At 60.7% G+C, this 115,343-nt stretch carries 95 protein-coding genes, 3 tRNA genes and 1 pseudogene; 53 read left to right on the top strand and 46 right to left on the bottom strand.

The features are described 5' to 3' along the window. Positions 1–14: 14 nt before the first annotated feature. The 3 genes from AAIS01_RS05300 to AAIS01_RS05290 all read right to left on the bottom strand — a co-directional run bounded on the left by AAIS01_RS05300 (position 15) and on the right by AAIS01_RS05290 (position 6,760). Complete coding sequence (locus tag AAIS01_RS05300; RefSeq protein WP_343468115.1) at positions 15–5,117, bottom strand: dermonecrotic toxin domain-containing protein; 5,103 nt, start codon at positions 5,115–5,117, stop codon at positions 15–17. Positions 5,118–5,267: 150 nt separating this feature from the next. Beyond that, a complete protein-coding gene (locus tag AAIS01_RS05295) occupies positions 5,268–5,870 on the bottom strand; it encodes a LysE family translocator (protein WP_343468114.1) in 603 nt (200 codons plus the stop codon). Between the two features lie 53 nt (positions 5,871–5,923). Then, positions 5,924–6,760, bottom strand: a complete 837-nt coding sequence (locus AAIS01_RS05290; protein WP_343468113.1) for an AraC family transcriptional regulator — start codon at positions 6,758–6,760, stop codon at positions 5,924–5,926. A 215-nt stretch (positions 6,761–6,975) separates the two neighbouring features. Between AAIS01_RS05290 and AAIS01_RS05285 the strand changes: the two genes are divergently transcribed. Both AAIS01_RS05285 and AAIS01_RS05280 read left to right on the top strand, forming a co-directional pair. Beyond that, the gene (locus tag AAIS01_RS05285; RefSeq protein ID WP_343468112.1) at positions 6,976–8,052 is read left to right on the top strand and encodes a Rieske 2Fe-2S domain-containing protein; all 1,077 of its coding nucleotides are present in this window, start codon (positions 6,976–6,978) and stop codon (positions 8,050–8,052) included. Then, on the top strand, positions 8,049–8,999 hold the full coding sequence (locus AAIS01_RS05280; protein ID WP_343468111.1) for a PDR/VanB family oxidoreductase: 951 nt from the start codon (positions 8,049–8,051) through the stop codon (positions 8,997–8,999). The genes AAIS01_RS05285 and AAIS01_RS05280 overlap by 4 nt, the downstream gene beginning before the upstream one ends. Before the next feature lie 35 nt (positions 9,000–9,034). Here AAIS01_RS05280 and AAIS01_RS05275 read toward each other — a convergent pair whose 3' ends face one another. The 4 genes from AAIS01_RS05275 to AAIS01_RS05260 form a co-directional block, all read right to left on the bottom strand. Further along, positions 9,035–9,748: a GntR family transcriptional regulator gene (locus tag AAIS01_RS05275; protein WP_343468110.1), complete on the bottom strand. Its 714-nt coding sequence runs from the start codon at positions 9,746–9,748 to the stop codon at positions 9,035–9,037. 213 nt (positions 9,749–9,961) lie between these two features. Then, positions 9,962–11,830 (bottom strand): feruloyl-CoA synthase, encoded by a 1,869-nt coding sequence (locus AAIS01_RS05270; protein WP_343468109.1) that lies wholly within the window; start codon positions 11,828–11,830, stop codon positions 9,962–9,964. Between the two features lie 142 nt (positions 11,831–11,972). Next, positions 11,973–13,421, bottom strand: coding sequence for an aldehyde dehydrogenase (locus tag AAIS01_RS05265; RefSeq protein ID WP_343468108.1), 1,449 nt, complete (start codon positions 13,419–13,421; stop codon positions 11,973–11,975). Between the two features lie 106 nt (positions 13,422–13,527). Further along, on the bottom strand, positions 13,528–14,358 hold the full coding sequence (locus AAIS01_RS05260; protein WP_343468107.1) for a p-hydroxycinnamoyl CoA hydratase/lyase: 831 nt from the start codon (positions 14,356–14,358) through the stop codon (positions 13,528–13,530). Positions 14,359–14,574: 216 nt separating this feature from the next. Between AAIS01_RS05260 and AAIS01_RS05255 the strand changes: the two genes are divergently transcribed. From AAIS01_RS05255 to fapF, 9 genes are all read left to right on the top strand, one after another. Next, positions 14,575–15,063 (top strand): MarR family winged helix-turn-helix transcriptional regulator, encoded by a 489-nt coding sequence (locus tag AAIS01_RS05255; RefSeq protein WP_343468106.1) that lies wholly within the window; start codon positions 14,575–14,577, stop codon positions 15,061–15,063. Between the two features lie 57 nt (positions 15,064–15,120). Further along, positions 15,121–15,684 carry a nicotinamide riboside transporter PnuC gene (gene pnuC, locus AAIS01_RS05250; protein WP_343468105.1) on the top strand — a complete coding sequence of 188 codons (564 nt, stop codon included), beginning with the start codon at positions 15,121–15,123 and terminating at the stop codon, positions 15,682–15,684. Further along, positions 15,681–16,205, top strand: a complete 525-nt coding sequence (locus AAIS01_RS05245; RefSeq protein WP_343468104.1) for an AAA family ATPase — start codon at positions 15,681–15,683, stop codon at positions 16,203–16,205. Before pnuC ends, AAIS01_RS05245 begins: the two co-directional genes overlap by 4 nt. A gap of 320 nt (positions 16,206–16,525) precedes the next feature. Next, on the top strand, positions 16,526–16,975 hold the full coding sequence (fapA, locus tag AAIS01_RS05240) for a hypothetical protein (RefSeq protein WP_343468103.1): 450 nt from the start codon (positions 16,526–16,528) through the stop codon (positions 16,973–16,975). 1 nt (position 16,976) lies between these two features. Continuing rightward, positions 16,977–17,555: a fibril amyloid subunit FapB gene (gene fapB / locus AAIS01_RS05235; RefSeq protein ID WP_343468102.1), complete on the top strand. Its 579-nt coding sequence runs from the start codon at positions 16,977–16,979 to the stop codon at positions 17,553–17,555. A gap of 63 nt (positions 17,556–17,618) precedes the next feature. Continuing rightward, the gene (locus AAIS01_RS05230; protein WP_343468101.1) at positions 17,619–18,590 is read left to right on the top strand and encodes a heme utilization protein; all 972 of its coding nucleotides are present in this window, start codon (positions 17,619–17,621) and stop codon (positions 18,588–18,590) included. A 64-nt stretch (positions 18,591–18,654) separates the two neighbouring features. Then, positions 18,655–19,335, top strand: coding sequence for a C39 family peptidase (locus tag AAIS01_RS05225; RefSeq protein WP_343468100.1), 681 nt, complete (start codon positions 18,655–18,657; stop codon positions 19,333–19,335). A gap of 59 nt (positions 19,336–19,394) precedes the next feature. Next, positions 19,395–20,141: a fibril amyloid subunit FapE gene (gene fapE, locus AAIS01_RS05220; RefSeq protein WP_343468099.1), complete on the top strand. Its 747-nt coding sequence runs from the start codon at positions 19,395–19,397 to the stop codon at positions 20,139–20,141. A gap of 46 nt (positions 20,142–20,187) precedes the next feature. Beyond that, a complete protein-coding gene (gene fapF, locus AAIS01_RS05215; RefSeq protein ID WP_343468098.1) occupies positions 20,188–21,468 on the top strand; it encodes a fibril amyloid transporter FapF in 1,281 nt (426 codons plus the stop codon). A 92-nt stretch (positions 21,469–21,560) separates the two neighbouring features. Here the strand turns inward: fapF and AAIS01_RS05210 are convergent, their stop codons facing one another. Continuing rightward, positions 21,561–22,886: a sigma-54 dependent transcriptional regulator gene (locus AAIS01_RS05210; protein ID WP_092397934.1), complete on the bottom strand. Its 1,326-nt coding sequence runs from the start codon at positions 22,884–22,886 to the stop codon at positions 21,561–21,563. A 340-nt stretch (positions 22,887–23,226) separates the two neighbouring features. Here AAIS01_RS05210 and AAIS01_RS05205 point away from each other — a divergent pair, with 340 nt between their 5' ends. Continuing rightward, positions 23,227–23,493 (top strand): hypothetical protein, encoded by a 267-nt coding sequence (locus tag AAIS01_RS05205; RefSeq protein WP_092397932.1) that lies wholly within the window; start codon positions 23,227–23,229, stop codon positions 23,491–23,493. Between the two features lie 188 nt (positions 23,494–23,681). Beyond that, entirely contained in the window at positions 23,682–24,971 is a 1,290-nt protein-coding gene (locus tag AAIS01_RS05200) for an NHL repeat-containing protein (protein WP_343468097.1), read from the top strand. A gap of 13 nt (positions 24,972–24,984) precedes the next feature. Here AAIS01_RS05200 and AAIS01_RS05195 read toward each other — a convergent pair whose 3' ends face one another. Genes AAIS01_RS05195 through gnd form a run of 3 tightly spaced genes read right to left on the bottom strand, consistent with a single transcriptional unit; the run spans position 24,985 to position 28,324 of the window. Further along, a complete protein-coding gene (locus tag AAIS01_RS05195; protein WP_343468096.1) occupies positions 24,985–25,806 on the bottom strand; it encodes an HAD family hydrolase in 822 nt (273 codons plus the stop codon). After that, positions 25,803–27,323, bottom strand: a complete 1,521-nt coding sequence (gene zwf, locus AAIS01_RS05190) for a glucose-6-phosphate dehydrogenase (RefSeq protein ID WP_343468095.1) — start codon at positions 27,321–27,323, stop codon at positions 25,803–25,805. Before zwf ends, AAIS01_RS05195 begins: the two co-directional genes overlap by 4 nt. Then, the gene (gnd, locus tag AAIS01_RS05185; protein WP_343468357.1) at positions 27,320–28,324 is read right to left on the bottom strand and encodes a phosphogluconate dehydrogenase (NAD(+)-dependent, decarboxylating); all 1,005 of its coding nucleotides are present in this window, start codon (positions 28,322–28,324) and stop codon (positions 27,320–27,322) included. Before gnd ends, zwf begins: the two co-directional genes overlap by 4 nt. A gap of 250 nt (positions 28,325–28,574) precedes the next feature. On the opposite strand from gnd, the gene AAIS01_RS05180 reads away from it, so the two are divergent. Both AAIS01_RS05180 and AAIS01_RS25640 read left to right on the top strand, forming a co-directional pair. Further along, on the top strand, positions 28,575–28,748 hold the full coding sequence (locus tag AAIS01_RS05180) for a DUF6026 family protein (RefSeq protein ID WP_171061379.1): 174 nt from the start codon (positions 28,575–28,577) through the stop codon (positions 28,746–28,748). Positions 28,749–28,800: 52 nt separating this feature from the next. Continuing rightward, positions 28,801–28,985: pseudogene (locus tag AAIS01_RS25640) on the top strand (phosphoethanolamine transferase CptA); the annotation flags it as partial. A 27-nt stretch (positions 28,986–29,012) separates the two neighbouring features. Here AAIS01_RS25640 and AAIS01_RS05175 read toward each other — a convergent pair. From AAIS01_RS05175 to AAIS01_RS05160, 4 genes are all read right to left on the bottom strand, one after another. Continuing rightward, complete coding sequence (locus AAIS01_RS05175; RefSeq protein WP_343468094.1) at positions 29,013–29,507, bottom strand: GNAT family N-acetyltransferase; 495 nt, start codon at positions 29,505–29,507, stop codon at positions 29,013–29,015. 57 nt (positions 29,508–29,564) lie between these two features. Next, positions 29,565–30,686, bottom strand: coding sequence for a cell division protein ZapE (gene zapE / locus AAIS01_RS05170; protein ID WP_343468093.1), 1,122 nt, complete (start codon positions 30,684–30,686; stop codon positions 29,565–29,567). 152 nt (positions 30,687–30,838) lie between these two features. Beyond that, positions 30,839–31,180 (bottom strand): nuclear transport factor 2 family protein, encoded by a 342-nt coding sequence (locus tag AAIS01_RS05165; RefSeq protein WP_343468092.1) that lies wholly within the window; start codon positions 31,178–31,180, stop codon positions 30,839–30,841. A gap of 51 nt (positions 31,181–31,231) precedes the next feature. Then, a complete protein-coding gene (locus AAIS01_RS05160) occupies positions 31,232–31,948 on the bottom strand; it encodes a helix-turn-helix transcriptional regulator (protein WP_343468091.1) in 717 nt (238 codons plus the stop codon). A 184-nt stretch (positions 31,949–32,132) separates the two neighbouring features. Between AAIS01_RS05160 and AAIS01_RS05155 the strand changes: the two genes are divergently transcribed. After that, on the top strand, positions 32,133–32,603 hold the full coding sequence (locus tag AAIS01_RS05155) for an LEA/WHy family protein (protein WP_343468090.1): 471 nt from the start codon (positions 32,133–32,135) through the stop codon (positions 32,601–32,603). Position 32,604: 1 nt separating this feature from the next. On the opposite strand, the gene AAIS01_RS05150 is transcribed toward AAIS01_RS05155, so the two are convergent. Then, positions 32,605–33,528 carry a carbon-nitrogen hydrolase family protein gene (locus AAIS01_RS05150; protein WP_343468089.1) on the bottom strand — a complete coding sequence of 308 codons (924 nt, stop codon included), beginning with the start codon at positions 33,526–33,528 and terminating at the stop codon, positions 32,605–32,607. Positions 33,529–33,622: 94 nt separating this feature from the next. On the opposite strand from AAIS01_RS05150, the gene AAIS01_RS05145 reads away from it, so the two are divergent. Further along, entirely contained in the window at positions 33,623–34,522 is a 900-nt protein-coding gene (locus tag AAIS01_RS05145) for a LysR family transcriptional regulator (RefSeq protein WP_343468088.1), read from the top strand. 3 nt (positions 34,523–34,525) lie between these two features. Here the strand turns inward: AAIS01_RS05145 and AAIS01_RS05140 are convergent, their stop codons facing one another. Further along, positions 34,526–34,780 carry a hypothetical protein gene (locus tag AAIS01_RS05140; RefSeq protein WP_343468087.1) on the bottom strand — a complete coding sequence of 85 codons (255 nt, stop codon included), beginning with the start codon at positions 34,778–34,780 and terminating at the stop codon, positions 34,526–34,528. Positions 34,781–34,940: 160 nt separating this feature from the next. Here AAIS01_RS05140 and AAIS01_RS05135 point away from each other — a divergent pair, with 160 nt between their 5' ends. Then, positions 34,941–35,258 carry an ElaB/YgaM/YqjD family protein gene (locus AAIS01_RS05135; protein ID WP_343468086.1) on the top strand — a complete coding sequence of 106 codons (318 nt, stop codon included), beginning with the start codon at positions 34,941–34,943 and terminating at the stop codon, positions 35,256–35,258. Positions 35,259–35,449: 191 nt separating this feature from the next. Here AAIS01_RS05135 and AAIS01_RS05130 read toward each other — a convergent pair whose 3' ends face one another. Beyond that, the gene (locus tag AAIS01_RS05130; RefSeq protein WP_343468085.1) at positions 35,450–36,481 is read right to left on the bottom strand and encodes an Ldh family oxidoreductase; all 1,032 of its coding nucleotides are present in this window, start codon (positions 36,479–36,481) and stop codon (positions 35,450–35,452) included. A gap of 314 nt (positions 36,482–36,795) precedes the next feature. Between AAIS01_RS05130 and AAIS01_RS05125 the strand changes: the two genes are divergently transcribed. After that, positions 36,796–37,797: a FecR family protein gene (locus AAIS01_RS05125; protein ID WP_343468084.1), complete on the top strand. Its 1,002-nt coding sequence runs from the start codon at positions 36,796–36,798 to the stop codon at positions 37,795–37,797. Positions 37,798–37,846: 49 nt separating this feature from the next. On the opposite strand, the gene pvdQ is transcribed toward AAIS01_RS05125, so the two are convergent. Next, on the bottom strand, positions 37,847–40,195 hold the full coding sequence (pvdQ, locus tag AAIS01_RS05120) for a bifunctional acylase PvdQ (protein ID WP_343468083.1): 2,349 nt from the start codon (positions 40,193–40,195) through the stop codon (positions 37,847–37,849). A 299-nt stretch (positions 40,196–40,494) separates the two neighbouring features. Here pvdQ and AAIS01_RS05115 point away from each other — a divergent pair, with 299 nt between their 5' ends. Next, entirely contained in the window at positions 40,495–40,875 is a 381-nt protein-coding gene (locus AAIS01_RS05115; RefSeq protein WP_343468082.1) for a fe2+ zn2+ uptake regulation protein, read from the top strand. 9 nt (positions 40,876–40,884) lie between these two features. On the opposite strand, the gene AAIS01_RS05110 is transcribed toward AAIS01_RS05115, so the two are convergent. Continuing rightward, positions 40,885–41,073, bottom strand: coding sequence for a hypothetical protein (locus tag AAIS01_RS05110; protein WP_343468081.1), 189 nt, complete (start codon positions 41,071–41,073; stop codon positions 40,885–40,887). A 486-nt stretch (positions 41,074–41,559) separates the two neighbouring features. On the opposite strand from AAIS01_RS05110, the gene AAIS01_RS05105 reads away from it, so the two are divergent. The 20 genes from AAIS01_RS05105 (at position 41,560) to AAIS01_RS05010 (ending at position 70,952) form a co-directional block, all read left to right on the top strand. Then, on the top strand, positions 41,560–42,795 hold the full coding sequence (locus tag AAIS01_RS05105) for an MFS transporter (RefSeq protein WP_343468080.1): 1,236 nt from the start codon (positions 41,560–41,562) through the stop codon (positions 42,793–42,795). A 27-nt stretch (positions 42,796–42,822) separates the two neighbouring features. Beyond that, positions 42,823–43,950: a LuxE/PaaK family acyltransferase gene (locus tag AAIS01_RS05100; protein ID WP_343468079.1), complete on the top strand. Its 1,128-nt coding sequence runs from the start codon at positions 42,823–42,825 to the stop codon at positions 43,948–43,950. Between the two features lies 1 nt (position 43,951). Further along, positions 43,952–46,363 (top strand): acyl-CoA reductase, encoded by a 2,412-nt coding sequence (locus AAIS01_RS05095; protein WP_343468078.1) that lies wholly within the window; start codon positions 43,952–43,954, stop codon positions 46,361–46,363. A 47-nt stretch (positions 46,364–46,410) separates the two neighbouring features. After that, complete coding sequence (locus AAIS01_RS05090; RefSeq protein WP_343468077.1) at positions 46,411–47,685, top strand: phenylacetate--CoA ligase family protein; 1,275 nt, start codon at positions 46,411–46,413, stop codon at positions 47,683–47,685. Next, positions 47,682–48,626, top strand: a complete 945-nt coding sequence (locus AAIS01_RS05085; protein WP_343468076.1) for a GNAT family N-acetyltransferase — start codon at positions 47,682–47,684, stop codon at positions 48,624–48,626. Before AAIS01_RS05090 ends, AAIS01_RS05085 begins: the two co-directional genes overlap by 4 nt. 209 nt (positions 48,627–48,835) lie before the next feature. Further along, a complete protein-coding gene (locus AAIS01_RS05080) occupies positions 48,836–49,282 on the top strand; it encodes a DUF411 domain-containing protein (protein WP_343468075.1) in 447 nt (148 codons plus the stop codon). Beyond that, a complete protein-coding gene (locus AAIS01_RS05075) occupies positions 49,282–49,716 on the top strand; it encodes a YqaA family protein (RefSeq protein WP_343468074.1) in 435 nt (144 codons plus the stop codon). The genes AAIS01_RS05080 and AAIS01_RS05075 overlap by 1 nt, the downstream gene beginning before the upstream one ends. 85 nt (positions 49,717–49,801) lie before the next feature. Continuing rightward, entirely contained in the window at positions 49,802–50,833 is a 1,032-nt protein-coding gene (locus tag AAIS01_RS05070; protein ID WP_343468072.1) for an alpha/beta fold hydrolase, read from the top strand. A gap of 11 nt (positions 50,834–50,844) precedes the next feature. Beyond that, the gene (locus AAIS01_RS05065) at positions 50,845–51,810 is read left to right on the top strand and encodes a D-2-hydroxyacid dehydrogenase family protein (protein WP_343468070.1); all 966 of its coding nucleotides are present in this window, start codon (positions 50,845–50,847) and stop codon (positions 51,808–51,810) included. A 559-nt stretch (positions 51,811–52,369) separates the two neighbouring features. After that, positions 52,370–53,941 carry a glycogen synthase GlgA gene (glgA, locus tag AAIS01_RS05060; protein WP_256232908.1) on the top strand — a complete coding sequence of 524 codons (1,572 nt, stop codon included), beginning with the start codon at positions 52,370–52,372 and terminating at the stop codon, positions 53,939–53,941. 7 nt (positions 53,942–53,948) lie between these two features. After that, positions 53,949–55,751: a malto-oligosyltrehalose trehalohydrolase gene (gene treZ, locus AAIS01_RS05055; protein ID WP_343468069.1), complete on the top strand. Its 1,803-nt coding sequence runs from the start codon at positions 53,949–53,951 to the stop codon at positions 55,749–55,751. After that, positions 55,748–57,826 carry a 4-alpha-glucanotransferase gene (gene malQ, locus AAIS01_RS05050; protein WP_343468068.1) on the top strand — a complete coding sequence of 693 codons (2,079 nt, stop codon included), beginning with the start codon at positions 55,748–55,750 and terminating at the stop codon, positions 57,824–57,826. Before treZ ends, malQ begins: the two co-directional genes overlap by 4 nt. Beyond that, positions 57,823–60,609: a malto-oligosyltrehalose synthase gene (locus AAIS01_RS05045; protein WP_343468067.1), complete on the top strand. Its 2,787-nt coding sequence runs from the start codon at positions 57,823–57,825 to the stop codon at positions 60,607–60,609. Before malQ ends, AAIS01_RS05045 begins: the two co-directional genes overlap by 4 nt. A gap of 20 nt (positions 60,610–60,629) precedes the next feature. Beyond that, the gene (locus AAIS01_RS05040; RefSeq protein ID WP_343468066.1) at positions 60,630–60,971 is read left to right on the top strand and encodes a DUF2934 domain-containing protein; all 342 of its coding nucleotides are present in this window, start codon (positions 60,630–60,632) and stop codon (positions 60,969–60,971) included. Between the two features lie 210 nt (positions 60,972–61,181). Next, positions 61,182–63,341, top strand: a complete 2,160-nt coding sequence (glgX, locus tag AAIS01_RS05035; protein ID WP_343468065.1) for a glycogen debranching protein GlgX — start codon at positions 61,182–61,184, stop codon at positions 63,339–63,341. A gap of 249 nt (positions 63,342–63,590) precedes the next feature. Continuing rightward, positions 63,591–64,352, top strand: a complete 762-nt coding sequence (locus AAIS01_RS05030; protein ID WP_343468064.1) for a PIG-L deacetylase family protein — start codon at positions 63,591–63,593, stop codon at positions 64,350–64,352. A 173-nt stretch (positions 64,353–64,525) separates the two neighbouring features. Further along, complete coding sequence (locus AAIS01_RS05025; protein ID WP_343468063.1) at positions 64,526–65,326, top strand: endonuclease/exonuclease/phosphatase family protein; 801 nt, start codon at positions 64,526–64,528, stop codon at positions 65,324–65,326. 173 nt (positions 65,327–65,499) lie between these two features. Continuing rightward, positions 65,500–67,923, top strand: a complete 2,424-nt coding sequence (locus AAIS01_RS05020) for an autotransporter family protein (protein WP_343468062.1) — start codon at positions 65,500–65,502, stop codon at positions 67,921–67,923. Positions 67,924–68,226: 303 nt separating this feature from the next. Then, entirely contained in the window at positions 68,227–69,141 is a 915-nt protein-coding gene (locus AAIS01_RS05015) for an autotransporter domain-containing protein (RefSeq protein WP_343468060.1), read from the top strand. 185 nt (positions 69,142–69,326) lie between these two features. Continuing rightward, complete coding sequence (locus AAIS01_RS05010) at positions 69,327–70,952, top strand: NADP-dependent glyceraldehyde-3-phosphate dehydrogenase (protein ID WP_343468059.1); 1,626 nt, start codon at positions 69,327–69,329, stop codon at positions 70,950–70,952. 18 nt (positions 70,953–70,970) lie between these two features. Here AAIS01_RS05010 and AAIS01_RS05005 read toward each other — a convergent pair whose 3' ends face one another. Then, complete coding sequence (locus AAIS01_RS05005) at positions 70,971–71,864, bottom strand: DMT family transporter (RefSeq protein WP_343468058.1); 894 nt, start codon at positions 71,862–71,864, stop codon at positions 70,971–70,973. 134 nt (positions 71,865–71,998) lie between these two features. Between AAIS01_RS05005 and AAIS01_RS05000 the strand changes: the two genes are divergently transcribed. Continuing rightward, positions 71,999–72,436 carry an Lrp/AsnC family transcriptional regulator gene (locus tag AAIS01_RS05000; protein WP_343468057.1) on the top strand — a complete coding sequence of 146 codons (438 nt, stop codon included), beginning with the start codon at positions 71,999–72,001 and terminating at the stop codon, positions 72,434–72,436. 40 nt (positions 72,437–72,476) lie between these two features. Here the strand turns inward: AAIS01_RS05000 and AAIS01_RS04995 are convergent, their stop codons facing one another. Further along, positions 72,477–73,826, bottom strand: coding sequence for a hypothetical protein (locus tag AAIS01_RS04995; RefSeq protein ID WP_343468056.1), 1,350 nt, complete (start codon positions 73,824–73,826; stop codon positions 72,477–72,479). 401 nt (positions 73,827–74,227) lie between these two features. Further along, the gene (locus AAIS01_RS04990) at positions 74,228–74,899 is read right to left on the bottom strand and encodes a Bax inhibitor-1/YccA family protein (RefSeq protein ID WP_039588756.1); all 672 of its coding nucleotides are present in this window, start codon (positions 74,897–74,899) and stop codon (positions 74,228–74,230) included. Between the two features lie 124 nt (positions 74,900–75,023). On the opposite strand from AAIS01_RS04990, the gene AAIS01_RS04985 reads away from it, so the two are divergent. Next, positions 75,024–75,111, top strand: a tRNA-Ser gene (locus AAIS01_RS04985). 111 nt (positions 75,112–75,222) lie between these two features. Here AAIS01_RS04985 and AAIS01_RS04980 read toward each other — a convergent pair. Both AAIS01_RS04980 and AAIS01_RS04975 read right to left on the bottom strand, forming a co-directional pair. Beyond that, positions 75,223–76,140: a LysR family transcriptional regulator gene (locus AAIS01_RS04980; RefSeq protein WP_343468053.1), complete on the bottom strand. Its 918-nt coding sequence runs from the start codon at positions 76,138–76,140 to the stop codon at positions 75,223–75,225. A gap of 100 nt (positions 76,141–76,240) precedes the next feature. After that, positions 76,241–77,440, bottom strand: coding sequence for an MFS transporter (locus AAIS01_RS04975; protein WP_343468052.1), 1,200 nt, complete (start codon positions 77,438–77,440; stop codon positions 76,241–76,243). A 298-nt stretch (positions 77,441–77,738) separates the two neighbouring features. Between AAIS01_RS04975 and AAIS01_RS04970 the strand changes: the two genes are divergently transcribed. The 5 genes from AAIS01_RS04970 (at position 77,739) to AAIS01_RS04950 (ending at position 84,965) form a co-directional block, all read left to right on the top strand. Next, positions 77,739–79,019: a c-type cytochrome gene (locus tag AAIS01_RS04970; RefSeq protein WP_343468051.1), complete on the top strand. Its 1,281-nt coding sequence runs from the start codon at positions 77,739–77,741 to the stop codon at positions 79,017–79,019. Next, positions 79,016–79,489, top strand: a complete 474-nt coding sequence (locus tag AAIS01_RS04965; protein WP_343468050.1) for a (2Fe-2S)-binding protein — start codon at positions 79,016–79,018, stop codon at positions 79,487–79,489. The genes AAIS01_RS04970 and AAIS01_RS04965 overlap by 4 nt, the downstream gene beginning before the upstream one ends. After that, positions 79,486–81,723: a xanthine dehydrogenase family protein molybdopterin-binding subunit gene (locus tag AAIS01_RS04960; RefSeq protein ID WP_343468049.1), complete on the top strand. Its 2,238-nt coding sequence runs from the start codon at positions 79,486–79,488 to the stop codon at positions 81,721–81,723. The genes AAIS01_RS04965 and AAIS01_RS04960 overlap by 4 nt, the downstream gene beginning before the upstream one ends. A gap of 39 nt (positions 81,724–81,762) precedes the next feature. Then, positions 81,763–82,875 (top strand): alkene reductase, encoded by a 1,113-nt coding sequence (locus tag AAIS01_RS04955; protein ID WP_343468048.1) that lies wholly within the window; start codon positions 81,763–81,765, stop codon positions 82,873–82,875. Between the two features lie 293 nt (positions 82,876–83,168). Then, positions 83,169–84,965, top strand: coding sequence for a DAHL domain-containing protein (locus AAIS01_RS04950; protein ID WP_343468047.1), 1,797 nt, complete (start codon positions 83,169–83,171; stop codon positions 84,963–84,965). A gap of 374 nt (positions 84,966–85,339) precedes the next feature. On the opposite strand, the gene AAIS01_RS04940 is transcribed toward AAIS01_RS04950, so the two are convergent. Then, complete coding sequence (locus tag AAIS01_RS04940) at positions 85,340–86,239, bottom strand: polysaccharide deacetylase family protein (protein ID WP_343468045.1); 900 nt, start codon at positions 86,237–86,239, stop codon at positions 85,340–85,342. A gap of 201 nt (positions 86,240–86,440) precedes the next feature. On the opposite strand from AAIS01_RS04940, the gene AAIS01_RS04935 reads away from it, so the two are divergent. The 3 genes from AAIS01_RS04935 to AAIS01_RS04925 all read left to right on the top strand — a co-directional run bounded on the left by AAIS01_RS04935 (position 86,441) and on the right by AAIS01_RS04925 (position 87,621). Next, complete coding sequence (locus tag AAIS01_RS04935) at positions 86,441–86,695, top strand: DUF6555 family protein (protein ID WP_047226592.1); 255 nt, start codon at positions 86,441–86,443, stop codon at positions 86,693–86,695. Between the two features lie 148 nt (positions 86,696–86,843). Next, positions 86,844–87,074, top strand: coding sequence for a hypothetical protein (locus tag AAIS01_RS04930; protein WP_047226593.1), 231 nt, complete (start codon positions 86,844–86,846; stop codon positions 87,072–87,074). 121 nt (positions 87,075–87,195) lie between these two features. Next, complete coding sequence (locus tag AAIS01_RS04925) at positions 87,196–87,621, top strand: hypothetical protein (RefSeq protein WP_343468044.1); 426 nt, start codon at positions 87,196–87,198, stop codon at positions 87,619–87,621. Positions 87,622–87,638: 17 nt separating this feature from the next. Here AAIS01_RS04925 and AAIS01_RS04920 read toward each other — a convergent pair whose 3' ends face one another. Both AAIS01_RS04920 and AAIS01_RS04915 read right to left on the bottom strand, forming a co-directional pair. Next, positions 87,639–87,866 (bottom strand): PLD nuclease N-terminal domain-containing protein, encoded by a 228-nt coding sequence (locus AAIS01_RS04920; RefSeq protein ID WP_343468043.1) that lies wholly within the window; start codon positions 87,864–87,866, stop codon positions 87,639–87,641. A gap of 92 nt (positions 87,867–87,958) precedes the next feature. Continuing rightward, positions 87,959–88,144 carry a hypothetical protein gene (locus AAIS01_RS04915; RefSeq protein ID WP_047226596.1) on the bottom strand — a complete coding sequence of 62 codons (186 nt, stop codon included), beginning with the start codon at positions 88,142–88,144 and terminating at the stop codon, positions 87,959–87,961. A 271-nt stretch (positions 88,145–88,415) separates the two neighbouring features. Between AAIS01_RS04915 and AAIS01_RS04910 the strand changes: the two genes are divergently transcribed. Further along, the gene (locus AAIS01_RS04910; RefSeq protein WP_047226597.1) at positions 88,416–88,778 is read left to right on the top strand and encodes an NUDIX hydrolase; all 363 of its coding nucleotides are present in this window, start codon (positions 88,416–88,418) and stop codon (positions 88,776–88,778) included. 84 nt (positions 88,779–88,862) lie between these two features. Here AAIS01_RS04910 and AAIS01_RS04905 read toward each other — a convergent pair. Together AAIS01_RS04905 and AAIS01_RS04900 are read right to left on the bottom strand one after the other, a co-directional pair. Continuing rightward, positions 88,863–88,949, bottom strand: a tRNA-Leu gene (locus AAIS01_RS04905). Positions 88,950–89,143: 194 nt separating this feature from the next. Further along, positions 89,144–89,217, bottom strand: a tRNA-Cys gene (locus AAIS01_RS04900). 378 nt (positions 89,218–89,595) lie between these two features. On the opposite strand from AAIS01_RS04900, the gene AAIS01_RS04895 reads away from it, so the two are divergent. After that, on the top strand, positions 89,596–90,375 hold the full coding sequence (locus tag AAIS01_RS04895) for a TSUP family transporter (RefSeq protein WP_343468042.1): 780 nt from the start codon (positions 89,596–89,598) through the stop codon (positions 90,373–90,375). Here AAIS01_RS04895 and nudC read toward each other — a convergent pair. From nudC to AAIS01_RS04815, 16 genes are all read right to left on the bottom strand, one after another. Next, positions 90,343–91,173: an NAD(+) diphosphatase gene (gene nudC / locus AAIS01_RS04890; protein ID WP_343468041.1), complete on the bottom strand. Its 831-nt coding sequence runs from the start codon at positions 91,171–91,173 to the stop codon at positions 90,343–90,345. The genes AAIS01_RS04895 and nudC overlap by 33 nt on opposite strands. Before the next feature lie 6 nt (positions 91,174–91,179). After that, positions 91,180–91,992 carry a crotonase/enoyl-CoA hydratase family protein gene (locus tag AAIS01_RS04885; protein ID WP_214912206.1) on the bottom strand — a complete coding sequence of 271 codons (813 nt, stop codon included), beginning with the start codon at positions 91,990–91,992 and terminating at the stop codon, positions 91,180–91,182. Positions 91,993–92,249: 257 nt separating this feature from the next. Then, positions 92,250–93,731, bottom strand: coding sequence for an efflux transporter outer membrane subunit (locus AAIS01_RS04880; protein WP_343468040.1), 1,482 nt, complete (start codon positions 93,729–93,731; stop codon positions 92,250–92,252). Continuing rightward, positions 93,728–96,832: an efflux RND transporter permease subunit gene (locus AAIS01_RS04875; RefSeq protein WP_343468039.1), complete on the bottom strand. Its 3,105-nt coding sequence runs from the start codon at positions 96,830–96,832 to the stop codon at positions 93,728–93,730. Before AAIS01_RS04875 ends, AAIS01_RS04880 begins: the two co-directional genes overlap by 4 nt. A gap of 199 nt (positions 96,833–97,031) precedes the next feature. Further along, a complete protein-coding gene (locus AAIS01_RS04870; protein WP_343468038.1) occupies positions 97,032–100,127 on the bottom strand; it encodes an MdtB/MuxB family multidrug efflux RND transporter permease subunit in 3,096 nt (1,031 codons plus the stop codon). Next, a complete protein-coding gene (locus AAIS01_RS04865; RefSeq protein WP_343468037.1) occupies positions 100,124–101,437 on the bottom strand; it encodes an MdtA/MuxA family multidrug efflux RND transporter periplasmic adaptor subunit in 1,314 nt (437 codons plus the stop codon). The genes AAIS01_RS04870 and AAIS01_RS04865 overlap by 4 nt, the downstream gene beginning before the upstream one ends. A 191-nt stretch (positions 101,438–101,628) precedes the next feature. Continuing rightward, on the bottom strand, positions 101,629–102,129 hold the full coding sequence (gene tpx / locus AAIS01_RS04860) for a thiol peroxidase (protein WP_343468036.1): 501 nt from the start codon (positions 102,127–102,129) through the stop codon (positions 101,629–101,631). Between the two features lie 205 nt (positions 102,130–102,334). Beyond that, positions 102,335–103,006 (bottom strand): DUF3313 domain-containing protein, encoded by a 672-nt coding sequence (locus AAIS01_RS04855; RefSeq protein WP_343468035.1) that lies wholly within the window; start codon positions 103,004–103,006, stop codon positions 102,335–102,337. A 121-nt stretch (positions 103,007–103,127) separates the two neighbouring features. Then, positions 103,128–103,622, bottom strand: coding sequence for a hypothetical protein (locus AAIS01_RS04850; protein ID WP_092453151.1), 495 nt, complete (start codon positions 103,620–103,622; stop codon positions 103,128–103,130). A gap of 99 nt (positions 103,623–103,721) precedes the next feature. Beyond that, positions 103,722–104,219 carry a GNAT family N-acetyltransferase gene (locus AAIS01_RS04845; RefSeq protein WP_343468034.1) on the bottom strand — a complete coding sequence of 166 codons (498 nt, stop codon included), beginning with the start codon at positions 104,217–104,219 and terminating at the stop codon, positions 103,722–103,724. 264 nt (positions 104,220–104,483) lie between these two features. After that, on the bottom strand, positions 104,484–105,281 hold the full coding sequence (locus AAIS01_RS04840) for a transglutaminase family protein (protein ID WP_343468033.1): 798 nt from the start codon (positions 105,279–105,281) through the stop codon (positions 104,484–104,486). Next, the gene (locus AAIS01_RS04835) at positions 105,278–106,228 is read right to left on the bottom strand and encodes an alpha-E domain-containing protein (protein WP_343468032.1); all 951 of its coding nucleotides are present in this window, start codon (positions 106,226–106,228) and stop codon (positions 105,278–105,280) included. The genes AAIS01_RS04840 and AAIS01_RS04835 overlap by 4 nt, the downstream gene beginning before the upstream one ends. 3 nt (positions 106,229–106,231) lie before the next feature. Continuing rightward, complete coding sequence (locus AAIS01_RS04830) at positions 106,232–107,641, bottom strand: circularly permuted type 2 ATP-grasp protein (protein WP_343468031.1); 1,410 nt, start codon at positions 107,639–107,641, stop codon at positions 106,232–106,234. 818 nt (positions 107,642–108,459) lie between these two features. Further along, positions 108,460–110,520, bottom strand: a complete 2,061-nt coding sequence (locus AAIS01_RS04825; RefSeq protein ID WP_343468356.1) for a TonB-dependent siderophore receptor — start codon at positions 110,518–110,520, stop codon at positions 108,460–108,462. A gap of 210 nt (positions 110,521–110,730) precedes the next feature. Then, positions 110,731–112,500 carry a sodium:solute symporter family protein gene (locus AAIS01_RS04820; protein WP_343468030.1) on the bottom strand — a complete coding sequence of 590 codons (1,770 nt, stop codon included), beginning with the start codon at positions 112,498–112,500 and terminating at the stop codon, positions 110,731–110,733. A gap of 11 nt (positions 112,501–112,511) precedes the next feature. Further along, positions 112,512–112,778: a DUF4212 domain-containing protein gene (locus AAIS01_RS04815; protein ID WP_047230535.1), complete on the bottom strand. Its 267-nt coding sequence runs from the start codon at positions 112,776–112,778 to the stop codon at positions 112,512–112,514. Between the two features lie 247 nt (positions 112,779–113,025). On the opposite strand from AAIS01_RS04815, the gene AAIS01_RS04810 reads away from it, so the two are divergent. Further along, a complete protein-coding gene (locus tag AAIS01_RS04810) occupies positions 113,026–114,822 on the top strand; it encodes a methyl-accepting chemotaxis protein (protein ID WP_343468029.1) in 1,797 nt (598 codons plus the stop codon). The last annotated feature ends 521 nt before the right edge of the window (positions 114,823–115,343 follow it).

Below are 115,343 nucleotides of genomic sequence, written 5' to 3'. Positions count from 1 at the left end.
GCCTTTGAAAGCGCCTACGACACCGGCCACCAAGCGTTGACCAGGCCCGTGGTGATCCGCCGCACCAGCGCCTCGACCTCCCGGCTCTTGACCGAGCGATAGATCGCCATGGTCCGCCGCAGTTGGTCCTCGGTAAGCATCACCGGCTGGCCTGCGGCCCAATCCACATCCGCCACGGCCTCAAGCCCCACGCGGCGCCAGACGATCCGGTCACCTTGGGTGACGGACTCCAACGGGCTGGGCAGGTTGGTGTCCGGCTGCGTCAGGTTGTCCAACATTACTTGCGGCCAACGGGACGGATTCACCGGCTCGCTGAAGGCGTCCACCAGATCGTCATCCAGCGTTTCCCAGAAGGCCAACCCTTCGGACCAGTCGCGGGACATCAACCCCAGGTAGGGTCGCCAGGTCATTTCTCCCACACGTGGGGTTTGGTCATTGCTGTTGAAGGTGTCCTGGGCATCGCTGAGCCAGTCGATGAATGCCTCACGGGTCAGGTGCGCCTGGCGCTGCGCGAGGTCGGGGAAACGCTCCATCAGGGCATGGTTCCAATAGGCGTAATGCTGGGCCAGGAACGTTGCAAAAGGCACGCCTTGTCGAGCGAGGCGCGCGCGCATCACCGATTCGAACAGGTTGAAATGCATCTCCAGTTCAGCAAGGTCTGGCGCCAGCCGGTCCAGGATACGGGCTTGCAGGCGCGTGCGCAGTTCTTGCAGTTGCCGGTCGAAATCGCCAATTAGCAGCGGGAGCGGGTCGTGAGCGTTCTGGTAGCCGATGTAGTGCTGCAAGACGGCGGCCGCCCTCTGGCGATCAGCGAAAGACAACCCGGTAGGCGTCTGGGCCTCGGTGTTACGAATGCCGGTAGAGAACCAGTCGATGAAACGTCGCATCCCGGGGTCGTCGCGGGCCACTTCCAGCGCTCTCTGGAGAAGCGGGGAAATGTAGAGCCAGTCATCGGCGGTGTACTGGAAAGACTCGGGAAATATGGCGCGAAGGGCCTGGATCTGCGCACTGGGTAATGGATTGTCGTCGAGCCATACGCCCAGTGAATCCCGATCTGGCAGAAGGTTGAGCGAAGGCAGCAAGTCATCCTGGATATTGGTGATGCGGTTGTCTCGAAGATCGATGAGGAATACATCGGACGTATGCCTGGCGAGCACCGACAATGCCAGCGCGGGTACCCGATCGAGCCCGGTCCCGACCAGTTCCAGCTCGTACAGGTTCGTAAGCTCAGGCAGGTCAGGCAGGTCCCTGCAGTTGTTTTCGCTCAGTCGCAGGTCCTCCAAACGCGTCGCGGTACGCAGAAACGCACTGCCCTCCTCATCCAGGCGCAGACCACAGCGAGACAGGTCCAGCGCTCGCAAATCCGGTAGCCGAGTCAGCGCCTGCAACTGCTCAGGCGTGAAATGCAGGTTGTTGGTCCATACCACTTCCCGCAGTTGCGGCAGCGCGGCCAGGCCGTCAATGGCCGCGATCACCTGCGCACTGGTTCCCGTCTCCGGGCCGCTGCTGATCCCTGACAGGCCCAGGGTCCATATACGGCTAGGGGGTTCAACACCGGTCAATGGCGTGAAGGCATTCGCGTTCAGGTGGAGTGGATTACTGTCCATTGACAGTTCGTGTAGAAAACGTAACTCGCCTACCGCCACCGGGATCGCGGTGAGCTGATTGCCCGACAGGTGCAACGTATCGATGTTGGGGAACAGCCTCAGGAAGTCCGACGGGTCCTCGCTAAGGCCCAGATGGCTTAGCACCAGCGAGCGAATATGCTCGAAACGCGCGCTGATGGGTGGTAACCGACCGACGTCGAAAGACCCCAAGCGCAATGCCAACTCGCTGCCCTCGCGCCCCGGATCAGGTGCGCGTTGCCAGGCACGACGGAGCTCCCTGGCGATGGCATTGCGTTGCCCCAACAGGGTCTCACGGTCGTGCTGCTGTTCGTTGGGGTGGTGGAAACCCTCATGGTCCACCCACTGGCGCAGCCCATCGTCCAAGGTGGTCCATTCGCTTTCCAACTGGCTGACCAACGCGCCCAGGCTGATGCCTTGGCGCTCGGCTTGCTCCGTCAGGCTTGCCTGTAGCTGTGCAAGCTGCTCCCCCCCATGGCTGGGATAGAGTCGCTCAAGGCGCTGCTCCAGGCTGCCGCGCCAGACGTGCAGCGGCAGCCTGCCACGGCCACTGAGGGGGTATGCCAAACGCCCGTTCAACCATTGCGGCCGAGATCCTACGCTGCCCAAACGCCTCATCGACAGATGGGGGCGCAGGCCTTGCCGATCATCCAGGGCCAGTGCAAGCAAATGGGTCCGAAGCTTATCCGCCTCCCAGATATTCAAGCCCAGCGCCTGGCGCGCGTCGTCCGACAATGCCCTCAACAGCGCGTCCTCCAGGCTCATGGCCCCTGCCAGTTCTTCGCCGGTTTCGTCAAAGGGGCGGTACCTTTCGCCTTCCTGGCGAATGGTTTTCAACGGGCCCTCCTTCCCCACCTTTATCGGGTCGTTCAGCTCGCGCAGCCAAAGACGCAGATGCACATGGCCTTGCAACCGGGGCACATTGCCTAGCAGGCCGATGACGATGCGGTCGCGATCCACGGAGCTTTCGCCCCGCGCCAAGGCGCGTAGGGCACGGGTCAGACGCAGTTCGCGCAAGGCTTCGGCACACTGCTTGCCCAGATTCTCTGTCACCTTGCCCTCGAGCAAGCGCAACCGATCATGACCTGACACCTCGTGGACCAGCTCGTTGGCAATGGATTCGGGCAGGTTCGGGAACGTCCGGATCACCGCAACGGCCAAAGGATCACGCCCGACGTGACGGGCCATGGCCGCGTTCACCCGTGTGGCGTTGCGCTCCAGGCATTCGGCCCAGCGTCCGGCCAACAAGCGACTGCGCTCCAGCGGGCGCAGGCCGAAACTGCGTTGCCCGAGCAGCACATTCTGCTCCTCCATGCTCAGGCTTCCCAGGATGCGGGCGGCCCAGGCGTCGTGCTCCAGATCCGCCTTGCTCAACAACAGGTAGCGTGTGTCGACGATGTCACCCACCGGGTAGAGCCTCACGCCATCGTGGTAGCGCAACGTCAAGCCTTCGGGCCATCCCGGCAGATCGACGAGGGTCTGGACAATGCGAAAATGCGAGCCCCCCGGTGCTTCGCCACGGCGCAGGCGTTCGAGGGTGTCCCGCACCCATTGCCAGTTACGCGCCTCATCCAAGGCATCGGCCAATATCGCCGGCATCGGCCGTCCCTCGACTTGCAGGTAGCGCAAATGCGCCTCGCTGATGCCGACCTGCCGCTGCACGGCCAGGAGTGCCGCGTCATCCAGATCGGCGGGGGTTTCGGCAAAAGCACGCAACAACGCCAGGTTATCGCGCTGCAACGGGTTGCGATGGGCCCACTGCCAGCCGCGCGCGCGGCTCCATTCCAGCGGCGGCGACACACCTCGGTGCCCAGCCGGCAGATGCAGGTTCAAGGTGTCCTCCGCGCCCTGAACTTCGAAGTAACGACCCTCGATACGCACCCACGCCTCGTCATTCGTGCGCCAGACTCCCCAGGCGTCCTGCTCGGCCTCCGCGGGGGGCAAGCGTTGCGCTTCGAAGGCTCTGACATCGCCATTCCACAGGCGCATGGTGCCGTCACGTACCGGCATGGGTTCAACGGTTCCACCGACGAACCCCAGGTAGGCACCTTGAACGACCCCGAACAATACGTTGAAGATATGCTCGATGCCTTCTTGTGCGTGACCTTCGTTGAACGCCTGGATGCCCTCGAAGATTTCGTACACCAAGCGCACGCCACCAACCGCCGCAGCGGTCATGCCGATGGGCGCGCAAAACGGGAAGAAAGTCGCGGCAACCATCAGCGAACGCTCGACAATCTTTTCCCAGTAGTCGAGACGAGCCAGCAGTGCCCGCCAGTCCAGGTCCTTGGTCGGAACCATCAGCGCCGAGGCATTGGCCAGGGCATGGCCCCGCCATTGGTGGTAGCAGGCGTGCCAAGGGTCCTCGCGCAGGTCTTTCAGTTCCCAGGCGACCTTGGGCGTGGGTATCCGGATGTACCGGTGATTGTCATCCTCGCCCCGCTCGCCCTCGCGCCAACCGCTGATGCGTGCATAAATTTCCTGGAAGAGATTGAGGTTGTCGGTCACCTTCCACTCCACTTGATCGTGCAGTGCCGTGCCCAGGCTGGCCTGCAGACGCAACGGGAGGTAATGCATCAGGCCTTGGCGATAGCGGCGTTTGCGCACCCGTTCGGTGAGCTCCGCCGACAGTGCCTGCAAGCTTTTGAACTGCTTGAGCGGCGCCTCGGTGTCATGGGGCATGTGCAAGACGATCGGGCGAACACCCTGGGCATCGCCCTTAAGTCCCCAGTACACCCGGACGCCGAACAAGGGCGCCGACAGCAACTCCAGCACCTTGGTCTCGCAGGCCAGGGGGGTGACGGGCCGGTCTTCGAGCTGAACGCCCACATGGGCCAGCAACCGCTCACCGGTTTCATCCAGGCGCCCATCCAGCTTGGCTTCGTAGGCGTCATAGGCCAGCTGGCTGCGTGCGTACGCCATGTAGGCCTTTGCAATCGCAGGCACCTCATCGGCAATACGAGGCATCTTCTGTTCGAGCAACTGTCGGTAGGCTCCGCCCACATCCATGCGGCGACAGAGGCTGGCGAAACTGGCCGGGGTCATGGCCAGTGTCACCCTGTCAGACGGGGTGTCTCCCAGGGAGAACTCCCCTCGCCGACCCTGGATGAACAGTTCGCCCCTCTTATCGAAATCGCTGCCGACGACCGCGTCGGCGGGAGGGTAATTGCGCATGGCGGCCTCGACCACCGACAGCGAGGGGTCGGTGACGAAGGAACTTTGCCTGACTCTGGCCCGGCGTACCGCGTCCGCCACGGTACCCGCGCCAATCACCCGGCTCCAATCCTGTACTTGTGGCTGGGTCTTGAGCCGATCGAAGGTGAACGCATAGGGCCCCGGCAAGTCGCTGAGCAGTGCATTGAGCGCATCACTGTCGCGTTGCAATTGCCGGGTAAGCACTTTGAAACGCGCCTGCCGGGCCCGTGTGGTTCGCTTCAACCAGGCGGGCAACCTGGCACGGATAAAATCGATATGGGTATCTTGAGTGGACATCATGGACCTCCTTCCTTGGGGTCGATTGTTCGTTCCAGCGCTAAAGCACCTTGAGTTCTGGCGTGGCCGATGCTCTCCAAATCAACTTTGTTTTGATACCGTCCAACCGTTGCAAGTAATTACGATGCCCCGGGAGCAGGTGAATCGCTGCTACATCACCAACGTCAACCACGCCGACACCAGCAGCATCACCGCCATGACCCGGTTGAACCGCCCCATCGCCACGGCGGACCGGCAGAACCGCGCGGCGCCGCGGCCCAGGTAGGCCCAGACAGTCATGCACGGGATCGAAATGGCGAAGAACACCAGGGACAGCCAGAGCACCCGCACGGTACGGTCGGCCTCGGCCCCCGCAAAGACGCTGACCACCGCCAACGCCATCATCCAGGTTTTCGGGTTCACCAATTGCAACCCGGCCGCCCCCGCCAGCCCCAGGCGCGGGCCTTCGGCCGGGCGGTCCGGGTCGATGGCCTGGGCCGGTGCGCTGAAAATCTGCCAGGCCATCCAACTCAGCCAGGCGATGCCCGCCCATGAGAGCAGCGTTTGAAGCGTGGCATGACGCGCCAGCACATCCCCCAACCCGGTGCCGACCAGGAGCACCAGCAAGGCCGCTGCCGCACAGGCGCCGAGGATGATCGGCACGGTGGTGGCCAGGCCGAAGCGCGAGCTATGGCTCAGCACCAGGATATTGGTCGGGCCTGGGGTGATGGAGGCGAAAAACGCGAACAAGGCAAACGGCAGTAACTGGTCCATGGAGTGACTTCTCGGTAAGGATCGATCGCTTGATCATCCCCGCGAAGCCAGGGTCAGTCTGGAACAATTGAGCAACGCTTGCGGTAGTCTGCCGGGCTCAGGCGATAGGCACGCTGGAACCAGCGGCCCAAGTGGCTCTGGTCGGCAAAACCGAGCATGGTCGCCACCGCCACGGCGCTCTCGCCACAGGCCAGCAAGCGCCGGGCCCGGGCCAGGCGCAACTGGATCAGATAGGCATGGGGGGCAAGACCGAACGCGGCCTTGAACGCACGGGTCAGGCGAAAACGATCCACCCCGGTAATCCGCGCCAGATCGTCCAGCCCGATATCGTCACTCAGATGACTGTGCAGGTAATCACGGGCCTGTTGCGCCACCAAGGGCAGGCGCGGATCGGGGTTGATCCGCGCACGCCAGTGCAGGTGTTGAGTCAGGTTGGCCAAGAGGGTATCGAGGGCCGTCTGGCGCACGATGCGGATCTCCTGCTGGTGCAGGCTCTGGAACGCCATCGCCGTGGCGCTCGCCAGTCGCGCATCGTCGGCCAGGGTGGCGGCAAAGCCCAACTGTGCATTATCCGGAGCCACGTCGAACAACGACCGCAATTCGCGCTCCAGCCACTGGGGCTCCAGGTACAACGTGCGGTAGGTGAAACCGCTGGCGTGGGGCGCGTTGCCGTCATGCAACTCGCCGGGCTCCAGCAGAAACACCTTGCCCGGCGTGCTGTTGTGCTGCTGGCGGCGACAATGAAACTGCTGCACGCCCTGCTCGGTCACGCCCACCAGATAGGCGTCGTGCCAATGGGGGTCATAGGCATGCCCCTCGAAGTGCGCGCGCACGGTCTCGATGCCGGACGTGGCGTCCTGCTTGAGATCGATCCAGTTGCGCGGCGTCATGGGCGGTCCCGTTTTTGTGTATCTGCCCGAGCAGGTTAACCGCTGGCGCCAGAGGTGTCTGGAAGATTTGTGCAGTTCTATTCATAGGAACGAAAACAAATGGATCCATTACAGAGCGCCAACGGTCTGCCAAACCGCCAAAAATATTGACAACGGAAATAGTTAAGAGAGTTAATGGATCCATAAGCACAACAATGTCCGTACGGAGATCCGTCATGTACCCCAAGAACACCTGGTATGTCGCCTGCACCCCTGATGAAATCGCTGACAAACCGCTGGGCCGCCAGATATGCGGTGAGAAAATGGTTTTTTACCGCGGTCATGAAGGCCAGGTTGTCGCTGTGGAAGACTTCTGCCCCCATCGCGGCGCCCCGCTCTCTTTGGGCTATGTCGAAAACGGTAACCTGGTGTGCGGCTATCACGGCCTGGTGATGGGGGGCGACGGCAGAACTGTTGAAATGCCAGGGCAACGGGTGCGCGGTTTCCCTTGCAACAAGACCTTTGCGGTTCAGGAACGTCATGGGTTTATCTGGGTCTGGCCCGGTGACCAGGCCCTGGCCGACCCGACGCTGATCCATCATCTTGAATGGGCAGAAAGTGACGAGTGGGCTTACGGCGGCGGCCTGTTCCATATCCACTGCGATTATCGCCTGATGATCGACAACCTGATGGACCTGACCCACGAAACCTATGTACACGCTTCCAGCATCGGCCAGAAGGAAATCGACGAGGCGCCGCCGGTGACCACCGTTGAAGGGGACGAAGTGGTCACCGCCCGGCACATGGAAAACATCATGGCCCCGCCCTTCTGGCGCATGGCCTTGCGCGGTAACAACCTGGCCGACGACGTGCCGGTGGACCGCTGGCAGATCTGCCGTTTCACCCCGCCCAGCCATGTGCTGATCGAAGTCGGCGTGGCCCATGCCGGCAAAGGCGGGTATCACGCCGAACCGCAGTTCAAAGCGTCCAGCATCGTGGTGGACTTCATCACCCCGGAAACCGAGACATCCATCTGGTACTTCTGGGGCATGGCCCGGCACTTCCAGCCACAGGACGAAGCGCTGACCGCCAGCATTCGCGAGGGCCAGGGCAAGATTTTCAGCGAAGACCTGGAGATGCTCGAGCGTCAGCAACGCAACCTGCTGGATCACCCACAACGCAGCCTGCTCAAGCTCAACATCGATGCCGGCGGCGTGCAGTCGCGCCGGGTGCTGGACCGTTTGATTGCCCGTGAGCGCGAGCCACAAGCGGAATTGATTGCCAGCACCCATCAGGGGGAGCAACGAGCATGATTGAAGTCCAGGTCACGGCGCGGCACCACGAAGCCCAGGACATCTGCAGCTACGAGCTCACGAGTGTCGACGGCCAGCCATTGCCCGCGTTCACCGCCGGAGCCCACATCGACGTACACCTGCCCAACGGTATGATTCGTCAGTATTCGCTGTGCAATCATCCCGAGGAACGGCATCGCTACCTCATCGGGGTGCTCAAGGATGCGGCGTCTCGAGGCGGTTCGCGCAATTTGCATGAACAGATTCTGCCTGGCGCGCGCCTGCTGATCAGCGAACCGCGCAACTTGTTCCCCCTCGCCCCAGAGGCCCGGCGCAGCTTGCTGTTTGCCGGAGGCATCGGTATCACGCCAATCCTGTGCATGGCCGAACAACTGGCCCAGAGCGGTGCGGCGTTCGAGCTGCATTACTGCGCCCGATCCAGGGAGCGGGCAGCGTTTGTCGAACGCTTGCGCCGGTCACCCTATGCCGATCGGGTGTTCCTGCATTTTGATGAAGAACCCGAAACCATGCTGGACGCCGCTCGAGTGCTGGCCGCGCCCGGTGACGATTTGCACCTTTATGTGTGCGGCCCCGGCGGTTTCATGCAGTATGTACTCGATACCGCCAGGGTCCTGGGCTGGCAGGAAACCTGTGTGCACCGCGAGTATTTCGCCGCGGCGCCCACCGACACCCGCGCGGACGGCAGCTTCTCAGTGAAAGTCGCCAGCAGCGGCCAGGTCTTCGAAATACCCGCCGACCGAAGCGTGGTCCAGGTGCTGGAAAGTCATGGCATCGAGGTTCCGATTTCCTGCGAACAAGGCGTGTGCGGCACCTGCCTGACGCGTGTGCTGGAAGGCGTGCCGGAGCACCGGGACATGTTTCTGACCGAGGCTGAACAGGCTTGCAACGACCAGTTCACGCCGTGCTGCTCCCGCTCGAAGACGCCCTTGCTGGTGTTGGATCTCTAACCTTCCAGACCCACATGAAGCCCTGTGGGAGCGTCTCATTCTGAACGAAGAATCACCTTCATCCGCTCATCAGCCAACGTCGAGCCGAACACCTCGGCATAACGCAAAGTCGCATTGGCATGCTCGCGCATGATTGCCTCGGCGCGGGCACCCTGACGATGGATCAGCGCATCGAACACCGAGTGGTGCTGCATATGCGCATAGTTGAAGCGGCGAAACTCACCGGCCATGTTCTGGCGATCCACCGCCAGGGCGGTGACTGAGGCAAAGGGCAGGTGATCGTTGCGAGCCAGGGCATCAGCAATGGCCGGATTGCGGCTGCCTTCGACGATCACCTGATGAAAGCGCATGTTCAAGTCGTGATAGACCTCAAGGTCATCCTCGGTCACGTAGCCCTTGGCAAACAGTTCATCGCCCTGCACCAGGCATTGCTCAAGCGCCGCCCGCGCCTCTTCGGACAGTCCGTGCTCAGCCGTTTGCCGCGCGGCAAGTCCCTCCAGCACGCCACGCACCTCCACCGCCCCGGCGATCTGCTCGGCGCTGACCGAACGGACCTGGAATCCTCGACCACCAAAGCGCACCAGCAAGCCTTCCTGCTCAAGGGTGCGGAACGCCATGCGCACCGGCATCCGCGAAACGCCGAACAGCTCTGCAGTGGGAATCTCCATCAAACGCTCACCGCCCGCCAGCTCGCCGGAGGCGATCATCCTGCGCAGCGCGATCAGCACCGTTTGGCCGGGCTTACTCATCCAGGTTCTTCCAGAGAAAACAGAGTTGCCATAGTAGAAGGCTTGGGGCGGTGTGTCACAGGGGGTAGGCCAATCGAAGAAGAATCAGGCTCAGGAAAGTCCTGTGGGAGCAAGGCTTGCCCGCGATGGCGGTAGATCAGCCAACATTGATGCCAACTGATCCATCGCCATCGCGGGCAAGCCTTGCTCCCACATGCCTTGTGTCTGGACCGACTAGTTCGCCCGCAGGATCAACGGATCTTCGCCGCGGTACAACGCTTCGACTTTCGCCGCACGCCACTGCAGCACCGCCCGCTGGTTGATCGAGCCCTTGTCCGTGATTTCGCCACGATCGATGGACGCCGGTTCATCGAGCAAGGCAATCCACTCCACGCGGCTGGCGTTGCCGCTGGCCTCGCGGTTAAGCCGATGCAGCCAGTCGGCGAACCATTGGCGTACCGGTGGGCTGGCCAAGACCTCGGCATCGCTGGCCTCCGGAGCAAGCCCCGACAAACGTCGGCACTCAGCCAGCCGTGGGAACACCAACGCGCCCAGGCACTCGCGATCCGGCGCGGTCACCACCAGGTCCTGGACGTAAGGGGTTCCCTCCAGCACCGCCCGGTTACGCAGCGGCCCGACACTGACGAACACCCCGGAGGACAACTTGAAGTCCTCGGCTATCCGTCCGTCAAACATCAAGCCCAGTTGCGGGTCATTGGGATCGGCCAACTTGATGGCATCGCCCGAGCAATAAAAACCGTCTTCGTCGAACACCTCGGCGGTCTGCTGCGGCGAGCGCCAGTAGCCGGGCATGATGTGCGGCCCGCGGAAGCGGCCTTCGAACTTGCCGTCCACCGGCACCAGCCGCACCTCGCAACCGGGCGCCGGCAAGCCGATGTAACCGGCCATGGACAACGGCCCGGTGGTGAAAGTGCAGGACGGCGAGGCCTCGGTCATGCCCAGCCCGGCCATCATGCGGATGCGTTCACCGCAATGCTGTTCGGCCACCTTGTCGAGCCGGTCCCACGTACTTTGGGACAGACCCGCTGCCGCAAAAAAGAACAGGCTGATGCGCTCGAAGAAACGCTCGCGCAACGCGCCGTCCTGTTCCAGGGCGCTGACCAGCTCTTCCCAGCCCTTGGGCACGGTCAGGTACGCAGTGGGCGAAATCTCCTTGAGGTTGCGCAAGGTTTCGGCGAAGCCCTGGGCGGTGGGCTTGCCGTCGTCCAGGTAAAACGTGCCGCCGTTGTACAACACGATGCCGACGTTGTGACTGCCACCGAATGTGTGGTTCCACGGCAACCAATCCACCAATACCGGCGGCGCTTCACCGAACACCGGAAAGGTCTGCAAGAGCATTTGCTGGTTGGCGCAGAGCATGCGTTGGGTAGTGATCACAGCCTTGGGCAGCTTGGTGGAGCCCGAGGTAAAGAGGAATTTGGCGATGCTGTCCGGCCCGGTGGCGGCAAAGGCCCGCTCGGCCTCGATACCACCGGGTTGCGCCAACAGGCTGGCAAAGCTTGCCCTGGACCTTGCGGCCATTTCCCCACGAACTGTGATCAAGGGAATGTCCGCCGGCAACACCGCATTGATCGCCCGCTCAAACGGCGCAGCCTCGCTGACAAACACCAACCCCGGCTGCAACAGATCGCAAACGTGGCGCAGCTTGGCGAAATCCTGGGACAACAACGAATAGGCCGGCGACACCGGGCAATAGGGAATCCCGGCGTACATCGCACCAAGGGCCATTTGCAAGTGCTCGATGTCATTACCCGATAGCAGCGCCAGGGGCTTTTCGGCGGACAATCCATAGCTCAATAGGCCTTGCGCGATGGCCCGCACACTGTCGAGCATCTGGGCATAGCTGACCCGCCGCCAGTCCCCGCCCGCCTGGCGGGCGGCAATAAAGGTCTGTTGCGGGCGCACCTGGGCCCAATGCACCAGGCGATCGAGCAAACGCGTCGGCAACGCAGCCAACGGCTCCAGGGAGCGCATGTGCAGGATGCCCTGCTCTTCTTTGACTTCAACGGCTGGATGACCAATCGACACTTGGCGATAACGCTCTGAGCCGGTTTGGGAGGACGATCTGAACTCAACACTCACGTACATTTCCTCCATCAAGGCACACCGAGCCCGCGCGAAGCGAGCGGAGTGTGGCAGCACCTGGCTGCGGCCTTTTATTGTTATGTCTGGCCTGCACCGGGACGGCGATCTCTACGCGCCGCCGCCCGCAATGCGACGGATATCAGATCGGGTAATGCCGAGCGCCGTTCTGCAGCGTCACCCAGCGCAACTGGGTGAAATGCTCGATGGACGCCTTGCCGCCAAAACTGCCGTAACCGCTGGACTTGACCCCACCGAAGGGCATCTGCGCCTCGTCGTGCACGGTCGGACCATTGATGTGGCAGATGCCCGACTCGACCCGTTGGGCCAAGGCCAACGCCCGAGTGGTATCGCGGCTGAAAATGGCTGCCGAAAGGCCGAATTCGGAATCATTGGCCAAGCGCAACAAGGCTTCGTCGCCTTCACCCCGCAGCAATACGGCCACCGGACCGAACGACTCTTCGCGGTACAGACGCATGTCTGGAGTGACGCCGTCGAGCAAGGTCGGCTGCAGAATGCTGCCGTCCAGTTGCCCTCCCGCCACCAGCGTCGCGCCTTTGGCCAAGGCATCGTCGATCAACCCCTTGATACGCTGGCCGGCACTGACGTCTACCAGCGAACCCAATACCGAATCACCGGCCGCAGGATCGCCGGCACGCAAGGTGGCGATCTTGGCGCTCAGCCGGGAAACAAAGGCATCGGCCACGCTGGCATCGACGATCAGCCGCTCGGTGGACATGCAGATCTGCCCCTGATTGAAGTACGCCCCGAAGGCGGCGGCTTCTACCGCTGCATCCAGGTCAGCGTCATCGAGCACCAGCAACGGCGCCTTGCCGCCCAGTTCCAGTAATGCCGGCTTGAGGTGGCGCGCCGACAGTTCGCCAACGATGCGTCCGACATGGGTCGAGCCGGTGAAATTGACGCGGCGTACCGCCGGGTTGGCGATCAGCCGCGCGACAATGGCCGGCGCATCCGCCGGGGCATTGCAGATGACATTGACCACGCCATCGCCCAGGCCGGCGTCCTGCAATACCTGGCCAATCAAGCGGTGCACCGCCGGGCTGATTTCAGAAGCCTTGAGCACCACGGTGTTGCCGCAGGCCAGAGGCATGGCGATAGCGCGGGTGGCGAGAATCACCGGGGCATTCCACGGGGCAATACCCAGCACCACGCCACACGGCTGACGCAGGGCCATGGCAAAACTGCCGGGCACATCCGATGGAATGACTTCGCCGTTGATCTGGGTGGTCATCGACGCAGCTTCGCGTAGCATATTGGCCGCCAGGTGCACGTTGAAACCGTACCAGTTGGCCATCGCCCCCGTCTCGCCGGCAGCGGCAATGAACTCGCCAGTGCGCGCCTGCAACTGCTCGGCGGCACGCAGCAGACGCGTGCGCCGCTCATTGGGCGCCAGCGCTGCCCAGGCGGGAAACGCGGCTTGCGCGGCGGCCACGGCGGCGTCGGCATCCTCCAGCGTGGCAGCCGCCACACGGGAGACCACTTCACCGGTTACCGGATTACAACGCTCGAAAGTCCGACCGTCACGGGCGGGGCACGACTGGCCGCCGATCAACAGGGGCACGTCCAGCATGGTGATTCCTCTTTATTGTCTTTATAGGGAACACATTCACAGTAGCGCCAAGGGCCTTTGAGCAACAGCCTGCGGGCACAGGATCGGCACCCGCCGCGCCGTTGTCTCAGCGTTTGTAGGTCTGCAGCCCCGGCTTGATGCTCTTGTCGTCGAGGAACTGCTTCATCCCCTGCTCGCGACCACCCTCGGTGTCCAGCAGGCGCGACTGATCGAGCTTGGCGTACAGGTAATCTTCGTTTTGCTCCCACGTCAGTTCGCGGCAGCGCTTGAACCCATGCTTGGCTGCTCGCAACACCACCGGGTTTTTCTCCAGCAGGTTACGCGCCAGCTCAACGGTGACTTCACGCAGTTGCGCCAGGGGCACGCTGTCGTTGACCAGCCCCATCTCGGCGGCTTTCTGCCCCCCAAAGGTCTTGCCAGTCATGATGTAGTACAGCGACTGGCGATGGCCCACGGTATCGGCCATGGCCTTGCTGACCAGGTTGCCGGGCGGGATGCCCCAGTTGATTTCCGAAAGGCCGAAGGTCGCTTCGTCAGCGCAGATCGCCAGGTCACACGCCACCAGCGGACTGAAGCCGCCACCGAAACACCAGCCATTGACCATGGCAATGGTCGGCTTGGCGTACATGCGCAGCAATTTCCATTGCCACTGGGAGGCTTCGCGACGGATTTTTTCTTGCAGGATTTCAGGCCCCGCATCCACTTCGCGGAAATATTCCTTGAGGTCCATGCCCGCCGTCCAGGCATCGCCAGCGCCGGTCAGCACCAGTACACCGGCGGCCGGATCCTGTTCCAGGGTTTCCAGCACGTCGATCATCTCGCGATTGAGCGTCGGGCTCATGGCGTTGCGTTTTTCCGGGCGATTGAGGGTGACCCAGGCGATGCCTTCCTCGATATCGACCTTGACCGTTTTCCAGCGACCTTCGTAATTGCTCATGGCGGGGGTGCTCTCTTGTTCTTGACTGAAGATGAGCAAAAACTAAACTCGAAAACTAGTTATGTCAATTAACTATTAATCCATTTATCTGTATTTCCTACGACCGGCAGGACAGAGCTGCAGATCACGAATTCGATCTCCACCATAGCCATCGCGCTTCAACCTCGGCAAAATGGATAGCCTTGTTAATCACTCACCTTGAGGATGCTCCCTTCGATGGCCAAGTCTTCCAAGCTTGCCGAACCCGCCGAGCCCCAGGCCAGCGGTGCCGACGCACAGGCCCCACTGGACTCCGCGCTGGATGATCTGATCGGTTACGCCCTGCGTCGCGCTCAATTGAAACTGTTCCAGAACCTGATCGGTCGACTTGCCATTCACGATCTGCGGCCCGCCCAGTTTTCGGCCCTGGCGATCATCGACCAGAACCCCGGCCTGATGCAGACTGATCTGGCCAAGGCCCTGGCAATCGAGCCGCCGCAAGTCGTGCCGCTGTTGAACAAACTGGAGAGCCGGGCGCTGGCCGTGCGGGTACGGTGCAAGCCTGACAAACGCTCCTACGGGATATTTTTGAGCAAAACCGGCGAAACCCTGCTCAAGGAACTCAAGCAAATCGCCGCACAGAGCGACCTGGACTCCACCTCAACGCTTGACGGTGCCGAGCGGGAAGAATTGCTGCGCCTGCTCAAGAAGGTTTACCAGTCATAGAAAAACGGGCGTAAGCGTTTACAATCGCCGCCCTCTCTTACTCTCCAAGGAACCGCCATGTCCGGGCTTGAACTGTTTGCCGCAGCCCTCGGCGTGATCGCTGTCTGGTTGACCGTCAAGCAGAATCCCTGGTGCTGGCCGATCGGCTTGGTCATGGTGCTGCTCTACAGCTGGATCTTCTTCGAAGTGAAGCTGTACTCGGACATGTTGCTACAACTGGTCTACGCCGTGCTGCAACTGTATGGCTGGTACCAATGGACTCGCGCCGGGCAGCACCATGAGGGGCGACACATCACCCGCCTGGGCACGCCTTCAGTGCTGCGTGGCTTGGCCGTCGGCGCGGCAGGCAGCCTGATGCTGGGCGCAGCCATGGCGCACTGGACCGACGCCGCCCAACCCTGGCTGGACGCCGCGCTCACCGGTTTCAGTCTCGTGGCCCAGTGGTGGATGGCGCAAAAACGCGTGCAATGCTGGCCGCTGTGGATCGCCCTGGACATCATCTTCGTGGGCTTGTTCATCTACAAGGACCTGTACCTGACCGCCGCGCTCTACGCGCTGTTCACTCTGTTGGCCGTCCAGGGCTGGCGCGAATGGCGCACCGACCCGGTCTTGCGCACATGAAGGTGATGGTGCTCACCGGGCCGGAGTCCAGCGGCAAAAGCTGGCTGACGGCGCAATTGCAGGAGCACTTCGGCGGCTTGCGAGTGGACGAATACGTTCGCCACTTCATGGAGCAGAACCCGCGTGAAACCCGCCTGTCGGACATCAGCGATATCGCCGCAGGACAGTTGGCCTGGGAAGACGCCGCCCGCGCTTGTAAACCGTCGCTGTTGATCCTCGACACCCACCTGTTGAGCAATATCCTCTGGAGCCAGACCCTGTTCGGCGACTGCCCAGGCTGGCTGGAACCGGCCCTGTTGGCGCGCCATTACGACTTGCACCTGCTGCTGAGCCCGCAACAGGTCGAATGGACCGGGGACGGGCTGCGCTGCCAACCCGAGTTGGGCGACCGGATGCGGTTTTTCGAGGCGATCAAGCAATGGCTGGTTCAGCATGAGCAACCCTTCCAGATCATTGAAGGCGATTGGGCGCAACGCAAGGAACGGGTGTTTGCGGCGGTGACTCGACTGCTCCAAGGCTGATTCCCCCCTGTGCCTGTTCCACTCCTGAAACACCCCGGTCGTGCCAAACCCGGCTCCAGAGCACCTCGGTGGTTTTTGCGGCGCCTCTGTCAGGTTCTTGAAACACCCGCTCCCAAAGCCCTGAGCCAGAGCCAGGCGATAGCGCACGGCCATTAGCCTCTATCGGCCTGTCTCACGGATGAAACAGTTGCCGGTCTCCGACCACCAGGCACCTTTCAACTCGTTGAATTCGTGAGTTTTTCCAGAAGCGGCACAACACCTGCTCTTTCCCCTTCGCAACGCTGGACCAAAGCCAGCCCACCGAAGAAGGAATCGATGCCGTGGGGACTTTCAATAGAAGTTTGACCTGCCTGCTGTTGATCGGCTGCGCCACCGGCGCGACGTTCAGCCTCCCCTTGCAGGCCGAGGGCAACGGCGTCATTGTCCTAACCCGTGACGTCCAACCCGTTCATATCGGTCGCAACGGTGGCAAAGACCCCTACCCGACCACCGTCAACGCCAACCCGTCCGATCGAGTCAATCAGGCGACTGCCAGCATCGAGCTGAGCGACGGCGAATTCGCCAACGTTGCCAGCGGCTCGTCGATCCGCAACGCCGTCAACCCGAACAACACCGGGGTGCAAGGTCTGAATGTCGTGACCAACCCCAACGGCCTGCCGGGCATGCGCGCCGGTCACGGTGGCGGCAGCGGTGGTGCTATCTCCGGCACGATCAACCGTTCGCTGAGTTCCGGCTTGGCCCCGTTGGGTCGGCTGGGCGGGGGGCAGTGACATGAAACCAGCCCTGTTTCTGTTTGCCCTGCTCGGCTCATCCACCGTGTTCGCCGATCCGGGCGTGGCGGTGATCAGTCACGCCAACCTGCAGGATTCCGGCAGCCGCTATACCGGCAACTTCAACGTCAACCAGGCCGCTGGCGACCAGACCCAACAGACCAACACCCGAGCCATCGCTATCGGCACCCACGCCCAGGCCACGACCGACGTGCGCCAACGGCTGGACACAGCGGCCGACTCGTCCATGAACGCAACGGCCCGCATCGGCGGCAGCTCATTCAGCAACGGCAACGGCGTACTGGGCGTAAATCAGTCCGCCGGTGCCAACAACCAGATGGCCAATGTCATGCGAGTGGGCATCAGTGCCCGCCCGCAGAGCATCGACGATAGCGCCCTTTCTCAGCAGAACGTGGCGTTGTTACCAAGCTCAGGAGCAACTGGCACCCCAACCGGCAGTCGCCAGGTCGTCACCAGCGACCAGGCCTTCACCGGCAGCCGAGGGGTCATCCAGGTGAACCAGAGTGCCGGGGTGGGGAACCGCATGGCTAACACCCTGAGCATCCGGGTCGCTGACTGACCCGGAAACAGTGCGCATAAGAAAGTACTGACACTTAACCAACGACACGCAAGGAGAAACACCATGAAACCAACAATGGCACTCAAACCATTGGTTTTTGCTCTCGCCGCTGTCATGGCAATGGCCGCGCAGGCTGAAGGAAACGGACGTGGCAACGGGCACGGCCATCACGGTCCGCAAGGGCCGTCGTTTGAGCAACTGCTCTCGATCACCGCCGGGGCTGGCGCGGCTGTGATGGATGTGCAGAACAGCGACGGCAACGTCGTGACCAACCAGGCCACCCGCAACACCGCTGAAGCCGCTGACTCGCTCAATGGCAGCAACGGCAACATGGGCGCCAACATCGCCGCTGGCGACGGTAACCAGCAAGACAACGCCGCTGCCATCGCCACCGCTGACGAAGCGTTCATCTTCGGCTCGGCGGTCGCTGCCTCCAGCGCCATGCAGGTCAATAACAATAACTACGTCAAAAACAACTCGACCCAAAACAACGCCTCGCTCACCAATGCGGGCAACAATGGCTCCGGCAATATCGGCATCAACGTGACTGCCGGCAACTTCAACCAACAGAAAAACAACCTGGCCATCGCTGTATCGGGTGGACGTGTCGCCGAAGCCGCAGCCGCGGCCGATCAGTCCTCCACAGGCCTTGTGGTCGACAACAAGGGCGTACGGACCTACAAGACCGACACCCTCACCAGCACCTATGCCGCTTCAGGCACGTTCAAGGCCAAAGGCACCGGCACCGTCGAAGAAGACAACCATGGCGGCTGGGGCAACAGAGGCGGCTACGGCGGCGGTCACGATGACGACAAGTTCAAGTTCTCCGCCGTGGGTACCTTCGAACTGGCCGGCAGCAACACTCAGCAAGTGCTGACCCGCGATGGCTGGAAAAACCCGGTCATCAACAACGCCACCATGACCAACTCCATGAATGGCTTCTCCGGTAACGGCGGCGCCAACGTGTCGGCGGGCGTGGGCAACCAGCAAAGCAACTCGCTGTCCATTGCAGCCGGTTGCAGGGCTTGCATGTAAGCGCGATCGAAACGAAGCCCCGGAAACGGGGCTTCTTTCCCAGGTTTGCATAGGCGTATCGATCATGCGAGCGGCAGCCCTTTCCCTGCTCCTTTGCCTGGCCAGCGTGGCTGAAGCTGCGCAGATGCCAGTCGCCGCCCTACCCGGCGGCATGCTGGTCTACAAGCCGGTGCAGAGCATACGCGAGCGCAAGTTCAGCGACATCGTCGAACAGAAAACCGATTTCAGTTGCGGCGCCGCCGCGCTGGCCACGGTCCTGCGCCAGGCCTATTGGCTTGACGTCGATGAAGAACACGTCATCAAGGGCATGCTGGTCAACGCCGACCATGACCTGGTCCGCACCCAGGGATTTTCCATGCTCGACATGAAGCGCTACGTGGAAAGCATCGGCATGCGCGCCCGGGGCTACCGGATACCGCCGGAAAAACTCGAGGCAGTGACGATTCCAGTAGTGGTCCTGATGGACATCCGTGGCTACAAGCACTTCGTGGTCATGCAGAGAGCCGATCCACAATGGGTCTATATCGCCGACCCCGTGTTGGGGCACAAACGCTACGCCCATGATGATTTCGTCAAAGGTTGGAACGGCATCGTTTTTGCCATCGTCGGCCCGGGTTACGACAAGACCAACGCCCTGCGCACCCCTCCGCAACCGCTGACGGCGCGTAACAAACTGGACGGGTTCAACCCGGTCAAAGATGCAGAGTTAATGGATTTTGGTTTCATACAGAGCGACTTTTTCTAATCGCCGACCTATCGCCAACGATAAGTATAAAAAGGGGCAGGAAGCTCCGGGAGCACCACATGAAAACTTCACGCTGGCTGGTGTTTGCCAGCCTTGCCGCGGCTGTGTCGGGCCATGCCCACGCCGGATTCAAACCCATCGAAGTCAAGGATCAGGAGCTTGCCGAACTGCGTGGACGCTATGTCATGCCCGGTCGGGTCATCAGCTTCGGCATCGTCATGAGCAGCACCTGGCGCAACGCCAGTGGCGACCTGATCGGTGCGAGCAGTTCCATGCAGATCCAGGCGGCCACCGTCAAACCCCAATTCTATGTCTCAACCATCAAGCAGACCGGCAATGGCCAACCCCCGCAACAGGGCAGCGGCAACATTGTCGGTGGCGCGGGCCTGGCGGGCGGCCAGGGCGTGACCCAGAGCGTACGCGCCGCGGGTGATGGCAATTCCGCCTACAACAACGTCAGCATCAACGTCAGGGAAAGCAATCAGGCCCCCGCGCTGGAGCCTGCTCAAGGCCAATTGCTGAGCAAAGGCCAAACCATCAGTGGCAGCAACGCCGCTGGCAGCGTCGCGGTCACCGCCACCGGCAGCGGCGTGCAGATGGCGATCCAGGCCAACCACAACCAGGGCAGTACCCTGCAACAAGTAGCCCAGGGCGGATTACTGCAAAACACGCGTCTGCTGGGTAACAGCAACCTGGTCAACAACCTGACGCAACTCAACGTCGTTCTGAACAACAACGGCCCCAGCGCCGGAGCTTTGGACTGCAACCTGACCCAGTTGCGCGGCCTGCGTAATCTCGGATATTGAACTACGCTGCCTTGCGACCATTGGGCAAATAGGGACGGCATATTTCATGTATCGATCCGTATCGTTGCGCGCTGTGATGTGTGTAAGCGCTCTTTTACCGGCAACCCTGCTCCAAGCAGCGCCTGACGCCGACATTGAGGCCCTGAAACAGGAGCTTCTGGAGCTCAGGCAACGATACGAGGTTCAGCAAAGAGCCCTGGCGGTACTCGAACAGCGAGTTCGCCAGGTCGAGGATCAACCCGCCGCGCCTGCGCCCAGACGCCTGGCCAAATCCCCAGCCGACATGAAAGGCAACCAGACCGTGGCCGGCGGTGCTGCGGCCGCCGGTGGCAGCGGTTACGGGCAGTCCCTGGCCGATGACTCACAACCGGCCCAGAGCGTCTCCAACCTCTATGACGAGGCCAGCGGCTTTTTCGGCGGTGGCAAATTCAGTTTCGAAACCGGCGTGACTTATTCGCGCTACGACACACGACAATTGATCCTGAACGGCTTCCTGGCCCTGGACTCGATTTTCCTGGGCAACATCAACCTGGACCGAATCAAGGCCGACACCTGGACCCTGGACCTCACCGGCCGCTATAACTTCGACAATCGCTGGCAGTTCGACCTCAACGTACCGGTGGTCTACCGCGAATCCACCTATCAGTCCGGCGGTGCCAATCAAGGGGCCGCCGGGGTGACCAGCGAAGAGACCGTCACCCGCGACCCCACCATCGGTGACGTCAACTTCGGCATCGCCTACAAGTTCATGGACGAATCGATCAACAGCCCGGACGCGGTGCTCACGCTGCGCGTCAAGGCCCCCACCGGCGAGGAGCCGTTCGGCATCAAGCTGCGTCAGTCCCAGGCCAACACCAACCTGTTCGTGCCTGAAGACCTGCCCACCGGTAACGGCGTATGGTCGATCACACCCGGGATCTCGCTGGTCAAGACCTTCGATCCGGCCGTGCTGTTCGGCAGCCTTTCCTACACCCACAACTTTGAAGAGTCCTTCGACGACATAAGCTCCACCGTCAACCAGAGGATACCGGGCAAGGTCCGGATCGGCGACAGCTTCCAGATCGGTGCGGGCATTGCCTTCGCGCTGAACGAGAAGATGAGTATGTCGTTCTCGGTTTCCGACCTCATCCAAAAGAAAAGCAAGCTCAAACAGGACGGCGGGGATTGGGAGTCGGTGGTCTCCAGCGACGCCAATGCCGGCTATTTCAACATCGGCATGACCGTAGCGGCCAGCGACAACCTGACCATCGTGCCCAACCTGTCCATCGGCCTGACCGACGATGCACCGGACTTCACCTTTAGCCTGAAATTCCCCTATTACTTCTGATGCAGTCCTTGCGGGAGCGAGCCTGCTCACGATAGCAATCGATCAGTTAACTGTTCGTAACTGACACACCGCTATCGCGAGCAGGACTTGATTCAGCGGATTTGATGTTTGTGCAGCAGCCGATAGAACGTCGGCCGGGATATGCCCAGCACGCGGGCAGCAACACTCAGGTTATCACTGTGACGGTTAAGTACGTCGCTCAGCGCCTGGCGTTCAGCACGGGTCTTGTAGTCTTCAAGAGTGCCCATCGGCGCAACCGGCCCTTGGTGGCCGGTCAGGCCAAGGTCCATCGCTTCGATCTGCCGCCCCTCGGCCAACACCAGGCCGCGACGTACCCGGTTAGCCAGCTCGCGCACATTTCCCGGCCAGTCATGCTTGCCCATGGCCACCAGCGCGTCTTCGCTGAAGCTGCGGGGCCGGCGACCGGTTTCCTGACTGTAGAAATGAGAGAAGTGGCTGGCCAGCATCGACAAATCGCCATGGCGTTCACGCAACGGCGCCATCAGCACCTGCAGCACGTTCAAGCGATAATACAGGTCTTCACGAAACAGCTTGTGCTCGATGGCGGCTTCCAGATCCACATGGGTGGCGGCCAAAATCCGCACATCAACGGCGATTGGCTGGCTGCCTCCGACCCGCTCAATGTGTTTCTCCTGCAGGAAACGCAACAGATTGGCCTGTAGCTCCAACGGCAGGTCGCCAATTTCATCCAGAAACAGGGTGCCGCCGTGCGCCGCTTCGATCCGCCCGATCTTGCGCTGATGGGCACCTGTAAAGGCGCCTTTCTCATGCCCGAACAACTCCGACTGGATCAAGTGCTCCGGTATCGCACCACAATTGATGGCAATGAACGGTTTGTTTCGACGATGGGACTGACGATGCAGCGTGCGCGCCACCAGTTCCTTGCCAGTGCCGCTTTCACCGCGAATCAACACCGGCGATTCGGCAGGTGCCAGCTTGCTCAACAACTTGCGCAGCTCCCGAATGGGTTTGCTGTCACCCAGTAATTCATGTTCAGGCTCATTGACGTGAATCGAGCCTTGTCCGCGCAAACGCGCCATGCCAAAGGCACGGCCCAGGGTCACCTGAACCCGGGACACGTCGAATGGCAAGGTATGGAAATCAAAAAACCATTCGCAGACAAAGTCTCCAACATTCTTCAAACGCAGCACTTCCTGATTCAGTACGGCGATCCATTCAGTGCCGCTGCGGCTGATCAACTCCTTGACCGCCTCCGGCCGTTCCAGGTGAAAAGGCTGAAGTCGCAAGAGCCCGACGTCACACGTTCGATCACCCGCATGTTCAAGGGAACAGCTCTCCACGTCCCAGCCGATGGTGCGTAATCCGGGCAACAGGCGATGGCAATCATCGCAGGGATCAACCACGAGCAGACGACGCGACGTACTGGCTTCGATCATGACTGATCCTTGGCGCCAAAATAAGGAATATGAGGAAAAACAGTCGTTTGGCGAACCTGCATGTAACAGTAGCAAGAAGTTGACACCTGCTTGTATCAATTGATTATCGAATGCTCTTTAAAGTGGTTATAAGCGCGTGTTTCGTTAGTTGTCGCTTGTCTGAATCTTTCATCGAGCTTTCAAACAAAAGTCCAAACGCCGGGCCTGAAAGAAAATCGAAATTTATTTAAGGAATGTGTGACCTGCCCCCCCTTCCGAGACATCAGTACAAGTAACCCGCCGCCCGGTACGCCCAACCGACGGCAGATCATTTGATTGGGCACACTGAAGAGATAACGCCATGAACGCCCCGCTCCGTATCAACGAAGCTCTTTTGATTGCCGACCGCGCCTTTCGTCCTTTTCAATGCGTGGCCTGGGCTCCACAAGACGGTAATGGTGAACTGAGCCTGACCGTCATTGACCGCACCAATACTCATATTGGCCGCACTCAGATTCCAAGCAGTGCCTATACCGACCCGGCCCAACTGGCTGACTGGTTGAAACAGGCTCGTGCCGAGTTGAGCCAGGAAGGCTACACACTGCAATCCTGGTCCATGCCTGAGTAAACCTCTTGTTGATAAAGCTGATGATGGATTGCAGGCTCTGCACTGGGTCGAAAAGCCATTGTTCTGGCACGATTCGCGGCTGTTTCTGCAGCGTTTGACAGTTGTGCATTGTCACGTTCAGGGATTGAATGTTGCCCTCATGCAGTCGTCGCCCCTCCGGGCTTATCGACACGCAAGGAGAGGCATGCATGCTCGATCAATCCGCGTTTGCAATGCCGACGGCCCTCGCCTGTGCCGGCCAACTCGACCCAGGCTTTGCCGATCATGGTAAAGCCTGGCTGCAGTTCACCGGCAGCCTCTGGAGCCTCACCACGGGCCTGACGATTGATCATGCCGGCAGGATTCTGGTGGCGGCCAGGATCGAAACCTCCGAAGGCAGCCGTTTCGGGCTTGCACGGCTCAACCACGACGGCTCGGCTGATACGGGCTTCGGACACAATGGCTGTGTGATCGGTTCTTTTGAGCGCGGTTTCGAAGCCACGGCCGGCAAGGTGACGGTATTACCCGACGGCCAGATCCTGTTGTCCGGCCTGCACTACGAAAACACTGACCGTACCCTGCCCGCCGTGGCGCTGTTCGATCAGCAGGGCTGCGCCGTTCAGAACTTCGGCAAAGCCGGGCGGCAGGTCATACGGCTGTGCGGTAATCTCTCCCAAGGCCTGCGCGATACCTGGCTCCCCCCCGGCGTACCGGGTCTCGAAGCCTGTGATATGCGTGTCCAGGCCGATGGCCGGATCCTCCTCCTGGCCAACCATCATTACCAATTATCTGACCATGTCGGCATCCTGATCCGGCTCTTGCCGGACGGCGCATTGGACACCTCGTTCAACAACCGCGGCTTTGTGATGGTCCGGCGTCTATTGAAAAATACCTGGCTAGGCTGTGTGGCACTTCAGGCCGACGGCAACATTGTGGTCGGCGGAGTCATTGACTTGCCACAACAAGGTTTGATGGCCCGCTATGACCCCAGCGGCACACTGGATGACAGCTTTGGCGAGGACGGTTTCCTGTCCATCACGACTCAGCAGCACAGCGTGATGGTCAGCCAGATCGTCCAGCTTGCAAACGGTGATCTGCAAGCGTTGGGCAGCAGCCGCGACCCGATGCATTGCCTGTCGTTAAGAGTGGGCAGAGACGGCAAACCGGACCCTCGTTGCAATCAAGGGCAGTGTCAGCTCCTGAAAATCGGCAACAACGCCAGTCAGTGGACGGCCGCCCAGCTTCAAGCGGACGCAAAGCTGGTGACCGCTGGAGCCACCATCGGCGGTATCGAAGCCGACTTCGTTCTGGCCCGGCACTTGCCGGACGCCAGCCTCGACCCGGATTTCGGTGACGGCAAAGGCTGGGTCCGCACTCGATTGGGCTACAGCCTCGACACTGCCACATCCCTGGCTCTCCAAACAGACGGGAAGATCCTCGTGGGTGGCTACTCCCTGCATGGCAACTATCGTGCGGTGGTGGCGCGGTACCAGCCCTGAGGACTTGCCTGGTTCAACGAGCCAGAATGAATCGCTCGATGGCCAGCGCCGCGCCATCTTCGGTGTTGGCTGCGGTGATGACATCGGCCTGACGCTGGATCGCCTCCTCCGCCTGCCCCATGGCAATCGACAACCCCGCACGGTGAAACATCGCCGGATCGTTGCCACCGTCGCCCATGGCGGCGGTCTGCTCCAACGGCACGCCCAGGAACGCTGCCAGGGTCGCCAACGCTTCCCCCTTGTTAGCCTGCATTGCGGTCACATCCAGATAGATCGGTTGCGACCGGGAGACCTGAGCCTGGCCCTTGAGCAGCGGATGCAACCGAGCCTCCAGTTCCACCAGCAGTTGCGTATTGGCGCTGGTCGCGACGATCTTGTCGATACGCTCCAGATAAGGCTCGAAACTCTCGACTTGCACCGGCGGATAGCCAAGGCCGCGCGTCTCCACCGGCACCATCGGACCGTTGGCGTCGCGCACCAGCCAGTCACCGTCGGCAAACACCCACACCTCGAGACCAGGCTGGTCAGCGTACAAGGCCAGCGTCGCCAACGCCGCCTCCGGTGGCAGGTAGTGCACGGCGAGGAAACTGCCGTCCGGGTGGACCAGCGTACCGCCGTTGAACGCGGCGGTAGGTAGGTCGACGCCCAAGGCTTCGATCTGCTGCAACATCGCCCGGGGCGGCCGCCCGGTGGCGAGGCTGAACATCACGCCCGCCTCGCGCAGCGAGCGAACGGCTTCGATGGTGCGCTGGTTGAGACTGTGGTCGGGCAGCAACAACGTGCCGTCCATGTCACTGAGTAAAAAACGGATGGGGTGTTTCACCTGATCACTCATCCGAGGCCATGCCAAACGCGACCGTCGCGTGTCAGCAGGTCATTTGCGGCCGACGGGCCATCTTCACCCGCCTTATAGGGTTGGACCGTGGCGTCCTGTTGCCAGGCATCAAGGAACGGTTGCACCGCACGCCAGCCGTTTTCAATGTTGTCGGCCCGCTGGAACAGTGTCTGATCGCCAGTCAGGCAATCGTAGATCAGGGTTTCATAGCCCGTGGACGGTTGCATTTCGAAGAAGTCCTTGTAGGCAAAGCCCAGTTCAATATTCGCCATGTCAAGGGTCGGCCCCGGCCGCTTGGCCAGCAGGTCGAACCACATGCCTTCATTGGGCTGGATCTGGATCCTCAAATACGTGGGTTGCAGCTCATCGACTTCGGTATCGCGAAACTGTGCATAAGGCGCCGGTTTGAAGCAGATGACAATTTCCGTGTCCCGCACACTCATGTGTTTGCCTGTGCGCAGGTAAAACGGCACACCGACCCATCGCCAGTTATCGATCATCACCTTGAGGGCGACGTAGGTTTCGGTGCTGCTGTCGGGCGCGACATTGGCTTCCTCGCGGTAACCGTTGACCGCTACGCCGCCGACCTGGCCTGCGGTGTACTGGCCACGTACCGAGTTGGCGCGGGCCTGCTCCACCGACCAGGGGCGAATGGCCCCGACCACCTTGGCTTTTTCGCCGCGCACCGCATCGGCGCCAAAGGCGGCCGGCGGTTCCATGGCCACCATCGCCAGCAACTGGAACAAGTGGTTGGGCACCATGTCCCGCAGGGCGCCGGTGTGTTCGTAGAAACTGCCACGGGTTTCCACACCAACGGTTTCCGCGGCAGTGATTTGTACATGGTCGATGTAATGATTGTTCCAGAAAGCCTCGAACAGGCTGTTGGAAAAACGGCTGACCAGAATGTTCTGCACCGTTTCCTTGCCCAGGTAATGGTCGATCCGGTAGATCTGCTTCTCGCTCATGACTTTGAGCAGGCAGGCATTGAGCGCTTCGGCGGTTGGCAGATCGGAACCGAACGGTTTCTCGATCACCACACGCCGGAAGGCATCGTCCTGCTCCTGAAGCTGCCCGGCCGCACCGAGGCGGCGGACCACTTCACTGAAAAAACGCGGCGCGGTCGCCAGATAGAAAACCGCGTTGCCGGTGCCACTGGCGGCGATTTTCGCCGCCAGTGCTTCGTAGGTGCTGTCATCGAGGAAGTCACCCTGAACGTAACTGATGCCCCGGGCCAGGCTGGCCCACAGCACCGGGTCGAGCGCCTGGTCGGCATCGCCGCCCCTGCTCACCGCTTGGTGACGGATGAAATCCTCGAGTTTCCTGGCGAAGTCCACATCACTGATAGCGTTATGGTCGACGCCGACGATCTGCAGGCCATCCCCCAGCAGCCCGTCGCGACTGAGATGGTACAGCGCCGGCATCAGCAGACGCTTGACCAGATCGCCATGGGCGCCGAACAGAAACAGCGTGGTCGGCGGCGCGGGTTCTGCCTTGGATTTCCTGCCGATCGAGGTCATTTTTTCGGCGCCTCCACGTGGCCACCGAAACCAAAGCGCATGGCCGAGAGCATTTTGTCCCCGTAAGTGCTCTGCTGGCGGGAACGGAACCGGGCGAACAATGAACTGGAGAGCACCGGCACCGGCACCGCTTGCTCAATGGCCGCTTCGATGGTCCAGCGCCCTTCACCACTGTCGGCAACCTCACCGGAGAAGCCATCCAGCTTCGGATCGCTGGCCAAGGCGTCGGCGGTCAAATCCAGCAACCAGGACGACACCACACTGCCGCGACGCCAGACTTCGGCGATATCGGCCACATTCAAGTCGAATCGCTGCTCGGGTGGCAGGCTTTCGCTGGATTTGGTCTTGAGGATGTCAAAGCCCTCGGCGAAGGCCTGCATCATTCCGTATTCAATGCCGTTGTGAATCATCTTCACGAAATGCCCCGAACCGGCCGGCCCGGCGTGGATGTAGCCGCGTTCAGCGCGATCATCGTCGGATTTGCGATCGCGGGTGCGCGGGATATCGCCCATCCCTGGCGCCAGGCTGTCAAACAAGGGGTCCAGGCGCTTCACCACTTCAGTGTCACCGCCAATCATCATGCAATAACCGCGTCCCAGGCCCCAAACGCCGCCGGAAGTACCGACGTCGATATAATCCAGGCCTTTGACCGACAACGCCTGCGCGCGACGGATGTCATCCTTGTAGTACGTGTTACCGCCATCAATGATGACGTCGCCCGGCTCCAGCAACTCGCTGAGAACGTTAATCGTGTCTTCGGTGGGTGCACCGGCGGGCAACATGACCCAGACAGCCCGTGGTTTTTCCAGACCGGCCACCAGTTGCGGCAGATCCGCGACGCCCGTTGCGCCCTCCTGGCTCAGGTTTTCAACAAAGGCGGCGTTGCGATCGTAGACGACGGTGGTGTGCCCATTGAGCATCAGGCGCCGCGCAATATTGCCGCCCATGCGGCCCAGTCCAATGATCCCGAGTTGCATGTGCTGATGCTCCCTACTACAAATAAAGGTGTGTCAAAGGTTTAGCTCAATCGACGAGTGGAGGTTAGTCCAGAGCATTGCTGCATAGTTTCCGGGTAATTCGAGCGATCACAAGGGATAACGCTCCAGATCCGGCCAAAGACACAGCGACCATGAAAAATAAAAAAGTTCCAATCACAAGCAAAAGAAATCAGAATCGGCGCCGATAGTAGAGGTGTCGACCAAATACTGGCGACATCTCTATAGTTGATGTACGCCATTTGCGAGGTGAGCAATGGACTCCGTAGTTACCGCACGTCCTCCCCAAACCCTTTACGTGACCATTCGTCGCGACGAATTACGCCTGCTTAAAGAAGAGCGTGATCTGCTGCTTGATGAGGTGACGCAATTGCGCATGCAGTTGCAACACTCCCAGCTGTCCCATCAGAGCCAGGCCCTGGCTCGGTAACCCCGACCCGAGGCGCCGCAAGTGACACTGGACACCCCTGTGTCACTTCGATCTACACCCACTTGTGATCCGCTTGCTTGCCGCGTTGATCGGCGCGCTGCTGTGGGCCTGCCCGGGTGACTGTCTCATCTGTCAGGGGAACGTTCCCAAAGCGTCATCCTCCCCATGCTCGAATCGAGCAGGGCCGAAGCTGGCGAGTACAGGGCGCAGTATTTTGCCGGGTGGGTGGTGACGGCCAAAAGTAACCGGAGTGCCCTGCGGCCTCTACAGGGGCTTTGTCCAGAACAGCATACGGCCATGGGTCGGGTCGAACATGCCGGGGGCAAAGCCGAACTTCGTATAGCTGCCCTGGGCGATGGCGTTGCCTTCGAGCACCTCCAGGGTGATCTTGCAGCAACCCCGCTGGCGGGCAATATCCTCGACTTTCTGCAGCATTTTCTGGCTCAGCCCCAGTCCGCGGAACGGCTTCATCACCACCACATCGTGGACATTGACCAGCGGTCGGCAGGCGAAGGTCGAAAAACCTTCGAAGCAATTGATCAGGCCCGCCGGTTCGCCGTTGACAAAAGCCAGCACGCTGAAGGCATGAGGGCGCTTGGCCAGTTCCTCGGGAAGATGCAACAACACTTCCGGCGGCAGCGGCTGGCCACCGCCCATCGGGTCTTCGGCATAGCCATTTAGCACATGACAGATTGCTTCGGCGTGAACAGCATTGGTATAGCTGGCTTGCAATACAAGAATGTCCCTGGTTTCTTCCACGGCGTTCCATCTCACTTCGTTAGTACCGGCGGCTCCGATGCCGTCGGCGGGATCCGGTCAGGCAGACTGACCAAAGCGCTGCATTTGCATTTCCTGCAGGCGACTGAGCGTACGACGAAACGGGAATTGCAGATAGCCCTCGGTGTACAACCGGTCCATCGGCACCTGTGCCGAAAGATACAACGGCACCTTGCGGTCGTAGCATTCATCGACCAGGGCGATGAAACGCCGCACACCGTCATCATGGATGGACAACTGCGGCAACTCACGATCACCCGCCTCGACCCTTTTAACCCCGTCTTCGGTTCCACGGGCAATGCGCCCCTCGCGCTGCTCGGCACTCAGACTGGGTACGTCGCTGATCAGGATGGCCTTGAAACGGTCACACAGCGCCATGAAATCCATGGCGGAGAACGGCTGCTCGCAGATGTCCGCATAACGACTCCAGAGCACCGTGTCGCTGGCCCGTACAGGCTCAAGCAGACGATGGCCGACTTCAATCGGCAAACTGTTTGGCGCCTGTTGCGCGGTCAACTGGGCGAACACAGCCGCCAACGGATCGGCTTGCCCCGGATCGCGTAACCAATAGCGCTGCTGCAATGCACCCGGATGCTGGCGATGGTCTTGCCATCCATTCACCGGCACGACCTGCATGTGCTGCTTGATCGCCGTGATGGTGGGCAGGAATCGCTCACGGTTGTGGCCGTTGGCATAAAGCTCCTCGGGGGGCAGGTTGGACGTGCTGACCACCACCATGCCCCGCTCGAACATGACCTGGAACAGACGGCCCAGAATAATGGCATCGCCAATGTCGGTGACGAACAACTCGTCGAAACACAACACCCTGACCTCTTGGCTCAGTTCTGCCGCCAATGCCTGCAAAGGGTCCGGCGTGCCCGTAAGCTGGAACGAGCGCTGATGCACCCAGGCCATGAAGTGATGGAAATGCTGACGACGGGCCGGCACCCTAAGGCTGTCGTGGAAACGGTCCATCAACCAGGTCTTGCCGCGTCCGACCGGCCCCCAGAGATAAACGCCCTGGATCGACTTTCGCCCCTCGTGCAATGCCTGGTGGCACTGCTGCAGAGCCATGATGGCCAGCTCCTGGGCTTCATCCTGGACGAAACCATGGTGTTCGATGGCATCCTGCCAGGCGCTCAAGGGGGAGTCGAAAGTCATACGGCCCAGGTCCAGAAAACGAAGGTTGGGGAGTATGCCATGTCGGCGGCTTTGAGTGAGTGACCTCACCTGTCTGTGAATCCCAGCAAAACCCTGTGGCGAGGGCGATTTATCTCCTCGCCACGGGGGTTGACGAACCAACGTGCAAACATCTAGATCGAGATATCCAGCCGGCTGATCTTCCCCTGCTCGTCGAGCCGGAAGGTGTAGCGCAACTCCAGCGGGCTGCCGGGGAAAGTTCCGGAGATCAGGTTCTGCACCAGCACCTTGCCGGTGCGTTGCTGCACATTGAGCACCTCAACCCGAGGCTGCAAACGCCGGCCGGTGTCTTCCATCCACTGGGCGATGGCCGGGATGCCGGCGCGGTGCTGGCCTTCATCGAACACATTGGCATTCTCAGCGAAAAAACGCGTCACCGCCGAACTGTCACGGGCATTGGCGGCCGCAATGTAACCGGCGATGGCCGGGGCCAGGGAAGAGACGGGATTGGACATGGTACGGCTCCTTGTTTTATCGATCTGCCGCCATGCTAGAACAGCCGTGTGTCAGTTTTTGTCAGGAGTGAAACGCCCCGCCTCGTCCAGGTCCATCAGCTTGAACCAGGCGCGCAGCAAGTCGCTGCGCCTGCCAGGATAGCGCTCGCCCTGCTCGGTGGCAGTAGCGATCCGATCTGTGCGAAAGGTCCGATAGGCGCCGCGTAACTCACACCACGCCACCACCACTCGCGCCTCATTGAAAAAGCCCAGGGCCAACGGCCAGATCAGGCGCTGGCTGGGGTTCTTATTCACGTCGGCATAATCGATGTGCAGCTTGGCTTGAGTTCGAATGGCCTGGCGGTACACATTCAGCTCCACCGTATTCTGTGGATAGCCGTAACCCGGAGGCCCGGGCAACACCGTGGGGTTGCGCAGGGCATCCCGGACATCGGGCGCCAGTACCGCCGCGACCTTGGCCAAGGCATCGGCAGCGGCCTTGCCCAGCACCTCGTCGCCGCGCTGATCAACGTAGCGCAGCCCCAGCACAATGGCCTCGATTTCATCGGCGGTGAACATCAATGGCGGCAAGAACAGACCGCTGCGCAACACATAGCCAATACCCGCCTCGCCCTGGATCGGTGCCCCGAGGGCCGAAAGTTCGGCGATATCACGGTAGAGCGTGCGTTCGGACACGTTCAGCTCGGCCGCCAAGGTCGCAGCGGTAACCGGGCAGCGCTTGCCGCGCAAGACTTGCAACAATGTAAGCAGCCGAGTGGTGCGGGACACGATGGGCGATCCGGAAAAAAGATTGACGCAGATTAGCAGAGGCTGGTGTCAGAAAGTGTCAGGAGCCCTCTACCCTGCGCAACGTGAGGTCATGTGGCCGAAGCCTTGTTAGTGACCTTGAATGTGTTGTGAGTTGACGTGCCAGGCGGTTCCCGGCTTTCCTTCCATTTTTGAGAGTTTATCCATGCGCAAAGCCCTCGGTTTTTCCCTTGTCCTGATGCTACTGAGCCTGAGCGCCTGCGCCCTCTTCCCGCACCGCGATCCGCTGAATATCACCGTGGTCGGTATCGAACCGTTGCCCAGCCAGGAACTGGAGATGCGCTTTGCCGTGAAACTGCGATTGCAGAACCCCAACGAAACCGCCATCGATTACAACGGCGTTGCGCTGGACCTTGAGGTAAATGGCCGTACGTTGGCCTCAGGGGTCAGTGATCAGAGCGGTTCCATCCCCCGCTTCTCCGAGGCGGTGTTAAGCGTACCGGTCAGCATTTCAGCTTTTTCCGTTCTGCGTCAGACGCTGGGCCTGAGCCAGACCCAAAGCCTGGACAATCTCCCTTACGTACTCAAAGGCAAACTGGCCGGTGGACTGTTCGGCACCCTGCGCTTCGTTGACCGCGGCACCCTGGATTTGCCGGGTACCGCGGCCACTTGGTAAATCAACGGGTGAAACGCACGCCGGGTTTGGGCCGTTCGTCCACCACCAGTTCGAACACATCGGGCCTGGCGTAATGACCCACCACATCATAGTCGTAGCGTGCCGGCACCAGTTCGTCGGTATCGATTTCGGCGGTCAACAACCCGCTCGTTCCTTTAAGCGGACCGGCCAACACGTCCCCCATGGGGCCGACAATCACACTGCCACCGGCAATCAAGGGACGCTCGGCAGGCCAGTTCGCCACCTCAATGCCCAGCGCCTGAGGCGAGGCCTGAACCTGACAGGCGCTGACCACGAAACAACGACCTTCATGGGCGATATGACGCATGCTCACCTGCCACATCTCCCGCTCATCCACCGTCGGCGCACACCAGACCTGCACCCCTTTGGCGTACATCGCGGTGCGCAACAACGGCATCATGTTCTCCCAACACACCGCAGCACCTACACGACCGACCTGACTGTCGATCACCGGTAGCGTCGAGCCGTCGCCCTTACCCCAAATCAGCCGCTCGGTGCCGGTGGGCATCAGCTTGCGATGCTTGGCCACCAGGCCGGCATCGGGCTCGAAGTACAGAGCGGTGCAATACAAGGTACTGCCGTCACGCTCAATCACACCCAAGACCAGACTTGCCCCCGTGCGCGCCGAAAACCCGGCCAACGCCTCGGTTTCGCTGCCAGGCACGTCGATGGCGTTGGCAAAATAACGGGCAAAGGCCTCGCGCCCCTCGGGCAACCGGTACCCCAACTGTGTACCGAAGCTTTCTCCCTTCGGATACCCACCCAGCAGCGCTTCGGGCATCACCACCAGGCGTGCTCCGGCCTCACGTACGGCATCTTCATAGGAAAGAATCTGCGCCAGGGTGTCAGCTTTGCCGCCGGGCAACGAGCCGATCTGCAGGGCAGCCACAATGGATTTGGGCATGGTTTTCAACTCCTTGATCATCTGGGGTTGCTGATTTTCAGGTGCCGGACGATCATGAATAAAGCCCCATACGCTGCTAAATGATATGAGTGTTATGAATATCGCGGATGTTGACCTCAATCTGCTCAAGACCTTCGAAGCCTTGCACGATGAATCCAGCGCCAGCCGCGCCGCGTTACGCCTGGGTGTGACCCAATCGGCCATCAGCGCGGCGTTGCGCAGGCTTCGAAACCTGTATGACGATCAATTGTTTGTGCGCACCGGCCGCGGCCTGGCGCCGACCTTGCGAGCCAATCAGCTCAAACCGGTGATCAGTGATGCATTGAATAAATGTCGCCAGAGCCTGGCGATGGTAGACCCCGGCGCCGGTCATTACGAAGGTCGTTCAGTTATCGTCGGGCTGTCCGATGATTTCGAAATTGCCCATGGCCGGCGCTTGATCGAGGAAGTGGCACGACGCGCACCGGGGCTACGATTGATTTTTCGCCAGACCCATAGCCAGATCGTCGGCCGGGCCCTGATGGAGCGCAGTTTCGATCTGGCGATCACGGCGGGCGGGTTTACCGAACGCTTGCTCAGCCGTCAGGTACTGGGCGAGGGCGACTACGCCTGTCTCGTCGACCCGGCCAGCCTGATGCCAGACCAGCAGATCCTCACCCTGGAGGCGTTCGTGGCGCGCGAGCATCTGCTCGTGTCGTCGGGTGGTTTCATCGGCATCACCGACGAAGGGCTGGCCGCGCTAGGCCTGAGCCGACGGGTGTGCGCCTCGACCACCCACTTCGCCGCCCTGCCGTTCCTGCTCAAGGGCAGCCAGGCGGTGGCGACCATTCCGCTGCATGCCGCCCGGGCGATCGCCTCGCTCAGTGGCCTGGCACTGCTGCCCTGCCCCCTGAACCTGCCCCGCTACCCTATCGAACTGGGCTGGCGAACCCATACGCAGATGGACCCAGCCGTGGTCAAGGTACGCGAGGCCATCATCACGACCTTTGCCTGAGGTTTATTTGTTGGCAGCCATCAGCCGATTGACTTCACTGCGCACCATGTTGGCGTACTCGGGCGGCGACATGCCGTCCAGTTCGGCACGCACCCATTCGGACCACTTGCCCTTGCGCTTGGAGCGCTCGCCGAACAACCGGGACGCGTCGCCCTTGGCCTTGCCCAGATTGTTTTGCCACAGTTCAAAGAGTCGGGACTTTTCGTCTTCCAGTGCCGCGCGCTCGGCCAGGGGCTTGTCAGCCAGATTGAAACTCATGGGAAATACCTGTTGCGTAAATAGGCGCCATCTTACACCTTGCAGAGGAACGTCTTAACCACGATTTCGGGTGAACTGGGCTGCTATCGCCAGACGCTGCAACTTTTGTCCAGCCGCAGCACTCCATTGTTCACTGTCATCATCAACAAGGAGTACCTCAATGGCTCGCAAAAGCACCCTGCAAGGCAATGGAGAGCAAATCAAGGATCAAGCTTTCAGCGAACTGACGGCATTGATTGAAGAGTCGGAAAAACTGCTCAAGAGCAGCGCCTCGCTGGTGGGTGAAGAGGCTGAGAACCTGCGAGACCAGATATCCCAAAAACTGCAACAGGCCCGGGATTCGGTCGCCAGCGCACGGGAGCGCACCCGTCCGATGGTCGATGCCACCGAAGTCTATATCGGCGGACATCCATGGCAGACCGTGGCCATTTCCGCAGGCTTCGGCCTGGTGGTGGGGTTATTGCTGGGACGGCGTTAAGCGCTCTTGGCAAAACTGTGAATGATCACAGAACTGTGGCGAGGGGGTTTATCCCCGCAGGGCTGCATCGCAGCCCCAATGCGACCTAGCTGCGCAAGGCGTGCGCAGGTTTGAGGGCTGCTGCGCGACCCGACGGGGATAAATCCCCTCGCCACAATCCATGATTCCTCGCCTCTCATTCGAAGCTGGCTTTACACTCCCGCCAGCTCCCGCAGCTGCGCCAACGTCTGTTCGTCCAGCACAATCCCCTGCTCATTGGATTTATTGCGCTCGCGATGCCGACGCTCCCCCGGCATCCGGCGTAACCCGACCCCATGCATCTGCCTGACCAGCTCCTGGCTGCGTTCGGCGAAGTTCTGCCCGGCGGCCATGCTCGGGTCGATCACGATCAGCAACTGACCGGTCCAGGGTGTCTTGGCCCCAGGATGGTTGTGCCAATCGAACTCGAAGGAAAAGTTGCCACCGGTCAGGGCCGCCGCCAACAACTCGACCATCATCGACAACGCCGAGCCCTTGTGTCCGCCAAAAGGCAGGAGCGCCCCGCCTTCGAGAATCGCCTTCGGATCGCAAGTCGGCTGACCGAGGCTGTCCACGCCCATCCCCGGCGGTAGCAGCTCGCCTTTGCGCGCGGCAATCTGCACATCACCATGGGCGATTGCGCTGGTGGCCAGGTCAAAGACAATCGGCTCACCATCGGCCCGTGGCGCGGCGAAGGCAATGGGGTTGGTACCGAAGAGTGGACGGTCAGCACCGTGAGGCACCACGCAGGTCATGCTGTTGACCACGCTCAACGCCACCAGACCTTCATAGGCAAACGGCTCGACATCCGGCCACAGGGCAGCGAAATGATGGGAGTTGCGAATCGCCAACACTGCAATCCCGGCGCTACGGGCCTTGGCTACCAACAAGGGACGTGCGGCGGCCAGGGCCGGCTGGGCGAAACCGTTACCGGCGTCCACCCGCACAAACCCTGATGCCACATCTTCAACCGTGGGTACGGCCTGACCATCGACCCAACCACTTTTCAGCGTCGAGACATAACCGGGAATGCGAAACACCCCATGACTGTGGGCGCCATCACGCTCGGCGCCGGCGCAGTTTTCGGCCAGGGTCCGGGCGACTTCGGCCGATGTGCCGTGTCGCAGGAATATTTTCTCCAGCAAGCTCACCAAAGCGGAAAAGGACAGAGGGCTTGAACCGGCATGATCGGATAGCGCAGACATCTGAAGCTCCAGAGTGATTGTTGGAGGTAGCAACAGCGTAGGTGGAACCAGCCGGCTGATTAAACACCGCTTCAGCGCCGGAGCAAAGCTCGCTCGTGAGGGCGGTGCAGCCCGGAGCCGCTATCGCGAGCAAACTTTGCTCCCACAGGAATTGATCTTTTTTTCACGCGATTCATGCCACGCTATGACCACGACATACCGGTGCCGAGCCTTTGACCGGAAGAAAAACAGGCTCATTTGATGTGCAAACGCCATGATGGCTGTTCTCGGCAGGACATTCCGAAGGTTAGAATGCGGCAAACCAGGAAGAGTCAATGACCGAACACACACTCTCGGAAGCCGAATACGACGCCATTACCGATGCGGCCGCGCATTGGTGCATGCGTTTGCACGCCGTCGACTGCACCGACGCCGAACGGCTGGCATTCAAGCAATGGCACGATGCCGATCCCCTGCACGCTTTCGAATACCAAGCCATGCTGGAAATCTGGGCTGTGGCCGATCACCTTCCGCGTGTCGAAGCGCCACCGTCCCCGACGCCCGTATCGCGACCCAGATCATCCTGGGGCCGATGGGCTGTCGCAGCCGCAGTGCTGGTGCTGGGCATGCCCCTGGCCGCGTACACCGGCTGGAGCCTGGGCTGGGTTGCCAATTCTTACGAACGATTCGAAGCCGATACAAGCGTGCGGCACATCACCCTGAGTGACGGTAGCCAGGTGGAACTTAACCTGGGCAGTGAACTGGTATTTGCCAATTACAAGCATGAGCGTCGGGTGACGCTGAAAAAGGGCGAGGCGTTTTTTGACGTCAGCCATGACACCCGTCACCCGTTCGTGGTGCGGGCGGGCCAGGGCCAGGTGCGCGTAACCGGCACCCGCTTCAATGTATGGATGTATCAGGATCAGGTACGGGTCACGCTGGTGGAAGGCTCCGTCTGGGTGACCAGCCACCAGGCACTTGCTGGCACCGGCTCGCAACTGTCGCCGGGCATGCAGGCCAGCTACAAAGCCGGCGATTACCAACCGCAAGTCCGTGAAGTCGAGGACAACGACAGCTCGCTGGCGTGGCGCAACGGCAAGCTGGTACTCGACAACCTTGCCCTCAGCGATGCGCTGCCGCTGATCAATCGTTATCTCGAACGTCCCGTCATGCTGGCCGACAACAGCACTGGCGCGCTGCGTATCGGCGGTATCTACAACCTCAACGAAGTGAAGAACCTGGTGCCCTCGTTACCCAAAGTCCTGCCGGTTTACCTGACGCAGAACAAGGACGGCAACCCGGTCCTCAACGCCATCGGTCAACGACCCTCCAACTGAAAAAGCCGCCACCGGGCCCGGTCGCGGCTTTTGTGTAAAACAACAGCGATTAGTGCGCGGCCACCCTGCCCGCCTCATCGCGCTCACGGATAGTCACGGCCTGATAGTGCGGATCGGCTTTGATCTGCTGCTCGGTGAAGGGCAGCACACTCCACTGCTTCTTCGAAAATGCCTCGGTCTGATCGGCCGAATAGGGCGATGCAGGGTCGCTGGAAATGGAAAATGCCAACAGTCCCTGAGCCTGGGGGCCTTTGCCATCAAACGTCACCACTTGCAGATAGCTGGTGCCGCTGACCACCTCCCGCTTGCCGTTGGCTCCCGGCACGCTCTGGATCGCGTTATAAATGCCCAGTTCTCCGGGGCCGCCGTGAATGGGCGTCTGCCGGCTGCCACTGCTGGCAACCTGAACATCTTGCCAGCGGCTGTCCTCTGATAATCCGGCTGCCTCCACAGAGGCCTGCGAGGCCAGCATGGCCTGACGCATAGCCTTATGCACCGAGGCACGCTCAATCGCCAAGCCGCGTGGAGTATGTCGCGGGTCTCGCGGATCGAACGGGACACGCCACACATCGGGCACACCCTGCACCTGCTCCATAAGGTGCTGGAAATGAATGAACCCCAATCCGCTGTTCAGACCGGCTGTTCGGTCCCAGGCCTTGAGGTCGTTGCAAACCTTGGTCAACGCCAAGGCATCGCCCCCCAGGTCACCGGCACAAAAGCCAAGCAGGTCCGGCATCACCTGATCAGCCAGGTAGACCTGATCGTCCATGACCATGCGCTGCAGATCACTCACCTTCACCGGCCCGTCCTTGGCCAGCTTACCCAGTCGGTCCAGGGCGAAACGCGTCCGCTGGCCCAGCGGCAGGTCTTGTTGGCTGATCACAGGCGAGTACCCGGACATAGGCTGTGAGGGGTTGACCATCCAGGCCGAATCGTTGGAGTTCTGCACATAATCGCGGCGCAACAGCTGCGGTAGCTTGTCGGAAGCGTAGATACCTTTCTGCACGGCGTTCGAATCAATATCCCAGGCACATTCGCCGCGTGAGCCGTCCAGTACGATGAGTTGCAGCCCTGCCCGTGGGTCGCTGCAGCGGGCCAACTTGTCGGCATCAACATTCGGCACCACCGACACGTTCATGTAGAGACTTTGCCCCTGATCGTCTACCGCCAGGGTGTTGACCCATGGAATACCGTGGATCTCATGGACCGCACGCTGCAAATCCTTGAGCGTGACGGCCTTGTTCATGGCATACCACTGGTCCAGCACCCGGTCATTTTCCAGGTTCGCATCCCGCAGGCTGTAGGCGAACTTGTCATCCCAGTCCAGCCGGCCAGGCCATTGCACGATCGGACCGAACTGCGAGCCGTAGACCACCCGCGAAACCGTCTTCACCTGGCCATCGGGTTGTTGGATGTCCACCGCCACCGTCTGTTGGCTCATCGGTACGGATTGACCATCGAGCAAGTAGCGGGTGGGGTCTTTCGGGTCGAGTTGCAAACGGTACAGGGTGAAATGTTTGGAGGTATCGACGGTGTGGGTCCAGGCCAGATGCTGGCTGAAACCGATGTTGATCAGTGGCAAGCCTGGCAGGGCCGCCCCCATGACGTCCAGCTTGCCGGGGATGGTCAGGTGCATCTGGTAAAAACGCATCCCCCCCAACCAAGGGAAATGCGGGTTCGCCAGCAGCATCCCGCGCCCGTTGAAGGCGCGCTCACTGCCGATGGCGACCGCATTGCTGCCGCGCTCCAGGGCGAAACGTTGCTGCCGGGTCGCTGCGCCTGCAAAACCCGACATCGGGTCGCCTGCGATTGCCGTCGCCTGGGGCGGCTGAGCGCCCGCCAGGGCTTCGGCGAACTGGCCGACGCCACCTTCCACCAGCAGGCGACGGGTCAGTTTGACCAGGTCCAGCACGGTGATCGGCCGAACCCACTCGCTCGCGCATTGCGCTGGCAGGCCGGCGGCCTTGCGTTCGGCCAGCCCGCGGTTGAAGCCCGCCACATAGCCTTCGATCAGTTGCTGGACTTGCGGCGGCTGGGCCTGCCAGAAACCGGAAACGGCTTGCGGCGTGTTGAGCCAGTTGAAAAACACATCGCTGACGCGGTTCTGCCGCTGCTCGAGCGTGACCTGCTCGGGACCGAAATAGCGCGAGCGCTGGCCATTGACGGTGACAATCTCATTGGCCAGCAAGCATAAATTATCCTCAGCGTAGGCGTACCCGATGCCGTAGCCCAACCCGCGCTCATCCTCAGCCCGGATATGCGGCACGCCAAAACTGGTACGGCGGATCTCGGCACTGGCCTGCGCATTATCACCTTGAGCGCTGGCAACGCAGCTCAACCCCAGGCTCACGGCGAAACACACACCTGTGAGGCAAAACCTCGATAACTGCCCGGACATTCTCACGTTTACTCCTGATCGAATACTGTCTAGAACCAGGACGGCTACCGCTACGGCAGAAAGGAACACTTGGCCCGGCCTGGAAATTCACATACCGCGTGCCTGACCGGAATGTGCCTCCCTTGAAAACGAACGGGATGAAAAAAAATTAATCGCCTGGCAACCGCCTGGCTTCGGGAGTTTGAGCACATCCAGGCAAATTTTTCACGTTTTGGCCTTCATGATTGGCCGCGTTCGTTCGTCCTATTACAGGAGAGTATCCGTGACCTTTTCTGATCAGGCTGGTAAGGAGTTTTTACATGCATGACGCGCATCAGCCCATGGAGGGTAAGCCCAGGTTAACCGGCGTTCCGGCGACATCCACCCACCCTCTGTTTGACAGACCGGCAGAACGAGGCGGCAATGATCACATCAAGCTTTTGCTCAAGAGCTTCGGCCTCAGGACCAGCCTGATTCGCCTCAAAGTCATCGATGCATTGCTCAAGGCCGCCGATGAAAACCGCAGCCTGGGTGTGCGAGGGGTGCACAGTCAATTGCTGGAGCTGGACATTCCGTTGTCCTTCCTCAGCGTGCGCGAGGTATTGAAGCGCCTGTGCAGCGAGGGTGTCGTCACCCTCAACCCCGATAAAAGCTACAGCCTGCACCGCAAGGCCATGGACGTGCTTCAGGGCGGGGAGTGACGCCTGCGCTCAGGGCTTGACCTTGCGTCGCATCACGCCGTTGATCACGACCACGATGACCGCTACGGCAATGGCGATGTATTGAAACAGCTTCTCGCTGATCATCCCGTTGTTCTGCATCCAGGTCAGTCCCAGCATGATCGCCAGAACCACGAGGACCACCAGAATCGAGTATTTCAAACGTTGCGATTGAGTCATTGCCAATTTCCTGAATGTATCCGCTCTGTATCCGAATGCGTGCCAGGTCATACCGTGTTTTGGGGATGGCGGGCGGCAGACGGGGTCTTATGGTACAGCCGAAGGGGCGTATTCGCGAAACCGAGGCGTTTATCATGAGCAATTCTGTAGGTTTCGACGTATACCCCCGCTGCTTCCCCCTGTTGTCCATCCTGCCCCTGAGTGGATGCCTCTTCTTCCCACATGACCGAGGTCACGGGGACCGTTAACCCCCTAGGAACTTCCCGCTTTAGACCTGATGCGCCTGCGCATCGGTGAACTGACACCTATCAGATTAATGACTCGCATCACGAACAGATGCCCGACCCTGACTGAAATTTTTCTTACAGACTTAACTCACATTTCTTCCTCAAACACAGGGAAAGCCTTCTTTCGACCCTTAGTTTCACCGACGTATTCTCGAATAAGAGGCGCTTACCTCCTTACCGAAAATCAACGTTGGAAATCATGCAAAACTTGCTGACAACTCTTTCGCCATTACGATTGACAGGCTTTTGCCTGGCTATCGCTCTTTTCGAACTATTGACTTACATGGCCAGCGACCTGGTCATGCCCGCCATGCTTGCGGTGACCCAGGAACTGAACGCGCCCGCAGATCAAATACCCTACGCCTTCAATCTGTACCTATTGGGCGGCGTCTTGCTGCCATGGCTGATCGGTCCACTGTCGGATCGCTATGGACGTCGCTCATTCATGCTCGCTGGGTGTGCCGGCTTTGTGCTGGCGTGCGCGGCGATCACCCTGGTCACCCATATGCAGGGATTCAATGGGCTTCGTCTGATCCAGGGTATGGGCCTGGGCTTTGTGATTGCGGTCAGTTACCCCGCTATACAGGAAGTCTTCGACGAGTCGGACGCCGTGAAAGTCATGGCGTTGCTGGGCAACCTCGCGCTCCTCTCACCCTTGCTGGGGCCGCTGCTGGGTGGGTTGCTGCTGCAATGGCTGTCCTGGCGCGAGTTGTTTGTGCTGCTGGCGGGCCTAGGCGCGGTGAGCTGGTTGGCCTTATGGGCATTCATGCCCCGACACCCTGCCCTGGCGGCCCCCAACGCCAGGCAGCCTGCGCTGGAGTCGTTCGCGCTGCGCACGCTCATCGGGCGGTATGGCGCGCTGCTGGGTCATACCGGATTCATGGCCGCCTGCGTGGCGCTGGGGCTGATGAGCCTGCCGCTGATTGCCTGGATCGGTCTGTCCCCGCTACTACTGATCCAGGGTCAGGGCCTGTCGCCCCTGGTGTACGGCCTGTGGCAGATCCCGGTGTTCTCGGCCGTGATCCTTGGCAATCTCCTGCTGAACCACCTGGTGGAGCGGCTGGGCGTGCGCGGGGTATTGCGCTACAGCCTGTGGCCCTTGTCCAGTGGCCTCATCGCACTCGTGATTGCCAGTCAGTTCAACCTGTATCTACCCGCGCTGGTCAGTGGCCTGGCGCTCTATGCGCTGGGGCTCGGCATGGGCAATGCGGCGCTGTATCGATTGGCGCTATTCGCCAGCGACGACAGCAAAGGGTTGGTCTCGGCCATGGTCGGAATGATTTCCATCGCCGTGATGAGTACAACCGGCTCGTTGCTCGCGCTACTGGGCGCCGGAACGAGCCTGAACGCCTTTGCCTTGATGGTCGGCGTTGCCGGGCTCAGTTGCCTTGTGGCGTTGCGCCTGTTCCTGTCGCGACCGCCCGCTCACGTCTGAAAATCCCCTCCCTGAGGAACATTACCCATGATTCATTTTCCCCACGCCGATGCGCTGTGCGCATTGGCGCAGCCTTACGATCCCGACTCAGTACCTCCTGGTCTGTTTGACCAAGCCATGGCCCAGATCAGCCTGTTCCATTGCCACCACACCCCCGGCTACGAACACTGGCTCAACGCTAACGGCCTGGCTGCCGAGGACCTGGAGCATTTGACTGACTGGTCGCGCTTGCCGCCCATCTACGCCAACTACTTCAAGCAGCGCTTGCTGCTCAGTCCCACCGGTGAGAGCGCGCTGGAGCTGACATCCTCCGGCACCAGCGGCCAGAAAAGCCGCATGCGCTACGACGAGCGCAGCATGGCTGCGGCCCAGGGCATGGTGGCGCGCATCTTTGAGCATTACGGCTGGTCCACGCCGGACTCGCCCTGCAACTACCTGCTGTTCAGCCACGAACCCGAGAAGGTCAATCGCGTGGGCACCGCCCATACGGACCAGTTCTTGCGCAGCTTCGCGCCGACCAATCGGGTTTTCCATGCGCTGCGGCGCACCGCAAAAGGTCATGAGTTCGATGTCTTTGGCGCGATCCGGGCCCTTCAGGAGTTCGCCGAGGAAGGCTTGCCGGTGAGGATCTTCGGCTTCCCGGCGCTGCTGTGCCATGCGCTTGAGCGCATGCGTGAAACCGCGACGCCACATCTCAAGCTTGCCCCCGACTCCCTGGTGTTTCTGGGAGGCGGCTGGAAAAAACAGGCCGCCCAAGAGATCCCCCGCCACGAGGTCTATGAACACATCACCCGGCAACTGGGCATTGAGGTGCACCGCTGCCGCGACGGTTACGGTGCCGTCGAGCACGCCGTGCCGTACATCGAATGTGCGCACCACCGGTTTCATGTGCCGGTCTATTCGAAAGCGTTCGTTCGTCACCCCTCGAACTTCAGCGTCCAGCCCTTCGGCAAGGCGGGATTGTTGTCATTCGTCTCGCCTTACATCTCTTCCAGTCCCGCCCATGCCGTGGTGATGAGCGACCTGGCGACCCTGCATCCGGCAGATTGTGAGTGCGGCCTGAACACCCAATGGTTCGAACTGCACGGTCGGGCCGGCACCAGTGCCAGCCGAAGCTGCGCCATGGCCGCTTCCGAATTGATCAAGGAGAATTGATATGTATCTTATCAACGGCCAATTGCACGCTGATCTGCCATTCGATGCAGCCCTTGAACGCCTGCAGACGCAACTGCCTGCTCTTCTGGACGCACCGCCCCCCAGCGATAGCGTGCTCGATTGCGCGCAGGCGTTTGCACAGACGCTGCGGGACGCAGGACAAACTCCGTTTCTGGACGACGACCAGCGCCAGGCACTGATCGCCTTCTGCGAACGCAAGCATCTGAGCCGCAAACTCGAACGGGAACTGGGGGCAGACGCGCGCTCGCTGCGCCGAATCGACTATTGCGATGGACCTTTCGAAAGCTGGCAACCCCTGGGGCTGGTGGTGCATGTCACCCCTGGCAATGCACCGCTGCTGGGGTTCTTCGCGGCACTGGAAAGCCTGCTGGCGGGCAACGTCAACTGGCTACGACCCAGCACGCGCGATGCAGACCTCACAACGCAGGTGCTGGCGGCGTTCCTCAATTGCGACCCAAGTGGCCAGTTGCGCGATTACGTTGCGGTGCTGCCAGTGCCCTACCAGGAGTGTCGGCGTCTCTTCGCAATGGCCCAAGGCGTCAGCGCCTGGGGTGGCGAGACCGCACTCAAGGCCATGCGCGAACAAATTCCAAGCGGCTGCCGCTGGATCGATTGGGGACATCGCATCAGCTTCGCCTACGTCACGCCGCACGCCGCCAGCGAGCAGGCGCTGGACAGTCTGGTGGATGAGATCTGCCGCCTCGATCAGCAAGCCTGCTCCAGCCCCCAGTGGCTGTTGGTGGACAGCGACGAGCCCGCTCAGATGCAGGCGCTGGGTAACGCCCTGGCCGGCGCATTCGAACGCCGCACCCGACAATGGCCGGCGCTGGAAACCAGCGCGGCCGAAGCGTGCGAGATCACCACCCGCACGGCACTTGCCCGACTTGACCATAGTTTTGCGCAACAAACCGGGCAGATCTGGGAAGGAGACGGCTGGCGCATTCTTTGGGAGCATCACCGCGACCTGTCGCCCTCGCCGCTGTTTCGCACGCTTTTATTACGACCGGTGCCCCATGGGCTGATCACCGAAACGCTGCTGCCCTGGCGGAATGTGTTACAGAGCTGCGCGCTGATCTGTGAACCGCAACGGGCGCCTGAACTGGCGCGTCGCGTAGTAGCCGCCGGCGTGAACCGCATCACGGCAACCGCAGACATCCAGCAAGGCTATGAGGGCGAGCCTCACGACGGCGTCTACGCGCTACAACGTTTGAGTCGCCGGATCTCGGTCGGTCTTGAACCCGAGGTCGCAAGTCATCGTGTGACACTGGACGCATCGCCGGCAGCGATGTCTATTTCTCCTTCGACGCCGATCATGGACAAAGCGGCGTTCCTGGCGCTGCCTACCGCACCTCAAGCGCATCTGTTCTTCCGCTCAGGTGGTAGCAGCGGTGCACCGGTGCTGTCGTCCTATAGCTACCACGATTTTGATCGCCACATGCGGGCCGCCGCCGATGGACTACGCGCGGCCGGCCTGGATCCGGCGAAAGATCGGGTCATGAATCTGTTTTATGGCGGCAATCTCTACGGCGGCTTCTTCAGCTTTGCGAAGATACTGGAGCAGATGAATGTTGTGCATTACCCCATGTGCGCTACGTCGGACGTGAACTTCGAAGAGGTCGCACGGATGATCGTCGCCCACAAGGTCAATACCCTGGTTGGCATGCCGAGCACTGTGCAGCACCTGTTTTCCAGCCAGCGAGAAACCCTTCAAGGCTATGGCGGCGTGCGCAAAATCATGCTGGGCGGCGAGCACCTGGGGCCAGGCTGCCGTCAGTTACTTCAGGACTGCGGCGTCACGAATATTCGCTCAGCCATCTACGGCAGTGTCGACGCGGGCCCCCTTGGCCATGCGTGCATTGCCAGCGGCGATGGTGTTTTCCATCTCATGGAAGACATTCAACACTTGGAGATCGTCCAACTGGAACAGGACGCTCCGGTCGAGCCGGGGGAAACCGGACGGCTCTTGTTCACTTCTCGCCGACGCCAGGCGCAGCCCCTTCACCGCTATGAAGTCGGCGATTGTGGGCGCTGGCTTCCCGAACCCTGCCCCTGTGGCCTGGAGTCACCCCGGTTCGAGTTACGCCAGCGCCACGGCGCGCTGATACGCATCGCGACGTACTTCATCAATACCCACGAGCTGGCCGAACAGGCACAAACCGCCATTCAAATCGTGCTGGATTACCACAGCAGCGGCTGCGAACGCCTGCTGATTCGCGCCGATGGCGATGCACAAACGGTTCGGTGCAGGGTCATGGACCTCGAACTGATGTCCACGCTGGTCGAGTCCGAAATGCTCGTCCTGGAGGTTCAATCCTGCCCGGCGGCACGTTTCGAACAGAACAAACACAGCGGCAAGGTTGCGCGGGTGATTGACCGCCGAATATCCGCCTGACTGTTTTTTCCGTGTCAATGAATAAGCGAAAGTCCGAGAGAACCCTGATGAGCACCTCTTTACCCTTTGAACAATGGCTCGCCCATGTTCGTACGCATTCAATGTTCTACCGCGAGCACCTACGGCATTTACCCGCGCAAAATTGCGCTCTGGAAGATGTCCCCATTATCGACGTCGCCGACTACTGGGTCGGCAGTCATGACCTGGACAATTGGGACGTACTGACCGGCCCCGTCGAAGACGCGCTGATCTACAAAACCGGCGGCACGACCAGCCAGGGAAAACTATCGGTGTACACCCACACTGAATGGCAACGGATGCTCGACTGCTTCGGTCAGAGCCTGTCAGCGCAACTGAAGGCAGGCGATCGAATCGCCAACTTGTTTTTTTCCGGAGACTTGTACGCCAGTTTCCTGTTTATTCATGGTGCTCTGGGCAAAGTCGATGTGCCCATCGCCGAATTTCCCTTCACCGGGGCGGTGGATCTCGACGTACTGACCGAGGCCGTGAGCGGCCACCGCATCAATGTTCTGGCCGGTGTGCCCGCGCACTTGCTGGCGTTTGCCGACCATTTGGACCAACAGGGGCGAACGCTGCCAGGCATCACTACCGTACTGTTCGGTGGCGAAAACCTGTTCGAGAATCAGTTGCCTGCGTTGCAGCGCGCCTTCCCACAGGCACGCTTCGCCTCCATCGGCTATGCCAGTGTGGACGCAGGGCTGGTGGGCGCCAGCGCGCTGGACTGCAACCTCGGCGAACACCGCGTGTTCGACGAACAGATACGGGTGGAGATCATCGACGAACTGAGCGGTGAGGTCATCCAGACGTGCGATCGGCCCGGCAATCTGGTGGTGACCAACCTCAACCGGACCCTGATGCCCATCGTGCGCTATCCGGTGGGTGACCGGGCATGCTGGCGCGAGCCGGTCGGCACCCCGCGACGCAAGTTCGCGCTTCAGGGCCGTAGCGCGAAAAGCCAGCGGGTGCGGGTCGGCGTGTTCTCGCTGTTTTCGCAGGAAATCAGCGACATCATCCGCAGCAATGGCGGTGACCTTCAATGGCAATTGATCATCGAGCACGCACAGAACAACGACCGCGTGGTGCTCAAATGGGTGCCGGGTGGGCAAACGCAAGCTTGCCAGTCACTCTCCAGCACATTGAAAGCCGCCTTGACCAAACAGTATCCAGGTATCGATCAACTCGACCTGCATGTCCAGGCCTGCGGCCCTCAAGCGTTGGAACGCCATCCACGCTCCGGCAAGCACCTGTCGATCATCGACCGCCGCCTCTATGCTCCGCTGACAGCGAGGCACGCCGGATGAGCAGCGTGGTCATCCGGCCGTTCCGGCCCACGGATGGCGTCGGGATCAGCGAATTGTTCCGCCGGGTTTACGGCGATCACTACGTCTCGCCAGACGTCTACCTGCCCCACATGATTGGCCAGCACAACCTGCTGAACCGTTGGCACTCCGTGGTCGCCGTGGTAAACGATCACGTGGTCGGCCATGCTGCATTGTGCCGGCAACCAGCCGAGGGTGAAGACGCGGAATTGGCGCTGATCGCAGTAGACCCCACAGTGCAAGGCGGCCAGATTGCGACGCGCCTGGGGCAACGATTACTGGCCGGCTGCCAGGACCTGGGGCTTGCCAGGCTGTCGATCAAGCAAGTCACCAGTCATTGCTACAGCCAGCGATTGGCCCAAAGACTGGGGTTTCATGACACCGGGCTGCTACCTGACCATGTGCCCTCACCTTTCGCCACGGTCCACGCCGAAACCATCGTGGTCGGCAGCCAAGTGATCAGCGGCAAGCATCGCCCTCTGCCGCACCTTCAGTGGCCCGCGGCATGCCAATGGCTGATGCAGCCACTGGCAGTGCTGTTTGGCACCTCGCTCGATGCGCCCTTGCCTTCGGCACAGCCTTTTCAAATCAGACAACTGCCTGGAAGAGTCGACATTGTGGCCGGGTACATAGACCTTCGCCTGGCCAGGCAACTGCTGCGCTTGCCGGCCCATTGGTCGCTTTCAGTACGACTCGGACTGCGCCAGCAATTTGCTGACGATTACCAACGGCTGATGGACGCCGGATTCGTCTTCACCGGGATCATGCCGGCCGAAGGCAACCCCGGCTGGCAGGCGCTGTTTCACCGTGGCGTCCTGGATCGACCGCTCACTTTGCACTCGGAACCGATGCAACGGCTCCACGAACAAGTGCAAGCCCAAGCACACATCTGGAGGGGCGCTCAGGCAGGTTCGGCGGCTTGAAAACCGGAGCAGGGACGCTCAACACATCACCGAGGTCTTGCCATGATGGCTCGCAAACAGGGCTCAGCGCAGCCTGATGAGCTTGCACCGGACTTCGAAGCACCATCCCCCAACCTGACAATTCTGTAATCCTCCCCTCAGCCCACTGTCAGCTCACGCTCGCTACTCTGTTATCCTCCTCCCAAACCGTTCGACACGAGACTGTCCCCATGGCCAATCCCCTGCACCTGCTCGCCCTGAGCGCGCTTTTTGTCACCACTCTGGCCCAGGCCGCCGAACCGAACACCATTGACGTGCATCGCGATGCCAATTGCGGTTGCTGTAAAAAGTGGATTTCACATCTGCAGGAAAACGGCTTCAAGGTCAACGACCATGTTGAAACCGACATGAGTTCGGTCAAGCAGCGCCTGGGTGTGGCGCCAAACCTGCGCTCCTGCCACACCGCCCAGATCAATGGCAAATTCGTTGAGGGTCACGTCCCGGCCGATCAGGTCCTGGCGTTGAGCCAACGGGACGACCTGCTCGGCCTGGCCGCACCTGGCATGCCCATGGGTTCGCCCGGCATGGAAACGGCCGGCATGAGTGATGCGTATCAGGTGATCGGCCTGAAAAAAGACGGAACGCAAACCGTGGTGGCGGATTACCCGGCCCACTGATGGGCGAGGCGTACATCGGCTTGTTCCTGGCGGCATTCGGTGCCGCCACCTTGTTACCGCTGCAATCCGAAGCACTGCTGGTTGGGCTGTTGCTCAGCGAACGCTATGAAGTCTGGCTGTTGCTGGGAGTCGCCACCGTGGGCAATGTCCTGGGCTCGCTGGTGAACTGGTGGCTGGGCACACGCCTGGAGCAATTCAAGGATCGGCGCTGGTTTCCGGTCAGTCCGGCCCATCTGGACAAGGCCCGTGTGCATTACCAGCGTTATGGGCGTTGGTCACTGCTGCTCAGTTGGATGCCCATCATCGGCGATCCGCTGACCTTGGTCGCGGGGGTGATGGGGGAGCCGTGGCGGCGCTTTGTGTTGATCGTGACCCTGGCCAAAGGGCTGCGTTATGGCGCACTCGCCCTCGCGACCCTGGGCTGGATGGGTTGAACGTTCGCGCCTTTGGGTTGCCTGTGGTTAATGTCGCCATAATCGCGCCGCGCCAGGATCGGCCGGATGCCCAAAGGAGATGTCCATGTTGCGTTCCACCGCTCGCTGGTTACCGAGCCTGTTTCTGACCGCCGCCCTGCCGCTGTTCGCCCAGGCGGAAAACCCGCCTGAAGGCCCGGCCTATGGCCCGGAACTCCAAGGCTTCGAGTACCCCTACACACTCAAGCACTTCCCCCTCCAGTCCCAGGGCCAATCTTTGCAGATGGGCTACATGGACGTGCCGGCCCAGGGCGAGGTCAATGGTCGCACCGTGGTGCTGATGCACGGCAAGAACTTTTGCGCCGCCACCTGGGGCGACTCGATCAAGACCCTCAGCGAGGCCGGTTACCGGGTCATTGCCCCGGACCAGATCGGTTTCTGCACGTCCAGCAAGCCCGCTTATTACCAGTACAGCTTCCACCAATTGGCAACCAACACCCAGGCCTTGCTCAAGGCCCTCGGGGTGCAGAAAAGCATTGTGCTCGGCCACTCCACCGGCGGCATGCTCGCCACCCGTTACGCCCTGCAGTTCCCCGATCAGGTCGAGCGGCTGGCGATGGTCAACCCCATCGGACTGGAGGACTGGAAAGCCCTCGGCGTGCCCTACCGTACCGTGGACCAGTGGTACGAGCGCGAACTGAAACTCAGCGCCGACGGTATCCGCAACTACGAGCGCAAAACCTACTACGGTGGCCGCTGGAAACCGGAGTTCGAGCGCTGGGTGGACATGCTCGCCGGGCTGAACAAGGGGCCGGGGCACACACAAGTCGCGTGGAATTCGGCGCTGATCTACGACATGATCTTCACCCAGCCGGTCTATTACGAATTCAAGGACCTGAAAGTACCGACGCTGCTGCTGATCGGCACCTCCGACACCACCGCCATCGGCAGCGACATCGCGCCACCGGCCGTGAAAGCCAAACTGGGTCGGTATGACGTGCTGGGCAAGCAGGCCGCTCAACTGATTCCCCAGTCAACGCTGGTGGAGTTCGCCCATCTGGGGCATGCCCCACAGATGGAAGAGCCGGATCGGTTCCATCAGGCCTTGCTGGGCTGGCTGAACAAACCCACTCCCTGACGAGGTGTTCCATGGCGGTGCAAATAGCAGTCATCGATGATTGGCAGGACGTAGCACGGGATGTGGTGGACTGGTCGGTGCTCGATAGCATCGGCCAGGTGACATTTGTTCACGAGTACCCTGCCGACCGTGACACCCTCGCCGCGCGCCTGCACCGCTTCGAAGTGATCTGCGTGATGAGGGAACGCACGCCCTTCGATGAAGGCCTGCTGCGCCGCCTGCCCAACCTCAAGCTGTTGCTCACCGGCGGCATGCGCAATGCCGCCCTGGACCTCAAAACCGCCGCCGAGCTGGGTATCCAGGTATGCGGCACCGAAAGCTACAAGCACGCCGCCCCCGAACTGACCTGGGCGCTGATCATGGCCCTGACCCGCAACCTGGTGCAGGAGGCCAATGCCTTGCGCGCCGGCCTGTGGCAGCAAGGCTTGGGCGGCGACCTGCATGGCAAGACGCTGGCGATCCTGGGCCTGGGCAGCATCGGCACACGGGTCGCTCAGTTCGGCCAGGTCTTCGGCATGCGGGTGATCGCCTGGAGCCAGAACCTCACCGCCGAACGGGCCAGCGAAGTGGGTGTGACCTACGTGAGCAAACAGGAACTGTTCGAACAGGCGGACATTCTCTCAGTGCACCTGGTACTCAGCGAACGCTCCCGCGGTTTGGTGGATGCGCAGGCGCTGGGCTGGATGAAACCCGAGGCGCTGCTGGTCAATACCGCACGCGGCCCCATCGTCGATGAGGCCGCCCTGATCGACGCCCTGCGCGACAAACGCCTGGCGGGTGCGGCCTTGGACGTCTTCGCCGAGGAACCCTTGCCATCCGGGCACCCATTCCGAACGCTGGAAAATGTACTGGCCACACCGCACGTCGGTTACGTCACCCGGCACAACTATCAGAAGTTCTATTCGCTGATGATCGAAGACCTGCAGGCCTGGGCCGCCGGCCAACCAATCCGTCTGTTGACCCCGGCTGGCGACTGAACACGTCCTATGTGGGGCGGGCCCGCCCCCCACAGGAACAGCGTATTTCCAGTGCAATAAATGGCCACTAAAACGCCTCCATCTCACTCGCCCCCCGATGGTGCATCCCGCCATTCCATCGCGCACGCCGATGAAACAGCCCCTTCCCCATACACCCAATTCGTTTCCCGAAACTGCACTTCGTCGGTGCGTATGTCCCTTTGTCGCGTAAGACATTGCCGACAATAAACCTGATTGTCGGACAATTCGACGAAGCGCGCCGCACCGCTCTAGGTTCTGACCTAGACTGCCCAACCGGGGAGAAAACCGACCGGTCACCCAGACGAAAAAAAGTGGAAACTTTTCGCAACGGCGACAGGTCAGGTTAGAGGTAGGGCAACAACGGCTGGTGCAGTCCTTGCAAGTCCATGTAGCAGCCCTTTCACCTGATTCGCTTAACCGCATTGGGCAGCGTTTTGCTTACCTTGCGTAGCGCTTGTGCGCCTGGCCGCAGGATTCGGCCAATGAAACAACAGCTCTGGCGCTTGCCGGAAACAGATCGAGAAAATGGGAGAAATTTATGATCAGTGCTGCCTTGGAACCACAACAAGTCCGTTCTCAACTTCCGCCGGCGGCTGAATCGCCGACGGCACCGGTGCTGGCCACCGGCGGCAAGGCACTGCTCCCCGTCGTCAGGCAGAATCCCAATCGCAAGAAAGTATTGTTCGTCACCTCGGAGATCGCCGATCTGGTGAAGACCGGCGGCCTGGGTGACGTCTCGTCCGCCCTGCCCCGAGCCATGGCCGGCCTGCATGATGTCCGGGTGCTGATCCCCGGTTACCCGCAGGTAATGAACAGCGGCAACCCGATCCACATCATCGGTGAACTGGGCGGTCACGCAGCGCTGCCTCCTTGCAAGATCGGTCGTATGGACATGGCCGACGGTCTGGTGATTTACGTCTTGATCTGTCCGGAACTCTTTGCCCGTGAAGGCTCACCTTACGGCGCCAACAACGGTCGCGATTGGCCCGACAACCACATTCGCTTCGCCCGACTGGGCCTGGCAGCGGCAGACATCGCCGCCAACCTCGCCCAAATCCACTGGTGCCCCGACCTGGTCCACGCCCATGACTGGCCGGCCGGGCTGGCGCCGGCCTACATGCACTGGCGCGGGCAACGCACGCCGACCCTGTTCACCATCCACAACCTGGCGTACCAGGGCGTGGTCAGCCTGGCGTCCTGCCCAGAGTTGGGTATTCCGGAGCACGCCTTGCAACAGGAAGGCATGGAGTTCTACGGCAAGTTGTCGTTCCTCAAGGCCGGCATGGCGTACTCCAGCCACATCACCACGGTCAGCGCCACCTACGCCCAGGAAATCACCACCCCGGCATTCGGCTGCGGGCTCGACGGTTTTCTCGCGGCCAAAACCCAGCAAGGCTTGCTCAGCGGCATTCCCAACGGCATCGATGAGAGCTGGGACTCGGCCACCGATACGCACCTGTTCCGCCAGTTCGCCATGGGCGACTGGGAGGGCAAGGCAGTAAACGCTGCCCATGTGCGCGACCTGTTCGGCCTCGACGATTCCAGCGGCCCGCTGTTCGCCGTGGTGTCGCGCCTGGTGTACCAGAAAGGCCTGGACCTGACCGAAGCCGTCGCCGAGTTCATCGTCGAATCGGGGGGTCAGATCGCGATCATTGGTCGCGGCGAACCGGAAGAAGAGCAAGCCATGCGAGAACTGGCGCTGCGCTTTCCCGGCCGGATCGGTGTACGCATCGGCTTCAACGAAACCGACGCGCGGCGGATGTTCGCCGGCAGCGACTTTCTGCTAATGCCTTCGCGCTACGAGCCCTGCGGCTTGAGCCAGATGTACGCCCAGCGCTTTGGGTCGTTGCCGGTGGCGCGCAACACCGGGGGGCTGGCCGACACCATCGAAGACGGCATTACCGGCTTCTTGTTCGATGAATCTACCGCCGACAGCTACAAACTGGCATTGAGCCGGGCCTTCAAGGTCTTCGAGTTCCCGGACCTGCTCAACGCAATGCGTTGCCGGGCCATGTCGGCGCCATTCAACTGGTGCAAGGCCGTGGAACCCTACGCCGAACTCTATGAACAGCTAGTGGCCAAGTCACTGGGTAAATCGGCCAGACAATGAGGTAACAATGCCGTCAAGGACGCCTGAAACCTGGACCCATGGCGCGGTCATGCTCGATGCCGAGCACACCCGCTTCGCCCTCTGGGCCCCGGATGCTTTTTTTGTGAGTGTCGAACTCGACACTGGAGACTCAATACCGCTACTGCCCCAGGCCGATGGCTGGTTCATGATCCAGACCCGCTGCGCCGCCGGCACCCGCTATCGCTACAACATCGACGGCGAACTGGAGGTCCCCGACCCGGCGTCCCGCGCCCAGGCGGGTGACATTGACCGCCACAGCGTGGTGGTCGACCCTCATGCTTACTCATGGCGCCATACTCACTGGTCCGGGCGCCCCTGGCACGAAGCCGTGATCTATGAGTTGCACGTCGGCGCCCTCGGTGGTTTCCAAGGCGTCGAACAGCACCTGGCGCGTCTGGCTGGATTAGGGGTGACCGCCATCGAACTGATGCCGCTGTCGCAGTTTCCCGGTGACCGTAACTGGGGCTACGACGGTGTCCTGCCCTACGCTCCCCAGGCCTCCTACGGCACGCCCGAACAACTCAAGCACTTGATCGACAGCGCCCATGGCCACGGGCTGGCGGTGATTGTGGACGTGGTTTACAACCATTTCGGCCCCGACGGCAACTATCTGCATCGTTACGCAAAAGGCTTCTTCCGCGAAGACAAGCACACCCCCTGGGGCGCGGCAATTGACTTCCGACGCCGCGAGGTGCGGGACTTCTTTATCGACAATGCGCTGATGTGGCTGCTGGAGTACCGTTTCGACGGCCTGCGCCTGGACGCCGTGCATGCGATCGAAGATCCGGACTTTCTCCAGGAGCTGGCCGCCAGGGTGCGCGAACAGATAGATCCGGTTCGGCATGTCTGGTTGACCGTGGAAAACGAACACAACCAGGCCAGCCTGCTGGAGCACGGCTATGACGCCCAGTGGAACGATGACGGCCACAACGCGCTGCACGTGCTGCTGACCGGCGAAACCGACGCCTATTACGCTGACTATGCCGAAGAGCCAACGGAACAATTGGCACGCTGCCTCAGCCAGGGGTTTGTCTTCCAGGGCCATATCAACCGCCACGGCGAACCTCGGGGCGAACCCAGCGGCCACCTGCCCCCCAGCGCTTTCGTGCTGTTCCTGCAGAACCATGACCAGATTGGCAATCGCGCCCTGGGTGAACGCCTGCATCAACTGGCGCCGCCCCAGGCCCTGCAAGCGGCGACCGTCTTGTTGCTCTTGTCGCCGATGATTCCGCTGCTGTTCATGGGCGATGAAGTGGCGGCCCGCCAACCCTTTCTGTTTTTCACCAGCCATCACGGCGAACTGGCGGAGCTGGTGCGTGAAGGTCGGCGCAGCGAGTTCAAGGCGTTCAGTGCCTTTGCCGATCCCGAAAAACGTGAGCGCATCCCGGACCCTAACGCAGCCAATACCTTCGAGCTGTCGCGGCCTAGTCTGGAGGCGCAGCACGCTGAGCAACAAGCCAGTGAAACACTCTATCGACAACTGCTGAAAATCCGCCGTGACGTGATCGTCCCGCGCTTGCCCGGGGCCCAGGCCTTGGGTGCCGAAGTGCTGGGTCATGGTGCCGTCAGCGCACGCTGGCGCATGGGCGACGGCAGCGTTTTGCGCATTGACCTGAACCTCAGCGATCAACCGGTCAAGCATACCGCTCAAGAAGAGGCCGAGATTCTTTTCGAACATCCGGAGCACGCCATGGGTCTGTTGCAGCAGGGTGCCTTGGTGCCCTACAGCGCGCTGGTCAGTCTGACGCAAGCGGCAAACTTGCCCAACATCACTGGAGAGCGCCTATGAGCGATGCGCAACTGGAAATTCTCGCCGGCCGAGCGGGCCTGGCGGTTGACTGGATCGACGCCAACGGTCGGGCACAAAAAGTCTCGCCCGCCGTCTTGCGTTCGGTCCTCACCGGCCTGGGCCATCCAGCCGGTACCGCCCAGGAAATCGATGCCAGCCTGCTGCAATTGCAGCAGGATCAACACAATCACCAACTGCCACAGCTGATCACCGTCGATGTTGGCGCCAGCGTGGACTTGAGCCGCTACTTCGAAGCTGCAACGCCCTGCGAAATCCAGCTCGAGGATGGCGCGGTACTGAACCTGAACCTTGACGCGGATGCCAGACTGCCGGGGATGGTCCCTGTGGGTTACCAGCACGTCAGCATTGAGGATCAGCATTTCATCCTGGCGGTCGCGCCTGCACATTGCTATAGCGTGGCCGATGCCGTGGAGGATCCGACACCCCGTGCCTGGGGCCTGAGCGCACAGCTATACGCCCTGCGCCGCCCCGGCGACGGAGGTTTCGGTGACACCCAGGCCCTGGAGGAGTTGGTACGGGTCGCCGGCGAGCGCGGTGCCGATGCCCTGGCAATCAGCCCGATGCACGCGATGTTCAGCAGCGACACCGGCCGTTACAGCCCCTACTCACCGTCCAGCCGGCTCTTTCTTAACAGTCTCTATGCCGCGCCGGGCGCCATTCTTGGCGAACGCGCGCTGCGCGCCGCCATTGACGCCACCGGCTTGACCAATCAACTGCGCAACCTGGAAGAACAGCCGCTGGTGGATTGGCCCGTAGCAGCCCAAGCCAAACAGAAAGTCCTGCGCGCCCTGTACGACGGCTTCAGCCAGGGCGAGCACCCCTTGCATGAGGACTTCAGCAGTTTCCGCCATACCAGCGGCGAAGCCCTGGAAAACCATTGCCGCTTCGAGGCCCTACAGGCCGAACGCGCGGCTCGAGGAGAAAGCCTCGACTGGCGCCACTGGCCCGAAGAATGGCGCAACCCTCGCAGCGCGACGCTCGCGCATTTTGCTGAAGAGAACGCCGACGAAATCGGCTTCTACGCATTTTGCCAGTGGCTGATTACCCGATGCCTGGAGCGCGTCCAGAGCGCGGCTAAATCCAGTGGCATGGGCATAGGCCTGATCGCTGACCTGGCCGTAGGCGCCGATGGTGGAGGCAGTCAGGCCTGGAGTCGACAGGATGAACTGCTCGCCTCGCTGACCGTAGGCGCACCGCCGGACATCCTCAACCGCTCCGGCCAAGGCTGGGGCATCTCGGCGTTCTCGCCGGAGGGGTTGGTACGCAACGGCTTTCGCGCTTTCATTGAAATGCTGCGGGCCAACTTCGCCCACGCCGGCGGGTTGCGCATCGATCATGTGATGGGCCTGCAACGTCTTTGGGTGATTCCCAATGACGCCCCGCCCAGCGATGGTGCTTATCTTTATTATCCGGTGGACGACCTGCTGCGCCTGCTGGCCCTTGAGTCCCATCGCCATCAGGCCATCGTGCTGGGCGAAGACCTCGGCACCGTGCCTGAGGGGCTTCGCGAAAAGCTCAGCGCCCGGTCGATTCTCGGTATGCGCGTACTCTTGTTTGAACAGGACAATACCCATTTCAAACCCATCCTCGACTGGCCGGACAACGCACTGGCCACAACCAGCACCCATGATCTGCCAACCCTCAAGGGCTGGTGGCACGGCCATGATATCGACTGGAATGCCCGGCTGGACCTGATCGACTCCCACACCGAGATGGACTGGCGCAAACACCGGGCACGTGAACGCGAAGGCCTGAGCAATGTGTTGAACCAGGACCCGCAGAACTTTCGTGAAGAACACCAGGATACCGACGAGATACTCGACGCCAGTGTGCGTTTCCTCGGCCACACCCGTGCGCCGCTGGTGCTGCTGCCGCTCGAAGACGCCTTGGGCATCGACGAGCAGGCTAACCTGCCTGGTACGACCGATAGCCACCCCAACTGGCGGCGTCGTCTGACGTGGGACAGCCAGGTACTGCTGGATGACCCGGGCGCCGCCCGGCGTCTGGAAATACTCGCCTGCGCAAGGCTTCAGGCGAACGAGCGTGACCGATGAATCAAACGTTGATCCAACCTTTGCGGGCGACCCTTCGCCTGCAATTTCATAAAGGTTTCACCCTGGATGATGCCATCCGCCAGGTACCGTACTTCGCGTCCCTGGGCATCAGCCATATTTATGCCTCGCCACTGCTCAAAGCCCGCGCCGGCTCCATGCACGGCTACGATGTGGTCGATCCGACCCAGGTCAACCCGGAACTGGGCGGCGAAGCCGCGCTTCGACGGCTGGTCGCCAGCCTGCGTGAGCACCGGATGGGGTTGATCCTCGATGTCGTGTCCAACCACATGGCCGTCGGCGGCAACGACAATCCCTGGTGGCAAGACCTGCTGGAATGGGGACGCTTGAGCCCCTATGGCCAGTTTTTCGATATCCAGTGGCATTCTCCCGACCCCTTGATGGAGGGCCAACTGTTGCTGCCATTTTTGGGCAGCGACTACGGAGTCGCCTTGCAGGAAGGCACGCTGACATTACGCTTCGATGCCACGCAAGGCAGTTTCCTGGCCGAGCATTACGAGCATCACTTCCCTATCTGCCCCATGCAGTACGGCGAATTACTCAAACCTGCCGAAACGCTGCCATCGGAACAGGCCGAATCCCTCAGGGCGTTGGCCGAGCGTTTTACCACGCTGAACTACCTGACCGACGCCCATACCCTGGCCCGACCGCTGCAACTGGAGTTGCGAGAACTGGCCACCCAACCGGGCATCCTGGCCACCATCGAAGAGAACCTGCGTGCCTATGACTCCCGGCAACCCCAGGGCTTCGAGCGCCTGCATCAGTTGCTGGAACGCCAGAGCTACCGGCTCGCCAGTTGGCGCACGGCGGCGGACGACATCAACTGGCGGCGTTTTTTCGACGTCAATGAGCTGGGTGGCCTGCGGGTCGAGCGCCCGGCGGTGTTCGAAGCCACCCACGCAAAAATTTTCGAATTGATCGCCGAAGGACTGGTGGACGGCTTGCGGATCGATCACATCGACGGTCTGGCCGATCCTCGCGGTTACTGCCGTAAATTGCGCAGGCGCCTGGATTCGCTTTCGCCTTCGCGGCACCTGCCCATTTTCATTGAAAAAATCCTCGGCGACGGCGAAACCCTGCGTCGGGACTGGAACATCGACGGCAGCACCGGTTACGAGTTCATGAACCAGATCTCGTTGCTGCAACATGACCCGGCCGGTGCCGAGCCCCTCGCCCAATTGTGGAGTCGTCACAGCGAGCGGCCGGCGCACTTCATCGAAGAAGCCCGCCTGGCCCGTCAACAGATTCTCAATGGTTCCCTGGCCGGAGACTTCGAAAGCGTTGCCCAAGCCCTGCTTCAGGTCGCGCGGGATGACGTGATGACCCGTGACCTGACCCTCGGCGCCATTCGCCGCGCGTTGCAGGAACTGATCGTGCATTTCCCGGTGTACCGTACTTACATCAATCCACTGGGCCGCTCCAGCGAAGACGATGTGTTTTTCCGCCAAGCCCTGGAAGGCGCCCGACAAACCCTCAGCGAAGCCGACTGGCCGGTGCTCGACTACCTGGCCGACTGGCTCGGCGGCATGCCCTGGCGCAATCGCCCACGGGGCAGCCAGCGCAAACGGCTGCGCCATGCCTGCGTGCGCTTCCAGCAACTGACCTCGCCAGCCGCCGCCAAGGCCGTGGAAGACACCGCGCTCTATCGCTCGGCGGTGCTGCTGTCGCGCAATGACGTGGGCTACAACACCGAACAGTTCAGTGCCCCGCCGCAGGCGTTCCATGACGCCTGCCTCGAACGGCTGGAGCATTTCCCTGACAACCTGATGACCACCGCCACCCACGACCACAAACGCGGCGAAGACACCAGGGCGCGGCTGGCGGTCATCAGCGAACGAGCTGACTGGTACAGGGCGTGCGTGGAGCAGTGGCGCATGCTTGCACCCTCGCTTCGCAGCGACCCCGCCGCGCCTTCGGCCGGTGATGAACTGATCCTGTACCAGGCGCTACTGGGAAGTTGGCCGCTGGATCTGGATGTGCACGACCACACGGCGCTGGCCGACTACAACGACCGCATGTGGCAATGGCAACGCAAGGCTTTGCGCGAAGCCAAGTTGCAAAGCAGTTGGGCGGCCGTCAACGACGCTTATGAGCAGGCGACCCAGCAGTTCCTGGAGCGGCTGTTGCTCGGTGATGAGGGGCTGCCCCTGCGCAGCGCCATCGCGGAGGCGGTCCAGGCCATCGCCCCGGCGGGCGCCCTCAACAGTCTGGCGCAAACCTTGCTGCGTATGACCGTACCCGGTGTGCCGGACCTGTACCAGGGTGACGAGTTCTGGGATTTCAGCCTGGTGGACCCGGACAACCGCCGCCCGGTGGACTTCATGGCGCGCCGCGAGGCGATGCAAGCCCAAAGCAACCCGACGGAACTGGTAGACACCTGGCGCGATGGCAGGGTCAAGCAAGCCTTGATCGCCAGGACGTTGGCCATGCGCACCGAACACCCGCAACTGTTCCAACAGGGCCACTACCAGCCGCTTCGAGTGGTTGGCGGGCAGGCCGAGCGGGTCCTGGCGTTTATGCGTGAGCATGAGCAACAGCGGGCAATCATCGTGGTACCAATCCATGCAGCGCGCCTGCTGGAAAAAGGTGCCGTGCCGCGGGTGGCTGCATCGGACTGGGGCGACACCCGCCTCTCACTACCGTTTGCCCGTGGGGATGAAAAACTGAAGGGACTTTTTTCAAGCGTGGCAGTCACACCCCAAAGGGAGCTGATGGTCAGCGACGCACTGGGGGATTTCCCGGTCAATGTCTTTATCCAAACTTGAGTTCAGTCAGGAGCACTGCGATGAGTACCGACGATAAACGCATTCGTGAATTCGCCTATCAAATCTGGGAGTCCGAGGGTAAGCCCGCCGGGCAGGAAAAACGCCACTGGGAGATGGCCCGCAAACTTGCCGAAGCCGAGGCGCTGGCCCCGAGCAAACCCGCCAAAGCGGCCGGCAAACCCGCGACCAGCAAGGCTGATAGCGTGAAGTCCGGCGCGGCCAAGAGCAACGCCGCCAAGCCGGCCACCAAAGGCACGACGCCCAAAGCCAAGCCTGCGGCCAAACCTGCCGCTGTCAGCACCGCGGCGGAAAAACCTGTCGAGAAAAAACCACGAGCGGCGCGCAAACCGCCGGCTAACTGATCCATTCCTGACATCAGCCTCAAGGGCATGCGCCCCCGTTCTGACAAGGGCGCGTGCTGACGCCACACTGGGTCGAAGCCTGGATGCGCGGTGTCCATCAAAGGTGCCGCTACGCGGCACAGCGGGAGCGAGCGCCCTCGCCACAAACGAAACGAATTGATCTTAAGTGAACAGCATTGCCATATCTGTATGTCTTTTGCAGGAGCAACTATGACCCAACCAAAAAACACCACGCCGCCGCCCGTCATCGAGGCTTCGCGGATTCGTGAAGGGCTGCCTTTCCCGCTGGGTGCGACGTGGGATGGCCTGGGGGTCAATTTCGCGCTGTTCTCCGCTAACGCCACCAAGGTCGAACTGTGTATTTTCGATGATACCGGCGAAATCGAACTCGAGCGTATCGAGCTGCCGGAGTACACCGACGAGATTTACCACGGCTATCTGCCCGACGCCCACCCGGGGATGATCTACGGCTATCGGGTCTATGGTGCTTACGACCCGGAGAACGGTCATCGTTTCAACCCCAATAAGCTGTTGATCGACCCCTACGCCAAGCAATTGGTCGGCGAGCTGAAGTGGTCGGAAGCGCTGTTTGGCTACACCATCGGCCACCCGGATGGCGACCTGAGTTTCGATGAACGCGACAGCGCGCCGTTCGTGCCCAAGTGCAAAGTCATCGACCCGGCCCACACCTGGGGCAACGACCAGCGCGTCAGTGTGCCGTGGGACAAGACCATCCTGTATGAGACCCATGTTCGCGGTTTCAGCATGCGTCATCCCTCGGTGCCGGAGAACCTGCGGGGCACCTTCGCCGGATTGATGGTGGACGATGTGCTCGAGCACATCCGCAAGCTGGGTGTTTCATCGGTGGAGCTGCTGCCTGTCCACGCGTTCGTCAATGACCAGCATCTGCTGCACAAGGGCATGACCAACTACTGGGGCTACAACAGCATCGCCTTCTTCGCCCCGGACCCGCGTTACCTGGCCAGCGGCAAAATTGCCGAATTCAAGGAAATGGTTGCGCACCTGCACGAGGCCAACCTGGAAGTCATTCTCGACGTGGTCTACAACCACACCGCTGAAGGCAATGAGCAAGGCCCGACCCTGTCCATGCGCGGCATCGACAATGCCTCGTACTACCGGCTGATGCCGGATGACAAACGTTATTACATCAACGATTCGGGCACCGGCAACACCCTGGACCTGAGTCACCCGTGCGTGCTGCAGATGGTCACCGATTCCCTGCGCTACTGGGCCACGGAAATGCACGTCGATGGCTTCCGTTTCGACCTGGCGACTATTCTGGGTCGATACCACGACGGCTTCGACGAGCGCCACAGCTTCCTCGTCGCCTGTCGCCAGGACCCGGTATTGCGCCAGGTGAAAATGATCGCCGAGCCGTGGGATTGCGGCCCAGGTGGTTATCAGGTGGGTGGGTTCCCGCCAGGCTGGGTGGAGTGGAACGACAAATTCCGCGACACGGTGCGCGCTTTCTGGAAAGGCGACGACGGCCAGCTCGCCGATTTTGCCAGCCGCATGACCGCCTCTGGCGAGATGTTCAACCAGCGCGGCCGTCGCCCCTACGCTTCAGTGAACTTCGTGACCGCCCACGACGGTTTTACCCTGCATGACCTGGTGTCATACAACGACAAGCACAATGAAGCCAACGACGAAAACAATCAGGACGGCAGCAACAACAACCTGTCCTGGAACCATGGTGTCGAAGGCCCGACTGACGATCCTGAGATCAATGAGCTGCGGCAGCGGCAGATGCGCAACTTCTTTGCGACCTTGCTGCTGGCCCAAGGCACGCCGATGCTCGTCGCTGGCGATGAGTTCGCTCGAACCCAGCACGGCAACAACAACGCCTATTGCCAGGACAGCGAGATCGGCTGGGTCAATTGGGACCTGAGCGAGGATGGCGAGGCGCTGCTCAAGTTCGTCAAACGCCTGATCAAACTGCGCCTGACCTACCCGATCCTGCGACGCGGACGGTTCCTGGTGGGCAATTACAACGAAGACCTCGGCGTCAAGGATGTCACCTGGCTGGCTCCCGATGGCAGCGAGATGACCACCGAGCAATGGCACGACGGCCACGGTCGGTGCCTGGGCATGCTGATGGACGGGCGCGCCCAGGAAACCGGTATTCGCCGCAAGGGTGGCAACGCCACGCTGCTTCTGGTGGTCAATGCCCATCACGACATCGTGAACTTCCGCCTGCCGGAAGTGCCCGAGGGCAGCTTCTGGACATGCATGGTCGACACTAACCAGCCGAAGGTGCGTGGCCAGGAGCGTTTCGATTTTGACTACGAATACTCCGTCACCGGCCGCTCGCTGCTGTTGTTCGAGTTGCAGCGTGAAGAGGAGGAATGAACCTGCGGTAAACGGGTGAAAAAACACAACCGCAGGGACGCGGTTTGTTTACCCATTGAGCCCCCGCAGCAGAAAAACAGCATTCGCAACAACCTGTGGCGCGACGAATCGCCCAACATGATCAATACTTGTCGAGCGGTAGATTCCAGGATCGGAACATCGCAGATCGCAGTCAGGCCCTGGTGGGCGTCACTGGGCAATCGGCCCGGTGCATGGCTGAAGGATTGAATACCAACAAGGATGTCTCTCATGAAACTCGCTTCTCGCTTGCCCGGTCGACAGCTTCCGCAGATATGGAACAGCGCCCCCCAGTTGGCTGACATCCCCATTATCAGCACCCAGACCCTCATCCCCGCTGGCGCCCGCGCCGTCATTCTCGCCCCGCACCCTGGCGATGAAGTCGGCGCCTGTGGCGGCCTGCTCCAATTGCTCAGCCATCTGGACCATCCCATATTGCTGGTCTCGGTCACTGACGGCAGCATCAGCCATCCCGGCTCACCGTTATGGACCGAGCAGCAGCATGGCTACCGCCCTCATCCCCAGGAAAGCGTGGACGCCCTGCATCGCCTGGGGGTACCGGCCAAGGGCTTTCAGTGGGTGCGCGGCGGCTTCCCGGAAAAAAACCTCGCCGAACATGAGGCCCAACTGAGCGCTTTCATCGGTCGGTACTTGAAGCCGGGAGACGTTGTGTTCAGCACCTGGCGCCAGGATGGTGACAGTGACCATGATACGGTCGGCCGCGCCGGGGCCCTGGCCGCCGAACGCATCGAGGCGGTGTTCATTGAGTTACCGGTGTGGGCCTGGCACTGGCCTGTGCGCGAGCAAAACAAGATTCCTTGGCACCGGGCACGCAAGTTGCGCCTGGATATCTGGACCACCGCACGCAAACGTCACGCCATGCACGCCTACGCCAGCCAGCTCAACGGCGAACCCGCCAACGGCATCGCACCGCTGGTGCCACGGGTCATTCTCGATCGCATGGGTTTGCCTTATGAGATCGTGTTCATCTGACCACCGCCCCGTTGTGGGCTTGTTCGCGAAAACGACGGCACATGCAACCTCTTCTGTGGGAGCACGCTGTGCTCCCACAGTGGCGAGGTGGTTGACTCGGCAACGGGAAAAATCCGGAACTGCGGCAGCCCCCAAAAGTCGCATGAACAGGTACGTCTGATCCAGGAGTGAACGTGACTGGCGATCCCAACCGGCAAGCCGCCGAATCAACGCCTTTGGACACGCCCGCAGCGGTCCACCGGCTCCGGGTTCTGACGGTCAATACCCACAAGGGTTTTACCGCCCTCAACCGTCGTTTCATCCTGCCCGAGCTGCGTGAAGCGGTACGCAGCACCGGGGCCGACCTGGTGTTCCTGCAGGAAGTGCTGGGCGAACACGACCGCCACGCGTCGCGCTACGAGAACTGGCCGCAAATGTCCCAGTACGAGTTCCTCGCCGACAGCATGTGGAGCGATTTTGCGTACGGTCGTAACGCGGTGTATCCCGATGGCCATCATGGCAATGCATTGCTGTCCAAATACCCGATCCGTGAGTTTCGTAACCTCGACGTTTCCATCACCGGTCCCGAGCGGCGCGGGCTGCTGCATTGCGTGCTGGATGTACCGGGGCATGCCGAGGTCCATGGGATCTGCGTGCATTTGAGTCTTCTGGAAAGCCATCGCCAGTTGCAGCTCAAGCTTCTCTGCCAACTGCTTGATTCGCTGCCCGAAGACGCGCCGGTGATCATCGCCGGTGACTTCAACGACTGGCAGTTGCGCGGCAATACCGCCCTCGCCCGCCGCCAATACCTGCACGAAGCCTTCGAACACCACCACGGTCGCCCGGCGAGGACCTACCCGGCCCGTTTCCCCCTGCTGCGCCTGGATCGTATTTACCTGCGCAACGCGACCAGCCATGCCCCGCAGATCCTGGGCAGCAAACCCTGGACGCACTTGAGCGATCACCTGCCGCTGTTCGTGGAGGTGCATTTGTGACTCCAGGCTCGTTTCTGAGCCGTCAGCACCTGTAAGTTCTGACAGTAGCGGCGCTGATTATTCGTTGTTAGGGTCCTTCCATACAGCGAGCGTTGCCAGGCCCTGCGTGCCTTCTGTAGTGCAGCCGATGCTGAAACCGGCATAACACGGGTGCCGATGCGGAGGGATAGCACATGAGCTTGCGCGATCAGGGTTTCAATCGGCTGTTCAACGCCTTATGCGTATCGGCCCCCTTCCTGTTATCCGCTTCATCTGCCATGGCGGCTTGCACCTTGACGCCAACGGCGGGCGATGACGTTTATGTCTGTGACAGCGGCACCAGCCCCGGTCTGACAGACCTCTCGGGCAACAACAGCCTGACAATGCCGGCCAATGGCAGCGGTATCATTCAGGGCGATGTTATCTTCGACGCCGGAATCGACCGCATCGAGATCAACGCCAATGGCGTGATTGACGGCGACATCGAGCAAGGTTCGGAAGCCGACGTGTTCGTGATGAATGGCGGCAGGATTCTTTCCATATCCCAAGGCGATGGCCTCGATCAGTTCACGATGACCGGCGGCACCATCGTCGATGCATTCGAAGACGGCGACATTGCGCGGATGTCCGGCGGCAGCATCGGTCGGGTCGATATGAAACTCGATGACAACGTGTTCGACATGTCGGGCGGGCAAATCATCGGCAACCTGGTGGCCGGTTTCGGCCACGACACCATCATCCTGTCCGCTGGCCGTATCGGCGGCAACGTCAGCGTCAGCGGCGGTAACGACCGTATCACCGTGACCGGTGGCGAAATCATCGGCGAAGTCCGGGCCAGTGCCGGCGATGACCGATTGCAGTGGCTCGGTGGCCTCATTCACTCAGCGGTTCTGATGGGTGAAGGCAGCGACACAGCGGTATTGCGCGCCCTTGACGAAACGGGGCTTGCCACCACACCCAGCTTGGATGGCGGGACGGGTCAGGATCTCTTGACCTTTGAGAGCAGCATCTCCAGCACCGGTGCCCGTTATGCCAACTGGGAAACGATCAACCTGACCCGGGACTCACGCCTGGAGCTGGAGGACACGCTGGTGCTGGGTGACAGCGCCACCGGCACAGGGACCCTGACGATCGATGACAGCAGCACGCTGACGTCGAGCCAGGGCAGCATCGCCCCGTTTACCGCCGGCCAGCTGGCAACACTTAACAACAACGGAATCATTGACCTCACCCGCGAGAACACCCGCACCGACGACACCCTCACCGTGCAAGGCAACTATGTCGGTACAAATGGCCAGTTGCGCCTGCAGACGGTGGTCGGCGCCGACGATTCTTCCAGTGACAAACTGGTGGTCAATGGCGGAACTCTCACGGGCAGCACGTCCATCGCGGTCACGAACCTGGGCGGAGCGGGCGCACAAACCACCCAGAACGGCATCGAACTGGTCCAGGCTCAGGGGGGCGCGGTCAGCGACAGCGGTGCTTTTTCGCTGGCGCAATCGGTGTCGGCCGGCGCCTTCGATTACCGTTTGTTCAAGGGCGGCGTGAGCGGCAATGAAAACAGCTGGTACCTGCGCTCAACCGTGGTCGCCGGACCGATCGCGGCGCCCAGCCCCACGTTGCCGGCCTTGCCAGCGGCAGTGCCCGGTGCTGCGCCCATTCCGTTGTACCGCCCGGAAGTGCCCAACTGGTCGGTGCTGCCTCCCGCCGCGGCGCAACTGACCCTGATGGCGCTGGGCACGTTCCACGATCGTCAGGGCGACCAGCGCCTGCTTACCGAAACCGGTGCGTTTGGAGCCGGTTGGGGTCGGGTCTATGGCAAGGATCTGGACCAGACCTGGGCCGGTACGGTGACCCCGCGTCTGGACGGGTCTATCAAGGGTTTTCAGGTGGGCAATGATTTGTACAGCTCGCCGATGTCCGGGGGCCAGACCCAGCGCATCGGTTTCTTCGTCGGCCATACCGAACTCAACGGCAATGTCGACGGTTTCAACCTGGGCTTCCAGGGCCGACGCGCCGGCAAGGTAGAGCTCGACGGCGACAGCTACGGGTTGTACTGGACCCTTACCGACCCCAGCGGCGGCTATGTTGATGCGGTGGTGATGGGCACGCGGCTCAACGGCGACAACCGCTCCGAACGCGGTCTCAAAATCGACAATCGGGGGCACGCGCTGACCTTGTCGGCCGAGGCCGGTTATCCATTCGCCCTGACCGGCGACTGGGTCCTGGAGCCCCAGGTCCAGGTCATTCATCAGAAGATTTCCCTGGATACACAGGACGACGGGGTCTCAAGGGTCGAGTTCGATTCCGACAGCGCCTGGACCGGTCGCCTCGGCGCCCGGCTCAAGGGTCGCTACCGGGTCAGTGGCACGCCGGTGGAGCCCTATTTGCGGGCCAACGTCTGGCACACCTTTTCCGGCACCGATACGGTGACCTTTGACGATGCCCATCGGATCGAGACCCAACAGCGCGCCTCCACCGGCGACCTGGGCGTCGGCGTTATCGTGAGCCTGGCACCGACCGTCAGCATCTATGCGGCTGCGGACTACAGTCACGACCTCGACAGCACCCAACAGCGCAGTGTGGCGGGCAATCTTGGTGTACGAATCAGTTGGTAAGGTGGTGAGCCGAAGGGCAGAAACGGTCGATTGACGTCAAATCAACGCTATGGATAAGCCAAAATAATCAAATATTTATGGAGCCTGATTTCAGCTTGCCATTCATCGTTCATTTTCTTGACGCGATAGCGCCTGTCTTCTTGACTACAACGTACTACCCCCGGAAATACAGTCAGGGGCAAGCCTCGGAACCCCGCTACAGCGGACCGCCCCAGGCTTGCCTCAATCCATTCGGTCGCCCCTCGTTCGGGGTAGGAGAGACGCCATAAGCGAGAAACGCATGCGATTGCAAGGCAGGCCCCCATGAAAACTTCCCCCCGCCCACAAGAGATCACCACCACTCTCTACACCCTCTCGACTTCGTTGTTGTTGTGTTCATCCATGGAGGTGCGGGCCTGGTCCGCCGAGGAGACGTTACAACCCTGGTATGGCCGAACACAGGCCGACAGCCAGGGCACCGCCTCCCTGAATAATGATCCCGCTTCCAGCAAGAGTCCCGCCCTCTTCATCCTGCGAAACGACAGCGGCCATACCCAACGCGTGGGCCTGATCAGTGGACAGAACCAAGTCATCACCCGCGTCAATGGCACGCTGGTGACACCGGCCATGGTCGAACCCGGCAAGGACGCCCTGAACCTGCAAGGCACCCATCTGGGCGCGTACTGGAGCCTGACGGGTCCGACAGGCTGGCATGTGGACCTGAGCGCCAGCGGCGGGCGTGTCAACGGTTACAGCCGCACCGAGCAGGGCCAGCGTCAGGCCACCGAAGGCAATGCCGTCACACTGTCGGTCGAAGGCGGGTTTCCCATCGGTATCAGCGACCATTGGGTGGTCGAACCCCAGGCGCAACTGATCAACCAGCGCATTACCCTCGACAGCCCCAATACCGAGAATGGCTCCGGTAACGAACTGAGCACCTGGAGCGGGCGCGTCGGGGCACGCCTCAAAGGGACCTATCAGGTCAACGGCCTGGGCGTGGAACCCTACGTGCGTACCAACCTTTGGCACACGGTCCAGAGTGCCAACACCTTGACCCTGGACAAAGTCGACAAGATCAGCAGCAGCCGTAAATCTTCCACCGTCGAGGTCGGCCTGGGGCTGGTGGCGCGGGTGACGCCGGTGGTGAGCCTCTACATCAGCGCTGACTACAGCAGCGACGTCGATGACAACGACCTGAACGGCCTCATCGGCAGCCTGGGGGTACGGATGCGTTGGTAAACCATCGCTTCAGGGCGGGTCGCAGCCACGCGCTGTCGGCTCGCCAAACCGATCGACCATCGATGAAATTCTGCCCCACGTCCCCCAGCGCTTAAAAAAACCCTCCATTAAGGCGTATAACGCTAGAAGCGATTCACGCCTGAAAGCCGTCAGCCCATGGCTCATTTCATTGATGGAGTAACGACATGACCCAAGCCAACTTTCTCGCCAACCTGTTTCCCGGCGCTGCCGACATTCCGCACGCCTACCAGCTTGATGGACCGCTCGAACAGCGCGAATACCTGATCGATGGCGCCCTGAAAACCTGGCAAGGGCCGCTGGCCGTTGTTCGCAGCCCGGTGTACCTGGCAGGCCCGCAGGGTGACGAACAAGTAATCCTTGGCAGCACACCGTTGCTGGATGCACAGACCGCACTCACCGCCCTGGATGCAGCCGTGCGCGCCTATGACCGCGGCCAGGGCCAGTGGCCAACCATGCGCGTGGCAGAACGCATCCGCCATGTGGAGGCTTTCCTGGCGCGCATGCGTGAGCAACGCGAGGCGGTAGTCAAACTGCTGATGTGGGAAATCGGCAAGAACCTCAAGGACTCCCAAAAAGAATTCGACCGCACCTGCGACTACATCGTGGACACCATCAACGCCCTCAAAGAGCTGGACCGCCGCTCCAGCCGCTTCGAGCTGGAACAGGATACGCTCGGGCAGATCCGCCGCGTGCCACTGGGCGTGGCCTTGTGCATGGGGCCCTACAACTATCCGCTGAACGAAACCTTCACCACGTTGATTCCCGCATTGATCATGGGCAATACCGTGGTGTTCAAGCCGGCCAAGCTCGGCGTACTGCTGGTGCGGCCGCTGCTGGAAGCGTTTCGCGACAGCTTCCCGGCCGGTGTGATCAATGTGATTTACGGCAGCGGCCGGGAAACTGTCAGCGCGCTGATGGCCAGCGGCAAGATCGACATCTTTGCCTTCATCGGCACCAACAAAGCGGCCAGCGATCTGAAAAAACTCCATCCGCGCCCGCACCGTTTGCGGGCCGCCCTGGGCCTGGACGCCAAGAACCCCGGCCTGGTGCTGCCGGACGTCGACCTGGACAACGCCGTCAGCGAGGCACTGACCGGCTCGCTGTCCTTCAATGGCCAGCGCTGCACTGCGCTGAAAATCCTGTTTGTCCACGAAGACCTGGCACCGGCATTCATCGAGAAATTCAACGCTAGGCTGGCCGCCCTGAAACCTGGCATGCCGTGGGAAGACGGTGTGGCACTGACACCGCTGCCCGAGGCGGGCAAGGTCGATTATCTGCATGCACTGGTGGCCGATGCCGTCGCCAAAGGCGCAGAGGTGATGAATGAACACGGCGGCGAATCCCGCGGCTCATTCTTCTATCCGGCCGTGCTCTATCCGGTGAACACCGCAATGCGGGTCTACCACGAAGAACAGTTCGGCCCGGTCGTCCCCATCGTGCCGTACCGCGACCTCAATACCGTGGTCGATTACGTGCTGGAGTCCGATTTCGGCCAACAGCTGAGCATCTTCGGTAACAACCCGACCGAAGTCGGCAAACTGGTGGACATCTTCGCCAACCAGGTCGGGCGCATCAACATCAACGCCCAATGCCAGCGTGGCCCGGACACGTTCCCGTTCAACGGCCGGAAAAACTCGGCCGAGGGCACGTTGTCGGTCCACGATGCGCTGCGCACCTTTTCGATCCGCACACTGGTGGCGACCAAGTTCCAGGACAGCAACAAGACGTTGATCAGCGACATCATCCGCGGGCGCGACTCTAACTTCCTGACCACCGACTACATCTTCTGACCCGCGCCGAACGATGGGTTATGGCAGGGCTGGACGGCGCACCTTGATGCCCCAGCCCTGCTGCATGCCGGCTGCCGCCAACAGAATTGCTGCCACCCCCAGCCACTGCAGTGGTTCGAGGCGATGACCGAAGGCGAACCAGTCGACGAAAATCGCCGCGATCGGGTAGATGAACGACAACGCCCCGGTCACGGCGGTGGGTAGCCGTTGAATCGCGCTGTATAACAACACGTACATCACGCCGGTGTGCACCATGCCCAGGGTTACCAGGCTAGCCCAGGCCTCGGGCTGCTGCGGCAACGCCGAAAAGTTCGCCCAGGGTGCCAACAGCAACACACCGGTGCTGACCTGGATCAGCGCAATCAAGTGCGGCGGTGTCCCGGTCAGACGCTTGATGATCAACGCCGCAATGGCGTACAGCAGCGCAGCGCCCAGCGCCAAGGCGATACCCGTCAGATAGTCTCCGCCACCCTGCCCTTGCTCACCGTGGGCGCTGACGATGGCCAACATGCCGAGAAACGACACCGCCAGCCAGAACAGCTTTTGGGCGGTGATTTTTTCCCCCAGGAACAACGCCGCCAGCCCCACCAACATGAACGGCTGGACGTTGTACACCGCCGTACCGATGGCTATCGACGCGCGGGAGTAAGAAGCAAACAGCAGTACCCAGTTGCCCACGATCGCCACGCCACTGAGCACCGCCAGCAGGAACGTGGTGCGCGTCAGGACACCCGGACGCAAGAAACCGAAACCGGCGCAAATCAGCAGCAAGGTCGCGGCGCCAAACACGCAACGCCAGAACACCACGTCCAGCACCGGCACGCCGGAAACCAGCACGAACCAACCTATGGTTCCGGAAATCAACATGGCGGCGGTCATTTCCAGCGAACCGCGACGTAAGGTCTTGTCCATCTTCAGGCTCCTTCAGCAAGTGGCCACAGTATGCCGAGCCGAAGGGGCGATCCTCCATGGCAGGAAAAAGGCTAAACTGGCTTTTGACCTTTTTTATCAAGGCAACTTCGGGCATTGGCCTAACGGAGCGGAAAATGACTGACGACATCGACCAGATCCTCATCAGCGCCCTGATGGAGGACTCCCGACGTTCCCTCAAGGCCCTGGCGAACCTGAGCGGCCTGTCTTCCCCCAGCGTCGCCGAGCGCCTTCGCCGGCTCGAAGAGCGTGGCGTGCTCAGGGCATACACCGTGGAAGTGGACCCCAAGTGCTTCGGCTACCAGCTCCAGGCGATTGTACGTATTCGCCCGTTACCGGGGCAGTTGCAGGAAGTGGAACGGCAGGTCCAGGCCATCGCTGAATTTACCGAATGCGACAAGGTCACCGGCGATGACTGCTTCATCGCCCGGCTGCATGTGCGCTCGATGGAGCAACTGGACACCTTGCTGGACAAGCTCAATGTTCTGGCAGAAACCAACACCGCCATCGTCAAGAAGACCCCGGTCAAGCGGCGACTGCCGCCCATGGCATGAGCCTGCCCGGCCTCGGTGTCATCCGAGGCCGGGATCCAGACTATTCGAGGTCTTCCAATTCAGGGCTGCGCTGCACTTTTTTCACCTCATCCTGAGGCGCATTGCTCGCTTTCATCAGTTTTAGCGGCACGATTTTTTCGCAAGCATTCTTGCCGTCGGCATAGACGCCACTGTGGTTGCATTTCCAGTCATAGAAGTTGGCCAAGGCCGCGGACAATTGCAGGCTGTAGTCCGTGCTTTGGGTCCCTGGCGTAAAGGGTTGGCCGGCGGGGATGTTCTGGAACCATTGCATCCACTCTTCAGTGCCCGGCGCCGGCGGATCGGCCTGGAAGGTCGGGTTCATGATCGCCAGTTGCTGGTATTCAGCGGTCATGTGACAGCTCAGGCACGAAGCCTGGGGGTTGTCCACCGGCCCGTTGAGGCGCCCGTTCCAACCCAGGTGGGTCGGCGGCAATTCTTTGGCATTGGCATTGATCGCGGTCTGCTTCAACGCAGGGTTGATTTTGGTTTCTGTCGGGGTCGGATTGGTGAACTCGCTGCTGGTCACTTCAGGGTCGTTCCCCCACATGATTCCGACCGGCACCAGGTTTTCCCAGTCGCCTTTGCTCTTATCGATGCCGTTGTACTGAAAGGTCCCAAAGAGCCAGCCGGTCTCGCTGACACGCGTGTCACGCACGGCAATGTCCATCTGGATCAGTGCGACTTTTTTCACGACGCGATCAGTGGATGTAAACGTGACGGCGGTGTAGGCATCCAGCAGCAAGGGATTGGCCAACGACGGCACCGAATTGACATCGATGTCCGCATACAACGCCTTACACACCACGGTGCCGTTGGGGAAGCTCTTGGGCTTTGACGTGAAGCTCGGGTCAGGGTTCTGCGGATCTTTCCAGACCTGGCCGATGGTATAGGCGCCGATGTCGTTATAGATCCCCACCGCATAAGTCTGACCAGACTCCAACTGTGTGTGAGCGAGCTGTTTAGGTTGAATAGGCGCCTCTCGGGTCAGCCCGTGGATGCCTTCACGCCCGCTTGGCCCGTAATGCTGCCAGGGCATGTGGTACCACTGGCGGACGGTGTTCTTCTGCACATTCCAGTTAGTCTCGGCGTTGCCCTCCAGACAGTATTGCTTGACGCCCTCCATGTAGGCTCGCCAGGTTTCAAAATCGTTGCTGCGCGTTGTGGGCAGAATCTTGAAGAACGCTGGCATCGATGCGGCGCCAGGGGCTGTGGCGGGATAGTTCTGGCTGAGCTGGAACGCAGGGCCGGAATATTCACTCTTGGGAGGGGCGAAGCCGAAATCAGGGAAGGTGCCGGCATTGGCACTGGTCATGGACAACCCGCCTGCCAAAGCCATGAGTACAACGATCTTTGCGTGGGACTGAATCATCGGTATCTCCTTATAGGGGCAACGCCTGCCAAAATCATCGATCTCCTGATTGATGCGCAGGGCTTCCTTGTTATTGGGCCAGGGCGCGTTGCCCGGCCGGCTCACGGTTAACACTCAGTGATGCGTGTACACCTCCTTGGCACCTGAAAAACGGGCGCAGTCAGACCTGGCTCGGATAGCCGAATACGAACAATATCGGGGGGAACGTGGCGAAGATTTCGCGCGGTGGTTGACCGGTTTACCTCATGCCGCCCCTGGCAATGTAATCCCTTGTCATAGTTGTAGATCAATTATTCAAAGCCGCCATCACGAATCGGCTTTTTTGCGGGCCATTGGCCATAACGAAAAATCGAGGACGAAAAAAAGCCCGCCGAAGCGGGCTTTCCATCTCACGCATGCAATCAATCGTCGCGACCCATCAGGCCGAACAGTTGCAACAGGCTGACGAACAGGTTGTAGATCGATACATACAGGCTGATGGTCGCCATGATGTAGTTGCGCTCGCCGCCGTGGATGATGGCGCTGGTCTGGTACAGGATGCAGACCGACGAGAACAGCACGAAGCCGGCGCTGATTGCCAGTTGCAGGCCGCTGATCTGGAAGAAGAAGCTGGCCACTACCGCACCGAGCAATACGAAGAAACCGGCGGTGATGAAGCCGCTCAGGAAGCTCATGTCCTTGCGGGAGATCAGTACGTAGGCCGACAGACCACCAAACACCAGCGCGGTCATGGCGAAGGCCGAGCTGACCACTTCGGCGCCACCCTGCATGCCCAGGTAACGGTTGAGGATCGGGCCGAGCAGAAAGCCCATGAAACCGGTCAGGGCGAAGGCCGAAACCAGGCCCCAGGCCGAATCGCGGAGCTTGTTGGTGAGGAAGAAAAGGCCGTAGAAACCGATCAGCACCACGAAGATGTTCGGGTAGCCGACGCGCATCTGTTGTGCAACGAAGGCCATCACACCGCTGAAAGCGAGCGTGAGTGCCAGCAGGCCATAAGTGTTGCGCAGGACGCGGCTAACCTCTAGCTGCTCAGCCTGCACGCTGTTGTTCACTGCGTAATCCTGTTCGCGCATGGCGACACTCCTCCGGTTTTGAAACATTCAGTGGCAAGGATGATAACAGACGCTCTGTAACAAGCTACGTAGAGAGTTTGACAGTGTGTTTCATTCGGGTATTATGGCGCCCGCAACGCAATACGGAGGTGTGGCCGAGTGGTTTAAGGCAACGGTCTTGAAAACCGTCGACTGTAACAGGTCCATGAGTTCGAATCCCATCGCCTCCGCCATCTTCATACGACAAAGCCCTGATTATTCAGGGCTTTGTCGTTTCTGGCGCCTGCAGTTTCTATTGCGCCACCCTGGTTTTCCCGCCAGAAAACTACGCACCTGAGTTGGCGCTATCGGTTATCCGATCGATCAGGCGCGAGGATCTCCTCAAGAAAATCGATGAACACATTGATCCGGCTGGAGCCCCGGTGATTGGGTAAATACAGGGCATTGATACAGCTGCTCGCGCTGCCGGGATTGATTTCATAATGTTCCAGCAACCGCATCAGCCGACCGGAAGCGACGTCGTCACGTACCAGCCAGTCGGCCAACAAGGCCACCCCGCCGCTGGCGATCGCCGCTTCACGCAGGATATCGGCGTTGTTGCTTTGCAGGCGACCGTGGACGTTGAGCTGGATGGTTTCTTCCTCGCCCTGGAACGTCCAGTGGTGGTGCGAACCACCGTAATCGAAGCGCAGGCATTGTAGCTCCAGCAAGTCACGGGGATGAGACGGCGCCGCGTGACGACTCAGATAGTCCGGGCTGGCCACCACCCATCGCTGGAACGCCCCTACCCGTTTGCTGACGATATCCTCACTGACCACCGACGATCCGAGACGCACCGACACATCGATCTGTTCGCTCAGCAGGTCGCTGACCTGATCGCTCAACGACACGCTGATTTCCAGTCCTGGATGACGAGCAAGCAACCGGCCCAGATGCGGCGCGATGATTCGTCGGCCAAACTCCACCGGGACGCTGATCCGCAGGCGTCCCTGGGCCTCGATGCCACGGTCGGCGACTACGGCATCGGCCTGATCAATGGCATCGAGAATGGCGACGGCCTTCTCGAAATAGGTTTGCCCGGCGACGGTAACGCTGGTGTTGCGAGTCGTGCGGTTAAGAAGACTGGCGCCCAACTCATTTTCGAGTCCTGCCACCTGGCGTGTCACCGAAGATGTCGAGATGCCGAGTTTGCGTGCTGCGGCGGAATAACCACCGCAACGCACGGTTTCAACAAACATCTTCAATGCCAGCAGCTTGTCCATAGGTGCAACCCGGTCGAAAAGGAACGCAGACAATTGTGCATCACTCGTCCCGCGCCGTCTTGTACGATCACACCTCACACCTCACACCGACGCATGGCGCTCAGGCCTCTGCCTTGCGCCCCAGAAACATTAGCAAAGCCAGAGCGGGCAACAATGCCACCGTCACGGCAGACAGGTTCCAGCCGAAATGTTCATACAGTGGGCTCGCCACCAACGAGCCCAAGGCACCGCCCACGAAAATGCTGGTCATGTAAACCGCGTTCAGGCGCGCGCGACTGTGCGGGTCGATGGCATACACCTCTCGTTGGCCCAGCACCATGTTCAGTTGCACGGCGAAATCCAGCAGCACTGCACACACCACCAACCAAAGGTAGCTGCTGCCAGGCAGCGCCGCGATCAATAGCGAGACGGGTGCCAACAACAGTGCTGCCAATGTCCCGCGGCGGCCGTGCCCGGCATCGGCCAAGCGCCCGGCAATCGGTGCTGCCACTGCACCGACGGCTCCGACCAGCGCAAATATCGCGACCTGTGCCTGACTGAACGCGTGGTGACGCATCAGCTCGATGGGCGCGAGGGTCCAGAAGAGGCTGAAGCTGGCGAACAACAAGCCCTGATACAACGAACGTTGCCGCAGAACCGGGTGGCGACGGGCAAGCGCAAACACCGAACCGATCAATGCCGGGTAGGTGGCCTGATGAGTCGGTACACGCCGCGGCAACGCAGTCGCCATAATCACGGCGATGACGGCCATCAGTGCCGCGGCGCTGAAAAACACTCCGCGCCAGCCGAACACTTCCACCAGCAGGCTCGACAGCGGACGTGACAGCAGAATACCCAGCAACAGCCCGCTCATGATGTTGCCCACAACGCGCCCCCGCGTGGCTTCCGGCGCCAAATGCGCCGCCAGAGGCACAAGAATCTGCACCGCCACTGAGGTAAGTCCCATCAGCAAGGACAGTATGAGGAAGATCGACGGCGAATGCGTCAGACCGGCACACAACAGGGTCACGCTCGCGGCGAGGGTAAAACCCACGACAAGGCGTCGGTTTTCCATCAGGTCGGCCAGTGGCACCAGCAACAGCAGGCCCAACGCATAACCAAACTGTGTGAGCGAAACAATCAGACTGGCATTGGCGCTGGACAGGCCGATCTGCGGCGCGATCAGTTCGACAATTGGCTGAGCGTAATAAAGGTTGGCAACGACCGCGCCGCAGCAAAACGCCAGGAACGCGACCATCAAGCCGGAGAGTGAAGCAGATTGCTCGGCCTTGGCCGCTGCCGCCGGGTTACCCGTGAGCATGATGACACCTCGTTGAGTTCGGAAAAGTGGTGTCAAGGCTAAAGGCAGCGGTCAATCCACAGAATCCACCCCATGAGCAATTGAGTGATGCGCCATATGCAACGCGCACTCGCCTTGCGCTTGGCGCAACAGGCTATTGCGTGATCCGCGGATACTCCGACAGCCACTCCTTCCTTACCCTCGGCACTTGGCGCAGAGGTCTCTCCTCCGGCGCCCTTCCCAGGCTGACCAAGGAGCTGTTCATGACCCCCAACTCATCATCACTCGCGACAGCACGTCTGCGGCACCGGGCCTTTTCATGAAGGGTAACTTCATCAGAGCCAGGCCGTTATGGATCAGCGCCGTGGTCCTGGCTTCGGTAGGCGCGGTCGGGGCCTTGATGCTGATGTGGCGTCCGGCGATAGCCCCCATCGAGCGTCCGCGAACCTTCGATTCCGCGCAGTTGCAACGCGGTGCTCGCGTTGTCGAGGCGGGCGATTGTGCGGTGTGCCATACGCGACCCGGGGGCCAATACATGGCTGGGGGCCTGCCGTTAAAAACGCCGTTCGGCACGCTCTACAGCACCAACATCACTGCGGATCCGCAGACCGGAATTGGCCAATGGTCGCTGCCGGCATTCGAGCGGGCGATGCGCGAAGGGATCTCACGCGATGGCCATTTCCTTTACCCGGCCTTTCCCTACGTACACTACCGGCGCATGACCGAAGACGACATCGCTGATGCCTATGCGTACTTGATGAGCGGCCCTGCCGTGAACTCACCGGCCATGCAAAACAGCATGAACTTCCCGATGAACATCCGCCCGCTAGTCTCATTCTGGAATCTGCTGTTCCTGCACACAAAGCCACTCATGCCAGTGGCACGACAATCTGAAGCCTGGAATCGCGGGCGTTATCTGGTCCAAGGGCCCGGCCACTGCGCAGGGTGTCATTCACCCCTGAACTTGCTCGGTGCCCAGAAGAGCGGCGAAAGCCTGGCGGGCGGTTCCGTGGAGGGTTGGCAAGCACCTTCGCTGCGCGGCATGGCTCGTGGTGCAAACGCATGGAGCTCTGAGCAATTGGTGCGCTACCTTCGCGCGGAAGTCGTGGAGGGGCATGGCACCGCGGCTGGACCGATGCGTGCGGTCAGTCTTAGCCTGGCACGCATGCCGGTGGCCGACGCAGAGGCGATTGCCGAGTACTTGCTGAGCCTGCCCGGCAGGGCTGCGGTCAGGGAAATCCATCCCGATGCTGCCAGCGCTGAGCCCACCAGCCAAGCCAGTGGCGCCCTGCTCTTCGCCAGCGCCTGTGCCGGTTGTCATGGCGCGGCAGCACCGATGCGCGAAATCGACGGGCGCCCGGCGCTGAATCGTACGTCAGCGCTACAAGCCTCAAGCGCGCGCAACTTCCTGAAAACCGTACTTGATGGCATCCCGGTCACTCCGGGCACGCCGGGCCCGGTGATGCCGCCGTTTGCCGCCAGCCTCGACAACGCCCAACTCTCAGCCCTGGCGTCATACCTGCGCCACCAGGCCAGTCCCGACCAACCCTGGACAGACCTTTCTGCCACCCTTGAAGCGATACGCCAGGAGACGAAATGACCCAAGTCACTCTCAATGTCAACGGCTCGCCCCAGACACTGGAGCTGGAACCTGACATGCCGCTGCTCTACGCGCTGCGCAATCACTTGGGGCTCAATGGCGCCAAGTACGGGTGCGGCTTGGGCCAATGCGGTGCCTGTACCGTCATTGTCGATGACAAGCCGGTGTTTTCCTGCGTGACACCCTGCGCTGGCCTTGACGGCAAACAGGTTCGAACGGTTGAAAGCCTCGGCACCGTCGAGCGCCCCGGCCCTTTACAGAAGGCCTTCATCGATAAACAGGCGGCCCAGTGCGGCTACTGCATCGCCGGTATGTTGATGCGCGCCCAGGCATTGCTGGAAAGCAATCCGTGCCCGGACGAACAGACCATACGCCAGTACATGGCAGGCAACCTGTGTCGGTGCGGAACCCACCTGCGAATTATCGACGCGATCAGCCTTGTAGCCAGGCAAAACCGGAGTTCGCTATGAAGCAGGTTAAAGAGATGGCGCACAGTCGCCGCGCCTTCTTGAAGGGCGGTGCCTTGTTGATGGCATTCACCCTGGCGCCGATGGCCCGACGCGCATGGGCAGACACCGAAGTTGATACGCTTGGCACGGTAGTGCGGGCGCCGGACCTGCCCGGCAGCCTGCGCACCAACCCCTATCTCGATGCCTGGATCCGGGTCGGCGCAGAGGGCATCACCGTCTACACCGGCAAGGTTGAGTTGGGCACCGGTGTCAAGACAGCCCTATTGCAAATAGCCGCGGAACGCCTGGAAGTCTCTCCGGCGGCGATCAATTTGCTGACCGCCGATACGGCTCTGACACCAAACGAAGGCTACACCGCCGGTAGCCACAGTATTTTCGACAGTGGGACCGCGCTGTACAACGCGGCGGCACAGGTGCGTGAGTTGCTGCTGGAATCGGCCGGGCGTAGCTGGGAGGTGTTGCCGGCACTGCTGACCACCGAGCAAGGCATCATCCTCGGCCCCAACGGGCAGCGAATGAGCTACGCCGACGCCGTCAAGAATGTCGATCTGCACCTCTACGCCAAGGTCCAATCGCCCGTCATGCCGGCGACGCAATTCAAGCTGATCGGCCATTCGCTGCAAAGACTGGATATTGTGGCCAAAGTCAGTGGCGGTGCCGCGTTCGTTCAAGACATTCGTCTGCCAGGCATGGTGCATGCGCGAGTCATCCGCCCGCCTCGTCCCGGCAGCAGGCTGGAGGTCTTCGATGCGGAGTCGATCAAGATGCTGCCCGGGGTTGTGCAAGTGATGCGTGATGGCAATTATCTGGCCGTGGTGGCGCTTGATGAATGGCAAGCGATCAAGGCCATGCGCAGCGGATACGAATCGGCCTATTGGAGTGGCGGGCAGGCAATCCCCGAGTCTGGATCGATCCATACCTTGCTCGAACGGCTCCCCTCACGCCGTTATCCAATCAGTCATGAAGGTACCCCGCAAGACGCGCCCCACCACAGCTACCGCGCGCGCGTAACCAAACAGTATCTGATGCACGGTTCCATCGGCCCGTCATGCGCCGTGGCCTGGCTCAAGGACGGCACCCTCACGGTCTGGACCCACACTCAGGGTGTGTACCCCCTGCGCGCCGGGATTGCCGAAATGACAGGACTGCCACCCGAGCGCGTCCGCTGCATCCACACCGAAGGCTCGGGTTGCTATGGTCACAACGGCGCGGACGATGCAGCGGCCGACGCGGCGTTGATTGCCATGCGACTGCCGGGCACCCCGGTCCGAGTGCAGTGGATGCGCGAACAGGAAAATCTCTGGGAGCCCTACAGCTCGGCGATGATTACCGAGGTCCAGGCCAACCTTGATACGCAGGGTCGATTGCAGAACTGGAACTGCGAGCTATGGACTACGCCTCATAACGAACGCATCGTCAATGCCGGACGCTTGCTGCCGGCGCGGCTGCTGGCCCGCCCCTTCATCTCTGCGCCTTCGGTGCCTATCGCACAACCCGAAGGCGACGGCGATCGCAACGCGGTGCCCCTGTACACATTGGGCTCGACGCGCATCGACATGAACTTCGTCACCGAGATGCCATTTCGTACATCGGCCATGCGTTCACTCGGCGCGCACATCAACATTTTCGCAATCGAAGCCTGCATGGATGAGCTGGCCATCAAAGCCGAAGTCGATCCAGTTGCCTTGCGCCTTGCCCATCTGACCGATCCCAGGGCGCGGGCCGTGGTGGAACGAGTTCGCGACGCCATTGCCTGGCCGCAAAGAAGCAGCGCTCCTGGCGCGGGCATAGGTTTCGCATTCGCCCGCTACAAAAACATCATGGGGTATTGCGCCATCGCGGTGCGCCTTCAGGTGCACCCCCAGACTGGCGAAGTGCAGATCGATCACGTCGTCACCGCCGTGGACGTTGGGCAGATCGTCAATCCCGACGGCTTGCGCAACCAAGTGGAAGGGGGCGTCGTCCAGTCAACCAGTTGGACGCTGTATGAAAAAGTCGCCTATGACCCCGGAGGCATTCGCAGCTACGACTGGGGTGGTTATCCGATCCTGCGCTTTTCCCAAGTGCCCAAAAAGGTCGACGTTCATCTGCTCGACCAACCGGGACAACCGTTTCTCGGCGCCGCCGAAATCGTCCAGGGACCAATGGCCGCGGCCATCGGCAATGCCGTCGCAAATGCCACAGGGCGACGCTGGTTGAACCTTCCCCTGACTCGCTCGCAACAGCCCTCCTGAACCCACCCTGCCTGCACTTTTCGATTATTGGAGAACACCATGACGCCACATCTGTTTCGTCCCATCGCATTAGGTCCGTACACACTTGCCCACCGAGTGGCGATGGCACCGCTGACACGCTCTCGCGCCGGGCAACCGGGCGACATTCCGACAGCCATGAATGCCGAGTACTACCGCCAACGTGCAAGCGCCGCCCTGATCATTACCGAGGCGACGCAAATATCCCGACAGGGCCAGGGTTATGCCTGGACGCCAGGGATCTACAACGATGAACAGGTGCAGGCCTGGGGCAAGGTCAGCAACGCCGTGCATGAGGCGGGCGGTTTGATCTTCATGCAACTTTGGCATGTGGGCCGCGTATCGCACCCCAGTTTTCAGCCTGACAACGCGCTGCCGGTTGCCCCGAGTGCATTACCCGTACCTGGCAAGACGTTCATCGTCGATACCGATGGTCAAGGCGTCTGGGGTGATGTGCCGGTGCCTCGAGCGCTGCAAACCTCGGAGCTCGCCGGCATTATCAGCGACTACCGCAAGGCCGCACGCAATGCGATGAACGCCGGAATGGATGGCGTGGAAATTCACGCCGGTAATGGTTATCTGCTGGATCAATTCATCAACAGCAACAGTAACCAGCGCACTGACCAATACGGAGGCAGTCTGGAAAATCGTGCTCGTCTGTTACTGGAAGTGGTGGCTGCCGTGGTCGATGAGGTCGGTCAAGAACGCGTGGGTGTGCGTCTGACTCCCATGGGACGCTTCATGGGCATGGGCGATGAGACCCCCGAGGCTACATTCGGCCATATCGTGCGTTCGTTGAACCACTGGAACCTGGCCTATCTGCACCTTGTCGAGCCCGCCGTCGTCGGCACTGTAAAAGATGAGAACTTCGATCCGCGCTGGGATGCCATTATCGGTCAGTTGCGTACAGCCTGGGACGGCGTGCTGATGATCGCCGGAGGCTACGATCCCGCGACGGCGGAACAGGCGCTGATCGACGGCCGCGCGGACATCATCGCGTTTGGCAGGCCGTTTCTGGCCAATCCAGATCTGCCACGGCGAATTCGCGAAGGGTTGTCACTCAATACGCCGGATCCGAGCACTTTCTTTGGTGGCGATCAGCGTGGATATGTGGACTATCCGGTTCACTCCTGAGCTGTGACCGCTGTGATAGACCGTGCTGAAGGTCAGCCGCCCCTGTGGCGGCTGACTTAATCTACACCCGCCCCCAGCCTCCCACATCGCCCCGCCTCCTTAGCTACACTCACGTCATTGACGTACCACGCCATCGTTAGCAGGGAGCTCGACGTGCACCCAGGCAAAAGCAGACCCACGCAACCTGTACAACGCCCAACAGACACTTCACCCATCGGCCCATCCGGCGCAGGCCTGCCTTACCTTGGGAACTCACCGATCTGCCCACTCAAGAACCTTGACGGGAGGACCGCGTGACCCACCTCATCAAAAAATACAAATGGCCTGCTTTATTGGCCGTCGCGCTGGTGGTTTTCTCAGCCTCGATATTCTTTCTAGTCAAGTCCTACACCTACGACGCCTCCACCTATTTCGAATCCCGGGATTTCATCCGGCAACTCAAACAGTCCGACGCCAACTGGAACGTCAAAATCCTGCGAAAAAAGATCGGCATCAATAACAACCTGTCGCTGGCCCCGCCACCTGAAGCGACCCGTCGATGGGAGCAGTTGGAGCAGCTCAACAACTCTGGCCCTTTGGCGGCCCTTTGGGCATCCAGGCGCCAGGGCTATGTGGATGCGGTGAAGAACAAAAACCTGCTGGTGGAACAGTTCCAGCAACACAACACCCGCTTACGCGCCGCTCTGGATGCGTTGCCACTTGCCGAGGACGACATCCAGACACGGCTCATGGAGATGGGTGCCGACACTCCGATCAACCGTTTAGAGGTCGCATCGAGTGTCCTTGACCTGACGTTGACAACGCTTGAATACGCCCTTTATGTCACATCGAACAAGGCCGAAGAGGTAAAGAGCCAACTCCATGCGCTGGAGCAATACATTGCCCTGCTGCCCCCGTCCTCCCTGCCGTCCTTTACAACGCTGACACAACATATTGAATCCATTATCCAGGAGCAGCCGATCGTCAATGACCTTATTGACCGCATCAGTGTTATCCCGGTCGCCCAAGAGCTGGACAGCATTAACGAGCTGTTGAACGAAACCCAACGCAGGACCGCCGCGACCGAACGCCAATATCATATTTATCTGGCCGTGTGCGCCGGCCTCATGGCCATTTTGATGATTTACCTGGCTGCGCGGTTGGTTCGCAGTTCCGCCCTCATCACCCAGATTAACCATGAACTGCAATCCTCCAACGAACGACTGGAAGAGCGGGTCGAAGACCGCACTCGCGAGTTGATGCAGGCCGAGCGCGAGCTGGTGGAGGCGGCGCGAATGGCGGGAATGGCCGAGATCGCCACAAACGTGTTGCACAACGTGGGTAACGTTCTTAACAGCGTGAATATTTCGGCGGACCTGGTGACCCGCAAGTTGAAAAACAGCAAGACGCTCGGCTTGGGCAAAGCGGTAAAAATGATGAATGAACATGCCGAGGATTTGGGTCGTTTCATCACACAGGATGAAAAAGGCAAACTGCTACCTCGCTATTTCAATGAGCTGGTCGAGTCCATCAATGCCGAACAGAGACTGCTCGTTGACGAGCTGGCACAACTGACCAAGAGCATTGACCACATCAAGGAAATCGTCGCCACCCAACAAACCTACGCTGGCGCCGCGAGACTGATCGAGCCGCTCAATGTCAGGGATTTGTTCGAAGACGCGCTACGCATGAACGCGGGCGCGCTGAGCCGGCACCATGTCACGGTCATCAAGGACTTTCAGGACATTCCCATCATTGTGGGAGACAAGCACAGGTTGCTGCTGATCCTGATCAACTTGATCAGCAACGCCAAATTTGCAATGTCGAATGTTTCCGACCATCCGCGGGAAATGACACTGAGCATCCGGATTGTCGCGCAGAGTACGTTATGTCTCAGCGTCAAGGATCGGGGCGAGGGTATTGCGCCCGAAAACCAGGCTCGAATCTTTAACCACGGATTCACCACTCGCAAGGACGGCCATGGATTTGGCTTGCACAGCTGTGCGCTGGCGGCGGTGGAAATGAATGGCCGTCTCTACGCCCAGAGCGATGGGCCTGGCCAGGGAGCTCTGTTCACCCTGGAGATCCCGCTGGAACTGGCCAATACCTGAACGACTTCGGTGAGTTGGCTGCGTGTGCAGCATCCTTCCAGGCTACGCACGTGCAGCCAACTCTGCCTTCCAGCGGCGCTATCGGCTGTTCACAGACCGTTCGCTTCGGTTTCTGCGCACCGGCAACGCCGCTGCGTAGGCCAGCGCTTCCTCACGGGAAGCAAAGGAGCCAAGCCGGTCCACCGGGGTGCAGACCCTCCAAGGGCCGCTGTTCACACTGAGTACGTCATAACCGTTGATGTGCATTTTCGTTAGCATCGCAGCACTCATCGTTACCTCCTCCTGGATAAACCTAAGGTACGCCCCTTACCTTACACTCAGTTGGCACCAGGGCATCAACCGGACGTCGCAATTTCCAGGCAGCGGCATGCCCGTCAAGGTGAACCCGCCCCCCACAGCCTGTTCCACAACCCAGGCAGTTGCACCGGCTCGGTGCCGTCTTTGACGGTGCGAGCCAGCGCTGCTCGCTCAAGCGCCTGACGGTCGTCATAAAATGGCTTGGGGTCGGTCTTCACCCCAGTCGCCTGGGCAGCGTCGAGCAGAATCTGCAGGTACTCCCGGGCGTGTCGTGCGGTGTAGCGATTGAGATCATGAAAGGTCACCACCACCGGAATGACCCCGTCAACGGCAGGTATCTTCCCGTCGGCGATACGTTCACGCACTTCGCTGAGCTGACGTATGAGGTTGATTCGCCGTCTCGGACTGGCCGTGATGCCCCAGACTTTGCCATCGTTGGCGCTCAGATCGGTGAGCAACATGTGCAGGCCATGACGTCGGTAGGCCGCAAAGGTGCGGGTGTCGTAGCTCCAGAACGGCGGCCTCACCAAGCCAGGAGCTGCCCCCGTGATGGCGGCAATGTCGGCACTCCCCTTGAGCAGCGACTGCTCCAGTTCATCAGGGCTAAGGAAGCGGTGGTTGCTGTGCCCGGAGGTCGCGGTGTGAAAGCCCAGCACATGCCCTTCTTGCTGTTCACGACGCATCACCGAACGCCCGATATCACTGCCACCGGCCCGCGTCGCTCGCGTCTGCACGAAAAATACCGCTTTGATCCCCGGCTGCACCGGATTTTGCGCCAAGGCGTCGAGCACGCCCATGCTCGGGTTCCAGAAAGACGATGCGCTGGGCCCGTCATCGAACGTCAGCAGAAAGCGGATCGGCGGTTGCGTGCGAAGGCGTTGTTCAGTCTGCGCAGTCAGTTCGATGGGAGCGCTAATGCACCCCAGCAAAACGCTGGCAAGGGCTACGAGAGACAGCACCCTGGCGAAGATTTTCATTGTGTGCCTTTTATGGTGATCGCACTGACTCGCCTACGATCCATGGCCCTTGCTGCCCAAGCCCAGCTTGGAGAAGGTTAACCGGGTTTGGTTCCCGACCGCGAGCCTCGCCGCCCCTCTGATTTTTGACCGTCTGGAGATCCGATGGAATTTTCCGCCCGCCTCTGCATCCATCCGTATAGAACTAATTAGGGAGGATTTATGGGCGGGCCATCGCTTTACATCATCGACTACATGCTCCATGGCGAGCCCAAGTCATTCATCATTCGTGCCGAAGTGATGAACAATTCCGAAGCTTGGCATTGGGCCAGTTGCGATGCGGGTGTCGGACGCATCCCCAAATTCGGGAGGGAGAAGGTCAAACGGGTGTCAAAACCACTGGCAGAAAAATACGGTATTACCGACGTGCGCTGGCGAGCCAGTGTCGCACCGGCCTGGGTAAAGGAGTCAGGCTGAGTCATCCCCCCTCTTCGGCGCACCGGCCGTCCGGCCGGGCGCCGTTTTCTTCGCCAGACCCGAAATAACTCAACTACGCTTAATTATCGGTACAACCCGCTGCTGGCGGGTTTTGTGCTGCCTTATACACACTCAATGGAGGTGCGACATGTCTGAAAAAGAGTCCATCACCACCGTACTCACCTTGCTGGAGTCGCGTCAGGCACGATTGGCGGCAGCCTGCAAGGAAATCGCTGACTGGGTCGACCATCAGGGCGGGCACCCTACCGCCGTGCGCATCCGGGATCGTCTCAATGACATCGAAAAAGACGCCCCCTCTATCCAGAGCGCGCTGACGTCCCTCAAGCCCGCCGAGCGACCATTGCCCAAGTTCCGCTAACGCATTGCGCTGCACAGGTTCTTCCTCAAGCTCTACCGGTTGGAAAACCGATGGAACGCGGGCGTTCTTTGCGCCTCGATATTGATATGTATCGGAGCAAAGCCGCTAGAGGGAGAACACCATGTACGCCAGAATCCTGCTGCTGATAGCCTGTGCCAGCCCTGCCGTCGCCATGGCGCAAGGCTGCGATGTAATCACTCGGTCCCAGAGCCAAGCGATACCGAAGATCGAAACCCATAGTTGTTACGAATACAAAGGCGTGCCAGCCGAGGCGATTGGCTGGTCCTGCAGCAACGAAAGCAAAGGTGCGCTGAGCACTGAAAAGAACCAGGTCGAACGTTGCGCCCAGGGGTATGTGGCGACATGCCAGGCTCGACTGACTCAGGAAGCCCTGGCCAACCCGCACTCAACCAGCAAGGACCGCAGCGGCGAGTCAGCCAACATCCCTGACGATGCGCAAATCACCCGGTACTACTACAACACCGAACAGTTGGCGCAAGCACAGAAAGATTGCGAAACCAACGGTGGGCGCTGGAAAAACCAATGAAGGGTCAAGGCCCTGCCCTAGCCTTTGCTGTGCTCTGGCGACGATGGGCCTTCCTTCACCCCGCGAGGGCCGGCCACGCCCCAGATGACCAGGCCCACCACAGGCAAGATGATCAGCAGCAGCGCCCAACCCGCCTTGGTCCCCACGGTCTTGTCACTGCGAAAGACACTGACGATCGCCCACAGATCCACAAGCAGCAAAAGCACCACAACGCCGATCCAGAAATAGCTGGCTAGTTCAGACATGGCCCAATCCTCTTAAGGTCTATGGTTTAGGCAAACCCCCTGACGGTCCGTTCAAAGAATCTGCCATCGCGTCCTCCCGCCTGATCTTTCGTCTAACCCCGCTCATTCAGATAGGCGACCCACCGTTCGTAAGCGTCATGCTGGCGCTGGACGGCCTGCTCCCAAATCACCCCGCTCGTTTGGTGTGCGTCGACGAGCGCCATCATTTCTGACGTGGCCGCGTCCAGTTCCACGAGCAGTTCGTGGGATTTGATTTTGAAGTCTTCAACGGTGGTCATGTCTTTCTCACTTCCCCTCTAACCGAGGTTGGCTATCCACCCAACATGGATACGTTTTTTCCAAGCTGATTCAGTCGAGGCGATGATCGGTCCAATGCCCAGTTCAGACAGATAGCGAGTGCGGGGATGAAATGAAGTTCAGTCTTTCGCCGATTGCCGTGGTCGTACGAGAGGTGCCCGGTAAAAACAGTAGTGGACAGTCCGGATGACATCGGGCTCAAATATTGCAGTTATATTTCACTTTAATGACAGTCACTGATTGAGCAAGGCCATGAAAATTCGAGCGACCGTCATTTGCGAGGAAGATCGCCACATCTTGCTCGTGCGCAAGGCCAACAGCCGCTGGACATTGCCGGGTGGGACCGTGGAGCGCGGCGAAACCCATGCCGGGGCGGCCCTGCGCGAGTTGGCCGAAGAGACCGGGCTGGACGCGCATAACCTGCTTTATCTGATGCGCATCAGCGACGGTGAAACCGAACACCACGTGTTCGAAGCCGCGGTCACCGATTCCAAGACAGCCCGGCCACAGAACGAAATCAGCGACTGCCTCTGGCATCCGCTGGACGCTATCGCGCAACTGCAAATGAAAAAGGGCACGCGGGAGATTCTCGAGGCATTTCGGCGCAGGTTGTGAACGCAGCTCGCATAAGGTGGTTTTACAGACCAGAAACGAACAAGGGTTTGCATCAGCTTTCGCTCGCAAACCCTTGATTTGAGATGGTGCCCGAAGCCGGAATCGAACCGGCACGCCCTTACGAGCGGGGGATTTTAAGTCCCATGCGTCTACCAGTTTCGCCATTCGGGCGGTAGCGCGATCAACCTTATGGACATCAGCCTGGAGCAGACGTGCCCGTCGAGGCGGGTGCAGCAAGAGGGAGGAATATATACATCCCTTCCCCGCGAAGCAAGGTCGCTTCTGCCCTTTTCAAGACAATATCTGTCATTGCTTCGAACATAAAAAAGCTCCGTAAATCATGGATCTACGGAGCTGTTTTAAAGTGGAGGCCGAAGTCGGAATCGAACCGGCGTAGGTGGATTTGCAATCCACTGCATAACCATTTTGCTATTCGGCCTCAAGACGTTTGATGCAAGAAAGCTACATCAACCGCGTACAAACCTGATCAGGAAACAAGACGCTTACGAAGCTCTATCTCCTTGAAAACATTGAGATTTTTTACGTCCCAGTGCGTTCGATGGGCGCAATTATGTACTCATTTGCCTAGGCTGACAACCCCTTGATTTCAAAAAAAATTCGTCCAAAGGCCAGCTTCCGCCCGACAACCACAGGGGGGTGCGAAGGGTTCTGGGGGTGCGTCGCAACCCAGTCAAAGCCAGCCCCCTCGCCAGGGAGAACTTCAGAGACCCTAGAGGAGTCGCGGCCCTGCCCCATTTATGGGTAACATACCGACCTTCCCTGCAGCCCCCTGCGCCCTGCCAAATAAGCCCATTTCATGCCCTTCGAACTCAGCGTTGACCTTACCACCCTCGCTATCCTTATTCTCGTCGCCTTCATTGCCGGTTTCATCGATGCCATTGCCGGTGGAGGTGGCCTGTTGACCACCCCGGCCCTGCTGACCGCCGGCTTGCCTCCCCATCTGGTCCTGGGCACCAACAAGCTCAGCTCGACCTTCGGTTCGGCCACGGCCAGTTTCACGTTCTACAAGCGCAAGCTGTTCCATCCAAGGCAGTGGACCCATGCCCTCGTTGGCACGTTGATCGGTGCCCTGGCTGGCGCGATCGTCGCCCATTACCTGCCCGCCGAGTGGCTGAACAAGATGCTGCCGGTGATCGTCTTCGCCTGTGGCCTGTACCTGTTGTTCGGTGGCACGCCCAAGGCGCCGCTGGACAGTGACGCGCCGATTCGCAAGACCTGGCAAGCGCCCCAGGGTTTCAGCCTGGGCTTCTATGACGGCGTGGCCGGTCCTGGCACGGGTGCGTTCTGGACGGTCAGCAGCCTGCTGCTCTATCCCATCGATCTGGTCAAGGCCAGTGGCGTGGCCCGCAGCATGAACTTCGTCAGCAACATCGCGGCGCTGTCGGTGTTCATTTTTTCGGGGCAAGTGGACTGGATCATCGGCCTGAGCATGGGCCTGTCGGTGATGGTGGGGGCGTTCTTCGGCGCGCGCACCGCCATCAGCGGCGGCGCGAAATTCATCAGACCCGTATTCATCACCGTGGTGCTGGGCTTGACCGTACGCCTAGCCTGGCAGCACTGGTTCAGCGTGGCCTAAGCGCCGCGCCACATAGAGGTCGATCAGGTAGCGGGCGATGGAGCGCGAGGCCGGCAGTGGCGGCAGGTTGTGCACGTTGAACCACTGGGCATCTTCGATCTCATCTTCCTGCCTGACGATGTCGCCACCGGCATATTCGGCGTGGAAGCCCAGCATCATCGAATGGGGAAACGGCCAGCACTGACTGCCTACGTACTGAATGTTCTTCACCTCGATGCTGACTTCTTCGCGCACCTCACGAATCAGGCAATCCTCGGCCGACTCACCTGGCTCGGCGAACCCGGCCAGCGTGCTGTAGACCCCCGTGACGAAGCGAGGCGAGCGAGCCAGCAGGACTTCATCGCCACGGGTGATCAACACGATCATGCTCGGCGAAATCCGCGGGTAATGCCGCAACTCACAGGCATCGCAATACATCGCCCGTTCCCGGGCGATCTGGCTCATGCGTTTGCCACAGCTGCCGCAGAAACGGCACTCCCGAGCCCAGGTGCCGATCTGCGCGGCATAGCCCAGGACCTTGTACAGCGTGTGGTCATCCTCGAGCATGAAGGCCCGCAGGCCCTTCCAGTTGCAACCGGAGACGTCCTGTGAGCTGTGCAGTTCCAGCAGATAGACCGGCTCGCCATCCAGGTGGCCAATGCCATGCTCGGCGAGGATCGACAGGTCCTGGCGCTTGAGCCAGTCGCGGGGAAACAGCGCGCCGTTGTCATCGAACAGAAAGCCTTCCGGGCTGCGGGCCACGGCCCAGCCCCCCGGGAGATCGGTATCGAGTACTGCGGTGGTCCAGCGTGAAATCATGATCAATCAATCCAGAAATTCAGGTTTCTGTTTGCTCATATGGGCGGCCATGGCCACGCGCAGGTCGGTCGATTGCAGCATGGCGGCGTTCCAGGTGGCGACGTATTCCAGCCCGTCGTCAATGCGGTGGTCGCGCATGTAGCTGATCATTTCCTTGGTACCGGTTACGGCGATCGGCGACTTGGCGGCGATTTCCCGCGCGATACCCATGACACCGTCAAGCAGGCTGGCGGTGTCACTGTAGACACGATTGACCAAGCCGATGCTGCGCGCCTCGTCGGCACCAAAAGTGCGCCCCGTATAAGCGAGTTCACGCAGCATGCCGTCCCCGATGATCCGGGGCAAGCGTTGCAATGTGCCAACATCGGCCGCCATGCCGATATCGATTTCCTTGATGGAGAACTGTGCATCCTCGGCGGCATAACGCATGTCGCACGCGGCGATCAGGTCAATGGCACCGCCCAGGCAATAGCCTTGAATGGCCGCGAGCACCGGTTTGCGGCAGTTGTCCACGGCATTGAACGAGGCTTGCAGCTGCAGGATCTTGCGGCGCAACAGGCGTGCATTGCGTCCCACGTCCTTGCCCAGGTCGTTGGCCACGGCGGCCAGCATCATCAGGTCGATGCCCGAGGAGAAGTGTTTGCCGGCCCCGCTCAATACCACCACCCGCGCTTCGTCGGTGTCGTCGATCCATTGGAAGATTTCGACGATCTCGCTCCAGAACGCGGCGTTCATTGCATTGATCTTGTCCGGTCGATTGATCTGCACATGGGCGATATTGTCTGCAAGTTCGACGGTGAACGCTTGGTATTGCGACATGGCAGTGATCCTTTACCGGCTGAAAAAGAGGCCTGAACTATAACAAGTCCGCGCAGCGGGTCGTAGACAGTGCATCGGCCAAAAGCGGGACCTGGCTACCTGCCATGAAGATCAACCCTGTGGCGAGGGGATTTATCCCCGCTGGGGCGCGAAGCGGCCCCTGCATCGTGCCTGGCACACAGCAGCGACAGAAGTATTTAGGGTCTGCTGCGCAGCCCAGCGGGGATAAATCCCCTCGCCACAGGGATCACCTTCAATCAGGGTTTCTCGCTCGTCTGCATCTGCCCATCCCACCCACCGCCCAACGCGGCGATCAGCTGCACACTTGCGATCAACCGGCTCTGTTGCAGGGTCAGCACACTGCGCTCGTTACTCAAGGCGGTGGCCTGTACGGTCACCACGTCGAGGTAGGCAATCAGCCCTGCCCTGTACTGGTTCTGGGTCAGACGTAAGGATTCGCGGGCAGCGTCCAGGGCCTCTTGGCGCACGCGGGCTTCGTCCTCAAGGACTTTGAGCTGGATCATGTAGTTTTCCACTTCGCGAAAACCGTCGAGCACCGTCTGGCGATAGGTGGCGACCGTCTGGTCGTAGGCCGCGACGGTGCGGTCGACTTCCGCCGAACGCTGACCGCCATCGAACAGCGTCATCGCCAGTTGCGGTCCCACCGACCAGAAGCGGTTCGGCACACTCACCCAGTTATCGTAGGTACTGCTGCTGTAGCCACCGCTCAAACTCAGGGTCAGGTCCGGGTAATAGGCAGCCTTGGCCACGCCGATATTGGCGTTGGCCGCCATCACCGAGCGTTCTGCGGAGGCGATGTCCGGCCGGCGTTCAAGCAGTTGTGATGGCAGCGCCACAGGGATCTGTGGCAGCGCCGGGATGTCCTGGGTTTCTGCCAGGTTGAATTCGGCCGGCGGCAGACCGATCAGCACGGCGATGGCATTTTCGAACTGAGCCCGCTGCCAGATCAGGTCGATCAAGTCGGCCTGGGTGGTCTTGAGCTGGTTCTGCGCTTGAGCCACCGCATCCCTGCCGGATACGCCGGCGCGGTACTGGTTTTCGGTCATTTTCAGCGAGCGCTGATAGTTGTCCACGGTGGTCTGCAACAAGCGTTTCTGCTCGTCGATCACCCGCAATTGCAGGTAGTTTTGCACCAGCTCAGATTGTTGGCTCAAACGCATGGCGGCCAGATCGGCGAAGCTGGCTTCGGCGCTGGCTTCATTGGCTTGCAGGGTGCGACGCAACTTGCCCCAGACGTCCGCCTCCCAACTGACACCGGCCTGGGCGCTGTAGGTGTCGCGGATGCCACTGGCCGAACTGCTCAGGCTCGAACTGCTACTGCCGGTGCCCTGGCTGGAGCGGTTCTTACCGACGGTCAGGTCCACGGTGGGGAAAAATGCGCCCCGGGCACTGCGAACCAAGGCCTGGGCCTGACGGTACTGGGCTTCGGCCTGGGCCACGGTCTGGTTGGACGTGTTGAGTTGCTCCACCAGGCCATTGAGCCGGGCATCGCCGTACAACTCCCACCAGGCACCCCGGGCCAATGCGTCGCTGGGATTGGCCTGGCGCCAACCCTCAGCCTCCTTGTACTGCACGGGCGCCACGGCTGCTGGGCGCTGGTAATCCGGGCCGATGGCGCAGGCGCTGAGCATCGCCACGCACAGCGTCAGGCTCAGCAGCCGCGAGCCACGGGCGGTCGCCAGCGGTGCGACAAGATTGAAAAGCGAGCGGTCGGTCATAGCGGAGTTTCCAGGGCAGCATCAGTGCGCACGCCGCGCCAGCGGTTGAAGCGATGGCGCAGTTTGTCGAGGTAAAGGTAAACCACCGGGGTGGTGTAGAGGGTCAGGATCTGGCTGAACACCAGCCCGCCGATGATGGTCAGGCCCAGCGGCTGGCGCATCTCCGAGCCTTCGGCACCGCCAAGCAATAGCGGCAAGGCACCGAGGATAGCCGCCAGCGTAGTCATCAGAATCGGCCGCAAGCGCAGCAGGCAAGCGTTGCGGATCGAGTCCTGCGGCGACTGCCCGCCGCGCTCCAGTTGCAACGCCAGGTCGATCATCAGGATCGCGTTTTTCTTCACCACGCCAATCAGCAGGAACAGCCCCAACAACGAGATCAGGCTGAACTCGCCGCCCAACAAGTAAATCGACAGCAGTGCGCCAACACCGGCCGACGGCAATGTAGAGAGGATGGTCAGCGGATGAATGTAGCTCTCGTACAGCACGCCCAGCACCAGATACACCGCCAGCAATGCCCCCAGAATCATGAACGGCTGGCTTTTCTGGGTTGCCGCGAACGCATCGGCGGTGCCGGCCATTTTTGCGATGATGTCTTCGGGCATCCCTAGCCTGGCAATCGCCCTCTCGATGGCGGCCGTGCCCTGCTCCACCGTTACACCCTCGGCCAAATCGAACGATATGTCCTCGGAGGCGAACTGCCCCTCATGGCTGACCCGATCATCCTCCAGGCTGCTCTCATAATGCGCGATGGTCGACAGGGGCACCCGCGCGCCGTCAGCGGTAATGACCTGGACCTGCTCGAGGGTGCTAGGGTCCTGGGCGTACTTGGGGTTGACCTCCATCACCACCTGATACTGGTTGAGGCTGTCATAGATGGTGGATATCTGCCGCTGGCTGTAGGCGTTGTTCAACACCGAGGTGACCATGTCCATATCGATGCCCAGGCGCTTGGCCTGATCGCGGTCCACCACCAGCGTGATCTGCTGGGCGCCGCCGCCGTCACGAGCGTCGATGGCGGTCAGTTCCGGCAAGGCCCTGAAGGCCGCCGCGACTTTGGGGTACCACTGGCGTAGCGACGCCAGATCACCGCTCTGCAGGATGTAGGAATACTGCGAGGTGGTCTGCTCACGACCGCCCCCAAACTGCAGGTCCTGGTCGGCCATCAGCATCAAGCGGCCACCCGGCACCAGGGGCATCTCCTTGCGCAAGCGCTCGATGACTTTCTGCGCGGAGATCCCGCGCTCGTTGATCGGTTTGAGGCGCACCAGCATGAAGGCATTGTTGGTGCCGTTGTTGCCGCCGATGAAGCCCGCCACGCTTTCTACCGCTTCGTCCTTGAGCACGGCGCGGCGAAAGATTTCCATCTTCGGCTGCATGACATTGAACGACAGACCATCGTCGCCGCGCACGAAACCGATCAACTGCCCCGTGTCCTGCTGCGGCATGAAGGTTTTCGGCACCACCACATAGAGGGCGATGTTCACCCCTATGGTCACCAGCAGGCTCAGCAAGGTCAGGCGCCGATGGCGCAGCACCCAGTCCAGGCTGCGCGCGTAACCACGGACCATCCGTTCGTTGAGGCGCCGGCTCCAGCGCTGCAAGCGATTCTCCTGCCCCGGCACGTGGGGCTTGAGCCAGCGAGCGCAGAGCATCGGCGTGAGGGTCAGCGACACCACCAGCGAAACCACGATGGCCGCCGCCAGGGTGATGGAGAACTCGCGAAACAGGCTCTCGATAATCCCGCCCATGAACAGGATCGACAGAAACACCGCCACCAGTGAGACGTTCATCGACAGCAGCGTAAAGCCCACCTCTTCGGCGCCCAGGTAGGCTGCCTTCATGGGCGGTACGCCTTCGTCGATGTGCCGGGAGATGTTCTCCAGCACCACGATGGCGTCGTCCACCACCAGGCCAGTGGCGAGAATCAACGCCATCAACGACAGATTGTTCAAGGAGAAGCCGTAGAGGTACATCACCGCAAACGTACCCACCAGGGACACCGGCACCGCCAGGGTCGGGATCAGTGAGGCACGAAAGTTACCCAGAAACAGGAACACCACCAGCACCACCAGGGCCACGGCAATCAGCAGCGTCATTTCCGCCTCGTGCAGCGTGGCCTTGATCACCGGCGAGCGGTCCATGGCCAGGTTCAGCTTGACGCTGGCCGGCAGCACGGCCTGCAACGCCGGCAGCTGGTTCTTGATCTCGTTGACCGTCTCAATGATGTTGGCGCCGGCCTGGCGGTTGATCACCAGTAGCACGGCAGCGTCATCATTGAAGAAACCGCTGTTGTAGCGGTCTTCGACGCCGTCGGTGACTTTTGCCACGTCCTTGAGCCGCAGCACCGAGCCGTCCTGGTAACGGATGATCAGCGTTTCGTAATCCCTGGCCTTCTCCAGCTGATCGTTGGCCTGGATTTGCCACATGCGTTGTGCGTCCTCGACCGAACCCTTGGGCCGGCGCACGTTGCTGTCGGCAATGGCGCTGCGCACATCATCCAGGGCCACGCCGTACTGGTTGAGCAGTTGCGGTTCCAGTTCGATGCGCACCGCCGGCAACGAGCTGCCGCCAATCTGCACCTCGCCCACGCCCGACACTTGGGACAGGCTCTGGGACAGGATGGTTGAAGCCAGGTCGTAGAGCTGGCCCTTCTCCAGCACATCCGAGGTCAGCGACAGCACCATGATCGGCGCCTGGGACGGGTTGACCTTCTTGTACGTGGGCATGCTGCGCATGCCACTGGGCAAGAGGTTGCGCGAGGCATTGATAGCCGCCTGCACCTCCCGCGCCGCGCCGTTGATGTCGCGGTCCAGGTCAAATTGCAGGATCACCCGGGTAGAGCCCTGGCTGGACCGGCTGCTCATGGTATTGACCCCGGCGATAGCGCCGAAGGAACGCTCGAGCGGCGTGGCCACCGTTGACGCCATCACCTCGGGGCTGGCCCCCGGCAAGTTGGCCTGGACCACGATCACCGGAAAATCCATCTGCGGCAGCGGCGCAACCGGCAGCAGGCCAAAGCTCACACCGCCCAGCAGCATGATTGCAAAGCTCAGGAGCATGGTCGCTACGGGGCGACGGATGAAAGGGCCGGAGAGGTTCATCAGCAACCGCTCCAGGCTTCATACGATATGCCGTGAGGGATGGTCGGGCTCTTGTGGCGAGGGGATTTATCCCCGCTTGAGTGCGCAGCGCTCACCAAAGGGGCCGCTGCGCAGCCCAACGGGGATAAATCCCCTCGCCACAAAAAGCCCCCCCGCTTCAAGCCCTCGGGCGTTGATTCTTGCCTGTAATCCGCCGCCGTCATACCCGCACCTCTTTCCCATCAGGCTTGGCAAAGCGGCGCCCCAGGCGGTCGAAATACAGGTAAATCACCGGCGTGGTGAACAACGTCAACACCTGGCTCACCAACAACCCACCCACCATCACCAGCCCCAAAGGCTGGCGCAGTTCAGCGCCGGAACCGGTGGCGAGCATCAGTGGCACCGCACCGAACAGGGCCGCCAGGGTGGTCATCAGGATCGGCCTGAAACGCAGCAGCGCGGCCTGGTAAATGGCCGTCTGCGGGTCCATGCCCTGGTTGCGTTCGGCGTCGAGAGCGAAGTCGATCATCATGATCGCGTTTTTCTTGACGATGCCGATCAGCAGGATGATGCCAATGATTGCGATCATGCCCAGGTCATTGCCGCTGATGATCAGCGCCAGCAAGGCGCCGATGGCCGCCGAGGGCAACGTGGAGAGAATCGTGATCGGGTGGATGTAACTCTCGTACAAAACACCGAGGACGATGTACATGGTCACCACGGCCGCCAGGATCAGCAGCAAGGTGCTCGACAGAGAGGCCTGGAACGCCTGGGCCGCGCCCTGGAACTCGGTCTGCACCCCCACCGGCATGCCAATGTCCTGCTGGACCTTCTCGATCACGTCCACCGCGTGCCCGAGGGCTACATCGGGCGCCAGGTTGAACGACATCATCACCGCCGGGAACTGGCCGATGTGAGCAATGGCCAACTGGGCCTGACGCTCCTCGACCCGGGCCAGACTCGACAACCGCACCTGGCCGCCATCGGTGGTCTTGACGTGAATCTGGTCCAGCGCCTGCGGCCCGATGCGCTCCCCGGCCTGAGCCTGCAACACCACCCGATACTGGCTGGCCTGGGTGTAGATGGTGGAAATCTGCCGCTGGCCGAAGGCGTCATACAGTGCATCGGTAATGTCGGACACCGATACGCCCAGGCGAGACGCGGCGTCGCGGTCGATCACCAGGTAGACCTGCAGACCTTTGTCCTGCAGGTCGCTGGCGACGTCGGTCAACTCTGGCTGCTGGGCCAACGCTTCGACCAGACGATCGCTCCAGAGACTGAGCAACTCGGCATCCGGCGAAGACAGGCTGAACTGGTACTGGGTGCGGCTGACCCGGTCTTCGATGGTCAGGTCCTGCACCGGTTGCAGGAACAGACGGATGCCCACCAGCCGATCCAGTTGTGGCTGCAAGCGGGCAATGATTTCGGTGGCGCTGTCATCCCGTTCGCTGTGGGGTTTGAGATTGATCAGCAAGCGACCACTGTTGAGCGTGGCGTTGTCACCGTCCACGCCGATGTAGGAAGACAGGCTCTGCACCGCCGGATCGGCCAGGATCACCTTGGCCAGTTGCTGTTGACGCTCGCTCATGGCAGCGAAGGAAATCGACTGCGGTGCCTCGGAAATGCCCTGGATCACGCCGGTATCCTGCACCGGGAAAAAACCCTTGGGCACGGCCAGGTACAACACCACCGTCAGCACCAGGCTGCCGACGGCGACCAGCAGGGTCAGCGGCTGATGCTTGAGCACCCACTGCAACTTGCGCCCGTAGGCGGCGATCATCCAGTCGATCCAGGCGCCGCTGGCGCGGTAGAAACGCCCCTGCTCTTCTTCCTTGGGCTCACGCTTGAGCAACCGGGCACACATCATCGGCGTCAGGGTCAGGGACACCACCAGGGAAATCAGGATCGCCACCGCCAGGGTGATGGCGAACTCGCGAAACAAGCGTCCAACCACGTCGGCCATGAACAGCAACGGGATCAGCACCGCGATCAGTGATAGCGTCAGTGAGATCAGTGTGAAGCCAATCTGCTTCGCGCCCTTGAGCGCGGCCTGCATGGGGCTTTCGCCCTCCTCGATGTAGCGGGCAATGTTTTCCAGCATGACGATGGCATCGTCCACCACGAAACCGGTGGCAATGGTCAGGGCCATCAGCGTCAGGTTGTTGATGGAAAAACCGGCCAGGTACATCACGCCGAACGTGCCGATCAGGGACAACGGTACAGCCACCGACGGAATGATCGTGGCACTGACCCGACGCAGGAACAAGAACGTCACCATGACCACCAGGGCGATGGCGATCAGCAGTTCATGCTGGACGTCGGTGACCGAAGCGCGAATGGTCTGGGTGCGGTCAGTCAACACCGTAACGTCCAGGCCGGCCGGCAGGTTGTCGGTGATGCTTGGCAGCAGGGCCTTGATCCGGTCCACCACCTCGATGACGTTGGCCCCCGGCTGGCGCTGGATGTTCAACAGCACGGCCTGGTTTTCGTTGGCCCAGGCGGCAAGGCGTTCATTCTCGGCGCCATCGACGATCTGCGCGACATCCTTCAGGCGCAACGGAGCGCCGTTGGCATAGGCGAGGATCAGCTCGGCGTAGTCCTTGGGCGAGGTCAACTGATCGTTGGCATCAAGCATCGAGACCCGAGTCGGTCCGTCGAAGTTGCCCTTGGGCTGGTTGACGTTGGAGGCGCCGACCAGGCTGCGCACATCCGCCAGGTTCAACCCCGCGGCCGCCAGGGCCTCGGGGTTGACCTTGATCCGCACGGCCTGGCGCTGACCACCGGCGATCGAAACCATGCCGACCCCGCTGATCTGGGCGATTTTCTGCGCCATGCGGGTGTCCACCAGGTCATTGAGCTTGGGCAGCAGCATGGTCTTGGAGGTGATCGCCAGGGTCAGCACCGGGGTGTCGGCCGGGTTGACCTTGTTGTACACCGGCGGGGCCGGCAGGTCATTGGGCAGCAGGTTGGTGGCCGCGTTGATCGCCGCCTGCACCTGTTGCTCGGCGACATCCATGTTGATGTCGAGGCTGAAACGCAGGGTAATCACCGACGCGCCGCCGGAGCTGGTGGACGCCATTTGCGTCAGGCCCGGCATCTGCCCGAACTGCCGTTCCAGGGGGGCGGTCACGGCGCTGGTCATCACGTCGGGACTGGCCCCCGGGTACAGGGTCATCACGCGGATGGTCGGGTAATCGACCTGGGGCAACGCCGACACCGGCAGCAATCGATAAGCGATCAGGCCCGCCAGCACGATGGCCAGCATGCTCAGGGTGGTGGCGACCGGGCGAAGGATGAACAGCCGCGAGAGGTTCATGCGCCGCCCTTTTTCGCCTTGTCGGCCACGGCCGGTTCATCCGGGGCCGCCGCCGTTTTACCCTGCAGGTGTTCGGTCGGCGTGGTGGGCACGTCCTGGCTGTCGTTGACCACGTCCACCTCACTGCCCTCCTTCAGGCGATCGGTGCCTTCAAGCACCACTCGATCCCCCGCTGCCAGGCCCTCGGTGACTACGGTATTTTCGCCGTCGCTGGCGCCGATCTTCAGCTTTCTGATGGTGACTTTTTTATCGCCATCCAGGGCGTAGACGAAGGTGCCGTTGGTGCCGAATTGAATCGCAGCGGTCGGCGCCAGGACTACATTTTTGAGGGTGTCGGCCAACAGGTGCACATTGACGAACTGGTTGGGGAACAGCGACTGGTCGCGGTTATCGTAGCGAGCCTTGAACTTCAGGGTGCCGGTGGTGATGTCGATCTGGTTGTCCAGGCTTTGCAGCACACCACTGGCCTGCAGCTTCACGTCGCCGCGGTCCCAGGCTTCCACTGGCAGCTTCGCCCCACTGCGGTAGCGGGCCAGCACGGTATCCAGGTTGTTTTCCGGCAGCGTAAACACGACGCTGATGGGTTGTGTCTGGGTGATGACCGCCAGCGCGGTTGTGTCGTTGGCGGCCACCAGATTGCCAACATCCAGTTGCCGCAAACCGACCCGGCCGGAGATCGGCGCCCGGATCCTGGTGAATTCCAGATTGAGCCTGGCGTCGTTGACCGCCGCCTGATTGGTCTTGACTGTTCCCTGGTACTGGCCCACCAAGGCGGCGGCGGTATCGAGGGTCTGTTTGGCGATGCTGTCCTCGGCATACAGGCCCCGATAACGCTCGAGGTCTACCTGGGCATTTTTCAGTTGGGCCTGATTCTGCAGCAGCGTGCCTTCGGCCTGGAGCAAGGCGTTCTGATAGGGACGCGGGTCGATTTCAGCCAGCAGGTCTCCAGCCTTGACCATTTGCCCTTCTTCAAAGGCGATCTTGACCAACTCACCACCCACCCGGCTGCGCACGTTGATGGTATTGAGGGCCGTGACGGTGCCCAACGCCTTGTAATAAAGCGGAAAATCCCCGGTGACTGCCGGCGCTACCCGCACGGGCACCGGCCCCGTGGCGCCGCCAAACCCTGGCCGCATGCCACCCGACTGCCCCTGCCCAGCAGGCGCTTTTTGCCCGGCTCCGGGCTTCTGGTCCGTGCCGGCGGGCCAGAACTTCCAGGCCAGCGCCGCAACGATCAATACAATGACCAGGCCAACTAGCCAGCGACGGGATTTACGGGAAACAGAAGATTGCATGGAGTGATCAACCATTGGGCGCGTGGGCTTCTTTTACGGGAGGCTGAAAGATAAGCACTGACGGGTGTTTAGCAAAGCGCCTTTACCGGCAATTTACCTTGGACTTACATCTCATGTAGCCGGCTAAGGTGTTGAAGCACAAATGAAAACGGCCTGGTCGTGGCCAGGCCGTTAACAATTGTAATAAAAACGTTATTACAGGAGCGTTATTTAAGAGCAGCGAGCGCAGCGTCGTAGTTCGGCTCTTCAGCGATTTCCTTGACCAGTTCGCTGTGCAGCACGTTGTCGTTTTCGTCCAGCACCACCACGGCACGGGCGGTCAAGCCTTTGAGCGGGCCATCAGCAATCGCCACGCCATAGTTTTCGATGAATTCACTGCCGCGCAGCGTGGACAGGTTCTGGACGTTTTCCAGACCTTCGGCGCCGCAAAAACGCGCCTGGGCGAACGGCAGGTCGGCGGAGATGCACAGCACCACGGTATTGTTCAGTTCGTTGGCCTGGGCGTTGAACTTGCGCACGGAGGTGGCGCAAGTCGGGGTGTCGACGCTTGGGAAAATATTCAGCACTTTGCGCTTGCCGGCGAAATCCTTCAAAGAAACGTCGGACAGATTGCCGGCCACCAGGGAAAAGGCTGGCGCCTTGGAACCGGCTTGTGGCAACTGGCCGTTGACTTGAACCGGGTTGCCTTTGAGGGTGACTTGAGCCATGAACGGATTCCTTCTGACAGGTTTGAAAATGGTGAGGCCGGAGTTAACCATGAAATGGTTCTGCGACCTATGGTTGGACATAAAAAGTCATGGCTTGGCAGCGTAGGCGCTATCGAGTGCAACGAGGCTGCGATCTTTCACCTGCCAATGGAGTCTAGCGCGAAAGATCGCAGGCTTCGCCAGCGCCTACAGCGACGCCTGTGCGCTATTTAGCCTTGAGTTTTAGAAACGACTGATGCAAGTCCGCTGCCCAACCATCGATCACACCTTTGACATCATCGGGCTTCATCACCTGGGCCTCGTTGGACAACGGCTTACCCGTGCCCTTGCGCACCACCTGGGCGACCACTGCATTGTTGCCGCCATCGAGGAATACCGCTTCGGTACCCAAGGTGGTTTCCTGGTCGCGAATGCCGCTGGCGGTACTGACTGCGGCCGCCACCAGCGCGATCGGAATCACTTCATAAGGCTTCAGGCCTTCGGTCTTGCTGCTGACGGCGGTGATGGCCGCGCGCATCACCAACACCCCCGGTCCTGGCCCGGTCGCCAGGGGCAGGGATTTGCCCGCCTCCTGCTTGAGCGCCTGATCGTAATAACCGGTAATGCCAGTCAGGGTCGCCTGGGGGATCTTCACGGTCGGCTGCGGTTTGGGGTAAAGCTGTGTCGGCTCGATGTAAAGGCTGGTGTATTTGCTCAGGTCTGCCGAGGGGTCGACCCAGCGCATCACTTCGGCCCCCGACGGTGATTTCTCCTCCTTGAGCCGGCTGTAATCACCCAGAAAGCCGGAGTACTCATCCGGCTGGGTGATCTTGCTGGAGCAACCCGCCAGGGCAAGCGAGGCCATGCACACGGTGCCGATCATTGACGCAAACTTCATGCTGTCACTCCTGTAAGCCACACGAAACGGGGCCGGGAATTACAGGTATAGCCAATGGGCGCGGTTTTGCCTGCTCCGACAGCAAGAAGTCACTGGGCAAACCCTTTGCTCGCCACCGCCTTCAGCCGCGCTCGCGGGGTATCAGGCTCTGCAATTGCTGCGCGAGGAAGTCTGCGTCGAAGGTGAAAGTATCCGGATCCTTCAACCCGTTGGTGCGGCGCCATTGCCACTGCAACGAAGGCGGCAGGCAAACCAGTGAGATGCTGCCGTAACGCGTTGCAGTCAGCCCCATGATCGCCAGGGAAATCTGCCCGCCGGATCCCATTACATCCGGTATGAACTCCACCGGTTTGCCGGTGATGGACACGGTCAGTTTTTCTGTCTTGAAGTCGGAGGTTTCAGCCGGAACGCTCGGCCCGTGGGCCACATACGCCTCACGGGTCAGTGTCAGAAGACCGGGGGCCATGACGGGCGCCAGCCATTGCTCGATCTGTCCGTACAACGCCTCGATCTGTGCGGCCCACACCGCCGATTGCGCCTCGTGCTGTTGCTTCTTGTGCGCCTCGCTGTCTGCGTAATGACGAAGCATCTCGCCTAGTTGCTGTACATCGTCCATGCGCTGTTCCTCTGTATAAGGGGTACTGCAAAGCACGATGATGACAGGTTCAAGACGTCGGCGTACGCAAATGCCCATTTGCCTGAGCAGAGCGATCCTTCAGCGCAGCCGCGCCATGGCCAGGGTGTCCACCCATCGCCCGTCACGCACGGCGTAGTCGCGCAGCAGGCCTTCGGTTTCGAAGGAAAATTTTCGGTACAGCCCAATGGCCGCTTCGTTGTCGGCATACACCGTCAGCTCGACCCGGCGCAGGTTCATCCAGTTGTCGGCCACCTCCAGCGCGGCAGACAGCAGCATTGAACCGACCCCCTTGCCCTGCCAGGCAACTGCCACGCCCATGCCGAGGCTGCCGCAATGGGCGCGACGGATGCGCGAGTACTGCTCCAGCCCCAGATGCCCGATGACGTGGTCTTGATGCAGCGCCACCAGCTTTACCTGACGCTCGTCATCCCCACCCAGACGTTTGCGCCAGATTTCAGTGGACTGGAAAGGCATCTGCAACATCTGACGGGTGACTGCCGGGTCGTTGTAGAGCGCGGTGACACCGGCGAGATGAGCTTCACTGAAGCGAGTGAGGGTGATCGAAGATTCTGACATGCGGCTCCTCCCTGGAAGCGTGACAAGGCCGCTCACTATAAACCGTCGCACACTCAGGCAACCAGGGCGACACCTGTGGGAGCAAAGCTTGCTCGCGATTGCGCTGATCAGCGTGTATCACTGTTGACGGTGCCGCCGTCTTCGCGAGCAAGCCCGCTCCCACAGGGGGATTTTGAGTGGTTGCAAACACGGGGTTCACACGTCAATCCCTTGTGGGAGCAAGCCTGCTCGCGATGGGGCTTCAGGGTTCAGTACTTTGCTCGCCTACTGATGCTGCACCTGAACCATTGAGTTTACCTGCACCCGCGCGTGCATCTGCTCTGCCCCGCCACCGCGGCGCATGCCACGGACCGGGCAGGCGTCGAGGTAGTCCAGGCCGACCGCCAGTTTCAAATGTCGATCCGGACAGGTCAGGCGGTTGGTCACGTCGAAGCTGTACCAACCGTCGTCCAGCCAGGCTTCCGCCCAGGCGTGGCTCGCCAGGTGGCTTTCATCTTCGGTGCATAGGTAGCCGGAAACATAGCGCGCTGGAATACCCAGGCTCCGCGCGCAGGCCAGGAAGGCGTGGGTGTGGTCCTGGCAAACCCCCGTTCCACCGGCAAACGCCTCGGCGGCGGAACTGCTGACCGCTGTCGTGCCTGGGCTGTAGGGCATCCGGGCCGCCAGGGCGTTCATTAGGTCGGTCAGCGCCGAACGATCACGCCGCGCCGCGCATTGCTCGTGGGCGAAGGCACTGAGGGCGTCATCGGCGTGGCTGAGGCGGCTGGTGCGCAGGAATGGCAGTGGCGACTGATGGTCAGGCTCCATTTCCACCGCCTGGTGGATCTCCACTTCGCCATAAGCCGTCAAAACCAGGGCACCGTGAGGCTCGTCCATGGTCATCACATGGAGGATATTGCCATAGGGGTCAATCTGGCTGCGCACCAGTCGCGGCAGCTCCAGATGCCACTGCAGGATGCGCTGGCGCTGGGTGTCTCGGGGCGTCAGGCGCAGGAACTGGATGCTGGTGCAGACTTCATCGGCGTAGCTGTAGGTCGTGTCATGGCGTATGGAAAGTTTCATACCACCTCCAGATAAGACTCGTGAACGGTCTGGCCCAGGTGGCGAATCTGGCCAATGAGGTCGGTCAGCCATTGGTGCAGGCCCGATGCCAGGATCTCGTCGATGCCGGAGTAACGCAGGCGTGCATTCAACTCAGCGGCCAGGCGCTGGGCCGGACGGCCGTTATTGCCCGGCAGGCTGGCGAGGATCTGGTTCAGTTCCTCGATACAGGCATGCAACGAGCGCGGGACGTCGGCGCGCAGCAGCAACATTTCCGAGACCTGCTCGGCGTTGGGCGCGTTGCGGTAGATCTCGTTGAACGCTTCAAACGAAGACAACGCTCGCAGCAAGGCGCTCCACTGGTAATAGCCGCGTGCCGAGTTGTCGCTGACCTCTTCCGACTCCTCACCAAACATTTCATAACGTGCATCCAGCAGGCGCAGGGTGTTATCCGCTCGCTCGATAAAGGTTCCCAGACGAATGAAGCTATAGGCATCGTTGCGCATGATGGTGCCCGACGTCGCGCCACGGAACAGGTGCGAGCGCTCCTTGACCCATTCGCAGAAGTGGCTGATGCCGTAACGGCCCAGACCGTTGCTGGCGATGTTGCGCATTTCCAGCCAGGTGGCGTTGATGTTCTCCCACATGTCGGCGGTGATGCGTCCACGCACCGCATGGGCATTGGTCCGCGCCGCCCGCAGACAGCTGTAGATGCTGCCGGGGTTGGTTTCATCCAGTGCGAAAAAATGCAGCATGCGCTCGGTGTTGAGCGCGTCATAACGCGCGTTGTAATCGTCCAGCGTGCCGGCCGCCAGCAACGACATCGCCAGCTCGGCATGCCCATCGCTGCGCCCGGCCTGGGGCATCAACGACAGCGAGTAACTGACTTCGAGCATGCGCGCCAGGTTCTCGGCGCGCTCCAGGTAGCGGGACATCCAGTAGAGGTCCGAAGCGGTTCTTGAAAGCATGTCTTAGTCCTCCACTACCCAAGTGTCTTTGGTACCGCCGCCCTGGGACGAATTGACCACCAGCGAGCCCTCGCGAAGCGCCACGCGGGTCAGCCCGCCAGGCACCAGGCGGGTTTCCTTGCCCGACAACACGAACGGACGCAGATCGATGTGGCGCGGGGCAATACCGCTCTCGACGAAGGTCGGGCAGGTGGAAAGGCTCAGCGTCGGCTGGGCGATATAGGCTTCGGGGCGGGCCTTGAGACGTGCGCGGAAGTCTTCGATTTCTGCCGCAGTAGCAGCCGGCCCTACCAGCATGCCGTAGCCACCGGAACCCTGGGTTTCCTTGACCACCAGATCTGGCAGGTTGGCCAACACGTGTGACAGATCCTGGGGCTTGCGGCACTGCCAGGTCGGCACGTTCTTCAGGATCGGTTCTTCGGTGAGGTAGAAGCGGATCATCTCGTCGACGTAAGGGTAGATCGACTTGTCATCGGCCACACCTGTGCCAACCGCATTCGCCAGCACCACGTTGCCCGCACGGTAAACGGCGATCAGCCCCGGAACCCCCAACATGGAATCGGGGTTGAACGAGAGCGGATCGAGGTAATCATCATCGAGGCGACGATAGATCACATCCACCTGCTGAGGGCCTGCGGTGGTGCGCATGTAGACATGGTCGTCGCGCACGAACAGATCGGCGCCCTCTACCAGTTCCACACCCATTTCACGGGCCAGGAACGCATGTTCGAAATAGGCACTGTTGAAACGACCGGGGGTCAGCACCACGGCGGTCGGGTTGTCCAGGGGGCTTGAGCTCTTGAGGGTGTCGAGCAACAGATTCGGGTAGTGATCGATGGGTGCCACGCGCTGGGCGGCGAAGAGTTCGGGGAACAGGCGCATCATCATCTTGCGGTCTTCGAGCATGTAGCTCACGCCGCTGGGCGTACGCAGGTTGTCCTCCAGCACGTAATAACTGCCATCACCGTCGCGCACCAGGTCGACACCGGCGATATGGGCATAAATGCCCCGATGCAGGTCCAGGCCTTGCATCGCGATTTGATAACCCTCGTTGGCGAGCACTTGCTCGGCCGGAATGATTTTTTCCTTGAGGATCCGCTGCCCATGGTAGATGTCGGCCAGGAACATGTTCAGGGCCTGGACCCGCTGAATACAGCCGCGCTCGACCGTCTTCCATTCGCTGGCCTTGATGCTGCGAGGAATGATGTCGAACGGAATCAATCGTTCGGTGCCCTGCTCGTCACCGTAAAGGGTGAAGGTGATACCGGCTCGATGGAACAGCAGATCGGCTTCGCGACGACGCTGTTCCAGTAACTCCAGCGGCGTGTCCGCCAGCCAGCGTGAGAAGGCTTGATAGTGCGGGCGGCAGTCACCCTTCGCATCATACATTTCATTAAAAAAAGCGTGGGGCATAGCCAACTCCCAGCCGCGTTCTACACGGCATTTTTTATCACTTCGTCATTCCAATGGTCTGGCCTTGCTTTGTTTTAATGAACCCTGTTTCTCTAAGCACCTCGATAGGCATTGGTCTGTGATCTGGCCTTTGCGTCTGGATGACGTGCGCCCCCTGATTAAACCTGCGTCATGAAGACTGATAACGCCGCCGCTCGGGTGGCCTGCTCTTTTGAACCGTAGCAAAGGCTGTGCCTAAGCGAAGCGCACCAGGACATTGCTGGAAAAACCGTCGTAAATGTACGTTTCGGCGAATTTTTTTTTCATTTTTGCGACATAAATTCATCAATAAGCTGAAACGTTTCTTACAGATTTCTCTCACACGCTCCAGAACGGGTCGAATCGGTGCAATAAAGCGGGTACCCGCCAGGGAATGCCCTGAAAGAGGGAAATTTATACTCATCACCTGCACCGAGCAGCATGCTCGGTTCTTACAGAGAAACCCTTTCCGCCCGCTCACGCGGTTCGGTCCGCTCATTTCTCACCTCTCTGCGAGAGGGAGGACTAAGGCATTCACCTGATCAGTGAACAATAGCGGCCAATGTGAAAGTCTGCTCGCGAGGGTGGTTCAGATTGAGATAACGATGTCATATCTGCCAATTTCTCCCACTTCCCTGTTGCCGCCGCGCGGCGCTGAAGCTGCGCCACGCGCTGAGGGCGGACGCTAAACGTGACATCGCGCAGGTGCCCGTTGGCCGCACGCTGGCGTAACCGGTGGCCACCAATAAAAATGCCCGGGACTCAAGTTCCGGGCATTTTTATGTTTCAGAACAGCGCACTCAGAACGTCACGCTGGCGCTCAGCTTGGCGGTACGCGGTTCGCCGACATTGACCTGCAGCTGGCTGCCGGTGGAGGACGGGTAGTACTGTTTATCGAACAGGTTATCCACGTTCAACTGCAGCGAGGTCTTGTGCCCGAACACCGGCGACTCCCAGCGCAGGAAGGCGTCGGCCACGGTGTAGCTGCTGAGCCAGAAATCGTTGGCGTTGTTGGCGGCGCGCTCGCCGACGTAACGGGCACCGGCGCCGGCGTGCCAGGCGCCGAACTCGGCAGGCACGTTCAGGTGGTGGGTCAGGTACAGGCTTGCGGTGTGTTTGGGGGCGTTGGCCAGGCGGTGGCCTTCGTCATCCGGATCGTCGAGGATTTCCGTGTGGGTGTAGGCGTAGGTGCCGATCAGATCCCAACGCTCGGCCAGACGCCCAGTGATGTCGAGTTCCAGGCCTTGGGAGGCGACTTTGCCGGCGGCTTCGGAGACTTCGTCAACAGTGGTCACCACGTTCTTTTTAACAATGTCGAACAGGGCGAGGTTGATGTTCAAGCCTGGCAATGGATCGTACTTGGCGCCGATTTCATAGCTGCGGCCCTCTTCCGGTTTGAAGGTGGCAAGGTTTTTATCGACGGTATCGTTAGGCTTGAAAGACCGGCTGTAGTTGCCATAAAGCGACAATTCCTCGGTGGCTTTATAGACGAGGCCCAGAAATGGGACAAAAGCATCGCCGTTATCGTCGCGAACGTGGACGCGCTTGAGCATGCCTTGGTCGGCGTATTGATCGTAATGCTGGTAACGGCCCCCAAAGACCAGGATCCAGCGGTCATCCAGGTGCCAGTTATCCTTGAGATACATCGAACTGGAAGTCAGTTTGTTGCTCAAGTTGCTTTGCGGCGCATTTACCGTGCTTGGCTCCCCCAGACCACCGTACACCGGTGCCGCAGGGTCAAAGCCTGATTGATATGCTCCGCGGTAGGTTTTGCCACGGAATTGATCGGACACTTGATTGTCGACGCCGATCAACAGGTCATGACGCTGACCGAATAGCTCCTGCCTGCCCATGAAATCCCAACTGGCGTAGCGGGTTTCATCGTCATAGTGCGCGCCGTTGGCGGCACGCTGGAAAACTCCGTTCGACAGCCGCGGCTGCGCAATCGAGAGACTGTACCGGTCGTTGTTCCACCCGTAGGTCACACGAGTTTTCCACGCTTCACTCAATTCATACTCGAACCGGGCTGTGGCCGTTTCGCGAATTCCCACGCTTTTGGCCCAAGGCTCATCAAGGCGCTTGTTGTAATCAATGTCGGCCGGATGCCCATTGGTGAACACCGTGCCGCGGTCAAACGGATTGGAGTATTCGTTGTACTCATAACTGAGGTTCAACGAGGCTCGCTCGCCCGTCCAGGCCAGGGATGGCGCCACCAGCGTGCTCTCATTGACGCCATAGTTGCGCCAATAGTCCTCATGCCCACGCTCGGCAATCAACCGATACGCCAGCCCGGTATCGCCCAGTGGCCCGGTGGTGTCCAGGGCCATGGTGCCGCCGCCTTCGCTGTAGGCCGAGCCGCTCAGCGTAGTGCTCTGGGTGTATTCGGGCTTCTTGCTGATGACGTTGACCAGGCCGCCGGGCTCCAACGCGCCGTACAACATCGAGGCCGGGCCCTTGAGTACTTCGACTCGCTCGGTGGTGGCGCTGAAATTGCGCCCCAGGTTCGAACGCACGCCATCGCGCAGGATCGAGCCGTCATCGTTGGTGCCGAAGCCACGCTTGACCAGCGAGTCCCGCGAACCGCCCAGGGTGTTGCCCTGGCTGACGCCGCTGACAAACTTCATCGCATCGCCCAACGAGCGCACCTGATAGTCCGCCAGGGTTTGCTGGGTCACCACGTTGATCGACTGCGCCTCCTCCTTGATCGGTACATCGCTTTTGCTCGCCGTGCTGGCTTGCGACGCCGTATAGCCTTCGTCCTGAGTGATGCGAGTGCCCTGGATGTCCGTGGTCGGCAGTTCGAGGGTGCCCTGCGCCCACAAAGGGCTTGCGATGAAACAGCAGGACAGCGTTGGCAACATGCGTTTGAAGAAGGCGTTACGGGTAGCGAGAGGGGCGGAACGATTCAAGATGCAGCACTCAGAGAGGGATGTTAATGAGAGAGAATATACTTTGAGAATGATTCCCAGTAAATCTTTCTAACACCTTCCCACTTGACCGCGCAAAAAAAAGACGCCGGATCATTCCGGCGCCCTTCTTCGTCTCCACCCTTTTTCAGGGTTTACCACCCATCAATGATCGATGGCCGCTCCCGCCCCCCTTGGAACCCGGATATCTTCCACCAGGTGCTGAATGTGCTCCGGCGGCGGCGCGGTAAAGCGTGACACCAGCACCGCGGCCGCAAAGTTGAAGAGCATCCCCAGGGTGCCGATGCCTTCCGGCGATACGCCTAGCCACCAGTGATCGGCGGTGTTCATCGCCGGATTGATGAATTTGAAGTAGACGATGTAGGTGAATGTAAACGTCAGCCCGACAATCATCCCGGCGATCGCGCCCTCACGATTCATGCGCTTGGAGAAGATCCCCATGACGATGACCGGGAAGAATGAGGACGCTGCCAGGCCGAAGGCAAAGGCCACCACCTGGGCCACGAATGCCGGCGGGTAGATGCCGAACAACCCGGCGATCAGTACCGCCACGCCAGCGGCGATCCGGGCGGCCAGCAACTCTTGCTTTTCAGTGATCTTGGGCATGATGTTGCTTTTGAGCAGGTCATGGGACACCGAGGTGGAAATCACCAGCAGCAACCCCGCTGCCGTCGACAGCGCCGCCGCCAGGCCACCGGCGGCAATCAGGGCGATCACCCAGCCTGGCAACCCGGCAATCTCCGGGTTGGCCAGAACCATGATGTCGTTATCGACATACAGCTCGTTAGCCACCGGTGAAACCTGATTGCTCAGCAGCCGCTGCTCGTTCGCCCCGCGCTCGCCAGTAAAGCTCGGCGCGCCGACCAGGGCTGCCCCCGGGCCATACTGGATGATGCCGTCGTTGTTCTTGTCCGCCCAGGCGATCAGACCCGAGTTTTCCCAGGTCTTGAACCAGGCTGGTGCGGTGGCGTAGCTGACGTTGGGGATCGAGGTCAGCAGATTGGTGCGCGCGAAAGCCGCTACAGCCGGTGCGGTGGTGTAGAGGATGGCAATGAACAACAGTGCGTAGCCTGCTGACTTGCGCGCATCACGTACAGTCGGCGTGGTGAAGAACCGCACGATCACATGAGGCAGGCCCGCGGTGCCGACCATCAACGCCATGGTGATGAAAAACACGTCGGTGGTCGATTTGGTGCCATCGGTATAAGCCGTAAAGCCCAGCTCCGCCCCCAGCCCGTTGAGCCGTTCGATCACGCTCTGGCCGCTGCCTGTGACTTCGCTGATGAAGCCCAACTGCGGGATCGGGTTGCCGGTGATCATCATCGAGATGTAAATCGCCGGCACCATGTAGGCAAAAATCATCACGCAGTACTGCGCCACCTGGGTGTAGGTAATGCCCTTCATGCCGCCCAGTACGGAGTAGAAGAACACGATGGCCATACCGATCATCACGCCGGTGTTGATATCCACTTCCAGATAACGGGAGAACACGATGCCCACGCCGCGCATCTGCCCCGCCACGTACGTGAAGGAAATGAAGATCACGCAGATCACTGCTACCACCCGCGCCGTCTGCGAGTAATAACGCGCGCCGACGAACTCCGGCACGGTGAATTTGCCGAACTTGCGCAGATACGGCGCCAGGCACATCGCCAGCAGCACGTAGCCGCCGGTCCAGCCCATCAGGTAGACCGAGCCGTCATAGCCGGCGAAGGCAATGATCCCGGCCATGGAGATGAACGAAGCGGCCGACATCCAGTCGGCCCCGGTGGCCATGCCATTGAGTACCGGGTGCACGCCTTTGCTGGCGACGTAGTACTCACTGGTGGAGCCGGCGCGCGTCCAGATGGCGATAGCGATATAGAGGGCAAAGGACGCGCCGACGAACAGGTAGATCAGGGTTTGGGTATCCATGCTCGTCGGCCTCAGTCTTCGTGGACGTCATATTTGCGATCGAGCTGATTCATCTTCCAGACGTAGAAGAAAATCTCGAGCACAAAGACATAGATGGACCCCTGCTGGGCGAACCAGAATCCCAGGGGCGTACCGAAGAAGCTGATGGTGTTGAGTTGGTCAACCAGCAATATGCCAAAGCCGAACGACACCAAGAACCAGATTGCCAGCAATACCAGCATCCAGCGCAGGTTTTCCGTCCAGTAGGCACGCGCAGCCTGTTGTTTTTGAGTGGACATGGAAATCAACTCCCGTTGTTTTTATTGTTTTCCACTCAAACCGTAGCAGTCACTGGGCAGAGCGCTAGTACGACTTTCGTCTACCTCTACCGCCCCGGCTATTGACTTCTCCATTCCACCATCAGCAAGACGGGTTGAAAACCGCTGAGAGCCCCGCCGTGATATCAAATCGCCCTGTCGCGCTAAAGCTTTGGCGCTCGCGGTCGAATGTATGCCATCGAAGTAATTTTTACCCCGGGAGCAACGGATGCAGACGTTAAAGGCCTTGTACGAGTCTATCGAGATGCGGTTTTTCGATACGCTCACCAAAAAGCTCTCGAGCCTTTTTCTGCTGGTCGTGGTCAGTGGCTTGCTTTACTGGGTGGCCCTCAGTGCCCGCGCCGACATTGTGCTGCAGTTGCACACCGCGCAACTGGACCCCGCCCTACTGGGGCAAGTCGAGGGCCAGCTCGACAGCCTTACCCATGCCCTGCTCTTCGGCGCGCTGCTGACCCTGTGCATGATCAGCTTCATGGTCTGGTACTTTCGCCACCTGATCGTGCGCCCCGTCACGGCCATGACCAAGGCCCTCGAGGAAATCGCCAGCGGCGAAGGCGACCTGTCCAAAGACCTGCCCTTGGTGACCCACGACGAAATCCGCGTGCTGGCCGACACTTGCAATCGTTTCCTGGCCAAGCAGCGGGAGATCATCAGTAATGTCCAGGCGCTGACCGTGCACATCGCGGTCGAATCGGCCCGTTCGTTGAAAAACATCAGCGACTCCAGCGACAGCGCTACCCACCAGGCTCGCTTCGCCAAGGAAGTGATGGATCAGAGCAACACTGCGGTGGGTCGCATCGAAGAGGTCTCGCGCCAGACCCAGGGCATATCCAGCACCACCGCCCAGAACCTGAGCATGGCCCGCGACTCCTATGCTGAACTGCTGGAAGTGACGGGCAACATCAGTGAGATTTCGAGCAGCCTCAATGAATTCGCCACGCTGGTAGGCGCCCTGAATCAACGCTCTTCGAGCATCAAGTCCATCGTTGGGCTGATCCAGCAGATTTCTGCCCAAACCAACCTGCTGGCCCTCAACGCGGCCATCGAAGCCGCCCGGGCCGGTGAAAGCGGCCGGGGTTTTGCCGTGGTGGCCGATGAGGTGCGCACCCTGGCGCAGAATGTCAGCCGGGCTACCGACGATATCTCGCGCAACATCGACGCCATGCTCGAGGAAGTCAGTTCCACCCATGAACAGACCAACCAGATCAGCCACAGCGCCCGGGAAACCCAGAAAGTCGTGGAGCGCGCCTCGGGCCATTTCGAAAGCATGATCGGCGACTTCGAATCCACCAATGGCAAGTTGGCCGATATCGCGTCCCATATCCAGCTTTTCGCCGAGTCCAACACGGGCATCAACGAACGGGTCACGCAGATCCATGCCGACAGCCAGTCGATTGACCAGCGCATGCAGCATTCGGCAACGGCGACCCGTGACCTGTCCGGTGTCGCTGAAAAGGTCCAGGCATTGTTGGGCCGGTTCGTGCTCGGCCATGGCAAGCTGGACGCCGCCATCACCCGGGCCAGCCAGTGCCGCGACAGCCTCCAGGTCCAGTTGGAGGCGCTGCAGCAGAATGGCCTCAACCTGTTCGATCAGAACTACCAACTGATTCCCGGCACCGACCCCAAGCAATACATGACCAGCTACACCGAGCGTTTTGCCCAGGTCTGCCAGGAAGAATGCGACAAACTCACCCGCAGCACCCCGGGCGGCAAGGTCTCATTCATCGTCGACACCAAGGGTTATTGCCCGGTGAACAACAGTTGGGTTTCCAAACAGCCGACCGGTGAGCGCGCCGTCGATCTGCCAGTGTGCCGCAACAAGCGGATTTTCAACGATCCCATCGGCCTGCGCGCAGCGGGCAACACCCAGCGCTTCCTGCTCCAGACCTACCTGCGCGATACCGGGGAAATCATGACCGAGATCGACGTCCCGTTCTTCTTCAATGGCCGCCATTGGGGCAACTTGCGGGTCGGGTTCGATGCGGCGGTGTTGTTGGCGGAGTGATGCCTTGCACCGGGTCGTCGACTGATGCAAATCCCGAGGCCGCCCCAAAACACCTGTGAAATTTTGAGACCACACCAAAAACAACTGTGGGAGCGAGCCTGCTCGCGATAGCGGCCTGTCAGTCAACATCCTCATTACTGACCCGACGCCATCGCGAGCAAGCTCGCTCCCACAAGGTTCTGTGGTGTAGGCAAATCCCGAGGCCGCCCTAAAACAAACTGTGGGAGCGAGCTTGCTCGCGATAGCGGTGGGTCAGCCACATCAATGGCGACTGACCCGACGCCTCGCGAGCAGCCCGCTCCCACACGGGTTCTGTGGTGTAGGCAAATCCCGAGACCATCCTAAAACAACTGTGGGAGCGAGCTTGCTCGCGATAGCGGTGGGTCTGCCACATCAATGGCGACTGACCCGACGCCTTCGCGAGCAAGCCCGCTCCCACACGGGTTCTGTGGTGTAGGCAAATCCCGAGGCCATCCTAAAACAACTGTGGGAGCGAGCTTGCTCGCGATAGCGGTGGGTCT

Source organism: Pseudomonas halotolerans, from assembly GCF_039581215.1.
GTDB classification, from domain to species: domain Bacteria; phylum Pseudomonadota; class Gammaproteobacteria; order Pseudomonadales; family Pseudomonadaceae; genus Aquipseudomonas; species Aquipseudomonas tehranensis.
This window is presented reverse-complemented; position numbering and strand designations above follow the sequence as displayed.

What these genes read in the sequence shown, in the direction of transcription:
- AAIS01_RS05180 (WP_171061379.1), top strand. Translation starts at nt 28,575, where the DNA reads ATGGACTCCGTAGTTACCGCACGTCCTCCCCAAACCCTTTACGTGACC.
- AAIS01_RS04960 (WP_343468049.1), top strand. Translation starts at nt 79,486, where the DNA reads ATGAAGCAGGTTAAAGAGATGGCGCACAGTCGCCGCGCCTTCTTGAAG.
- zwf (WP_343468095.1), bottom strand. Translation starts at nt 27,323, where the DNA reads ATGACCTCGATCGGCAGGAAATCCAAGGCAGAACCCGCGCCGCCGACC.
- fapF (WP_343468098.1), top strand. Translation starts at nt 20,188, where the DNA reads ATGTATCGATCCGTATCGTTGCGCGCTGTGATGTGTGTAAGCGCTCTT.
- AAIS01_RS05225 (WP_343468100.1), top strand. Translation starts at nt 18,655, where the DNA reads ATGCGAGCGGCAGCCCTTTCCCTGCTCCTTTGCCTGGCCAGCGTGGCT.
- AAIS01_RS04990 (WP_039588756.1), bottom strand. Translation starts at nt 74,899, where the DNA reads ATGCGCGAACAGGATTACGCAGTGAACAACAGCGTGCAGGCTGAGCAG.
- glgX (WP_343468065.1), top strand. Translation starts at nt 61,182, where the DNA reads ATGACCCAACCAAAAAACACCACGCCGCCGCCCGTCATCGAGGCTTCG.
- AAIS01_RS04855 (WP_343468035.1), bottom strand. Translation starts at nt 103,006, where the DNA reads ATGAAGTTTGCGTCAATGATCGGCACCGTGTGCATGGCCTCGCTTGCC.
- AAIS01_RS04825 (WP_343468356.1), bottom strand. Translation starts at nt 110,520, where the DNA reads ATGTTGCCAACGCTGTCCTGCTGTTTCATCGCAAGCCCTTTGTGGGCG.
- AAIS01_RS05265 (WP_343468108.1), bottom strand. Translation starts at nt 13,421, where the DNA reads ATGCTGGACGTGCCCCTGTTGATCGGCGGCCAGTCGTGCCCCGCCCGT.
- AAIS01_RS05100 (WP_343468079.1), top strand. Translation starts at nt 42,823, where the DNA reads ATGATTCATTTTCCCCACGCCGATGCGCTGTGCGCATTGGCGCAGCCT.
- AAIS01_RS04840 (WP_343468033.1), bottom strand. Translation starts at nt 105,281, where the DNA reads ATGAAACTTTCCATACGCCATGACACGACCTACAGCTACGCCGATGAA.
- AAIS01_RS05040 (WP_343468066.1), top strand. Translation starts at nt 60,630, where the DNA reads ATGAGTACCGACGATAAACGCATTCGTGAATTCGCCTATCAAATCTGG.
- AAIS01_RS04895 (WP_343468042.1), top strand. Translation starts at nt 89,596, where the DNA reads ATGCCCTTCGAACTCAGCGTTGACCTTACCACCCTCGCTATCCTTATT.
- pvdQ (WP_343468083.1), bottom strand. Translation starts at nt 40,195, where the DNA reads ATGTCCGGGCAGTTATCGAGGTTTTGCCTCACAGGTGTGTGTTTCGCC.
- AAIS01_RS04820 (WP_343468030.1), bottom strand. Translation starts at nt 112,500, where the DNA reads ATGGATACCCAAACCCTGATCTACCTGTTCGTCGGCGCGTCCTTTGCC.
- AAIS01_RS05285 (WP_343468112.1), top strand. Translation starts at nt 6,976, where the DNA reads ATGTACCCCAAGAACACCTGGTATGTCGCCTGCACCCCTGATGAAATC.
- AAIS01_RS04940 (WP_343468045.1), bottom strand. Translation starts at nt 86,239, where the DNA reads ATGAAAATCTTCGCCAGGGTGCTGTCTCTCGTAGCCCTTGCCAGCGTT.
- AAIS01_RS05085 (WP_343468076.1), top strand. Translation starts at nt 47,682, where the DNA reads ATGAGCAGCGTGGTCATCCGGCCGTTCCGGCCCACGGATGGCGTCGGG.
- malQ (WP_343468068.1), top strand. Translation starts at nt 55,748, where the DNA reads ATGAGCGATGCGCAACTGGAAATTCTCGCCGGCCGAGCGGGCCTGGCG.
- AAIS01_RS05200 (WP_343468097.1), top strand. Translation starts at nt 23,682, where the DNA reads ATGCTCGATCAATCCGCGTTTGCAATGCCGACGGCCCTCGCCTGTGCC.
- AAIS01_RS04980 (WP_343468053.1), bottom strand. Translation starts at nt 76,140, where the DNA reads ATGGACAAGCTGCTGGCATTGAAGATGTTTGTTGAAACCGTGCGTTGC.
- AAIS01_RS04845 (WP_343468034.1), bottom strand. Translation starts at nt 104,219, where the DNA reads ATGTCAGAATCTTCGATCACCCTCACTCGCTTCAGTGAAGCTCATCTC.
- AAIS01_RS05255 (WP_343468106.1), top strand. Translation starts at nt 14,575, where the DNA reads ATGGCCAAGTCTTCCAAGCTTGCCGAACCCGCCGAGCCCCAGGCCAGC.
- AAIS01_RS04865 (WP_343468037.1), bottom strand. Translation starts at nt 101,437, where the DNA reads ATGGTTGATCACTCCATGCAATCTTCTGTTTCCCGTAAATCCCGTCGC.
- AAIS01_RS04930 (WP_047226593.1), top strand. Translation starts at nt 86,844, where the DNA reads ATGTCTGAAAAAGAGTCCATCACCACCGTACTCACCTTGCTGGAGTCG.
- AAIS01_RS05135 (WP_343468086.1), top strand. Translation starts at nt 34,941, where the DNA reads ATGGCTCGCAAAAGCACCCTGCAAGGCAATGGAGAGCAAATCAAGGAT.
- AAIS01_RS05280 (WP_343468111.1), top strand. Translation starts at nt 8,049, where the DNA reads ATGATTGAAGTCCAGGTCACGGCGCGGCACCACGAAGCCCAGGACATC.
- AAIS01_RS05300 (WP_343468115.1), bottom strand. Translation starts at nt 5,117, where the DNA reads ATGTCCACTCAAGATACCCATATCGATTTTATCCGTGCCAGGTTGCCC.
- treZ (WP_343468069.1), top strand. Translation starts at nt 53,949, where the DNA reads ATGCCGTCAAGGACGCCTGAAACCTGGACCCATGGCGCGGTCATGCTC.
- AAIS01_RS04995 (WP_343468056.1), bottom strand. Translation starts at nt 73,826, where the DNA reads ATGATTCAGTCCCACGCAAAGATCGTTGTACTCATGGCTTTGGCAGGC.
- AAIS01_RS04815 (WP_047230535.1), bottom strand. Translation starts at nt 112,778, where the DNA reads ATGTCCACTCAAAAACAACAGGCTGCGCGTGCCTACTGGACGGAAAAC.
- AAIS01_RS05130 (WP_343468085.1), bottom strand. Translation starts at nt 36,481, where the DNA reads ATGTCTGCGCTATCCGATCATGCCGGTTCAAGCCCTCTGTCCTTTTCC.
- AAIS01_RS04850 (WP_092453151.1), bottom strand. Translation starts at nt 103,622, where the DNA reads ATGGACGATGTACAGCAACTAGGCGAGATGCTTCGTCATTACGCAGAC.
- AAIS01_RS04880 (WP_343468040.1), bottom strand. Translation starts at nt 93,731, where the DNA reads ATGACCGACCGCTCGCTTTTCAATCTTGTCGCACCGCTGGCGACCGCC.
- AAIS01_RS04970 (WP_343468051.1), top strand. Translation starts at nt 77,739, where the DNA reads ATGAAGGGTAACTTCATCAGAGCCAGGCCGTTATGGATCAGCGCCGTG.
- AAIS01_RS05125 (WP_343468084.1), top strand. Translation starts at nt 36,796, where the DNA reads ATGACCGAACACACACTCTCGGAAGCCGAATACGACGCCATTACCGAT.
- AAIS01_RS04875 (WP_343468039.1), bottom strand. Translation starts at nt 96,832, where the DNA reads ATGAACCTCTCCGGCCCTTTCATCCGTCGCCCCGTAGCGACCATGCTC.
- AAIS01_RS04975 (WP_343468052.1), bottom strand. Translation starts at nt 77,440, where the DNA reads ATGCTCACGGGTAACCCGGCGGCAGCGGCCAAGGCCGAGCAATCTGCT.
- AAIS01_RS04835 (WP_343468032.1), bottom strand. Translation starts at nt 106,228, where the DNA reads ATGCTTTCAAGAACCGCTTCGGACCTCTACTGGATGTCCCGCTACCTG.
- AAIS01_RS04870 (WP_343468038.1), bottom strand. Translation starts at nt 100,127, where the DNA reads ATGAACCTCTCGCGGCTGTTCATCCTTCGCCCGGTCGCCACCACCCTG.
- AAIS01_RS05295 (WP_343468114.1), bottom strand. Translation starts at nt 5,870, where the DNA reads ATGGACCAGTTACTGCCGTTTGCCTTGTTCGCGTTTTTCGCCTCCATC.
- fapE (WP_343468099.1), top strand. Translation starts at nt 19,395, where the DNA reads ATGAAAACTTCACGCTGGCTGGTGTTTGCCAGCCTTGCCGCGGCTGTG.
- AAIS01_RS05155 (WP_343468090.1), top strand. Translation starts at nt 32,133, where the DNA reads ATGCGCAAAGCCCTCGGTTTTTCCCTTGTCCTGATGCTACTGAGCCTG.
- AAIS01_RS05290 (WP_343468113.1), bottom strand. Translation starts at nt 6,760, where the DNA reads ATGACGCCGCGCAACTGGATCGATCTCAAGCAGGACGCCACGTCCGGC.
- AAIS01_RS04885 (WP_214912206.1), bottom strand. Translation starts at nt 91,992, where the DNA reads ATGTCGCAATACCAAGCGTTCACCGTCGAACTTGCAGACAATATCGCC.
- AAIS01_RS05090 (WP_343468077.1), top strand. Translation starts at nt 46,411, where the DNA reads ATGAGCACCTCTTTACCCTTTGAACAATGGCTCGCCCATGTTCGTACG.
- AAIS01_RS05000 (WP_343468057.1), top strand. Translation starts at nt 71,999, where the DNA reads ATGACTGACGACATCGACCAGATCCTCATCAGCGCCCTGATGGAGGAC.
- AAIS01_RS05105 (WP_343468080.1), top strand. Translation starts at nt 41,560, where the DNA reads ATGCAAAACTTGCTGACAACTCTTTCGCCATTACGATTGACAGGCTTT.
- AAIS01_RS05005 (WP_343468058.1), bottom strand. Translation starts at nt 71,864, where the DNA reads ATGGACAAGACCTTACGTCGCGGTTCGCTGGAAATGACCGCCGCCATG.
- AAIS01_RS05205 (WP_092397932.1), top strand. Translation starts at nt 23,227, where the DNA reads ATGAACGCCCCGCTCCGTATCAACGAAGCTCTTTTGATTGCCGACCGC.
- AAIS01_RS04915 (WP_047226596.1), bottom strand. Translation starts at nt 88,144, where the DNA reads ATGACCACCGTTGAAGACTTCAAAATCAAATCCCACGAACTGCTCGTG.
- AAIS01_RS04955 (WP_343468048.1), top strand. Translation starts at nt 81,763, where the DNA reads ATGACGCCACATCTGTTTCGTCCCATCGCATTAGGTCCGTACACACTT.
- AAIS01_RS04935 (WP_047226592.1), top strand. Translation starts at nt 86,441, where the DNA reads ATGGGCGGGCCATCGCTTTACATCATCGACTACATGCTCCATGGCGAG.
- AAIS01_RS05115 (WP_343468082.1), top strand. Translation starts at nt 40,495, where the DNA reads ATGCATGACGCGCATCAGCCCATGGAGGGTAAGCCCAGGTTAACCGGC.
- nudC (WP_343468041.1), bottom strand. Translation starts at nt 91,173, where the DNA reads ATGATTTCACGCTGGACCACCGCAGTACTCGATACCGATCTCCCGGGG.
- AAIS01_RS05075 (WP_343468074.1), top strand. Translation starts at nt 49,282, where the DNA reads ATGGGCGAGGCGTACATCGGCTTGTTCCTGGCGGCATTCGGTGCCGCC.
- AAIS01_RS05095 (WP_343468078.1), top strand. Translation starts at nt 43,952, where the DNA reads ATGTATCTTATCAACGGCCAATTGCACGCTGATCTGCCATTCGATGCA.
- AAIS01_RS05275 (WP_343468110.1), bottom strand. Translation starts at nt 9,748, where the DNA reads ATGAGTAAGCCCGGCCAAACGGTGCTGATCGCGCTGCGCAGGATGATC.
- AAIS01_RS05070 (WP_343468072.1), top strand. Translation starts at nt 49,802, where the DNA reads ATGTTGCGTTCCACCGCTCGCTGGTTACCGAGCCTGTTTCTGACCGCC.
- AAIS01_RS04830 (WP_343468031.1), bottom strand. Translation starts at nt 107,641, where the DNA reads ATGCCCCACGCTTTTTTTAATGAAATGTATGATGCGAAGGGTGACTGC.
- AAIS01_RS05260 (WP_343468107.1), bottom strand. Translation starts at nt 14,358, where the DNA reads ATGAGCAATTACGAAGGTCGCTGGAAAACGGTCAAGGTCGATATCGAG.
- AAIS01_RS04910 (WP_047226597.1), top strand. Translation starts at nt 88,416, where the DNA reads ATGAAAATTCGAGCGACCGTCATTTGCGAGGAAGATCGCCACATCTTG.
- AAIS01_RS05140 (WP_343468087.1), bottom strand. Translation starts at nt 34,780, where the DNA reads ATGAGTTTCAATCTGGCTGACAAGCCCCTGGCCGAGCGCGCGGCACTG.
- AAIS01_RS04965 (WP_343468050.1), top strand. Translation starts at nt 79,016, where the DNA reads ATGACCCAAGTCACTCTCAATGTCAACGGCTCGCCCCAGACACTGGAG.
- zapE (WP_343468093.1), bottom strand. Translation starts at nt 30,686, where the DNA reads ATGACTTTCGACTCCCCCTTGAGCGCCTGGCAGGATGCCATCGAACAC.
- tpx (WP_343468036.1), bottom strand. Translation starts at nt 102,129, where the DNA reads ATGGCTCAAGTCACCCTCAAAGGCAACCCGGTTCAAGTCAACGGCCAG.
- AAIS01_RS04920 (WP_343468043.1), bottom strand. Translation starts at nt 87,866, where the DNA reads ATGTCTGAACTAGCCAGCTATTTCTGGATCGGCGTTGTGGTGCTTTTG.
- AAIS01_RS05150 (WP_343468089.1), bottom strand. Translation starts at nt 33,528, where the DNA reads ATGCCCAAATCCATTGTGGCTGCCCTGCAGATCGGCTCGTTGCCCGGC.
- AAIS01_RS05165 (WP_343468092.1), bottom strand. Translation starts at nt 31,180, where the DNA reads ATGTCCAATCCCGTCTCTTCCCTGGCCCCGGCCATCGCCGGTTACATT.
- AAIS01_RS05195 (WP_343468096.1), bottom strand. Translation starts at nt 25,806, where the DNA reads ATGAGTGATCAGGTGAAACACCCCATCCGTTTTTTACTCAGTGACATG.
- AAIS01_RS05020 (WP_343468062.1), top strand. Translation starts at nt 65,500, where the DNA reads ATGAGCTTGCGCGATCAGGGTTTCAATCGGCTGTTCAACGCCTTATGC.
- AAIS01_RS05065 (WP_343468070.1), top strand. Translation starts at nt 50,845, where the DNA reads ATGGCGGTGCAAATAGCAGTCATCGATGATTGGCAGGACGTAGCACGG.
- AAIS01_RS05230 (WP_343468101.1), top strand. Translation starts at nt 17,619, where the DNA reads ATGAAACCAACAATGGCACTCAAACCATTGGTTTTTGCTCTCGCCGCT.
- AAIS01_RS05045 (WP_343468067.1), top strand. Translation starts at nt 57,823, where the DNA reads ATGAATCAAACGTTGATCCAACCTTTGCGGGCGACCCTTCGCCTGCAA.
- pnuC (WP_343468105.1), top strand. Translation starts at nt 15,121, where the DNA reads ATGTCCGGGCTTGAACTGTTTGCCGCAGCCCTCGGCGTGATCGCTGTC.
- AAIS01_RS05210 (WP_092397934.1), bottom strand. Translation starts at nt 22,886, where the DNA reads ATGATCGAAGCCAGTACGTCGCGTCGTCTGCTCGTGGTTGATCCCTGC.
- AAIS01_RS05010 (WP_343468059.1), top strand. Translation starts at nt 69,327, where the DNA reads ATGACCCAAGCCAACTTTCTCGCCAACCTGTTTCCCGGCGCTGCCGAC.
- AAIS01_RS04810 (WP_343468029.1), top strand. Translation starts at nt 113,026, where the DNA reads ATGCAGACGTTAAAGGCCTTGTACGAGTCTATCGAGATGCGGTTTTTC.
- AAIS01_RS05080 (WP_343468075.1), top strand. Translation starts at nt 48,836, where the DNA reads ATGGCCAATCCCCTGCACCTGCTCGCCCTGAGCGCGCTTTTTGTCACC.
- AAIS01_RS05245 (WP_343468104.1), top strand. Translation starts at nt 15,681, where the DNA reads ATGAAGGTGATGGTGCTCACCGGGCCGGAGTCCAGCGGCAAAAGCTGG.
- AAIS01_RS05145 (WP_343468088.1), top strand. Translation starts at nt 33,623, where the DNA reads ATGAATATCGCGGATGTTGACCTCAATCTGCTCAAGACCTTCGAAGCC.
- AAIS01_RS05015 (WP_343468060.1), top strand. Translation starts at nt 68,227, where the DNA reads ATGAAAACTTCCCCCCGCCCACAAGAGATCACCACCACTCTCTACACC.
- AAIS01_RS05110 (WP_343468081.1), bottom strand. Translation starts at nt 41,073, where the DNA reads ATGACTCAATCGCAACGTTTGAAATACTCGATTCTGGTGGTCCTCGTG.
- glgA (WP_256232908.1), top strand. Translation starts at nt 52,370, where the DNA reads ATGATCAGTGCTGCCTTGGAACCACAACAAGTCCGTTCTCAACTTCCG.
- fapB (WP_343468102.1), top strand. Translation starts at nt 16,977, where the DNA reads ATGAAACCAGCCCTGTTTCTGTTTGCCCTGCTCGGCTCATCCACCGTG.
- AAIS01_RS05030 (WP_343468064.1), top strand. Translation starts at nt 63,591, where the DNA reads ATGAAACTCGCTTCTCGCTTGCCCGGTCGACAGCTTCCGCAGATATGG.
- AAIS01_RS04925 (WP_343468044.1), top strand. Translation starts at nt 87,196, where the DNA reads ATGTACGCCAGAATCCTGCTGCTGATAGCCTGTGCCAGCCCTGCCGTC.